Below are 115,343 nucleotides of genomic sequence, written 5' to 3'. Positions count from 1 at the left end.
CTTTGATACCATCGGTCAATTCAATGTTTCTTCCTGTAATCTTGATTCTCATGATGTCCAACCCCTTTGCCGTTTATTTGATACAGATTTATATCATGGTTTTATTATAGCACTTTCCACAAATATTTCAATACAATATATCATTTTTTATATATTTTTCAGAATATTTATATTTTCCTGTAATATTCTTGTAAAAATGTGTGCTATTTCATTGCATCCTTTATAATCTGTTCCGCCTGCTTCGCTTCCTCTTTGGTAAGCTGCGGTGTATCCTTGAGAACATAGTCCATGCCAAGATTATCGTATTTAACCTTTCCAAGCGCATGATACGGCAGTACTTCGAGTTTTTCCACATTTGAAAGTGTCTTTAAAAATTGTCCGAGTTCCGTCAATTCTTCCTTTTCAAATGTGATGCCGGGGACAACAACATGACGTATCCATACCGGCTTTTTCTTCTGATCCAGATATCTTGCAAACGCTAAAATATTCTGATTGGAATGTCCGGTCAGTTTACGGTGATCCTCGTCACGGATATGCTTGATATCAAGCATTACAAGGTCTGTAACATTAAGCAGTCTGTCTATTTTTTCAAGTGTGATCCCTGATGCAGAGTTTTCATCCTCTGGAAATCCCGGAAACATAATACCTGATGTATCTAAACAGGTATGGATCCCGTGTGCCTTTGCTTTTTCAAACAGTTCGGTCAGAAAATCGATCTGAAGCATCGGCTCCCCACCAGTGGCAGTGATCCCGCCAGTCCGGTAAAAAGAGGCATTACGCAGGAAGCGGTCGATGATCTCATCCGCCTCCATCTGTTTTCCATCCGTAAGCACCCAGGTATCCGGATTGTGACAATACTGGCAGCGCATCGGACAGCCTTCAAAAAATACAACAAATCGTACCCCCGGACCGTCCACGGTGCCAAATGATTCCAGAGAATGAATATAACCCATTGTAATCTCCTTTATTTTACATCAATTCGTGGAAAGTTCTTGCAATTACCTCATCCTGCTGCTCTTTGGTCAGTTTGATGAAGTTTACTGCATAACCTGATACACGGATCGTAAGCTGCGGATATTCCTCCGGATGCTTCTGTGCATCAAGTAATGTTTCCTTATTTAATACATTTACATTTAAATGGTGGCCGCCTTTTTCTGCATAACCGTCAAGCAGTGCAACAAGGTTTGTCTGTGCACTTTCTTCTGTCTTTCCAAGTGCATCCGGCACAATGGTAAAGGTATTGGAAATACCATCCTGCGCATCCATAAACGGCATTTTTGCAACAGATGCCAGAGAAGCAACTGCACCATTTTTATCACGTCCATGCATTGGGTTTGCGCCCGGAGCAAAAGCAACACCTTTCTTTCTTCCATCCGGAGTTGCACCTGTATTTTTACCATAAGATACATTTGATGTAATGGTAAGAATGGACGTCGTTGCAATACCTCCGCGATAGGTGTGATTTCCTTTTACATATTTAATGAATGTATGCAGAACTTCTTTTGCGATCTCATCCACGCGGTCATCATCATTACCGTATTTCGGGAAGTCTCCCTCAACCTCAAAGTCTACGGTAATTCCGTTCTCATCACGGATCGGTTTTACTTTCGCATATTTAATGGCAGATAAAGAATCTGCTACTACGGAAAATCCTGCAATACCGGTTGCGAACCAGCGTCTTACCTGTTTGTCATGCAGTGCCATCTGCAGTTTCTCGTAGCAGTATTTGTCGTGCATATAATGAATGATGTTTAATGCATTGACATAGACGCCTGCAAGCCATTTCATCATGTCTTTGTATTTCTCCCATACCTCGTCATAATCAAGGTATTCAGATGTGATCGGGCGGTATTTAGGTCCTACCTGTTTGCCGCTTATCTCATCCACACCACCGTTGATGGCATAGAGTAAACATTTTGCAAGGTTTGCACGTGCTCCGAAGAACTGCATCTCTTTTCCGATCCTCATGGAAGATACACAGCATGCAATGCCGTAGTCATCGCCATGAACCACACGCATGATGTCATCATTTTCGTACTGGATCGCAGAATGTTTGATTGAGATCTCTGCACAGAACTTTTTAAAGTTCTCCGGAAGTTTTACAGACCATAAAACTGTCATATTAGGCTCCGGTGCTGCTCCGATGTTGTTTAAAGTATTTAAATAGCGGTAAGACATTTTTGTTACCATATGTCTTCCATCTACACCGATTCCGGCGATAGACTCTGTTACCCATGTCGGATCTCCGGCAAAAATAGTGTTGTACTCCGGCGTACGGGCAAATTTTACACAGCGCAGTTTCATTACGAACTGATCGATGATCTCCTGAATCTCTTTCTCAGTGAAAGTTCCTTCACGAAGATCACGCTCTGCATAGATATCTAAGAATGTAGAAGTACGTCCAAGGCTCATTGCCGCACCATTCTGCTCTTTGACTGCTGCAAGGTATGCAAAATAAACAGCCTGTGTTGCCTCAAGAACATTTGTTGCCGGCTTTGAAATGTCACATCCGTAAATCTTTGCTAATTCTTTTAACATTTTAAGAGCTCTGATCTGCTCGGATAATTCCTCGCGCTCACGGATAACGTCAGAATACATAATCGTACGTGTGGATTCTAACTGTTCTTCCTTGTCTGCGATCAGACGATCCACACCATAAAGAGCCGGTCTTCTGTAATCGCCAATGATACGTCCGCGTCCGTATGCATCCGGAAGACCGGTAATGATATGTGCAGAACGGCAGGCTCTCATCTCCGGTGTATACGCATCAAATACGCCTGCATTGTATGTCTTTCTGTGTGTTGTAAAATATTCTACCACTTCCGGGTCTACTTTATACCCATTATCTTCACATGCCTTGATCGCCATACGGATACCGCCGTAAGGCTGCAGGGAACGCTTAAATGGTTTATCTGTCTGGAAACCTACGATTTTTTCCTTGTCTTTATCTAAGTATGCAGGTCCATGGGATGTGATCGTGGAAATGATCTTTGTGTCCATATCAAGTACGCCGCCAGCTTCTCTCTCCTGCTTTGAAAGCTCTAATACATCCTGCCAGAGTGCTGTGGTATCCTCTGTCGGTCCCTCTAAGAAAGAACTGTCGCCGTCATACGGCTTATAGTTTCTCTGAATGAAGTCTCTGACATTTACTTCATTCTCCCATGCTCCACCATTAAAATCTCTCCATTCGTTTTGCATTATTTTTCCTCCTGTTTGCTGAAAACTATGGTTTACCTGTATAAAACGGATCTGATCCCCCAATATTTTTGTATTGCTGGAAAATATTGGTAGTTTTATCTAACTTATGTTAGATGTTTCTAACGCAGTGAATATATCATGACCACCCACTGCTTGTCAATATCCGCTTCTCTTCCGGAACTGTTCTTTTTTTCATACAAAAGGGTTCTGATAAAAGAATATCTTAAGAATAAAAGAAACCGACAGTCCGGGTTATCTCGCCCAGACGGTCGGCATTGTAAACGTTATACTTCATGTGGTTTTTCCACTTTTCCGTCAGTCATATAACAATTAGATGTTATAATTTTTTTTTAAAATTTTCAATAGGTAAAATGTACCAAAAAATTTTTAGATCATTGTATAAATTGCTATACTGTTTTTTTCTTCATTTTTGACCTGATAGAGTGCTTCATCCGCTCTGTGATACAATTCACGGAAACTCCTTCCATCCGCAGGACCAAATGCAATGCCAATGCTTGCTGTCGGTTCCTCTGCCATTCCGATCATTTCTTTTTGGAGGCGCAGACGGCGTAAGACTTCATCTGCCTGACTTTGTATCTGCGCACGGTCTTTTACATCCGGAATAAATACTGCAAATTCATCCCCGCCCATGCGTCCGATGCGGGCATTATTACCATAGACTTCCCTTAAAATATTTGATATCCCCATAATGATACTGTCACCAGCCCAATGTCCATACATATCATTGATCTGCTTAAAATTATCCAGATCCAGGGCGATGTATGCATAATTCTGTCCTTCTTCTACTGCCTCTAATTCTTCTTTGATACGTTCTTCCATTGTACCGCGGTTTAAAAGTCTCGTCATGGAATCTCTCGCCGCACAGTCTTTTAAATATTCTCTTTCCCGCGCGTAGCGTCTGTTTTTTTCTACCTTCTCTGTTACATCAGTGATCGTAATATAACTGACAGGCTTTAACTCCATAGATACCATAACACGAAAAGACAGCCACTTTTTATTTCCGTCCTTCGTCTCTGTCAGAGCAGTCAGCTCAAATGGCTCGCCTGTCAGGATTTCTTCATGATGATCCCGCATGACCTCTCTTAGATCAATATCCAAAAACTGGCTCCATCCGCCCTGCACTTTTTTTATATATTCCTCTCTCGTGTAACCGAGCATGTGATATGCCATCTGATTCACATAATATACCTTGCGTTCTCTTCCCTCACCGCTTACGACAAGACCAAACGGAACATTTTTCATGACTTTGTGAAAAACCTTTTCCTCCAATACTGAGCTTTCCATTCTCCCTCTCCTGTTAAAAATTTAACCAACTGATCCCCAGGACAGTATACTACATTACTTTAAAATAAAAAAGTGTTTTTATGAATATTTTTGCATTCTCCTAGACTTACATGCTTTTTTCCTATATAATTTACCTAATTATTTTTAACTTAATGGGGGCAAATTTTATGAAAATTGGCATTATTTCTGATACACACGGTATTTTCCGTGAAGAGTGGCACCGTCATTTAGACAGCTGTGATTATCTGATCCATGCAGGCGATTTCTGTACGCAGAAAAATTATGACTGTTTCCGGAACTTTGGCATTCCGCTTTATATGGTCCGCGGCAACAATGACCGCGGCGACTGGGCAAAAAATCTTCCTGAATTTTTACAGTTCCGCATTGGCGGCAAAACTTTTTTCCTGGTTCATAATCAGTTTGTCCTTCCATTTGACCTGACGGATGCTGATTTTCTTATCTTCGGACATACCCATCACTATACGTTTTATGAGCGTTTCAATAAAGTATATATCAATCCGGGCAGTGCCAGTGACGGACGCGGAGATTCCAAAAGTCTTGTAATCCTGACACTTTCAGGCAGTGATTACAGTTTAGAACGTATCATTCTGTGATTTTCACAGATTTTGAAAGGAGAGGATTTCCTTGTTACACATCACCTCGTTAAATGATGGGCTTGAACTTTTTAAGGCACTTGGTTCCGATGTAAGAATTGAAATTTTAAATATTTTGCTTGAAAACGACAATATGAGCATGAATGAGCTCGCCTCACGTCTGAATATTACAAATGGTGCTTTAACCAGCCATATTAAAAAACTTGAAAGCAGCGGACTGATCACAATTTCAAGTGAATCTGCCGGTCACGGCAACCAGAAGATCTGTTCCATTCATTTAGATAAGATCCTGATCGATTTAGAAAAGCCTGTGGATATTGAGAATGTTTATCATACAGAATTAAAAGTCGGTCATTATACGAATTATCAGATCTGTCCGACCTGTGGGCTCGCCTCCGCAGACGCCCTGATCGGTGAAGTAGATGATCCCCGGTATTTTGACCATCCGGACCGCTATAACGCTGATATTTTATGGTTTACCAGAGGATATGTTGAGTATGCCATTCCAAATTTCATCCCGGCTTCCAAAAAGATCACACAGATCACGATTTCTGCAGAACTGAGTTCCGAAGCACCCGGCATCAATAATGACTGGCCTTCCGATATCAGTTTTTATTTAAACGACATTCATATCGGCGACTGGACTTCGCCCGGCGATTTCGGTGATGTAAAAGGACTGCTGACACCGGACTGGTGGTATCCGAACTGGAACCAGTACGGTCTGTTAAAACAGCTTGTCATAAATAAAAATGGAACATATATCGACGGACTGAAAATATCTGATGTCAAAATCGATGATTTTCACCTCAACTGCCGCAGTAATATCCGCTTCCGCCTCGCTGTGGAAGACAGTGCAAAACATGTCGGCGGACTTACAATCTTTGGAAAATCCTTTGGAAATTACAGTCAGGATATCAAGGTAAGCCTTGGCTATACCCCGGTGGAAGAAATACAATAATATCATTATCATAAATTAATAAAAAATGGTAACAGTCCGTCTGAACTGTTACCATTTTTTATGTGGGCATTTTGAAACGGCTGCCGCAGCGCGCAGCTCCACATAGCAGCCGCACGCACCGCAGGTTCCCGCATTCAAAAGATCACAGGTTTTACAGACATTAAGACGTCTCTCATACTCGCTCTCTGATACCTGATCTTCTTTTTTGATCGCCTCTTTATATTTCTCTATCATTTTTGCATCTGCCTCCGCCATCTCGCGCAGCAGACACTTTTTACAGATCTGTGCCATATGTCCATCTCCGTCTGTAACTTTCGTTACTGTTCACACTTCCAGTGTAACCAGCAACTAATTTCCCGCCATTGCTGACAATTTTTTATTTTGCAAGACGCAGCTCGATCACACTGTTTGCCGGCATTGTGGCATTCACGCCGTTTTCCGTCTCCTCATAGGCAGTAAAATCTTTCTCTGTCACGGTATCCGGTGCCTCAAATGTGTTATGTGCATGCATATCGGAATCGGTCACGATCCTTGCCTCGGTCACATGATAGCCACGGTTCGCAAACTGTATCTCAACATTTTCCGGTGCTTCCACAGACAGATTGTTCATAGTAACGGTGATCACGCCATTCTCATCCATAGATACTGACTCTGTGATCTTTGGCACTCTCCATTCATCCGGTCCGATCTCTCCTGCACCGGTTAAGCTGCTCTCTAACAGGTCTGCCCCCTGATGATGACGATACATATGCATAACATGATAAGTCGGTGTTTTGATCATCTGATCGCCCTCTGTTAAAATCACAGACTGTAAAACATTGACCATCTGTGCTAATGCCGCCATTTTTACACGGTCGCTGTGCTTATTAAAGATATTTAAGGTAATGCCTGCAACAAGTGCATCACGCACCGTATTCTGCTGATATAAAAATCCCGGATTTGTTCCCGGTTCACAGGTATACCAGGTTCCCCACTCATCCACGATCATGCCGACTTTTTTATCCGGATCATACTCATCCATGATCGCACCATGGCGCTCGATCAATGTCTCCATGTACAGTGCCTTTGACAGAGTCTTGTACCATACATCTGCATCAAAATCTGTGGAACTTCCCTTGATCTCCCATCCTTCCGGATGTACATAGTAATGGAGGGAGAGTCCATCCATAAATCCATGCCACTGCTCTGCATGGTCAAATGCTGTTTTTAACACGCCTTTTGTCCAATAATAATCTGCCACATTTGCACCACAGCAGATTTTTTTGATCGGGCGGTCCGGATGATAATTGCGCACATAAGTCTGGTATCTGCGGTATTCGTTCGCATAATATTCCGGCGTCATGTTACCGCCGCATCCCCAGTTCTCATTGCCGACACCAAAGTAATCCACTTTCCACGGAGCCTCATGTCCGTTTTCTTTTCTTAAATCTGCCATCGGAGAAACGCCTTCAAAAGTCATGTATTCCACCCACTCAGACATTTCACGGACAGTTCCGCTTCCGAGGTTTCCATTGACATACGTCTTACATCCGATCTGTCTGCACAGCTCCATGTATTCATGGGTTCCGAAACTGTTAGCTTCCACGACACCACCCCAGTGCGTGTTGATCATTTTTTTACGTTTCTCTTTCGGTCCGATTCCGTCCATCCAGTGATATTCATCTGCAAAGCAGCCACCCGGCCAGCGCAGCACCGGAACTTTTAATTCTTTTAATGCCTCCACAACATCGGTTCGCATTCCATTTACATTCGGAATCTTAGAATTTTCCCCGACATAAATTCCCTCGTAAATACATCTCCCCAGATGTTCTGAAAAATGTCCATAGATCTCCGGTTCGATCCGGCTCTTTTTGTTTTCCTCATTGATGATCAGTTTTGCCATTTTCCCTCTCCTTTTATCTTTTAATTTTCATAGGAAAATACCGGTCTTCCGGCATCATCCCACTTTACTTTCATAAGCATGGCATGACGGTTCGGATTGTACAGTGGATCACCAATGATTTCCGTCTCCGTCCGCGCATGGTAAACCATGATGTCATTTCCATTTTCATCCACAGTAAACGAGTTGTGTCCAGGCCCGTAAATGCCCAGTTTCTCACAGGTCTTAAGCACCGGATAGCGCTCTTTTTTCCATAACCGCGGATCCAGCAGATCGGCATCCTCATCGATAGACAACATTCCGACACAGTAATCCACACCCGTCTCGCTTGCCGAGTAAGTTAAAAACAGTTTCCCATTATGATGTATCACTGCAGGTCCCTCATTGACCCAGAATCCTTTTCGCTCCCAGTCATAATCCGGCGTGGTTAAAAGCACCTGTACCGTTTTTAACTGATTACCGGATTCCATCTTTGCGATATACAGATTGGAAACCATCCTGCCAACCCCGACTTTTTCTGCCCATACATAGTAATATTCACCTTTATTTTCAAACACCGTTGCATCCAGCGAAAATGCCTCAAAGGAAAACTCATCTTCCTTAGCGCGTTTCATCTTGCCAAGTTCTACCCATTCATCCGTCAGCGGATTCTCTCCCTGACACTCTAAAACATACGGACGGATCTTCCAGATATCTTCCTTCTCGCCCCCTGCAAAATAAATATACCACTTTCCAAACAGGTAATGTATCTCTGGTGCCCAGATATGATAACTCATCGGACCGGACTCATGTTTCTTCCAGATCATGACTTCTTCTGCTTCCGGCAATTCCTCCAGTGACCCTGCACGTCTTAACACGATCCCATCATATGCCGGAACGGATGCCGTAAAATAATAGGAACCGTCCACATGACGATAAACATATGGATCGGCACGCTGTAAGATCCATGGTTCGTTATACTTTAATTTCTTTTCAGTTGTCATGCTTTATCCTCCCCTCTGATGACATTCGCACTGTGTTTTTTCTTAGCTATAGTATACTACTTCTTTCTCTTATTGTATATAATATTCTAAAATATTATATATTTTTCTAAATAAATAGCAAATAAAAAACGATGGAGCCAGTCTGCACTCCACCGTCATTTTATTTCTATTAATATTTTTGTTTTTCAAAGTATTTCTTTGTCTCTGCAACTACCACACCGCTCAATGCAACCAGTGCGATCAGGTTTGGCAGAGCCATGAGTCCATTGAAGATATCTGCGATCGTCCATACAGCAGATACTGTCATGAACGGTCCGATAAACACTGCAAGGATATACAGCCAGCGATATCCTTTTAAGACAGCCTTTTTGTCTCCGACTAAATATTCCAGGCACTTTTCACTGTAATAGTTCCAGCCAAGGATCGTTGTAAATGCGAAGAATACCAAACAGACCATCAGCATAAATGATGCCACCTGCTCCGGAAATGGCAGTCCCATCTGGAATGCCTTTGTGGTTACAGATACACCTTCTAATCCCATATCCCAGGCTCCTGTGATCACGATAGAAAGTCCTGTCATCGTACAGATGATCACGGTGTCAATGATCGTTCCAAGCATGGAAACAAGTCCCTGTGCCACCGGCTCGTTTGTCTGTGCCGCTGCTGCTGCGATCGGCGCACTTCCAAGTCCTGCCTCATTTGAAAAGATTCCGCGGGCAATTCCCATCTGCATGGCGATCAGTATGGAGCCAAGTGTTCCGCCTGCAGCCGCACGCAGTCCAAATGCACTCTGCACGATCTCAACAAGTGCCCCCGGAATCGCACTAAGGTGTGTAAAAAGAACGATCAGTACCACAACCACATAAAGCAGTGCCATAAAAGGTACCACAACCTGTGCCACCGTAGAGATACGCTTAATACCTCCAATGATGACCAGTGCCACACACAGGGTAAGGATAATTCCTGCGATCACAACCGTCCAGGAATATGTTCTTCCAAACAATTCCACTGTCCACGTATTCTGTGGATCAAAGAAATTATTCACAGCACTCGTGATTCCGTTAATCTGTGTGAAAGTTCCGATTCCAAGTAACCCCACACCAACACCAAAAAATGCAAAAATCTTTGCAAGCCATTTCCATTTCTCGCCCATTCCGTTTTCGATGTAATAAAACGGTCCTCCGACGATATGACCATCTTTTGCTACAACACGGTACTTAATGGCAAGTAAACACTCGGAATATTTTGTTGCTGTTCCAAGCAGTGCCGCGATCCACATCCAGAACAATGCTCCGGGACCTCCGGCAACAAGCGCTGTTGCTACTCCGACAATATTACCTGTTCCGATCGTTGCAGATAGTGCTGTACAAAGTGCACCAAAACTGGAAACTTCCCCATGTTCCCCGTTTTTTTCATTTGCCAACATATGTTTTATGGCAAGTGACAGTTTTGTGATCTGAAGTCCGCGCAGACGGATCGTAAGAAAGATACCAACCGCAAGGATCAGTACGATCAGTGGAACACCCCAGACGAAATCATCAATCGCTTTTAACATTTGTATTCGTTCCTTTCCTTGGCTTTACATATGTACCACTTTACCATGGGAAAAAACTCTTTGCAAGCACTTATTTTACTTAAAATATTTTACACCCCAGACACTCTCATTTGCCCCGACTGCAGAAAATGTCATTACATCCGTTCCCGCTTCATCTTTCATCTGACAAAATACACCGTTGTATTCTTTATCCCCGTATGTAACTGTCATATAACAGGTTCCTTCCTCCATGCCCCAGGTTCCTTCCATATTTTCACCGTATACTTTTCCATTCTCCATAAGTACCAGTTTTACCGGCTCGGCGATCTCTGCATTGATCGCAGTTCCCTGGTCGATCACATAATACGTTCCCGCCACCTCTGAAATATCATAACCGTCTTTTGCGATCGTCTCGCCATCGGTTGCATAAGGCAGCATACATGGCCATCCATCCCGGTTCAGAAAATACTGATGCACACGCGGTTCATGATATTCCTGTCCATTGTCAAAACGGGTATGATATACAATATATTTTTTTCCATCTTCATCCACAAAAGCAGAGTTGTGACCGGTCGCCATATATGCCTTATCAAGCCCCGGCAGATAATAATTACCGGAAAGTTTCAGACCATAAGCTGCATTATCATCCCACATGCCAGGATATGCCCCATTCATATCGACATATTCTCCATCCACTGTTTTAGAACGGAACACGCGCATCTGATAACCACCCTCTCTGGTTAAAGAACCATAGGAAACAAACAGGTAATAATATCCGCTCTCATCATCATAGAGGATATAAGGTCCTTCGATCGATTTATGTCCACCGCCAAGAAGCCGTTTTCCAAAATAAGTATCCACATCATTTTCATCGTCTTCCTGCGGATGAATGACAAGTCCTGTTTTCTCATCGATCTCTAAAAGAAAAATTCCACCCGACCACGAACCATAGACCATCCACATTTTTCCGTCAGCATCATAAAAAACAGTCGGATCGATCGCATTTGGATATTTCTCATAATTATATTTATTTCCTGCCATAATATAGTTCTTTTTGGCATAATCGATATCCACATAGTCAAGTACATCGGTTGCTTCAATCGTATCCTTTGTAAAGCCGGAATAGACCAGTGCCCCCTTCCAGGTATACGGTCCCTGCGGCTGATTTGAAACCGCATAGCACAGGTTTGATGCATTCCATGTCGAAGACGTGCAAAAATACATATAGTATAATCCCTGCTCCCTGTTATAAATTACATCCGGTGCCCATACATGATATTTCTTATCATCGGTCGGTATCACAGAATCTTTACTTCCTGTATAATCAAATACATGTTCTGTTCCAAGCAGATTGTCAAAAATCGGATTCGACTGCGTATATCCGTCTCCGATCGATGTCCAGTTCCGCAGATCTTTCGATGACGCTGCAGACATGTGCGATCCAAAAATGTAATAGATACCATCTGCCTCTATCACAGACGGATCATGTACACTGACTCCTGCCTTAATATCAGCCGTCGTTATTCCATCATAACTGACTGTAAAATCTTTTGGAACCTTCTCTCCTCCTGTCAATGCTGCCCCCGCAAGCACTGCAGTAAATCCCAATACAATACACGTAGAAAAAATGATTTTGTTATGTTTTCTCATACTGTCCTCCTTCTATACTGATAATCTCTGCTATACCCCAATTTCTGATTATCATTTTATTTCGTATGATACTTCTACAATAACAAAATCATTCTTGTTTTACAATTATTTAGTTTATATTTTTCTAAAATATTTTATTTTTATATTTATTCTGGCTGCCACTCCTGCTCCCGGAACAGATTATCCACGATCACACGGTACTCTGCCACCCGCTGTGTCTTTTTGATCTGCTTTACATATTTTTCCGGTTCCGTGAAGTATTTCGCAAAATAAAACCATAGTTCTTTCATCCGGAACAGTGTATTGCGCTCCCCTGACATTACATCCAGATAACCTTTCAGTACATCATCATGAAACGCATGAAACTGATCTTTTGTAATCGGCGCATGTCCCATCAGCTCTCCAACCAGTCCCGGATTCTTTAAAATTCCACGCCCAAGCATCATATGCTCTGTGTGCTGCGCAGTACTTCCACTGCCATGTTCCCTATCTTTTCCTTCCATCTTCTGTATCCAGGCTTTATAATCATCCACCGAGCAGATATCACCGTTGTAACACAAGGTGTGTCTGCTGTTTTCCACTGCATATAAAAATGCATCCATGTCCGGCGTATTATTATAAAAGTCTTTCTGTACCCTCGGATGAATAATAAGCTCCTCCATCGGATATTTTTCATAAATGGAAAGAATACGTTCCCACTCCCCGGCATCATTTATGCCAATGCGGGTTTTTACCGATATCCTAAGCGGACAGTCTGCAAAAATTTCTTCCAGAAAATGATCCAATTCTTCCGGCACTGCAAGAAAACCTGCTCCACGGTGCTTTGTGACAACCGTACCGGATGGACATCCGAGATTTAAATTAACACTCTCATATCCATAGTTCCCCAGTTCTTTTGCAATCGCAAGAAAATCTTCTGCACGGTTTGTCAGGATCTGCGGAACCACATGCATCCCTTTGTTATGCTCCGGCAGAATGTCCTTGATCTCTTTGTAGTTCATCTTTTTATTGTTGATAAACGGTGTAAAATAAGTATCAATATCTCCAAAGTGCTTCTGATATGCATTACGGAACACAAAACCTGTGAGTCCTTCCATCGGTGCTAAATAAAATTTCATTTCTGCCATCCTACAATGCTTCCCACTGTGCATACAGTTTTACCTTTGCGCCGTCCGTGAGTGAAAGATTCGATACAGATACCTCATCTCCATAAAAAGTCTCACTGCCATCCGGTCTGGTACTCCATCCGATAAACTGATATCCATTTTTCTGGAATGTATTTGCAGGCAGTTTATAAGTCGTATTGTATTTGCAGGAACTGATCGATCTCATCGTTCCGGCGGTTGCACCATTTCCATCAAATACAATGTCATAAGTATTGATCTTCCATTTTGCATACAGCTTGTAATTTTTGCGGGTTCCTTTCGTAATCTTTGTGATCCTGTTTTTATAAGCAGAATCTGTATACCATCCTTGAAACGTATACCCCTCTTTTGTGGCTGCTGCCAGTTTAAAAGTAGGTGTATCATAATAATAGCTGGTCGGATTGCCGGAAGGAACAGTACCACCACCTGATACATATTTTATGGAGTATGCTTTCTTACTCCACTGTGCATACAAAGTGATCGTTTTGCCGTTTTTAGCTGTGATATTGCGGATATCCTCTCCGTCCTCATAAAAATCACCTTTACCGTTTTTCTTTGTATTCCAGCCTTCAAACACATAGCCTGTACGCTTATATTTATTTTTTGCCAGTGTGTATGTACTGCCATATTTACAGACAGTCACATTTTTCATGGATCCACCGGTTGCACCATTGCCATTGTATTTGATCTTATATTTGTTAATCTGCCATTTTGCATAGAATGTAAGATTTCCAATGGTACCTTTTTTCACCTGTGTCACACGTCTGGTGCATTTTTTGTCTTTATACCAGCCTTTGAATGTATAACCGTATCTGACCGGTGTTTTTAATTTGAATGTCTTAGTATCTACATTGTATTTCTTTACTGTTCCGTCAGCAAGTTCTCCACCGTTTGCCTTGTAAATGATCTTGTAAGTATTTCTTGACCACTGTGCATACAGATCAACGACTGCACCATTCTTTGAGGAAAGATTCTCTATTTCTTCCCTGTTACCGTATTTTCTGCCACTTCCATCTGCTTTTGTGCTCCAGCGGACAAATTTATATCCCTTACGCTTGAATTTATTGCTGTTAAGCGTATAGTCCATATCATACTCAAGATTTTTCATTTCTTTTACACTGCCACTGGTTGCCTTGTTTCCATGAAAACGGATCGTATATTTATTTGCTTTCCATTTTGCATACAATGTAAGATTGCCTTTTGAACCTTTCGGGATCGTTGTGATCTGGTTCTTAAAGCTGCTCTCCTTATACCATCCCTCAAAAGTATAACCTTTTTTGGTCGGCTTCTTCAAAGTAATCGTCTCAGTTGTAACCTTATACGACGATGGATTTGCACTGTTATTTTCTCCATCATACAGTACATATTTAATTGTATATTTTTTATTTACCGGATTGTCCGGGTTATCCGGATCATCCGGGTCATCCGGACTGTCGCTGCTATATTTCGCCCAATAGACATCTCTCGCACGTTTTGCACGTCCTTCAAAATATACACTGGCACAGCGCTCAAAATAACGTGCCCAGTTATATCCTGCCGTATGGGCTCCGTCTGCAGTGTTTTCCACATTTTTAATTTTGGAAAATGCACTGCTTTCCGAATGCTCCAGCTCATATTTTAAGAACTTAAGCTGACCCTCGATAGAAGTATAATCATAGCCATTACTGCTGCAGTAATTCTTAAGATTATCAAATCTTGATGCATTCCACTGGCAGATACCATAACTGATCTTGCCATTGGTATCGATGACACTTGCGGTCGGATTAAAAGATGATTCACTCTCAATATTCGAAAGCACGCCACAGGCTGCTGCCGTATTTAATTTCAGCTTCTTTTTTGCAAAATTATATACTTTTTTCTCGTTTGACTTTTTCTCACTCTGCGAAATGCCGGCACCTTTGTATAAGCCTGTACCAGAAATGATCACATTGATATACGGTATTTTCCTTTTCAGTCCTGCTCCAAGGGAATATTGCTCTGTATCCCATCCCGGATCAAATTCATAGACAAAATAATTTGTATTATCATAATCTCCGACACAGTGCCAGGTTACCGGAATGCTTGTGGCATCCTTTCCGCCATCCAGATACACATCAATGCTCTGTGGCATTTTAGCCAGCAGACGTTCCAGGCTGATCTTGCCCGTCATGCGGATTTCTTTCGGATTGTCCGCCAGGTCTGCAAAACCTGTGATTTTTCTTTTCTCTGCCATGCTTTCCTGTGTCTTTGTTTCTGCTGCATACACAGACATATCTGTTGCAGCCGTACCGACAGCAAGCAGGAGCGCCATCGCCCCTGCTGCCAGTCTTGTCATGATTTTCTTTGCATAACTTTTCATAGCTGTCCTCATTCCTGCGGATTAACAGTATCCTAAGATTTTTATTAATAGGTCTTATACCGGATACTGATATTTACCTTGCCGTTTACACCATTTACCGTACCCTGATTTGTATATCTCCACATTGCAACATTTCCTTTGCCCTGATAGCCGCTTCCAAGGCTTTCTGCACGGTAATTGATGATCCACAGATCTGTTCCTGTAAGTTTGCTGGTATCCACATACTTGCCAGGATACTGCTGTAAAAGTTTCTGGTTGATTCCAAGTGCAAACTTATACTGTTTACCGCCATCAATGATCTCCGTCTTAAATGCATTGATAAAATCAATTCTCTGCGTTGCTGTTACATTGTTGTATAACAGTGACATATCATCCAGTACATACACAACCGGATAATCAAGCTTCTGTGCATTCAGGATATTTAATACTTTATCGCCCTCACTCTTTGCCTGAGCTGCATTCTGCGCCACGGAATAGCAGTATACACCAACTTTAAGACCTGCTGCTTTTGCATTATTATAATTCGTCTGGAACTTCGCATCTGCTGTTGTTCCTTTGGAAATACGGAGCATTACACATTCATATCCAGATGCCTTAATGGCATTAAAATCTACCGTACCGTTATCACTGGAGATATCGATGATCTTGTTTTCCGTATCAAGTTTATCTTTGACTGTTACTGTGATCTCTTTTGTGATTCCGTTTGCGGACGCCTTTACAGTCGTTGTTCCTGCCTTTAAACCATAAATTGTTCCGTCAGAAGAAACAACTGCAATCGTGGAGTTAGATGAAGTCCAGTATACCACACCGTATGGTTTTGCTGTTGCCGTTACTTTCACACTCGTTCCTGTCTTGATCAGCACACTCGTTGTGCTCACCTCAAGTGCTGATGAAATAACACTTACACAATCCGTTGTCGCACTGACATATGCTCCACGAACCGCATATATCTTATAGTAATAAGTTTTTCCTGTTACAGCGGTATAATCAACAAAAGAGTTTGTCGTACAAAGTTCAGTAGCAATCTTGTATGTTCCATTCTCAGAAGTACTTCTAAGTACCGTATAGGTTTCTGCACCATCTACCGCATTCCATGTCAGTTTGATCTGGTTTTCTGCAATTGAGGCTGCATACAGTCCCGTCGGTTTTGTAAGTACCGGTGTTGCCTGTTTTACGGCAGAGTAATTGCCATATAGCTTCTTTCCATTTTTATTCACATAAGCTCTTACTTTATAATAATAGGTCTTTCCTGTCTCTAACTTACTGTTCTTATAAGAAAGCGTATTAACGGAAGAACAGGTTTTGACTGATTTATATTTTCCATCTTTCTCTGTTGCACGATATACACGATATCCATCACACCCTTCTACTTTCTTCCAGGAGACCGTAATGGTGTTATAATTTGCCGCAACTACCTGAATGGATGGTTTTCCCGGAAGCACCTGCATGGACGCCGGCTCTGAATAATCACTGTAGATTGTCTTTCTGCCGGATGTACAGAATGTGCGGACTTTATAGTAATAAGTATTACCGGTTACAAGTCCTTTATCTACATACGAGGTCGTCGTTCCCTTATTGATGGTTTTGATCTTTCTGTATTTTCCATTTTCGGAAGTACTGCGGTAAATTGCATATCCCTTTACATAGCTGTTTTTGGATGCTTTTACCTTTTTCCATGTAACTTTCAGGCTTTCATTTCCTGCTGACTTAATTTTTACAGTTGTGACACTCGGTGAAGCTGTAATTCCTTTTGCAGGCGAATAAGAGGAGCGAAGCACTTTGCCACCTGCAATATTTTTATAGGTCACTACCTTATAATAATATTTTTTACCGATCTTGACAGTCTTGTCTGTATAAGATCCGGTCATGGCTCCGCTCTTTCTTTTTACGGTTCCGATCTGCTTATAGCTTCCTTTTTTGGAAGTTGAACGATAAACAAGGTATCCGTCCTCGTCCCCGGCAGAAGTCACATTCCATGTCAATACAACGCTGTTATATTTGCCGGCTTTGATCGTATCGATCGTTACCGGAAGAAGTTTTGGTGTTGCGGTAAGCTCATTTGAAGTTCCACCATATGCTCTTTTTCCATTTTTATCTTTTGCAAAAGAAACTACTTTAAACGTGTACTTCTGACCAGGTGTAAGTCCTGTCACTGTATAGGAAGTGCTCTTTGTACTGCACCGTTTCAGCAGCTGGTCAGCACCGTTTACGATCTGATATACCGCATATCCGCCACCGGTCGATGGCATGTTAACTTTATTCCAGGTCAGTTTGACCGCTGTTGCACCTGCTGCTTCTGATTTTAATGTTACTGCTTCCGGTGCTGCTTTGATCGTCTGTACATCAGAATATTTTCCTGCTACATCCTTATCTCCAACCGTACGGAATGCACAGACTTTGTAGTAATATTTTTTTCCTACGGATAATTTTTTATCGGTATAAGTAAGTGTTGTCTTATCATTGACAGTCTTAACTTTTCTGTATCCGCTGTCCTTTTTGGTAGAACGATATATTTTATAACCATGTGCACCACTGATCTGGTTCCATGTGATCGTCACACTGTTGTAAGACGCATTTTTAAGTGCGATCTGTGGTGCCTCTAAAGCAGGGGTTGCTGTCGATTCATTGGAATAATCTCCATATACCTGACTTCCATTAACCGTTTTATATGCTCTTACTTTGTATGTATAAGCTGTACCTGCTGTAACCTTTGTATCACTGTAACCTGTCTTTTCGCCTGCTACAGTTGCGATCTTTTTGTAGGAAGATGATGACGTTTTTCTGTAAACTTCATAACCTGTCACCCCATCCACTGCACTCCATGTCAGATTTACTTCTTTATAACCTGCTGATTCTGCAGTCAGTTTTGTTGCTGACGGAAGCGGTTTTCCGGAAAGGATACCGGATGCATCGCCATAAACCTTTTTACCATTGACCACACAATATGGCTGTACTTTATAATAATAAGTGTTTCCGGCTGTCAGTGCTGTATCCACATAACTTACTGCTCCATTCGTGATATCCATGATCTGCGTATCCACTTTTGACTTATCTGTGGAACGATATACGATATATCCGGTTGCACCATCCACTTTTTCCCATTTCAGTGTCAGGCTGCTGTAGCCTTCCGCTGTAACCGATGTCAATGCAGCTTTTCCAAGCTGTGGTGCTGCTTTTATGGTTGCATATGTATCCGTATTGGCATAATCCTGTTGTCCGTTGTTTGTGTATTTCGTATATGCGTATACATGATAAATATAAATGATCCCCGTCTGTACTCCCGTATCTTTATATGATACTGCATCCACGCCATCCACATGTGCGATCGTCTGCTCTGTATCTGCACCTTCCACTTTTCGTGTGATAGTATAACCATCTGCATCTGCTGCCTTTGCCCAGTTCAGACTTACCGTATTATAAGTAGTCTCAGCGGTGCAGTTTGCAGGCGCCTTTTCCGGTTTTACAACAACATAATATGTATCCTTGTCACTTGGATTGTCCTTTACCTGCAGTGTGAGGATTGCGACTCCTGCTGTAAGCGTCTTTACCTGTCCTGTAAGCTTTCCATTTACCATCGATGTGGTAAGTGCCGCCACACTGTTGTCATCGATCAGCCACTCGACCTTCGGCTCGTTATCTCCTGTTGTCTCAAACGAATATCCCGGAAGTGCAACCGTCTCTCCGGCACTGACAACTGCATATCTGTCTTTTTTACTGATAATAACTCCGCTTGCCGCTGCTTCTTTGATCTCTGTTTCCTCGGTAGCTTCTGTCTCTTCAGCCGTCTCAGTTGCTTCCGTAACTTCGGTCGTCTCTGTCGCTTCAGTTGTCTCCGTAGCCTCGGTTACCTCTGTCGCTTCGGTTGTCTCCGTTACTTCGGTTGTCTCCTCAGTTTCAGTTGCTTCCGTAACCTCGGTCTGTCCTGTTACCTCAGATGGATTCTCCTGTTCACCATTTTCTTTTGTCTGCTCTGACTGCTCATCTGCTAAAACTCCGGTCTCATTTTCTGTATCCTCTGCCTGCTCTACTACCTGTCCGTTTGCAGCTTCTGCCGCAAATGTCATGGTATCGGAACAGATGATCATAGCACCCGCCAATGTGATGCACAGACCGCGCTTTAACCATTCCAGTTTCTTTTTTATCATAACATTTTGCCTCCCATCCTCTTATTTTTCCTCTTTTGGGGGCAGTTCTTCACATAAACTGCCATCATTGGTATTGTAGCACAATTTTCCTTTTGAATATAGTTTATAAGGGATTTTAAGCAAATATTAAGATTTTTTAAGCGTAATACTGCGCCTGCGTCCGGTAAAGCTCTGCGTAGATTCCATTTCCTGCCAAAAGTGTATCATGCGTTCCAATCTCAGCGATACCTCCGGCATCTAACACAACGATCCGGTCACAGAATTTACAGCTGCTCATGCGATGGGAAATATAAATAGCAGTCTTATTTTTTACCATCTCATTAAAATTCTCATAAATCTGTGCCTCAGCGATCGGATCTAAAGCGGCAGTCGGCTCATCTAAGATCACAAACGGCGCGTCTTTATAAAGTGCACGTGCAATGGCAAGCCGCTGTGCTTCACCGCCGGAAATATCGACTCCTGCACCATTGTTATTGTAAAGCTGCGTCTTTAAACCGTCTTTCATTGCTCTCACACGTCCGGAGAGTTCGACCTGATCTAACACTTCCCATGCTCTCTCTTCATCCACCTTGCTGCTTGCAGCGATATTTTCGCCGACCGGCAGGGAAAACATCGCAAAATCCTGAAAGACAACCGAAAATGCCCTTGTGTATTCCGCATAATTGTATTTCCAGATATCAATGCCGTTTAAGGTGATCGTGCCCTCCGTCGGCTCATAAAGGCGGCAGAGCAGTTTGACTAACGTCGTTTTCCCGGCACCGTTTTTTCCGACCAGTGCCATTTTCTCACCAATGTTAAATTTTAAGCTGACATGGCTTAGCACCTGTGTCCCACAGTCCGGGTAAGCAAAACTTACATCATGAAATTCAAATTCATATTGTCCGTCATCCCGCTTTTCGATCGGCAGTGTACCATCGTAATCCATTGCCGGACTTTGTATAAATTCATCAAAAACACTTAAATATTCCGCTGAAAATTGAAAAGAAATGACCTGTGACCCAAATTCCGTGATACAGTTAACGGTCTGTGAAATGACACCCGCATATAAAATAACATTTCCGATATCGATCATTCCGTTTAATGCTTTCATGCCTACCAGCAGATAGGCGACTCCTGCTGCGAACTGATTGATACCTTCGATCGAACCTATGAATTTCCCATTTAATTTTCCCATCTGTAAATAAATGTTAAATCCTTCCATCTTCTGCCGGTATTTTCCCAGAAAAAGTCCTGACAGACCATAAAGTCTGATATCTTTGCTGTTTTTTTCATCTGTCATGATTCCGCCTAAATAACTGCCTAATGCGTTATTATGGTCATTTGCATGTATAAATTCATACTGTTTTGCAGTAAGCAGTTTTCCAAGATACAGATTACATGCTGCGATAACTGCATATAAGACAATCAAAAGCAGCGTTGATCCATAGGAAACAAAAAATGTTTTTTTCTGTCCGCCATCGATTTTCAGTATCAGCAGCAGGAAAAATACGACCGAATAACACATGGAAAAAAACTGTACAAAGATCTGATAACAGGTGTCTATCTGCTCTTTAATATCCCCACTTCCCCCTGCCGTAAGTTTTGCACGCCTTAAAGAATCTATCGTCTCCTGTTTTTCAAATTTTTCATACTGCAGTTCAAATGCTTTGTCTGCCATCTGCTGCCTTACGATCTGCTGGCAGCTTTCTCCGAGTACTTCTATCCGTTTCTGGCAGAACCGGTTCACCAGCTCACATACAAACTGTGACAGTAAAAGTACCGCCACACTTTTCACACATGCCTCATAATCTCCTTCAATCGCATGGTTTAAAATCTGTGCCGAAAAATAAAATACCAGAAACGGAATGGACGCTTTCATAAATCCGCCTGCCGCCATGACAACAGCCACATCTTTTTTCCCTTTACTGATCATCTTTATAAAACTTGTAAATTCATGCCATATCTTCTTCATGTGACTGTGCCCCTTCCTCTTTGTAATATTTGCTCTGCACCAGGAACATTTCGGCGTACCCGCCACCCTTGTTCATCAATTCCTCATGGGTTCCTTCCTCCGTGATCTTTCCGTTTTCCAGAAACAGGATATGGTCACAGAACCGCGTCGACGCCAGACGGTGGGAAATAAAAAGCGCCGTTTTTCCCATCAGCATTTCATTGTATTTTTCATACATCTCATTTTCTGCGATCGCATCCAACGCTGCGGTCGGCTCATCCAGTAGTAAAAGTGCACATCCTTTGTAGAGTGCACGCGCAAGCATCAGCTTCTGTGTCTCCCCGCCGGAAAGATGGATTCCATCTTCACTTACCTCTTTTCCGATAAATGTTTCTTCTTTCTGCGGCAGTTTCTGAATCTTCTCCCACAATCCGGCATCCTTTAATGCCTCCCTGCATTTTTCCTCATCATAGTCCTCTCCCACACTGCATGAAACGTTGTCCGCAATGGAAAACGAATAGGTAAATGCGTCCTGAAAGACTGCTGCAAGTGACCGGTACCACGCATCAAGATCCATCGTGGCAAGATCCGTTCCGTTGATGTAAATATGTCCCTCATCCGGCATATAAAAACCGCATAACAGTTTGACAATCGTTGATTTTCCGGCGCCGTTAATGCCGACCAATGCCATCTTTCCGCCTTTTTTCATATGAAAACTCACATCATCTAATATCTTATAATCAGTTCCCGGATAAGAAAAACTGACATGTGAAAATTCAACCTCTACTGCCGCCAGCTCATCCTCTAACCGGACTCCCTCACCATGGTGATATATATTCTCCAGCTCTGTAAATTCCTGCATCTGTCCAACCGGTTTTAAACAGGCTGATATCTGGCTGATCTTCATGGTCAGTTCCGAAAAATAAGTGGAAAATCCACTGACAATTCCGATATAAAGCACAAAACGTGCCACGGACATTCCCTGCATCAGCTGCCCGATCAGATAACCGTAACAGATCACATCCCTGCCAAGCTGCAGCAGCAGTCCAAACAGATCATCCGCAAAATAACAGGCTTTTTCTTTTGCAAGCAATGTCTGGTATTTCTTGTTTGCAGCCCGGTAATGACCACTCAGCCATTCTTTCATCTGGTAAAGCCTTACATCTTTTCCGTTTTCCACGGTATATGCCTGACGGTCGATATAATCCTGTGTTACCGTAAGTTCTGCCTTTGCATCACGGTGCTTTAATTCATAATTATTTGCCAGTTTATAACTTAAGATCTGGATCAGTGAAATTGTGACTAAAAGCACAACCAGCCATGCCGACACGCCGGTGATTAAGGATGCATACAGGATCAATGCACCGGCTTCCTTTAAGAGCTCGACATCACAATGCAAGACGCCCTCGACACCTCTATAATTTCCGCTGACTGCCTCTCCTGCTTTCTTTAAAAGCTGCTGGACTTTTTCATCCTCACACTGTACATAATCAAGTGACATAAATTTCTGATAGCAGCGTTCGGTCATTCTGCCGCAGCGGAATTTAACGTACTGGAACTGATTTCTCCGCTTCAGATATCCGGTGATCATACACCAGATACTGTATCCGACAAAAAATGTCACAAGTTTTGCCATTGCTGTAGGCAGAGCTGCTGCGGTGATCATACCTTTTGTGTACTGCTCTAAGAATGCTACGATCATGGATGGAATCAAAATTGTGCCAAAGCCTTTGCCAATCTCAGCAATGATCTCTGCAAGGGCAAAAAAGATAGTGGACCTGTTGTAGTGCCATAGTTCGCTGAGGATGTAATGCTGGCTTGCTAAGGCGGTGTATTTTTTCGGTTGGTTCATGATGTTGTGGCTCCTCTCGTTTGGGGTGGTGGTGGCTCGATCATTTTGAAACTCTGATTCAGGTTGTGGATGTTGTGAGAGGCAGACCAATTTAACGAAGGCACGCTTGCGCTGCGTGTCGCTCGTAGCGGATACTAAGCGACCAGAATACGGTCGCTAAGTACCGACGGCTCCCCAGCACCTTCTTATAAATTGGTCTGTCTCTCACAACAACTCTGTGTTCTGGATGAGTTTCATAATGATCTATCTCCACTATTTTCCCTGATACTTTCGTGATTTTGGTACATCTGTACGCTGTATCACTTCTGTACCTATACTCTATCAGTATTTTTTTCTCAGGCACAAAAAGTGCACGGAAGGTCATCTTCCGTGCACCAATGGTATCGTCCATATACAAACCAATTTTTTTCAGAAACTTTTACAGCGGCAGCATGATCTCCGTCACAAACACTCCCGGCTCATTCTGCCGGTTAATATAGCCGCCATATTTTTCAACCACAAGATTGATCCTCTTTAGTCCATGTCCGTGATTTCCCCGCTTTTTGCTGATATACTCGGAATCCATTTTCCGCACTGTCTCATTTGTTGCATTTGACACCGAAATATATAGCTGTTTTTTGAGTACTCCGATATAAAGTCTTATAAACGGTCTTTCTGTGGTCAGTTTTTCACAGGACTCCACTGCATTATCAAGCAGATTCCCGATCAGGGCACACAGGTCGATATCACTGACGGCTAGTATTTCCGGACATTTTGCCTGATAATCAATATCAATTCCATTTTTCTGTGCCAGGGATATTTTGGAATTTAAAATGGCATCTAAATTGACATTTCCAGTCTCGATCAGCTGGTTGACGTGATCTAAATCCTGCTCCAACAATCCTAAATATTCCTCTAACCTGTCATACTGCCCCATCTTCACATACGCTTTCATCGCCTGTAAATGATTGTGGTAATCGTGACGCCAGCCGCGCATGGTAAGATAGATATTCTGTATCTCCTGCACCTGTTTTTCGAGCAGGGCATTCTGGTACTCCATATTCTTTTCTTCCAGATATTTTGTAATCAGGGGTATTCTCATTTTTCCTCATTCCAAAAATCTAATTTTCATGCGAGTGGATACTTTTCATATAATAGCGGATAAACGCCTCATTCACACTCTTATAAGCATTGCGGCTCACCGGCACACTGCTGCCATCCGAAAGAATGCACTCCGTGCGCAGCACACGCTCCACTGCCGCAAGGCTGACCAGAAAACTCCGGTGCGTACTGATAAATTCTTTTTCCTGCCCCAACTGACTGTTTGTCAGTTCCTCCGCAATCTCAGAAAAATTCTTTTTGTACTCATAATCTCTGGCACTTGTATGCACACAGATATAATGTCCCTTTGCTTCCACACTGTAAATGGTATCAATTGGAATTTTTACAGTTTCCCCATCCACATTTTCAATCAGATAATGCTTTTCTTTTCCAAGTGCAGAAGAAATATCATCTAACAGCGAAAAAAACTTAGATTCTTCCACCGGTTTTAACAGGTAACGCAACGCCCCGACCTCATACCCTTCAAACACATACTCACTGCGGTTCGTCAAAAATACGATAGGGAGATTTTTATCCCATTTCCGTATCTCCTTTGCAAGCGCCATGCCATCCATGCCGTCCATATCAAGATCCAAAAAGAGCAGATCGAAAGGAAAGCTGTCCGGATGCTCAAATAACAGCTCATTTGCACTGCCATAGCCAAAATATATAGCAATGCTTTTCCTTTCATCTGCCCATTTTCTGATCAGTTGTTCCACATATTCTAACTGGATCTTTTCATCTTCACAATATGCAATATTCATTCTATTCCTGATCCCTGCATTTTTGTTATTGTTCACACAGTAACTTATTTCTATCTGACTTTTCAGCCTCCCACTGTTATTTTCTGTCTGATCTATTCTGCATAAGTCTCTAAATCCCGCGCCAGCAGATAAGTAGCGTCAATAATCTCTTTGGTCTGTTTCATTGCCTCTACCGCATGTTCTGCTGTCTGAAGTCCTTCTGTGGAAGAAGCAGCTATTTCTTCACCAGTTGCAGAGAGATTCGATATACTCTGGGAAATTGTGTCTGTACTGTTTAAAATGGACTGCATACTTCCCTCGATCTCTCCGATTGCACTTGCCAGTGACTGCATTTCGTCATTGATGGTCTCAAATTTATTCTTTGTTGTCTCAATCAGTTCGTTCTGTTCACGGATTGAATCCGCAGAATGTTCCATACTATCCATCGCATGCTGTGCATCTTCATTCAGGTCCTGAATAATATCCGTAATCCGGTTCGTTGCATCTTTCGTCTGCTCCGATAACTGACGGATTTCTTCCGCAACGACTGCAAACCCTTTTCCTGCCTCACCTGCTCTTGCTGCCTCAATAGAAGCATTCAATGCAAGAAGATTAGTCTGGCTGGAGATACTTAAGATAGTCGCAACAATTCCTTTTACTTCCTCCACACGGTTGCTGACCTGTTTGGCGGACTCTGCCGCATGGTTACTTGCCTGCTCCACATTGTCAGCCTGATTTTTTAATCCTGTTACCAGTCTCGCACCCTCTGCCACATTCTCCATCGTATGATTTGCCTTATCAATCATCGCTTCGGTTTCTTTTTCTGCACTGTCCGTATTCTTATGGATTTCCTCACACATCAATGCCTGCTGCTGGATTGCCTCCGCAGTACTTCCCGTGCTCTGGGCAATATTGGAAATAGATTCATTGTTATTATTGATCACTTCCTCTAATGTCTCTAATTTTTCTTTCGCAGAATCAAAATGTTTCACCAGATTTTCCGCTGTAACCAGCATCTTTTCGGATGCTGCAGCCTGCACCTCCAGATTCTCTTCATTAAATTTTGTAAGAAGAAGCGATGTCTCACGCACTGCATAGATCAATATGCCAAGCACGATCATTCCAAAAATAAGTTCACTCGAATCTGCGGTTCCACGGATAATCTGTGCAATAATATGGATCACATTTCCAACAACTGCGATCGTTCCTCCTATATATAAAAACCGTACATTTAAATAAATGGTACTTGCTGCCAGAAGCGGCATCGCATACGCATATACGAAATTTGTATGATTAAATACAAGGAAAATAAAATAGACTGCTGTTGCTGTTCCAAGCAGAATCTCTCCGCCTCTTTTTACATCCCAGAACTTCTTCGCATAAGTATTCACAACTATGATCCCCACAACTGTTGCCACTGCCTGAATCGCCACTGTAATCTTAAATCCAGTCAGACATGCCGCTACTGATAAAAATGTCATTACGATCAGCTGCGCCATCACGACATTGTATACTTTCTGGTTTGCTCTTATATATTGTGTACTTGTCATCCTGTATTTCTCCCCTTCTTTTGTATTCTGTGTCAGATTGCATATTTATTATAATATCTCTATCGCAAAAAACAATATTTTTGGCATAAAATCAAGAATTTCTTAATCTTTTTCGACATATTATGCCATAAAATGGGGTAAAAATCGAGTGTGACTTTATGGTAGAGCTACATATCTGTTGTATGCGTAACACTGCCCACAGATTCCAAGAACTATTCATCCAATATACACAATCGCTCTCAATTATTTACCACTTAATATTTATATCTAATCAAGTTGCTCAAACAACAAATCTACATATTTCTGACCAATTAAATATTCTAACAATGCTTTTCTCCTATGAAAACATCCACTAATATAATTAGGATATACACAAATCAACATACTATCAAAATACTTAAATCCCCTCTTTATTCTATTATAGTATTTAGGTCTTTCATTGAGTCCGCTTTTCTTATGAATACATTCATCAAATACATATGATAATATTCATTATTACCTTTTAATTCAAAGCAAATTTTTTTCAGCAAATCGTCCCAAGAATATGAATTTCCCAAATATCTTAGACTCATTCCTGTACCTACAAATAACAATGGGTGATTACGGAATTTTCGTATAAAATCAGATAATTGCATTTTTTCATCCCTTTTGCCACAAAAATAATTTTATTATATTACAATTCTGTTCTCTTCTCATCGTTAGCTAATTGATTATACTTTCTTCTCCATGCACGCAATGTTTTTTACATATACCATCTTCAGATTCAAAAGCACATATTCCAACTATACCATTACTTCAGCAAATATCAGGATTTGTATACCTGCATCCTAAAGTAGTATTTTCTGTATCTCCATCATTTAATGGTGTGGAAAAACCAACCTGTATTTTATTCATTATCATCCATCCTTAATAAGATATTGTTGTAATATTCCTCATTTATCTCAAAACCGATATACTCCCTTTTTAATCTTTTTGCTGCGACTAATGTTGTACCACATCCGCAAAACGGATCTAACACTGTCTGTCCTTCTTTAGTAACTAATGAAATAAGTATTTCCATTAATTCCACTGCTTTTTGTGTCGGATGTAATCCTCTATCAGTTTTTTGAGTTTTTACTTTTAAGATATTAGAGCATACTTCAATACCTTCATTCAGAGTAGTTAATTCTTTTAACTTATTTTCATTAAATGCGCCAACTTCATATTTAGTTATGTTATCTGTCAAAGTAGTTCCCTGCGGATAGGGCTTCATGAACCACAGTATTGGTTCGAATAATGGACGAAGATTTCCTATTTTCCACCCTTCCCATGCCAAACTATTCTGTTCATCATTTCTTCTATCAAAAACACAACTAATTCTCTGTGCTCTGTATGCCGCCGAGTCTTTCTCCCACGCAATCATATCTTTAAAAATAAAACCTGCATCTTCCATTGCGCAAATACATCTATGAGCCATTCTCCGTCCTGCAAATATGAAGCAACTTGCACCTGGTTTCAATACTCTCAACCAATCTTCCGCCCATGATGAGCACCATTGATAATATTCAATCGGAATATTCTTATCTGATTGAGCCCATCCATTTAATGGTTTGCCTCTAGTTTTAAAAATTGTCCCACTTTTTTCTTGAGCTGGGCTTTTCCCTAACAGTGCACTATTTGTATTATTATGTAAAACATCCCATTTATCGTAATTAATTCCATATGGAATATCAGACAATATCAAATGCACAGATTCTGTATCCACACTCTTTATTAATTGTATTGAATCTCCCAATTCAACTCTGCCCATCAATATTCACCTACCTGTTCAATTTATCTATATACTGTGAAATAGCATTTATTTTTTCCTGTAATTTCTTTGCTTTAATTAATTCTTCTATTGCTTTTTCTTTGGTAAATTTCTTTATTTCCTCTATGCAACCATTCCAATATGATATTTCTGTTTTCCCCCTATATGTAATTAATCTTTTATAATCATTTAACATACTTCTATATTGCGCTTCTGGCAAACCTATTTTCTTTGCAACATAAACATCCATTTTAGGTAAAAAACAACATTTAGCATTAGCAAAACTTAATGATTTATCTCTTGCTATCATTTGGGAGGCATTCCATAATGATTCCAAAGATAATGATTCTGTCTCTTTTACATTTTTTTCAAGTAAAATAGATATATGTTCCCAAGACAACAAACATACATTATTTTCGAGAGCTTTTGAATATATTTGACTAGTAGATTGTGGGTATTGAAAATATGGTGCTACTAAAACAGCATATTCATTCTCAGAACCACGCCAATCACTCAAGTTACTCACTTTAAAATCTTTCTGATTCTTTGCTGTTCTACTCAATCTAAAACATTTTGCATCAGCAACTAAGCTATATTTATATCCCGAAATACTTTCTGCCAATATATCAGCACTATCTGCTCTTTCATCCAAAGCCCTCGATGCCAACCCTAACAATCTAAAACATCTTGCTAAAACTATATCCGAAGCCTTTGAATATAATTTTTCTTCTGTAGAATCATGTTCAATATTTTCAGGAATAGTACCTATCTGCTTTACGATTTCTTTGAAATCTTCCTCTGATATTTCATCAATATATTTTCTTATTTTCTCAGTTGCTTCCTTGAAATCTATTGTAGAAAGTTCTTTTATTTGATTTATAAGTTTTTCAAACATTTCATATCTCCTTTTTATATTTCTTATTATCTGATATTGTCCAATTACCATCAAATGTAAATACTACATCTATTCTATTTTCAAAACACAATATTTGTATTATTCTTTGCTAAATGTACATTTTTCATTGCCTAAATTGCTATCCTATATACCTCTTAACTTAACTTTTTATATTATATTCGATATATTGAATAATAGCAACGGAACTTGTGTTTGACTCTTTTATATTATATCACCGTCATAAGTCGAACACAAGTTCTATCATAAATTTTATCTCCCCATCATACGCCTCCCACAACCTCTTCTGCTCCGTTCCAATCCTCAATATTTTCTGCAAATCCCTAGCCATAGCCACAACATTAGCATCCATCTGCTCTACTGTCCCTGTCCGGTTACCAGCCTTAATTTCCCACTGAATTGTCTCTTTGCTGTAATATTCCCTAGTCTCCACATTCATATATCCATACACCGATTATGAATATCCATTGCTTTTCTCTATGAATACCGGAGCCACTTCACCCTTAGAAGTTTTCCACCTCATAAGCCTTTGAAACCAGCAGATTCCTTCTTTTATCAGCTCCTTGGAATTCTCCAGCAGTTTGCCTAATTCACTAAGTATTCCTCTAAATGAATTACCTGCTTCAATCGTCTTATCCGATTCAACCTGATTGGCATATTCTTCTATTGTCGGTGCAAATAATCTGAATGATGATACAAAAGCATTGATCGTATCAAGCAATTCTACTGCTTTATTTGCTTTATCTGTCATGCTTTCCAGCTCTTGTTTTACCGATTGAAGTTCTGACCGCTTTTCATCAAGTTCCTTAGTCTGTCTCCTTTCCAATTCCCTGTATGCAATTTGCGAAGCGGTTAACACAATATCCGCATCTTGCACTTGTTCCTGTATAGTCAAATATGTGGACATTAGCAAGCCAGGAAACCCAAATTCATTTGACAGAAAACCATTCAGCAAGAAGGAAATCAAAACTTTGTGGGACGCACAAGAATCCAATCAATGATGATAATATGCAGCTTGCAGAAAAGTCCAGGGAAAAGATTCTGACAATCAAAGGCAACACACATGATGGATATGATGTCATCTTCAAGGATGGAAGAACAGTTCATTGCAAGACAAAACTGGAAATCAGAAAATGTCTTGCACAAGACAACAAAAGTCTTGCACAAGACACCTGATTCAGTGTTACTAATTTGTTTCTAACTTGTTACTAACAGACAAAAATTCATAAAAACGGACAAAAAGAAAAATCCCACAAATCCAAGGAATACCCTGAATCTGTGGGACTGATTTTTGTTCTTGAATTATCTCTTTGAGAACTGCGGAGCGCGACGAGCTGCTTTGAGACCGTATTTCTTACGCTCTTTCATACGAGGATCACGTGTTAAGAATCCTGCTTTCTTTAATACTGGTCTGTAGTCAGCGTCTACATTTAATAACGCACGAGCGATACCATGACGGATAGCTCCTGCCTGTCCTGTGTATCCACCACCACGAACGTTTACTAAAACGTCGAATTTATCAGCTGTCTCGGTAGCTGTTAAAGGCTGACGAACAACAACCTTTAATGTCTCTAACCCGAAATACTCATCCATATCTCTTTTATTGATGGTAACTTTACCTGTACCTGGTACTAAATATACTCTGGCAACAGATGATTTTCTTCTTCCTGTTCCGTAATACTTTGTATTAGCCACTGTTTTTCCCTCCTAATTAAAATGTTAAAGCTTCAGGTTTCTGAGCTGCATGCTTGTGATCCGGTCCAACGTATACGAATAATTTTGTATACATCTCTCTTCCTAAAGGTCCTTTTGGAAGCATGCCTTTTACTGCGTGCTCAATAACTCTTTCCGGATGTTTTGCTAACATTTCTTTTAAGGTAGTTTCTTTCATACCACCTACATAATCAGAGTGATTGTAGTAGATTTTCTGGTCTAATTTCTTACCAGTTACTTTAATCTTCTCAGCGTTAACAACGATTACATAATCACCTGTGTCGATGTGCGGTGTAAAGATTGCTTTATTCTTTCCTCTTAATACTTTAGCAACTTCAGATGCTAAACGTCCTAATGTCATACCTTCAGCGTCAACTACATACCATTTTCTATCAATGGTAGCTGGGCTAGCCATAAAAGTTTTCATTGATCTTCCTCCTAGAAATAATGTTACGGAACACCGCTGCAATGTGAATGTCCAGGACACACCGCTTGGTATTCAATAAATTGTTTATAGCTTAAATGTCGCTCCGGGGCTTTGGATTGACATTACTTCACTATCACAGACTTAAATAGTATAGTACACGACGCCTTGTGTGTCAAGTTTTTTTTGCCTTACTGTAAACTTTTTCCTGCCTATTTTATGATTTCAAACTTAAATTTATTACTGCTCCAGACATTATCCTTAAAATGAATTTCTATTGTTTTCCAGTCTGCCGGAACCTCATATCCTATTACACCATTCATTTTTTTCCCTGCTGCAATGGTTCCATCTAATTGATTTGCATCGTTTTTCTCCAAAAGAGCGTTCAGTGAATAGTTTAATGCGTAATCATCCGCATACGCTTCAAAACTTGCCATACTGCTTATATTTATTTCAGAATCAGAATTATTGGCAATCTCAAACTCTACCAGAACAAACTCATTTCCATCCGATGGTTTATTATACTCTGATCCACTATTCTGCGTATAGTTGACCATTGTAACCTGTACATCATTCATTTCCGCGGTTTCGCCAATGCCAAATATATCTTTCTCGCTATTCTCCTGTCCGGCAGATGTATCTTCTGTCATATTTTTTTCTGTATCTGTCTTATTATCCGTAGTATTCTGCACCGGATCATTCTCCACTTTTTTCGGTTTATCCTCTCCACCACCCGAAATTGCTGCAATAAGTGCAACCACGATCACAGCGATCACGATCCATTTACCGATGCCACCCTGTTTCTTTCTGCAGTTCGGGCATACCTTCGCGTCTTTTGGTATCTCCGTCTTGCAATACTTACATACCTTTGTTCCCTTTTCCATTTCAAATCCTCCTGTGTTTTGCGGAGCAAAATGCGACTGCCTTTGCAGGAGCAGAGGATTTTCCTCCTATGTTTTGCGGAGCAAAATGCGACTGCCTTTGCAGGAGCAGAGTATTTTACTCCTATGTTTTGCGGAGCAAAATGTCTGCTATGCAAGCAGCTTTATAGCTTCCATAGCATGTGCCTCTTGCATGGAGCAATGCCCAGCAAGCTGTGCATGATTTTCCTCCTGTGTTTTATATCATCCTACTTTATGCTACTTTATCCTACTTAGTGGTATATGTCAACCATTTATCGTATATATAAAATATAAAAGAAGAAATGAGGTTATCTATGAAACCATTAAAAAATAAAGTAAGCATTACACTTGATTCAGATGTTATCGAACAGTTAAAACTCCTCGCAGAACAGGATGACCGTTCTTTTTCCCAATACATCAATATGATATTAAAGGAATATCTGTCTCAACAGGATAAAAAGAAAGAAGCGTAAAACAGCTTCTGTCTTATGCTTCTCTCATCTTAACCATATTTATTTCGTTTTTGGTATGCTCTGTGCATACATTTTCTCTGTTCCTTTAAAATAATATCGCTTCTAAGGTTACACATATCACAGCTGCCGCAAAAATAAAAATAAATTCCGCAGCCACATAACCGATCAGTCTTATGATCCGTTTTTTGCTGTTTACAACCGGTATATTTCTCCGTATCCCCATATAGTCGCAGACAAAAAATATAAATACGATCTGTGACAGCCAGAGTACAAAACGTTCCAGTGTAAGCTCTTTAGCCGCGAGCGGCTGCCCCTTACTACCACTCAATTCTAACGACCAGAAGAAATATGTAACAAATGCATACCCCAAAACAGAAACGATCATTTTCCACAGTTTTCCAGATCGAAAACCGGGTATTTTATAAAAAGGCGGCTTATGAATACTCACATTTTCCATATTGTAAGACGCACTCACTGCACCGCTTACAGCAGTTTCAAGTTCATCCACATTCTGATACCTGTCTTTTGGATTTAAATTGATGCATTTTAATACCACCGGTTTTAAACGCCCCTCCGTTATCCTTTCCAGAGGAAAACAACGCATGAGCATATAATTAAGCAGTACACCCATCGCATAAATATCAGTTCTCGCATCTGTCTGCCCGAATCCGAACTGCTCCGGTGCTGCATAGCCTTCCGTTCCCATCATAACGGTATCTTTTGACTTGCCCGGCTGGTAAATCCTTGCAATATCAAAATCAATCAGCTTTACTTCTCCCTCATTGGTGATGATCACATTCTCTGCTTTCAGATCTCTGCATATGACCGGCATTTTCGCATTATGTAAAGGATGAAGTGCCCTGCACAGACAGATTATGACCTCTGCTGCTTCCCTCTCCGAAAAAAATTTTTCCCGCAGCATTTCTTCCAGATTTTTTCCGCTTAAATATTCCTCGATCACGATCAGATTCGTCTCTGTCTGTATACATTCATAAATTTCCGGTATATATGGATTCGGATTTTTCTTTAAAAAAAGATAAATCTCCTTCAAATCCGGTGCAACATACTTTCTTACACCAATGACACCATTTACTTTATTCCTTACGATATGTACTTTTTCATTCTCATTCAGCCTGCCAAGATCCACATATTCCGACAGACGGTATTCTTCCTCAAGCAGCATATGACTTTCCACCAGTTTCTTGCATTCATCTGTATAACACGCTATGATAGATGTCGGACAGTAAAACAACCTTACTCTTTTTGCCTGATGACATCTGTATAATCATATAAATGTATTTTATTATTTTTTGGACAACAATTCAAGGAGACCTTATGAAACAGCAAACGACAGACGAATTAATGAAACTTCTCACTGCCACCAAAAATACGGCTGAATTAAAACAATATACCGATACACTTCCGGAAATGGCAGCCGTCTCGACTTTTCCGGAATATCTGAACGAACAGATGATAGCCCACAATATAACCGCTGCAAATCTGATCGCCGCAGCCCAGATACAGCGCAATTACGGCTACCAGATCTTAGACGGCAGACGAAGTCCCTCCCGTGATAAGGTTATTTCTCTCTGCCTTGCGCTAAAGCTCGATCTTTTGGAAACGCAGCGTGCTCTCACGCTCACAAAAAACGGACAGCTCTATTCTAAAAGCAAACGTGACTCTATCCTCATTTTTGCCATAGAAAAAAAGCTGTCCGTGATCGATGCCAATGCCCTCTTAGAAGAATTAGGTGAGCCTTCTCTAAGCTGACTGACTTCAGCCGTATTTTAAAATATTCCGTTATCCTGCTTACTCAAACTCGATCCCCATCATCGTAAGTCCATGTGCCGGTGCCGTAGGTCCTGCCGCACTGCGGTCTTTTTTTGCAAGGATCTCTCCCACTTCATCCGGTGCAACCGCGCCACCGCCAACCTGCACTAACGTCCCTGCAATGATCCGTACCATATTATAAAGGAAACCATTCCCGGTCACACGGATCGTAATGATATCCCCATCTTTTTCCACATCACAGGCATAAATGGTACGCACCGTCGTTTTTACCTGTGCACCGATCGCACAGAAACTCTTAAAATCATGCTCGCCCACTAGATAAGATGCCGCCTTTTTCATTTTTTCCACATCCAGCGGATAATGATAAAAATAAGTATCCAGCCGTCTTGTAGGCATACGGAATGTCCTGTTTAAGATGCGGTATTCGTAAGTCTTTCTGCTGTTCTGATAACGTGGATGCCAGCCATCCTCCACTTTGCATGATCCCTGCACCACAATATCCTCCGGCAGTCTCTGATTCAGGGCAAATGCGATCTTATCTGCCGGCATCCTCGTGTTCGTATCAAACACCGCAATATTTCCAAGTGAGTGTACCCCGGAATCCGTCCGGCTTGCACCGCTCACCACGATCTCTTCCCCCAAAAGTTTCGAGAGATTTTTATTTAACACTTCCTCTATCGTGATGCCGTTCGGCTGCACCTGCCATCCTTTGTAATTTGTGCCGTCATACGCCACAACCATTTTTATACGCATACTGATCCTGTCCCCATTTCTAAACAGCCTGCCGTGTCTGCTTCCATAACTATCTATTTGTTTCTGTGGCACAAAGCTGCTTATATTTTGCAGCTTCATGCAACAAAATTTACTGCGGAAACGGTAAAAAGAATCTGCACAACAGAATAACCACAAAATATCCGATCACAAGCACATATGCCTTATGATCCACACCCGCATAACGCAGCGGTTTCATCTTGGTTCTGCCCTCACCGCCATTATAGCAGCGTGCCTCCATCGCCATCGCAAGGTCATCGGCGCGGCGGAACGCAGAAACAAACAACGGTACTAAAAGAGGAATCATATTTTTCACTCTCTGTAGCAGATTGCCGCTCTCAAAATCAGCACCTCTTGCCATCTGTGCTTTCATGATCTTGTCCGTCTCCTCGATGAGGATTGGAATAAAACGAAGTGCGATCGACATCATCATTGCGATCGCATGTACCGGAACACCGATTTTTGTCAAAGGCATCAATGATTTTTCCAGACCATCCGTAAGCTGGTTTGGCGTTGTTGTAAGTGTCATGATCGAAGTACCAAGAATCAGGTAAGTCAGCCGGATCGCCATCAGAATCGCATTCTGCGCACCTTCTGCTGTGATTTTAAAGATCCAGAAACTCACGATCGGTGTACCCGGTGTCAGGAAAAGATTAAAAGCCGCCGTGATCAGCATCAGCACCACGATTGCCTTTAACCCCTTTACCATAAACTTAAACGGAACCTTCGATGACTTAATGCAGAAGACCAAAAATACAGTCGCAACAAGTAATGCCGCAATCCCTTTAAAACAAAACAATGAAATAATATAAATAAATGTAGCAAACAGTTTTACGCGCGGGTCCAGTTTATGAATGACGGAATCCGCCGGATAATACTGGCCCAGTGTAATATCTCTTAACATCTTCTTCCTCCGAACCGTTACATATGAAAGTCTGTTTTTCCGGAATCAATTCCGGTCAGCGCCTCAAGCAGACACGCTCTCGCCTCTGCTACTGTCGTGGCATCTGTATCAACATTCAGACCTTTTTCCTTCAGTTCATGCATCAGGTAAGTCACCTGCGGTGCCGCAAGACCAACTGATTCAAGCTCCTTATAATGGCGGAACACTTCTTTCGGCGCGCCATCAAACATCACGCTTCCATGATTCATTACGATAATCCGCTCCACATATTTTGCGACATCCTCCATGCTGTGTGATACCAGAATAACCGTAATGCCCCGCTCCCTGTGCATCCGCTCCACAAGATCTAAAATTTCATCACGTCCTGCCGGATCAAGTCCTGCTGTCGGCTCATCTAGGATCAGTACTTCCGGCTTCATCGCAAGCACGCCCGCGATCGCAACACGACGTTTCTGTCCACCGGAAAGATCAAACGGAGACTGGTAATACAGTTCTTCCGGCAGTCCGACACTTCGCAGAGCCTCAAATGCCCTAAGTCCTGCCTCTTCTTTTGATAATCCCTGATTTTTCGGTCCAAAACACACATCATCAAAAATGGTTGTCTCAAACAACTGATGCTCCGGATACTGGAATACCAGACCAACACGGTTTCTTAGCTCACGCAGATCAAAATCATCTTCATAAATATCCTGACCATGAAAATATATCGTTCCGGATGTGGCTTTCATCAGTCCGTTCAGATGCTGGATCAGAGTTGATTTACCGGAACCGGTATGCCCGATCACACCGATAAACTGTCCATCCTCGATCTTTAAATTCACATCCTTTAACGCCTGAATCTGATACGCAGTTCCCTCGCTGTATACATAATTCACTTTATCTAAAATAATTGACATGTTCATCCTCATTTCTTAGTCAATCTGTGCAATCCTAAGGATATGTCCGACCAGTTCTTCCCTCGTCAGCACGCCAAGCGGAATATCGAGTCCAGACTGTCTGAGCAAGTCCGCAAGGATCGTAACCTGCGGTACATCAAGCCTGTATTCTTTGAGTTTTCCGACCTGTGAAAAAATCTCACGCGGAGTTCCCTGCATGACAACTTTTCCCTTATCCATTACGATCACCTTATCAGCACCGACTACCTCTTCCATATAATGTGTGATCAGAATGATCGTGACACCCTTTTTCTCATTAAGTTCATGTGCAGTACGGATGACATCTGCTCTTCCGTTCGGATCAAGCATCGCCGTCGGCTCATCTAACACGATACATTTTGGCTCCATCGCAACAACGCCTGCGATCGCAACACGCTGTTTCTGTCCACCGGAGAGCTTATTCGGTGAATGATGGCGGTATTTTAACATGCCGACCGCCTTTAGGCTCTCCTCCACACGCTGCCAGATCTCATCTGTCGGCACACCGATATTTTCCGGTCCGAATCCGACATCCTCCTCTACTACGCTCGCAATGATCTGGTTGTCAGGATTCTGGAAAACCATTCCGGCGGTTTTTCGCACCGGAATGACATTTTCTTCTTTTGAAACATCCATGCCGTCCACAAAGAGACTTCCCTCGGACGGGGCTAACAGTGCATTGATATGCTTCGCAAGCGTAGATTTACCGGAACCGTTATGCCCTAAAATCGCAATAAAATCTCCCTGCTTCACATCCAGATCCACGTGATCTAAGGCAGTCTGGATCGACTCTACATTTCCCTCTTCATCACGTCTGATATACTCATGCACAAGCTGTTTTGCCTTAATAATTCCCATCTGTTTTTATCCTTCCCGTATCAGTCGTCCCAGCGCAGTCTGTGCAGTTCGCCCTGCAGCTTCATATGGTCAAACTGATTCTGTCTGAGTGCCTCATAGAGCACGATCGCAACGGAATTTGACAGGTTCAGTGAACGTGTCTCCCCGATCATCGGAATCCGCACACAGGTATCCGGATTTGCTTTTAAAATCTCCTCCGGAATCCCTGCGCTCTCTTTTCCAAACATAATATAGCAGTCCGGTTCGTAAGAAACCTCTGTGTAAACATGACGTCCTTTGGTCGTTGCCATATAAATCTTTGCACCCGGATTTTTCTCACAGAAATCATCCCAGTTCACGTAAGTCGTCACATCAAGTTCACTCCAGTAATCCATTCCGGCACGTTTTATTGACTTTTCGTCAAGATGGAATCCCAGCGGCTCGATCAGATGGAGTCTTGTCCCTGTTGCAACACAGGTTCTTCCGATATTTCCTGTATTTGCCGGAATCTCCGGCTCGTATAATACAATATTTAACTTTGCCATAATACTCCTTATTTCTGCGTAGAAACAGACAACAATGTGAATAGCAGCCTATTTTTCACTCTGTTTTCTCAGTCCCTGAATAAATGCTTCCATGCGATTCATTGCCTCTTTCAGATTCTCCAGTGAATATGCATAGGAAATGCGGATATATCCCTCTCCGCAGTCACCAAATGCAGTTCCAGGAACGACTGCAAGCTTCTCTGTATTTAAAAGCTTTGTTGCAAACTGCTCGGATGTCATGCCAAACTCACTGATGCATGGAAATACATAAAATGCACCAAATGGCTCGAAACAGGAAAGTCCCATTTCTTTAAAACGATGAAGCAGATAACGGCGTCTGCCATTATACTCCTCTCTCATCTGTGCCACATCTTCATCTCCGTTTTTGAGAGCCTCAACACCTGCATACTGGCTCGTAGACGGTGCACACATGATCGCAAACTGATGGATCTTTAACATCTGCCCGATGATCACACGCGGTCCGCATGCATATCCGAGACGCCAGCCTGTCATGGCATGTGATTTTGAAAATCCATTGATCACGATCGTCCGCTCCCACATGCCAGGTAAAGATGCGATCGTTACATGTTTTTCAAGATAAGTAAGCTCGGAATATATCTCATCACTCAGCACAAAAATATCGTGTTTTTTGATCACTTCCGCAATTTTCTCAAGATCGGATCTTTCCATGACCGCACCGGTCGGATTGTTTGGGAACGGAAGCACTAAAAGTTTTGTCTTCGGCGTGATCGCAGCCTCTAATTCCTCCGGTGTCAGACGGAACTCATTTTCTGCCTTTAACTCAATGATGACCGGCACTGCACCTGCTAAAATGGCACAAGGCACATAAGATACATAGCTTGGCTGTGGGATCAAAACCTCATCTCCCGGATCTAACATGGCACGCATAGCCGCATCGATCGCCTCACTGCCCCCGATCGTAACCATGATCTCATGATCCACGTCATAAGACACTCCGTAATGTCTGTTTAAATAGCGGTCGATTTCAATCTTTAAATCTTTTAAACCTGCATTTGAGGTATAATGTGTTTTTCCTTTTTCCAGGGAATAGATACCCTCGTCGCGGATATGCCACGGCGTATCAAAATCCGGTTCACCGACACCAAGGGAGATAGCGTCCTTCATCTCATGCACTACATCAAAAAACTTACGGATCCCGGACGGCTGAATCGTTGTGATTGTTTTATTTAACGGATCTCTCATATTACATCTCTATCCTTTCATCTTTTGCCGGTTCTGCCATAACGGTTCCGTGGTCTTTATATTTTTTCAGAATAAAGTTCGTCTTTGTGCTTAAAACAGAGTCAAGCGGTGAAAGTTTATCGGAGACAAACTGTGAAACCTCACGCAGTGTTTTTCCCTCGATCGTTACCATAAAATCAAAACCGCCTGAGATCAGATAAACAGAATTTACTTCCGGATAGTTGTAGATACGCTCTGCCACCTTGTCAAATCCCATTCCACGCTGTGGTGTGACACGCACTTCGATTAAGGCAGTTACCTTTTCAATGCCTGCCTTATCCCAGTCGATCAGGGTATGATATCCGCAGATGATATGCTCTTCTTCCATCTTTTGAAGCTCATTTACCACGGCAGCCTCATCCACGCCTAAAATAATTGCCAGTTCCTTTAAATCTATTCTGCTGTTCTTCTCTATAAACGTTAAAATCTTTTCGCGCATGATATCCTCCATAATTTGTACTCTTTTGAGCACTATCTTAATTTCTGACAATAGATTTTCCCGCTAAATGCACAATCTATTGTTATGATACTACCTTATATAATTCGTCCGTCTTAGGCGGTTCTAAAAACCGTCTCTCATCCTCATTTAATAAAACTCTGTCATTTCCGGCTGTTGCTTTTCCGATAATTGTTGCCGGTATTCCTGCTTTTTTCAGTTCATTTACCAGCAGATTGCCATCGGCTGCTGCCATCAGCATAGAACCGCTTGAGATCAGTTCATATGGGTTGATTCCGAAAAATTCACAGATCTCGATTGTTTCCTGACGAACGGGAATCTTTTTTAAATCGATTTCAAGTCCGACGCCAGATGCTTCTGCCATTTCCCAGAGTGCACCAAAGATACCGCCCTCTGTGACGTCATGCATAGCACTAACGCCAGACCGAACGGCGACTGCAGCCTCTGAAAGTACGGATAAATATACATCCAGTTTTTTTGCATTTTCAACAAATGGTGCAGAAAATCTCGTTAACAGTTCTTTTTCTTTTTCCTTTGCAATGATGGATGTTCCCTCGATCCCGATCCATTTTGTCACAAGGATATCCATTCCCGGTTTTGCCCCGCCGGTAGAGATCACACATCCGTCTTTTACTTTTCCAACACCACATACGGAAATGACCGGCTGGTTTACAACTGCAGTGATCTCCGTATGACCGCCCATGACCTGCACACCTGCTTTCGCACATGCTGCCTCTACCTGCTGCATCATCTCTCTTAACTCCGGTTCCTCAACCTCTGGCGGAAGTAAGACCGTAAGCAGCACACCGACAGGCTCTGCTCCCGCACTGGCAAGATCATTTGCTGTGATCTGGATCGCAAGCGTACCGATATCCTGTGCCGTTCCTGTGATCGGATCTGTTGACATCACAAGTGTCTCATCCTCTGCCAGCTTGACCGCCGCGCAGTCCTCTCCCACACCGGCGCCTAAGACAACCTCCGGTCTTTTGGTATGTATCTGTTTAAATACGGAGCGTTTGAGCACATTCTCCGGTACTTTTCCAATCTTCATCGCAAACTCCATTCCTGTTTATAGTTATAGGCTGTCTCTTACGAGGCAGCCTCTTTTTGTTTCTTATAATAAATTACTGACCATTTCCGCCGTTATCTCCGCTGACATCCACCTGTCCGTCTCCGACGATTGCCTGCTCCTCTGCAGACTGGTTTTCAGCCGGTTGTTCCTGTGTAGTCGATACCGCTGCCGTAAACTGAGCCACTGCGGCATAGATAGTCCCCTCGTCACCGGTCGCTAATGCAGCGCCGATCGTCGCTGATGCATTCGGATCTTCTGACGCGGTTCCAACATTGACGATCTTCGGTGATGCTTTGTAAGTACTCTTATTAAATACTTCGCGGCTTTCTTCCACACCGTCTACCGTAACAACTTTCCAAAGCTGTGCCACATATCCGACATGTTTTCCCTGTGATACACTCATCGTTCCTACCGGATCTCCGGTTGCCACAAACTGTGTACCCGGATCCTGCTCCGACACAACTTCACTCTCATATGTTACCTTGCGGTTTGCAGGTCTTGTCTCTTCCCCGTATATATTGAAATAAACATTTTTCCCTGAAGTATATCCTTCAATATAGATCGGTACATCCTGATTATTTACGAATTTTAAATCCTTATAATCACCTGCGATCGCAGCATCCATAGATGGCTTTACATAGGTAACGATCATAGAATGGTTTGAACGCTCCGTAACTTCAAGCTCCGCTAATATAACTGCATTATATAAAGTCGTTGAAACCTGGCAGACACCACCGCCATATGACTGCACCGTCTGCCCGTTCTCATAGGCTCCTGCTAATTCATAACCATTTGCTGCATCTAACGGTCCGATCGTCTCGTATACAGAAAACTCTTCTCCCGGATACAGAACAGTTCCGTTGATCTTATCAGCTGCTGTTGCAATATTATCACAGCGGTTCTGAGTGGAAGAACTGTAATTCGTATTGAATCCACCAAGCAGGTCTTTTACCTTAGAAAGCTCTTCTTCACTTCCCTTAGGTTCCACGATCTCCGCTGCCAGTTCAATACTTCCACCCTGTCCGTCCCAGCCGTCACTGACATAATTTTCAATCGCAGCGATCGACTTTTCCACATTGACCTCAACACCCTGTGATCCTTTAATGATCTTAAACGTACCGTTCTCACGTACCAGTCCGTTGTCTACTGCTTTCTGATCAAGCTCATCCGCTTTCTCGTCAAGTAACTCAGAAACCGTATCATGATCTACGTTCAACACCATATCAATGACAACATTGCCATTTTCAAGGTCTTTTTTATCCTTATATCTTTTGATCAGATTACCGCTCTTTCCGACATCCATCGCCTCTGAAACAACGTTCATATCGGTAAACTCAAGTGCAAGATCCGATGCTTTCACCTGTGTGCTGCGCTCTCCCGCAGTCAGTGTAAATACTGCTTCCCCTGCATTATTTACATAATCAGTCACTGCACTCAGAGCTTCCTGCTCTGTCATGCCGCCAACATCAATATTGCCAATATAAACTCCCTCTGCGATACGGTCTGTATCTTCCGCTTTTGCCTGCGTCGGATTCATAACGAAGCCAAATGCCATGGCTAACCCCAGAGCTGTTAATATCTTACCTGTTTTTTTCATCTTTTCCCTCTGAAACTATTGCTTTTACTGAATCTTTGTTGTTCATTTTATCACAACTGCCCTCTTTTTCAAGATGCATTACCACGAATATATTTGACTGTTTGCCCTGTTTTTAGTATATTTTACATGAACAGATTTATTACAACAGTGCCGCAAGTACAGTAGTAAGTAACATTGTTCCTACCAGAATGATCACAACTGCTGCAAGTACTTTTTTATTTTTCTTTTTACTGAAATCATACATATCGATGTACCTCCATTTCAAAAACACGGCACGGAAAGGATTTAACATGCCACTTTTAGGTTTATTTATTGCAGTTATCTGCCTGCTCACATTTTTCCGCAAACGTTCCATCCGCTCTCAGGAGAGCGCCACCGACCGTTTCTGGAAAAAAGAATCCATTGCAAACAACACCCGTTTAAAGGATTTAAGCGGACTTCCCTATATTACCATACCTTTTGATAAATTTCCAATAGGTATGTACGAAAATGATTTATTAAAAAAATATGAAAAAACTCTGCAGGCTCTTTCCGGACAAAAGATCGTCAATCTGGGCACGCAGACCAATACCGATCTAAAGATCGCCTATGGGACTGCCAGTCTCCCTGCCCTGACTGACTACGAGCAGAATTTTACCACACTTTGCCAGGCTCTCACTGCCTATGCAGGGCAGCTTATAGAACTCGGTCATACGAATGAAGCCCGCACAATTTTAGAATACGGCATCAGCATTGGTTCTGATTTAAGCCAAAACTATCTGCTTTTAGCTGAGATCTACCAGTCTTCCGGTGATACGGAACAGATCCGTAAACTCCTTTCATCTGCAGAACAGCTTGACTCCCTGATGAAACGTTCGATCGTAGAAAAACTGACTGCAATGCTCCCAGAGGAATCATCCGTTAAAATCTGATTTTTTCCTCTGCAGCTTTCCATGTCTGGCAATAAGCTGATCTGTAAGTCTTGATGCTTCACTTCTTGTCATCTCTGCAAGATCATCCGGCAGTTTTATCTGATAATGTGCTGCATATTCCCTTAAATATTTCATCTGCCGTGCCGTTGCCGGTGTCTGCTTTTTTACCTTATAAAGAAGCGGTTTCGGCAAAAAATCTTCGGCATGTTCTTCCTCATACCGTTCCCTGAGTGCCTCATAAACCTGCCACGTTTCGTAAGCGTCATGAAATGCACGATGTGCATTTTCTCTTTTTACCCCAAAATATGCACACAGACTTTCCAGATCTTTTTTCTGTTCTCTGGGCAAAAATTTCCGTGCAAGTTTTAAAGTATCGACCGCATTCCGCTCTAACGGCATATTGTGGTTGACTGCCCACTGTTTTAAAAAACTGTAGTCAAAAATCACATTCTGCCCAACGATGATATCATCTCCGATAAATTCAAAAAACTGCTTCATGGCATCTTCTTTTTCCGCACCTTCCTGCACCATCGTCTCCGTAATTCCGGTAAGTTCGGTTACTTTTTCCGGTATCTTTATATTCTGACGTAAAATTGCACCAAACTGATCGACGGCATGATGGTTTCTGACTTTGACTGCCCCCACTTCTAAAATATGATCGGTCTTTACATTCAGACCTGTCATTTCAAGATCAATTACTACATAATCCTGCATTTTCGTCCTCCATGATCCATGTTACCTTTGCCTGATGATCTAAAGGATCCCTGTCTGTATAATCAAACAGTGCATATAATGGCTTTTCTGCACGCTCTGGCAATTCTTTTAATACACGCTCTCCTTTATCCGGAAACCGGTAGGAAAAACACTCCACATGGGACTGCTTTCCATTTTTACAGTATATCCGCGTCACCTGTTTCCATGTGCTTAAATCTTTTGCCCATGCCGGTCTGCTCTTGCAGTTTTCCCGGTAATACAGATCAAAGATCAGGCTTTCTTTTATAATATCAGAAATCTCACAAAGATTTTGCACTTCCTGTAGATTTTCCTTCTCCGTGTCAGCAGAAAATGTTTCTTCCACGAACTCAAGCAAAATTTCCGAACGCCGGATTCTCGCATGGCTCATGCCAAAGTAGCCTTTTTTCTCATAAAATTTCCCAAGATCCTGAAACAGGAAAAAAGCACTTTTAAACAGAACTCCGAGTACTTTCATTGTAACTTCAAACTGCCCGCTGTTATAATACACTTCAAGCATTTCTTCCACCTGGCGTATCTTTAATACATCATCATAAGGCAGCCATTTTGTTTTAAGCACCTCATAAGGCGGTCTGCTGTGGTATGTGATCTCATATTCTTTCGCATGCTCATACATATAGGAGCCCTTTAACACCTTTAAGAAGCCAAGCTGCAGCTGGTTCGGACGAAGTTCATAAATCTCGTCAAAAGATTTTGCAAATGTATCATAATCTTCAAATGGAAGTCCTGCGATCAGATCTAAATGTTCATGGATGTTCTCATGTTTCTGAACCTCTCTCACAACTTCCTTTAACCGTTCAAGCTGCATGGTACGGTGGATTTCTTTGATCGTTACCCCATTTGTCGACTGCACACCGATCTCTAACTGGATCAGTCCCGGCCGCATGGTACCGATCAGGGCAAGTTCTTCCTCCTTTAACAGATCTGCCGAAATTTCAAAATGAAAGTTGGTGATCCCATTATCATGTTCTTTGATGTAAGACCAGATCTCCATCGCATGCGCATGATTGCAGTTGAATGTCCTGTCCACAAATTTTACCTGTGGAACTTCCCGGTCAATAAAAAACTGCAGTTCCTTCTTCACAAGTTCCGTGTTGCGGAAACGAAGCTGCTTTTCCACGGAGGAAAGGCAGTAACTGCAGGAAAACGGACATCCGCGACTTGATTCATAATAAATGATACGGTTTTTAAAATCGCCTGCCTTGTCATAGCAGAATGGGATGTCACTTAAATCGAGCATTTCCCTCGGTGCGGTAAAGATGATCTCATCCCCGTTTTGGTATGCGATCCCTGTGATTTCTCCGAGTTTCGATCTTTCCTTTGTGCATTTACTCTCTCCTGTCCTCTGTGTTTCCTGTATTCTCTGCTTTTCTTCCGTTTCTTTGTCTCTCCGGCTTTCTCCGGCATAATACTCTGCCAGTTCACAGAAAGTCTTTTCCCCTTCCCCGATCATCACACCGGTAATCTGCGGATGGCATCTTAAAAAGCTCTCCGTCTCGTAGGATACCTCAGGACCTCCCACCCAGATCGGCACTTCCGGACGCAGCTTGTGAAATTCCTCTGCCAGTTCCTCCACATAAGCAATATTCCAGATATAGCAGGAAAACATTAAAACATCCGGTTTTGCCTTATAAATTCCCTCTAAGATATCTTCCATCTGGTTATTGATCGTGTATTCTCCGATCTCCACCGTGTCTGAAGCCGTCATGCCTTTCGCATAATGTGCGGCATATGCACGCAGATTATACACAGCAAGATTGGAATGTATGTATTTGGCGTTAATCGCCGTAAGTAAAATTTTCATCTGTTCTGCCTCCAACATTACCATTATAACGGAGAAAAAAACTTGTTGCAACGTACGAAAAAAATACGGTTCCCAGCCGCCAGATTTTTCTGGCAGCCGGAAACCGGATTTATCCTACCGCAAAATATGTTTTACGATAACGTCTATTCCCGCGATCCACAGAAGTATCGCTCCTGCAATATATGCTTTTGTCTTATGCTCAAATCCCAGATGATATCCGGTATAGATACCAGCCACGACAACCGCAATGGTAAGTCCGGCAACCATCAGAAGCATCACAAGAAGATTTGTTCCAAGGAAACCAAATGCTATACCCGTCAGCAGGGTATAACTACTGGTAACTGCTGCAATTGCAAGCAGATGTTTCCAGCCGAGTTTCTGCTCACAGTGCTCTATGATCCGCTCGTTTTTTATGGCTTTTGCAACCAGCCGCACTCCCAGGCAGAAAAAGATGGCTGCTGCAATGACAAATCCAGTCACTTTTTCATTGTGCGTTATAGTATTGCGATACAAAATTCCTGACAGATAACTTCCGACGAACAGTGCTGTCATCTGCCATGCAGCAATCAGTATACACAGTTTGCCAAGCTGTTTTTTATCTATCTTTGCTATCAGTGATCCCTGACACTCCATGGCTGCGAATATATCTAACGATATGCCTGCTATGATCAGCAGATTCTCCAACGCATTCATCTTACTCCTCCTAAAGGCTGTTTTTTAATCTTCAGCTTTTACCGCATCTGTTTTAATAATGAATTTAACGCTTCCGTTCACTCCGTCTGCAATGTCAGTATAAGTCTGATAATCAGCACCGGCATCTAATACAGCCTGAATACGGTCAACAAGCGGCTCGATATCTCCATTGTAAGAATTGATGATCTCGTCGATTCCTTCTTCACTGAACTCTGTAATTCCGTCTGCAAGTTTATGTGCACCGTCAGAAAGCTCTCCCACACCATCAATGATCGCATCGGTTCCATCACTTAAAGTGCCTGCACCATCGTTTAATTTTTCATTATTAGAAACAAGTGTGGATGCCCCGCTTGCAAGCTGGTCTGTGCCGCTCTTTAACTGCTCAGCTCCTGTTGCAAGTGATCCGGCTTTCTCTTTCAACTGTCCGATACCACCGTCTAAAGTATTTAAACCGTCAGACAGATCAGACGCTCCTTTGTGCAGAGTCGTTGCTCCATCTGCCACCTGACCTGCTCCTGTTGCAAGATCACCTGCTCCTTTCTTTAAGGTTCCTGCTCCTGTTGCAAGGTCTCCGGCACCCTTCTTTAACTTGGTTGCTCCTGTTGCAAGATCACTTGCTCCTTTCTTTAAGGTTCCTGCTCCTGTTGCAAGATCACTTGCTCCCTGTGCCACCTGACCAGAACCACTAGTCAGATCATCCATTTTTCCAGCCATAGTACTGATTGCACCGGATGCCTGCGCTGCTCCATCTGCCACCTGTTTCGCACCAGCCTGAAGTGCTGTAAGCTGTGCCTGTGTTGTCGGATCAGAAATCTGACTAGCTGCTTCATCGATAGCTGAAACAGCTCCCTGAGCCTGACCAATTGTTGCGATCTTGTCTGACAGGCTTACCGCTACAGTCATTGCATCATTTACTCTGTTGATTGAAACACCGCCAAGTGCCTGTCCCACCTGCGTAAAAATTGCTGTTGCACTTGCAGGATTTGCACTGTACATGGCAATTCCGTTCATCAGATTTGACTGTGCGCTCTTTAAGGAATCGATCGTAGCCTGTGCATTTTCAATGGATGTACCATTTGCCTGTAAATTGGCATTGATCTGATCTTTTTTAGTCTGTAAAGTTGTTGCCATATCTCCCAATTTTCCAACTAATGTATCCACACCTGCACTGACTGCAGATGCTCCGCCTGCAAGCGTTGTTTCACCGCCGTTGACAGCAGTATTTAAATCTTTTACTCCTTTCGCAAGTGTCTGGACACCTGTATTCAGACTGGAAGCTCCGGCAGCTAAAGTGTCTGCTCCAGTAGACAAATCAGAAGCTCCAGTAGATAACGTATCTGCTCCGGTAGAAAGATCATTCACTCCGGTGGAAAGTGTATTGGCTCCGGTGGAAAGATCACTTGCACCTTTGGACAATGTATTGGCTCCGGTAGATACATCCTTGGCACCTTTCTTTAAGGTTCCTGCTCCGTCTTTTAAGGAAGATGCTCCTTTTGCTGCACTTGCTGAACCATCTTTTAAGGTTCCCACACCACTGATCAGTGTTGGTACACTTCCTGCTAAGGTATCCACACCACTCTTTAATGTTCCGATTCCTGTGGATAAAGTAGAAGCTCCATCCGTATAATCTTTGATACCGTTCTTTAATGTTCCGACACCGTCTTTAAACTCACCCATCTTGGATTTTAAAGTATCTACACCGTCTGCGAGCTCACCGGAACCATCTTTTAACTGATCTGTTGCATCTGTTAAAGTATCTAACATATCATCAACTTCAGAAAGATCTGCATCTCCGTCTTTGCTGATAAAGTTTGTTGCATTCATCACAACTGTCATTGTGGTGCTTAATGAGAAATTCTCCACATCTGCAGTTACTTCCACGTAATCCGGGATCGATACATCTCCGTCAAAATCAGAATCATCCACATCTAAGCTCTCTTTTAATCCCGGAAGTGCATATCCGACTACAATATTATTTTTGCCATCGGAGATTACTTTACCATTGGTAACTTTTACATTGGAAAAGCTGTCATCTAATACCATTCCGCTGACCGCTGCAAACGGAACGTAGATTTCTTCCTCTTTTCCTGCGATCTTTGTCTTTACTGTCTCATTGTTGGTATAGTCAAAACGGATCGTCACTTTTCCTGATTTTCCTGCAAGTTCTTCCGGCTTTACTTCCTTACCATCCAAAGAATAGGTAATTGTCTGGGATACCGGTGTCTCTTTTGTGGAGGTTCCCTGATAATAAATATCGTTGCCGTCTGCCTGCCAGGTCAGTTTGCTGCCATCCTGTTTGAATGTCTCATCACCTTTTACATTTTCGATATCTTTTAAGGTAGAAGCATCCTCGATCGTATCCTTATTTTCATCATTGATCAGATGATCGGAAACGATCACTTTGCGCTCTTTTCCGGTGCTGTCTGCAAGAACATATACCGTTTCTTCTTTGCCAATCTCTTTCTCGCTGAATTTGATACTGTCATCTAATGCATCTTTTAATTTGCTCTCAGCATCAGAATCATCTTTTTCGCTGTCTTTTTCGGTGCTCTCTGTACTTTCAGTACTCTCCTGTGCTGTCTTTGCTGCAAATACATTTGCCGTGGAAACTCCTGTTCCGACCATTCCAACGACTAACACACCTGCAATAATACGGATCACATATTTTCTTGTAAATCTTTTCTTTAATTCTGGTAATTTCATCTTTTTTTCCTCCTCTATTTTACTGAACTGACGAATCTTTTTTATAACGGAAACCTGCACTTGTTACACAGATTAATTTATCAAATACCATAAACATTGCCGGCAGGATAAATGCTACGACAACCAAACTGATCAATGCACCTCTTGCAAGAAGCATACATAAGGAACTGATCATATCGATACTGGAATACATTCCTACACCAAATGTTGCTGCGAAGAAACTTAATGCACTGACGATGACAGACTGTAAGGAACTGTCTAACGCTGTTTTTACTGCATCACGTTTCTCTGCTCCGTGGTTTCTTGCTCTCTTATATTTGTTTGTCATAAGAATTGCATAGTCAACGGTTGCACCGAGCTGGATCGTTCCGATTACGATGGAAGCGATAAACGGAAGAACCGTTCCGGTATAATGCGGGATACCCATGTTGATGAAAATCGCAAACTCGATTACCATAACAAGGATGACCGGTAATGAGATCGACTTTAATACGAATGCGATAATAATGAAGATTAAAATAATAGAAACTGCATTTACTGTGTTAAAGTCTGTATTTGTAATCGTGATCAGATCCTCCGTACATGGAGCTTCACCAATTAACATTGCGGTGTCATCATATTTTTTAATGATATCGCGGATCGCATCACACTGTGCATTTACCTCATCTGATCCTGTCTTGTACTCAGACATAACATAGATCATCTGATATTTTCCATTGTCAAGCATCTCTTTGATATCATCCGGGATCATATCCTTTGGTACGGTAGGTCCCATAACGGAATCAAGTCCTAATGCCAGTTTTACACCGTCCACATCACCGATCTCATTTTCCAGGTTTCTTGCATCTTTGGAGTTTAGATCGCTGCTTGCAAGGATCACATGTGTCGCACCCATATCAAAATCATTTTCCAGTGCGTTTCCTGCTTTTACACTCTCTAAGTTATCCGGAAGTGTTCCCATCAGATCGTAATATACCTGATTGTGATTCTGTCCGTAAAAAGCAGGTCCGATGATCGCTAAGAATAAAATAATAAAAATCCAATAATGTTTTGTCACAAATCCTCCGATACGTCCAAGATCCGGTATGAAGGCTTTATGTCTTGTCTTTTCGATCCATTTATCCATTGCAAGGATCATTGCAGGAAGGATCGTAACACATCCGATAACACCAAATACAACACCTTTTGCCATAACAACACCAAGATCCATACCAAGTGTAAATGTCATGAAACACATTGCAAGGAATCCGGCGATCGTTGTGATGGAACTTCCGACTACAGAAGTTAACGTCTGTGAGATTGCATGGGACATCGCACGTTTCCTGTCATCCGGATAGCGTTCCTGATTCTCTAAGTAACTGTGCCACAGGAAAATGGAATAGTCCATTGTAACTGCAAGCTGTAATACTGCTGCAAGTGCCTGTGTAACGAAAGAAATCTCTCCTGCGATAAAGTTCGTTCCAAGGTTATATACGATTGCCATACCGATACTCAGAAGGAAGATAAACGGTAAAAGGAATGAGTCCATCGTAAGTGCAAGCACCAGTGCGGATAATCCTGCTGCGATCACAACATACATGATGACCTCACTGTTACAGATCTTTTTGATATCGGTAACGACTGCGGACATACCGCTCAAAAGACACTGTTCATTGGTCAGTCCCCGTATCTCCTCGATGGCATCAAGTGTCTCATCTGCTGACATGGAAGTATCAAATGTAATGATCATAAGCTGGCTGCCTGTATCTGCATTCTGCAGGGAATCTCTCAGGTCATCCGGCAGCATATCCATCGGGATGGAAATATCAGCAAGTGCACCATACCATAAAACATCTTTGACATGGTCGATCTCTTTTAACTTATCCTCTAACTGCGTGATCTCTTTTTCCTGCATGCCATCTATGACCGCCACGGAAAAAGCACCTGTTCCAAACTCGTCTAACAGGATATCCTGTCCTTTCATCGTCTCAATATCTCCCGGGAGATATGAGAGGATATCGTAATTGATCCGCGTATTCATGTAAGTGATCCCGGTCGGTATCAACAGCAAAAAACTCAGGATCAGAATCGGGATACGGAATTTCACTACCCATTTTCCAAACTTAATCATCTTTTTCACTCTTTTCTTTCTTTTTATTTTCCTGTGGCATACATTCCCCCTGCCACAATTTCCTTTAGTGTAAAAAAAAAGACTGAATCTGAAAAGATTCAATCTAATTTTTCTGTAGCATCTTATTATACAAATTGCCCAAAATGTATATCAAAGTTAACATTTGATTCCGATTGTATATTTAATTCACATATTAAAGTTCCGCTAAAATATCTTCCATGGATCTCTTTATGATGTAATCATAGATCTCTGCTAACTCCCGCGCTGAGATCGTCATCCCGGACCGAATCCAGTTCATGACAATATAGCACATGGACTGTGCATAATACGCAGCAATACGTTCCGGTGTCAGCCAGACATACTTTGGTTTCTTCGTGGCTGCCGAACGTTCAAACACCCTCAGGAACACCTTCATGATACAGGACTGTGCAATGCTCTCAAACGAGTTCTGTCCCTCTAAGTGGATCGCTTTCTGATAAAACTCCTTTTCTTTTTCAATGTTGGAAAATAAAAGTATCAATGCCTCGTTTACCATACCGTTCTGTATCAGAGGTTCTGCCGGAGCGATCAGCTGTGTATCTATGATCCACTCCAAAAGTTCATATTTGTCCTGAAAATGGTTATAAAATGTCGGCCGTATCACGCCTGCCTTATCTGTAATCTCTTTGATCGTAATCTTCTCGATCGGCTGTTTTAATGCAAGTTCTTTAAAACTTTCTGCCAAAAGCGTATCTATCGCGCTCTTTCCCTGTCCAGTCATATCTCCCTCAAAGTATTTTTACATAATCATTCTTCCTATGGTAACGCTGCGACCTTCCGGATCATCACGGAGATTGAGCATCTCGCCTGTCTCCACGATCTGTACCAGCGGTCTGAGAGAAAAATCTCTAAAATTCTTTGCCACAATGCCGCGCTGTCCGTTTGATAACTCCACTTCGCATCCAATCGGATAAACCGCCATTCTGCGTAAAAATATATTAACTAACTGCGGATCAAATTCCGCTCCCGCCATTGCCATCATATATTCAATCGCATCTGCCGGCGAAAGCTGTTCCCTGCCGGGACGCTTTGATATCATTGCATCATAGCTGTCTGTAACTTTAATGATCCTCGCATATAACGGTATGTCTCTTCCGCTTTTTTCCAGCGGATATCCTTCACCATTAAACCATTCATGATGCATCAGTATCCCACTATAAACCATCGCAGGAAAATGATAGGATGTTTTCAAATATTCTGCTCCAAGTTTTGGATGACTTTTCCACGCTTCCCTCTCTTTCCCGGTAAGCGGCCATTTTCCATTTGCGATTTCTTCAGGTAAAAACTTTTTTCCTAAATCATGCAGTATTGCTGCAATTCCAAGATCATATAATTTGTTTCGTTCCAGTCCGTATCTCGCTCCAACCATGATAGAGAGCACACCGACATTCACTGAATGGTAATAAATATATTCATCATAATTGCGGATATCCATTATGTTAAACATTACATCGCCATTTTTCAGGATATCTTCCACAACATTTTTCACTGTCATGCGCAGCTTCACTTCATCGACCGGCAATTCGCTGTCATCCGTATCAAAATCAAACAGCTCATGTATCAGTTTTAATGCCTGACAACGCACCTGTGGTGTGAGCACCTGTTGTATCTCTATGCCACATGTAAATTCATCATCTATGTATATTCCAGGATATCCGAGGAACTCCAGGTTGGATATATATTCTGATGTCAGGAGCAGATGTTTCGCTAAAAGAAGTCTTCCCGCTCCATCATAAATATCCTGTCCAAGAGCCATTCCCGGCTTTAACCTGCTTGTCGGTATATAGCGCATGTACTTATCCTTTCAAATTACAATACATATATTTTATACCATTTATTCGTCAAATTCAACTGTCACAAAGTACCCTTTTGGGGTTTCTTTTACGTCTACAACTTTTCCCTCTCTTGATCTGATCCGTTCACTTACCGCATAATTTGCAGACATCGCATATGCCTTTCCTAATGTATAATAGTAGGAACTTGGCAGTTTTCCCTCTGTGACCGGCAAAACATCCCCGACCTCTAACAATCCCGTGCGTTCCATTTTAAACTCTTCACATCTCATTTTCTTTCCTCTTTTCTGCACCGGCTATATCAAAAGCACCATTGTCACACCAAAAGTATTATAGTATAATATTGCTACATTCTCAAGAAAAATCACTTCCGGAGGCTCCTTACCATATGTTGTCAGAACACAAAGATACGATTCTGGAAAATTTCCTGTCGTCTGCGATCCGCACTTTAAATACCGATGAAATTTACAATATCCTGATAGATTCTCTCATTTTGCTGCTGAATCCCCAGGGACTTTTACTAACACAGAATTTAAACACCAGACGTTCCTTTTACACTGTACGCAGATGGGGAGATATTTTCTTTGAAAAAGATTACTCCGTTCCTTCTGACGCATTTCTCGAAGAGATACTGCACCAAAAAGGTTTTCTTGTAACAGGATCAGATTTTCTTACAGACAATCCTCTGTTAACTCCCCGGCAGAGCCGCTGGCTCGCACAGCAAAATATTCACGCAATTAAGGCGATCCGTTATCAGCAGGCTGTCATTGGTCTTTTGTATATTGCTGACGATGCGGACCGCATCTACACCGAAGAGGAACTTGTCTGTCTCGACCGTATCTGTTACTATGCTGCGTATCTTCTGCGCAACGCCAACCTGTATTATAATGCTTACCATGCTTCGATCACAGACAGTCTTACTTCCTTATATAATAGAAAACATGCCTTTGAATGTATCAAAGATGCCTGTTCGACGGATACCCCGATTGGTCTGATCCTGCTCGACATTGATGATTTCAAGCTCTACAATGAGCTTTACGGTGCCACGGAAGGAGATAATCTGATCACGCTCTGTGCGCAGGCAATCCTTTCAAAGATCAGCCCGTCTGACCTCGCATTCCGTTATGGCACAGATGTTTTTATGATACTGACACAGGGGGATGATCCCACCAGTGCAGGTGCACTTGCTAATGAGATCATCCATAATATCATCAGTCTGCGGAGCAAAAACGATACCGTGTGGGACACAAGCATTACCTGTGGTATATCCACTTTCCCATCTATTTCTCCAGATGCGAAAACACTGCTCCATAATGCAGAACAGGCGATCTATTATGGTAAACTAGGGGGCAAAGGTCACCTTACCGTTTACCGGGCCGGTCTTGAGACACGTTCCACCGATTCGAACTTAAGAACTGCATACGAACGTGTTGCGCCTACCATCTATGCACTGACCGCTGCGATCGATGCCAAGGACAGCTACACATTTATCCATTCCATGAATGTGTCGAAATATGCTGTGATCTTAGCCAGAGATCTTGGCATGAGTGAAAATGACATCGAACTTGTGCGTGATGCCGGTATGCTGCATGACATCGGAAAAATCAGTATTCCGGAACGTATTTTACAGAAAACCTCGGAACTGACACCGGAAGAATATGAGATCATGAAGACACATGTTGAAAACTCCACAAAAATGATCCGTTATCTGCCACATATGGATTATGTAATTCCTGCAGTACTTGGTCATCACGAACGGTATGATGGCACGGGATATCCGCGTGGTCTTGCCGGTGAGGATATTCCTTATATGGCAAGAATACTTACCATCGCCGATTGTTTTGATGCCATGACTGCCAGACGTCCATACAAAAATCCGCTCTCTGTCTCCTATGCTGTCAGTGAACTGAAAAAAAACAGTGGAACACAGTTTGATCCGGAATTAGTCGACGTATTTATCCGGCTTATCAATGAAGGTAAAATTACAGTATAGCGCAGTCTGGGCAATCAGATGCAGCTTGCTCAAATATTCTATTATCACGAACCAAAAAAGTGTCCCTGAAAATCTTTTATCCAGATTTTCAGGGACACTTTTTATATCTGTTTCTCTTTCTTTCCGCTTAATCACTTAATCGATTTCTTTATAATCTACGTCGACTGCTTTCGCTTCCTGCTCCATATCTTTCACCGTCCGCACCGTCTTTGTCACAACCCACAGATCACTGATTCCATCATAGATCAGGGCTGCTCCTACAAACTGCATGGCAAGTTTGACCATGCCAAACGCATTGACAATGCAGAGCACGCCAAATGCAATACTGATAATGGCAATGATCAGCATAATCCACCATCTGTCATATCCGCCATTCTTTGATTCTAACGCCATTTTCACATCCTGCACACCGTGAACAGCAAGTATCACACCGATCACGATCGGTACCAGGCTCACGATACTGCTCGGTTTTAAGAAGATCCATACACCGATGATCAGCACGATCAGCCCAAGGATTCCGGTGAACATATAACCGTTTCTATTGGTAATATAGGAAAACAGTTCTACCCCTCCAAGAATGATAAGTCCTGCGGCAAGCACTTTACATACGATATCGATCGTCTCTCCCGGCCATACGATCAGAACCACGCCCAATGCGATGCATAAAACTGCTGACATTATTGCATCCGCCTTTACTCTCTTAAAAAAATCTTTCATACTCTGCCTCATTTCCCGCCACACATGTTCTTATATGTGGCGCATTTTAATTCACCTCATATATTGCCTTAATTTCCCTTATTAGAATAACATTTTTTTATTTTTTCGTAAACATACATTCTGTTTCAGTTGTCTATTTTTTGCTGTGGTGTTACAATGAGCGCAGTTCATTCATGAAAGGAGTTTTCTCTATGGGAAAAGAAGTAAAAACAAATGCCATGCGCATTTTAGACCGCAATAAAATACCTTATGAAATTATCAATTATGAGTGTGATGAATTTATAGACGGTCTGCATACCGCAGAAAAGACCGGTGCTCCGGTAGAACAGTCGTTTAAAACGCTCGTTATGTCCGGCAAGGCTGCCGCCGGCGGGAACAGGCAGTATTATGTTTTTGTCGTACCGATCGCAGAGGAAGTCTATCTGAAAGCTGCCGCAAAATGTGTCGGTGAAAAATCACTTGAAATGCTTCACGTAAAAGATCTGACTCCACTTACCGGCTATGTGCGTGGCGGCTGCTCACCTCTTGGCATGAAAAAGCAGTTCCCAACCGTCGTACATGAAAGCGCTGCTTCCTTCGATAAGATTTATATCAGCGGTGGACGCATCGGTACCTCCATCACGGTAAACCCGGATGCGCTCTTAAAAGTCACCCGCGGACAATATGCCGATATCATCCAGCATAACGAAAGATAAAGGGAAGGGACTGTCATACTAACAAAGTTAGTGAGACAGCCCCTTCCTTCATGTTATATCATTTTTTCATTTACCTGTCTGAGACATCATATCCCAGATCTAGCTTGTCACCTCTGCGCCTTCACCTCTGGCAAGATCCATGATCTTCTGAAGTTCAGCACCCTCTACCGGTGCCACACCGTGATCTATATGTTTTCCGTCCTCTAAAAGCTCTCCTAACATGCGGACATCTTTTTCTTTTGACATCTCGATCGTATAATAGCCGGCTTTTCCGGTCTTAGGATTGATCGTCAGGTAAATACGGTAGCAAAGTGGCGGAACTAAGCCTTTTTCCGGAAGATCTACACGGATCAATGTCAGATCTTCTGCAATATCAAGTGCCATTACAGAGTAATCGTTCTCTGTGTATGGATTTAACTTTGGCTCCTTGAACACGCCTGCAAAAATCTCATTGACAAAAGCCTCTTTCTCATCACACAGCTTGTTGATGAACTCCTGTTTTTCGGTAAACAGACGCTTTGGCAGTACTGCAAACTCAACCTGACGCTTTACAAATACCTGAAACTGTGCCGGTGTCATCTTCACCTGTTTCATCTGTGCAGCACGTTTTGCCGCCTGCTCGTCAACTTCATGTAACTTCTGTACAAGTTCTGTCTTTAACACAAGGTTGTCAGAAAATGGATTGATCACCATTCCGGCAAGTTTTAATTCCGGTTTTACAACGATATTATTGCATGCCGGGAATGGCATGTTAAGCATCGCCTGGCTCTTTGGCTCCTCCGGGATCTGCGCTTTTGACGTATATACTACTAAAAACTGTTCTTCATTACTATTCTTTAAAAAACATGGAATCGGACGATCCGGTGCCTGTAACATTGCCGGCACAAACAGCTTTGTCGGACGAAGCAGATTCAGCACTGTGGTAAGATTCTCTTTCGTGCGGTCTGCGGCATATTCCTTAATGGCCTCCTCAAGTCTGTCGTTCGTGATTTCCATTGTCATTTTCTCTTCCATAATTTCCAATATCCTTTCCTGCAAAAACCTGCCCAAAACTTACGGACACCTCATTATACCACACCCCCCGTAAAAAATGAATGTTTTTTTTAGCTCCACCGCCCACCAGACGATACCGCCTGCTGATCTTTTCCCTTTAAATTTTTCTTATCTCTTTTTTCTCCCAGACAGCCTCCCAATACTAACAGTTCATGTCCGAGTAAAGGCATGGCTGCAAGTACCAGCAGTTTTACCCATTCAAGCAGTGTTAATCTGCAGGTTCCAAACAGATTAACAAAATAAGGAACTTCCGTCACGAGAAGCTGCAGTCCTGTTCCGATTGCGAATGCAGCAATCATTAATCTGTTTTCCAGATGGTTCATCTGAAACAGCGATGTTTCAACATCACGCATACCGATCGCATGAAAGAGCTGAGACATACCAAGTACCGTAAATGCATAGGTCTGGCAGCGGCTTAAAAGCTCTGCATCTGCCAGAAGCAGCCTGATTGCTGCCGGTGTGACCGTGCTGCCCGCCCCAAGCAGGATTCCCACCGGAAGCTGCAAAAACGCTGTCATACTGATAAATGCGATCAATGCCCCATAAAAACAGGTACAGTTTAACCCACCCCCTGCAAACAGACTCTCATCCTTTCCGCGCGGTGGTCTGTCCATGTAACTTTTATTTTCTTCCTCATCCACACCAAGCGCCAGTGCCGGAAGCGAATCTGTGATCAGATTGATCCATAGAATATGACTTGATTTTAACGGTGCCGCAAATCCGCAGGCTACAGCCGCAAGCATTGTTATGATCTCCCCGAAATTAGAAGACAACAGAAATATCACAGATTTCCGGATATTCTCATAAATACATCTTCCCTGCGCAATGGCTTTTGCGATCGTCGCAAAATTATCATCCGTCAACACAATGTCCGCTGCATTTTTCGCCACATCCGTTCCTGCCTTTCCCATAGCGATCCCGACATCTGCTGCTTTCAATGACGGTGCATCATTGACACCATCTCCTGTCATTGCAGTAATCTCCCCGTTTTTCTTACATGCCGCCACGATGCGCACCTTATGCTCCGGCGAAACATGGGCAAACACACGCACCTTTTTTATTTTTTCTGCAAGCATTTCATCTGTCATATCCGTTAACGTTTCTCCCGAAATGCACTCACTTTCTTCCGATGCAATGTGCAGTTCTTTTGCAATCGCAAATGCCGTATCGATCCGATCCCCCGTGATCATGATCGTTTTTACCCCTGCACGGTAAAACTCCATTACAGCCTCCTGTGCCTCCGGACGTATGGGATCAGCCATTCCAACAATTCCCAGAAAAGTCAGCCCGTTTTCCTTTAAACCGTCAGCCGGATTTCGCATCCCAAGTGCCAGTACCCGGAGTGCATCTTTCGTAAACGTACGGATCACCTGATCGATTTCTTTTCGTCTCTCCGGGGTCATCGGCACACGCTCACCATCTTTCATCAGGAATGCAGCACGCTCTAATATTTCATCCGGGGAACCTTTGGTATAAGAAATTTTTTCTTTTTCTCCCCGGTGTAATGTCGTCATCATTTTCCGGTCGGAATCAAACGCGATTTCCTGTATTCTCGGAAAACTTTCTTCTAATCTCTCTCTCTGCAGATCAAATTTTTCCGCCATATCAAGCAGGGCAAGTTCTGTGGGATCTCCGATCCGTTCCCCACGGACAGACGCATCATTGCAAAGGGTATATCCCTCCAGAAAATATCTGTTTTTTCTGCGGTTGAGATTCTTTGGTTCGCAGATTTTTCCATCTGTATAACATCTTGTCACAGTCATACGGTTCTGCGTCAGTGTTCCCGTCTTATCCGAGCATACCACGCTCACACAGCCTAATGTCTCCACACTCGGCAGTCTTTTTACGATCGTATTGACCTTCACCATACGTGATACCGAAAGTGCAAGTACCATCGTAACGATCGCCGGCAGACCTTCCGGAACTGCAGCAACCGCTAATGATATTGCCGTGATCAGCATTTCTGCAACATTGCGCCTCTGCAAAACTGCCATGACAAACAACAGGATACACAAAAAGACAGAAACGGTACCAAGGATTTTTCCAAGATCCGCCAGCCTTTTCTGTAACGGCGTCAGCTCCGTTTTTGTCCCGGAAAGCAATTTTGCGATACCGCCTATCTTCGTATCCATCCCTATCGCAGTGACGATTCCTTCTCCACGTCCATATGTAACATTAGTGGTCATATATGCCTCATTTTGATCCGTCGTATTTTTAGGAACCGGAACAGATTCGCCGGTAAGCGCTGACTCCTCGATCTTTAAATTGACAGCCGATATGATCCTGATATCTGCCGGCACCTGTCTGCCTGCTTCAAGGCAGACAATATCCCCCGGTATCAGATCCGATGCCGGAATCTCATGGATTCCATCCTCATCATGGAGCAGTGCATGCGGACTTGTCATTTTTTCCAATGCCTCTAATGCCCGCTTTGCCTTCCCCTCCTGGATCACTCCGACTATGGCATTTAAAAGCACTACTGCAAGTATAATGCACATGTCCCCAAATTCCTGCAGCAGAAGAGATATTGCTGCCGCCGCAAACAAAATAAAAATAAGCGGATCATTCAGCTGTTCCACAAAACATGACAGCATCGATTTTTCTTCTTCTTTATCCAACAGGTTATATCCCCGTTTCTGCTCTTTTTGCTGTTCATTTGACTTTTCCTGCATCATAGCCTCCCTACCGCATACTTTTCACATCAAGGTTCTGCCAGGGGCTTTTTGATTCATAGGACGTAATCTCCTATGAATCAAAAAAGCCTGCCCTCATAATCTGTGATTACCACATCTTATGAGGACAGGCCATGATTCATGACAATAGATTTTATTTTAATACAAACTTGCCAACGATCTCACGCAGATTATCTGCACAGGAGTAACATTCAGATACCATATCATGTGTAGCGCCTGTTTTTTCAACCATACCGCTTGTTTTTTCAGCAATATCGGATACACCGACTGCGGCTTCGCCCACAGTATCATTGATGCCGCTTAACGCCTGTGCGATCGACTCGATCAGATCTGAAAGCTGCAGCATGGAATCTTTTACCTGATTCATGTTAGACTTGAATACATCTGCATCTTCCTGATACTGTTCGCCAACCTTTTCAAACTCTTTATAATCTTCAATTACATTCGTTTCCAGAAATTCTGTCGTTTCACCCAGACACTCTGTCATATTGCCAACTGCTTCATTGACGGCTTTTACAATATTACCGATATCAGCGATCGCTTTTGAAGTCTGGTCTGCAAGGCTTCCGATCTCTGTCGCAACAACTGCAAATCCACGTCCTGCCTCTCCGGCTCTTGCAGCCTCAATACTTGCATTCAAAGCTAAAAGTCCGGTCTGTGAAGAGATCTCCATAATGGTATTGGTCAGTTCATTGATCTTTTCAACTGCCTTTGATCCCTCGATCGCCTTTTCAGATTTCTCTTTGACACTTGTATACATATCCATAGTACGGGAACTTGCAGTTACTGTCTTATTGCGCAGATTCTTTGCTCTGTCCATAACTTCATTGGAAACATCTGCACCTTTTTCTGCCATCTCTGTAAGCCGCTCAGCTTCATCCTTCATGGTACCGACATTCTCATTGATATTTACAGTAGTTGCGGCTGTCTCCTGCATGCCTGCTGCAAGCTGCTGGCTGGTTGCTGAGTTATCCGAACACATATGGTCTACGGTCTCAGTTACCTGTTTTAATCCATCTACATTTCCGGTGATCTGCTGGCTTGCCGTATCAATATTTGCAACCATTTCACGCAGATTCTTTCTCATGATGCGAAGTTCACGCGCCATGAAACCGGTTTCGTCTGTTCTTTTGCACAGACCATCACTTTTTGCATTGTGACTGAAATTCAGATTTGCAGTATTCTTTATAATCTCTGTCAGGCTTTCAAGCGGTGCGCAGATAAAACGGCTTAACACATAGCCAATGATCACACATACAACAAGCGTAATCGCTGCTGTGATACACATAGAACGGATCATCTCATTGACCGGCTCTACAATATCACTCTTATCAGCCGATACGACCACGATCATGTGATCCGGGGTCAGGGCATACCCTGCATACTTGATTGCACCATTAAAATCATATTCAACAACAGCATTCTCCGGAACGGTTCCGGATGCAAGCTGTGATACCACACCTTTAATAACGGGATTTTCAACCGTTTTTCCGATCTTGTCTGCTGTCGGATGATAAAGCATTGTGCCATCCGCTGACACCAGATAAGCATATGCACTGTCTACGCCTTTCATGCTGATATCACTTACAACCCTAGAAAACTGTTCATCCGTTGCTATCTCTGCCGGAATATTTCCAATCGTCTGCGCTCCCATCTCTGCCAGACTTAGGATGTAATGCGCATTGACTGTCTCAACAACATCACTCGACTTTGAACTGGCATTGATCATACTTCCCACCAATGATACAACAACAATAAAAACGGCAAGGAGTGTAATTTTTGCCGAAATGGAATGAATGAATGTAACTTTTTCCTGTTTCATCGTACCTTTCTTCCGTATCAAATCTGAACACGGTTTTCCCTTCTTATAGTATAAATTGAATAATTGCATTATAGCACAAATCCACCAATAGTTAACACCCTATTTGCGCTAAAATTTTAAAATGCCCGATCGGTGCTGTTTACAGCTGACTTCTTCTCCGCAAGATGCCCATCCCGCCCGGAGGGCTTTTTGATTCATAGGACGTAATTTTCTATGAATTAAAAAAACACCGGTTCTAAAACCGATGTCTTACTTCTCTCTATAATGCCGGCGACCGGAATCGAACCGGTACTGTATTTCTACAACAGGATTTTAAGTCCTGCGCGTCTGCCAGTTCCGCCACGCCGGCATTTTTCATATGTACTGCCGCCTATGTTCGAAGACTTTCACTCACGAGCTACTTAAAAATGTCATCCTACCGGACAATACATAATGGGCAGAGGTGGATTCGAACCACCGAAGCAAATTGCAGCAGATTTACAGTCTGTCCCCTTTGGCCACTCGGGAATCTGCCCATTCATCAGATACACAAAATGCGCTCTGACAAGAAAAGATTATAGCATAGTGACTTCTTTTATGCAAGCATTTTTTATCCTTGAATTTCCGTAATAATTGATAAAATTTTCTTTATTTTCTCCGACTGTATCAGCATACGCATCTTCCCACTTCCATCCTCAACCTCAGGCTTACCACACCTAAGACTATCCGGATGCTCCGACACACAACAATCCTTATACCAACACTCACCCATAAGAGAACCCTTAACAGACCATTTCTCGTTTTGCGTAAATTCACCTGCCAATGATTTCATCACCCGCTCCGTAGAATATCTGTTAAAACCAGCTATATACTGCAATGTCTTCTCGTCATCAATCTTTAATAAATTGATTCTATGGTTCTCAACTGCTTTCAAAACTTCTTCACGAATTTTAATTTTATCTGTCTTTCCAGTGCCTGTCCACTCTACAAGTTGATCAAATGCAAGAATCAGGTATTCAAAGCAAATCATATCCAGAATTATAATCTTTCCTTCTGAACTTTTTTCTATTGATTTCAACACACGATATTTATTCCGAATATCCTGATTATCAACCACATAATCAAATGCAATATAATATTTATCATCATCTTTAATATCTAAATCCAATACTGCATCCAACAATCCCTGATTGCTCCCCTTGCTTTCAACTATGAATTCATCATCAAAGAAAAGTTGATTAACCAATTTCCAGAAATGAAGTCCTGCACCGGTATCTTCTGTCCATAAATACTTCATATCACAACTCCTCTTCCAGTGTTATCTTATTATTATCAAACTTCAAAACCTTGAAACTCTGATCTGATACATTCAGTCCATCACAATTCCGTAGGAAAAGCATATATTGATTTGATAATTCAAAATTAATAAATTTTCTAACTTCATCATTTATCAGATTATCCGCATTATCTACCACAATAAAGCTATCTCTGCATTGCTTTATTGATTCTGAAAAATTATCTGACCTGTAATTAAATAATTTGATAGCCCTGTATTCATCCGTAAGTCTTACATCTTCCAATATTTCATAAAGTACTGTTTTACCAACACCGCTATCGCCCCCAACAAGCGTTATTCTGTCATCGAATTCTAAATCGTATGAAAATGGATCTGCTTTAAATGTAATACTCTTATAAATCATCTGCCTCTCTCCTCTCATACTCCTTACTCCACCAGGCATTATAACCCCTTCCTCCAATAACAATATCAGAACCATTAAATCTGATTTTTACATCATCTGGTATGTCAAACAGGGTTGGTCTTGACATGTATATCTTTATATTGTCCATTGTAAAAATGATTTTAAGTACATTCGGACCACATTCCTCTGCATTTACTACTTTATCCGGATGCTTCACAATATTGAGTAATGTCTTGCAGCCTGATGACAGATTACGGATCGTACCTAAGCCATATTTTGTTTCTATGTGCTTATCTGGAGTCAGTTTTGCCCCATCCACCTGTCGAATTAAATCAACTTCATTCTGTGACATTTCTTCATTACCTGTATTTAAGTTGAAATACAAGTCGTTCTGAAGTATCCAGTCTTTTGAGTCTCTTTTTTCTGTATATATATCTATCATTCGACGTAACTCCTTTCCGTTGTCCCTTTCCAGTCTTTTCTAATTCCCCGAAAAATAGTGCACTATTCTTTTCTATCTTCTTTGTAGTTAGTCTCTTGTTCTGTCATACATCAGAACAACAGCAGAATATTTCTGCAAGCTTACTTTAAACACTCCATCCACTACTTCATACTTTTTCGGCATCAGGGAATAACCTGTCTCATTTGAAATGATCACGCGCTCTAACACCGCATTTTTCGGTATACCGCACTGCCATACCTCAAGCGTTACATCACGTTCTTCCTCTTTATTATTTACCAGAACAACAAACTGCTGGCTGCGGTTAAATCTTGCGTAACAAAGCAGATTATCATCTGCTCGCAGATTACCATCTGCATTACTGCCTGTATGATTTCCGTTCGCGGAAGTTCCATTTAAAAACATGAGGGAGCCGGTGCGGAGTGCCTCATTTTCTTTGTGGATATGGATGATATCACGGTGAAAATCGATCAGAACGACATCCTCTTTTCCCCATGGATAGGTACGTCTGTTATCCGGATCTGTAAATCCGCAGAGTCCCGCCTCGTCTCCATAATAAATCGTCGGTGCTCCCGGCCATGTCATCTGAACAACGACCGCCTCACGGAATACTGCCGGCTTTATTCCTTCCTCGGCGGCTGCGGTACCAAGTGCTGCTGCACGTCCCGCTTTTTCATTGGTTCTTGTCATAAATCTGGAATGATCATGATTCGAAAGCTCATTCATGGCACACAAAAGCTGTGATGTCTGGAAACTTGCCATATAATGACGCATGGAACCCTCAAAATCTTTCAAACTTCCCTTTAACTGTGGCTTTGATTCATCACTGTGTTTTTCCATACCGGTTAAAAACCATGTCAGCGGCTCCATGAACGCGTCATAATTCATAACGGTATCCCACTGGTCACCTTTCTGCAGCCATTCTTTTGGATCACCGTAATGTTCTGCCAGAATAATTGCATTGGGATTTGCTGTTTTTACTGATTTACGGAAATCTCTCCAGAACTTATGGTTCATTTCCGGGGAATGTCCTAAATCTGCAGCAACATCAAGTCTCCAGCCATCTGCATTGTATGGCGGTGATACCCATTTTGCTGCAACACGCATAATGTCATCATACAATTTTTCAGAACCTTCATAGTTGAGTTTTGGCAGCGTATCATGCCCCCACCAGCCTTCGTAAGTCGTATTATAAGGCCATGCAAACTGATCCTGAAAGCCAAAGAAATTACGATATGGACTGTCTTTTGAAATAAACGCACCATCCTCATAATCCCCGCTTACCTGATAGATTTCCTCCCGGTCAAGCCACTTATTGAAAGAACCACAATGATTAAATACACCGTCTAAGATAACTTTCATGCCGCGCGCATGAATCTCTTTCACCAGCTCTGCAAAAAATTCATTGCTCGCCTCAAGATTTTTCTTATTCGTTACACGGTTAATATAGCGTGTTGCTTTCCGGTTATCACTCACGCCATCTTTTAACAGTTCTCCACCATCCTCTACGATTTTACCGTAATGAGGATCTATATAGTCATAATCCTGAATATCATATTTGTGATTGGAAGGTGACACAAATAATGGGTTAAAATAAATTACTTCCACGCCAAGATTCTGCAGATAACCCAGTTTTTGTCTGACTCCCTCAAGATCTCCACCGTAAAACTCTGCGACAGAAAAATCAGACGGACACTGATCCCAGCTATCCATCTTTCTGCTGGTAGAACGGATATAATAATACTCATCCGTCAACACATCATTTGATGTATCACCATTATAAAAACGGTCAACTAAGATCTGGTACATAACAGCACCTTTTGACCAGTCCGGTGTTGAAAATCCAGGAATGATACAGAAACGGTACTCGTCACGTTTTTCCTTGCTGATGCCATAACGGTCATAATACACATTTAACATACCGCTTGCTACCTTAAAATAATAGTAAAACGGTTCCTCACCAAGCGTGATCTTTACCTCATAATAGTCAAAGGCTCCCTCGGTCTCTGTTTTTTTCATTTTATATTTTTTATCTTGCGTGCACAACCAGACGATATCGACATTGTCACGTGCTGTACGGAACCGGATCGTCACTTCTTCACCGGCTTTTGGTTCCACCGGCTGTCTGTAATCTGCCGTTCCATCTGAAAATAGCGCATTCTTTTTCAACAGTGGACGCATCTGCATAATATATCTTTGTATACGATTTAATTCATAAACTGATTCTTCCTGATTCATAAAATATAAATTCTCCGATAATCAGAGAATTTTCCTCCTCATCCACGAAAATTTACGAAAATTCTATTTTATTATAACACAGAATGGTACTTTAGCAATGAAAAAATCCAAGCACATACCTAATATTTTTATAGCACATTATCCTCTGTTAGCCAATTATTTTATCCGATATACAGATGATAGCAAAAGATCATATTTACACTAATTATTTCACTGCGCCTGCATTTATCTGAACTGACAAAGTAGCATTACGCCGAAGTTCTTGCGCACAAGGGTTCTATTTATGACTGTCCTCCTTCACTCGTATTTCAATACTACCGTCTTATGGCAGAAGAAGATGCAATATGCTGGGATGAAGCCTATTCGGTCGTAGATGACTATGATACACGGAAAAAAGAAATGATCCCGGATGAAACAGAACTGGATTATCTGTCCTTTTATGTGGATCTTCCAATTCTGCTGATGTACTTTCTGTCTCATACCTCTCTTTTCGAGACAGAAAAAGACCACAAAAACCTCAGTTACCTCAGTTTGGTCATCCGTTTCCTTTCGACAAGGCATTACCGTCTGTACACATACTCGCGGTATGACAGTATGCGTATGGCATGTTTTCATCCGATCGTGTTAGATACCTTCCACTACCCGGTAGAAAAGACGAATTTTATCTGATCCGCATGCACCCGGATCTCTATGCAAAACTTGCTTCTCTGGTCGGTCCAAAACGTGAAAATATTTATTACGATGTCTACTGTACTTTTGCAAATAAAAAAAGATAGCTATCGGCTAGCTATCTTTTTAGGAGAAGGTATTTTTACTATGGGGTATAGCAAAAACTATATATAATGTATTGGGGGGTTTTTACAGTAATTATAATAGCATGAGCGGCAGGATAAGTGTGCACAAACTTAAACTTTTTTTACGGCTCAAACTATACAAAATAAACAGTACCTTAGTACCAGCTTTTAAACTGGTACTAAAATTTTGCACAAACGATTGCGCATCAGATTTCCCAATAGTTTTCATGGAAGATCACTTTGCGGTAAGTTCCGAATGTCAGCCAGTGATTCCAGAACTCTGTATCTGTCTCTCCCTGTCCATATCCATCTAAGAATGTCTGTAAGTCTTTCTGTGATTTTACATTCACCGCAAATCCTCTTCCATTTACAACCGGAACACCTGAGTAACGGTATTCACCTAATGGAAGGATCGCTCCGATCTTATTGTCACGCACCTGTACTGCAACCTGGTCTCTTAATATCAGAATATCAAAATACTCCGGATATTCATAAGTTTCACTCTTTGTCGGGATCTCATCGCCTACTGTGTATGTTTTCTGTTCCGGTTTGTGTTTTGCAATGGAAGATTTCTCCATGTTATAGTAGAACTCTTCAAAGATATCTCCCCGTGCCTTTAAATCTCCATAAACAAATACCGGCTCATCTGTCTCATTGCCGCTTGCAAACTGCTCTACAACACCGCAGGCAGACGTCATGTTCGTCACACGGTTGATTAAGATCAGTTCGCCCATAGTCTTATGTTTCTTAAATACATCAAGCGGGATCTTTTCATCCAGCACGATATTGCAGACTGCGATCTCATTCTTTCCTAATGTATCGGTTGAATGATGTTCTCCGGTATTCACATCGATCTTATATGTGATCTCTGTTACGGTACCTGTGATCAGTTTCGTTCCAAGTTTGATAAAGTAATCGCCACCTGCTGACAACTTATTATCATCCATCCACAAAAGTGTTGTGGTAAATTTCTGTGCTGCCGTAATGCCGCTGCCATTTTCCAGCACACATCCTCTTGATACATCGATCTCTTTATCTAACTGAATGGTAACCGGCTGTCCGGTCTGTGCAGTATCTGCCTCTTTTCCGGCTACCAAAATACTTTTTACATTGGCTGTCTCATTGCCCGGTAATACGGTTAATGTATCACCCACACGCACTTCGCCTGCCTCAATCTGTCCCTGGAAACCGCGGAACGTATGGTTTGGACGGCACACACGCTGTACCGGCATATAAAATCCCTGCTCTTTTGACTTTTCTGTCACATCAACTTCTTCGAGATAGGTTAAGATCGGTTCTCCTGTGTACCATGGGATATTATCGGATTTCTTTGTGACATTATCACCCTCTGTTGCGGATACCGGAATGATCTTAACGCTCTCTAATCCAAGTTCACCTGCAAGCTGCAAAATTTCTGCCTGGATCGCATTAAATTTTTCCTGGTCGTAACCGATCAGATCCATCTTGTTTACCGCAAATACAAAGTAACGGATTCCCATCAGTGCACAGATCCTTGCATGGCGTCTTGTCTGCACAAGCACGCCCTGTGTTGCATCGAGAAGAATGATGGCAAGGTCTGCAAAGGAAGCTCCAACTGCCATATTTCTGGTATACTCTTCATGTCCAGGGGTATCTGCAACGATAAAACTTCTTTTTTCTGTTGTAAAATAACGGTATGCGACATCGATCGTGATACCCTGCTCGCGCTCTGCCATCAGACCGTCAAGCAGCAGGGAATAATCGATAGCGCCCTCTCTGCTTCCAACTTTACTGTCTAATTCAAGTGCTTTCTCCTGATCTGCATACAGCAGTTTTGCATCATATAAAATATGTCCGATCAATGTGGATTTTCCATCATCCACACTTCCGCAGGTAATAAATTTAAGTAAACCTTTCATTTAGAAATACCCCTCCCTTTTTCTACGCTCCATGCTGCCTGCCGCTTCGTTATCGATCACACGGCTGGTACGCTCTGAAGATACGGCTGCAAGTGTCTCATCAATAATCTCATCCAAAGTCTCCGCATCGGACTCAACGCCGCCGGTTAACGGATAACATCCTAATGTACGGAAACGGACTTTTTTCATCTCCGGCTTCTCACCTTCACGGAATTTGAAGCGGTCATCATCCACCATGATAATATTGCCGTCACGGTATACGACCGGACGCTCTTTTGCAAAATAGAGTGGCACGATCTCGATGTTCTCACGTTTGATGTACTGCCAGATATCCTTTTCTGTCCAGTTTGAGATCGGGAATACACGGATGCTCTCACCTTTATTGATCTTGGTATTGTAAAGTTTCCACATCTCCGGTCTCTGGTTTTTCGGGTCCCACGCCTGTGCCTCATTACGAAAAGAGAAAATTCTCTCTTTCGCACGGGATTTTTCCTCATCACGACGGCCACCGCCAAATGCTGCCGTAAACTCATATTTTTTGAGTGCCTGTTTTAACGCCTGTGTCTTCATGATATCCGTGTAAGCGGAACCGTGGTCAAATGGGTTGATACCGGCATCCACACCTTCCTGATTGGTATAAACCAGCATTTCAATGCCGTTCTCTTTTGCAATGCGGTCACGAAACTCGATCATTTCACGGAATTTCCAGGTCGTATCGATATGTAAAAATGGGAAAGGCGGCTTCTCCGGATAAAATGCTTTCATGGCAAGGTGCAGCATAACGGAGCTGTCCTTTCCAATGGAGTAAAGCATTACCGGCTTTTCGCACTCAGCGGCTACTTCACGGATGATGTAGATCGCCTCTGCCTCCAGTTCGTCCAAATGTGATAATCCACTCATAAAATATCCTCCTCTATTTTGCTGTGTTTTAATATTTATTGGCATCTTTTTTATTGATCTGTATAATGGTCTGACTGCCGTCGGGGGCAGTGACTGTCCAGAGGCGGTAGTCTCCATCCTCTTTGGTGGTTAAGGTACTGCCTCTGCCGCCGATGTCGGCTCCTAAAAAGAAATCGATTGCCTCTGCCCTGCACTCTTTGACGCAGGATGTGCAGCCCCAGCAGTCTCTTGGCTCTTTGATGTATGCCTTGCCGTTTTCATCTGCCTTGATCAGGTTTCCCGGACATACTTCGATGCAGCGTCTGCATTTTACACATTTACTTTTATTGATCGCTATGCTCACAGGGTGCCTCCTTTCTGACCAAAATCCGGTGTCTGTGCCAGATCACGGAGCAGAATTTTGATCTTTCCATTTTCATAAACGGAATTAACTGCCTTCCTGTTCCATTCTTCTTTTGTTCCCGGATGATCCATATTCTGTCCGAAACCGCGCCAGCGTGTCTCTTTTCTCGCCTTTAAGTGTGCGATCACACTTTTACATACGACTAAACGTTCCTTTACTTCGTAAATATGTAACAGATCATCTGTATCTTTTGCGGTCAGATCTTTTGTCAGTGCTAAAAGCTGGTCAATTTTTTCTTCTGCGATATTAAGCTGTTTTTCATTGTAGCGGTAATTGGTTCCGATTCCACCTGCATAGGCATCCATAACCTTCTGCATTGCCTCCTCGACCTGCTCCGTACCGAAGAATGATTTTTTCTCCGCAAAATAGGCTTCATATTCCCGGTCTGCTTTTTCTGCCAGCTTTTCTAATTCTTCCTCTGACTGCAGATCTGCATCTGCCAGTTCAAGATCCTTTAAGATCGTTTCCGCCGCTATCTCGCCCTCCACCAGCGCTCCTGTCACATATTTCTGCGGGCATCCTCCTGCAACATCTCCAGCTGCATAAAGTCCTTTCAAGGTGGTTCTTCTCGCATCGTCGATCCAGTAACCGCTCGCGGTATGGCCACCCACGATATAAGGCTCAGTGCCCTCGATCTCGACATCCTGCTCATTCGGCTCTTTTCCACTCTCGATCCATTTTAAAGTCTGGCTCGGTGCCATATTTAAATATGCTTTTAACAGATCTTTGCCCTGCTCATCTTTGATTCCTTCCGTATGCAGGTAACACGGTCCTCTGCCTTCCTGATTCTCTGCAACCGTACCGTAGACACGTTCCTCTGTCGTAATGCCGTATTTTGTTTCATAGACATCCCCAAGTGAGTTGATCTGTTTTGCCCCGACTCCCTGTGCGATCGTTCCGGTCGGTGCGATCGTATCTTTACAGCGGAGTGCTATAAAACGCATCTCAAAGGTCGTCATCTCTGCTCCGGCTAAAATTCCCATCGCATATCCGGCTCCTGTATTAAACGGCGGATACCACATCTTATGTCTCGAAAATCCCGGATTGTTCGGACGATAAAGTCCTGCCGCACCACCGGTCGCACAGAGAACTGCTTTTGCTGAAAAAATATATGACTTTTTCTCATTGACATCAAATCCATATGCTCCGGTCACGCGATCCTGCTCTGTGATATAATCTGTGATATTCACATGATTGATAACCGTCACATTTTTCTGTGCCCTCACTGCTTCCGCTAAGATTGGTTTGATGTTCTCTCCGTTGATCTTGATATTCCGGTTGCCTCTTGTCACATATTTTCCATTTTCATCTTTTAAAATAACAAGTCCTAATTCCTCTAACCTTGCTGTCACACGATTTAATCCCTGCGACATGGAGAGCAGCAGATCACTTCTTACAATGCCATTGGCGTCCTTTGTAGCATAGTCCACATAATCCTGTGGCTTTCTCCCCTCTGTAATGTATGCATTTAACGCATTCACTCCTGCTGCAAGACAGCCGCTTCTTATAATATTGGCTTTTTCTGCGATCACAACGTTAAGTTCCGGTCTTTGCTCTGCGATCGTCAGTGCCGCGTAACAACCGGAGGTTCCACCCCCAATGATCAGCACATCTGATGTAATGATTTCTGTTTTCATATAATCTCTATTCTCCTGACTCCTTAAATATAGAACAGCTTCTCTGTTTCGATATTGGCATTTTCTACAATCTGTACATTCTGCATTCCCGCCTCGTCTGCTAAGAACGCAAACACCTGATAGATAAATACGTTGACACGCTCGCCCTCCGTGATCGGAGTCTCCTCTAATCTCCGGTTAGCCACAAGCAGCACATCATGTACCCTCACATGAAGTTCTACCTCTCTGCCACGGAACATCACACGTTCCACAACACCTTCCTCCACAGAAGAAGAAAAACGGCTCTGCTCTGTTTCCTTTGTGACACTCACATGCTCCGGTCTTACCACAGCATGAAAACCTTCACCCAGTTGCTCATATCCATGAAAACTCGTGATGTTGCTGATCCTTGTCGGACTACCCATGAATTCTGTGACAAATGGCGTCTTCGGCTGGCTGTATATCTCAATCGGAGTTCCCGCCTGCTCGATGTGTCCGTGGTTGGTAATGATGATCTCATCGGCAACCTCAATCGCTTCATCCTGATCATGCGTGACAAAGATACTGGTAATACCGACTCTCGTGATCATCTCCCGAAGCCAGCTTCTAAGCTCCTGACGCACTTTTGCATCAATGGCTGCAAACGGTTCATCTAAAAGAAGAAGTTCCGGATTCGGTGCTAAGGCTCTTGCAAACGCAACCCTCTGTCTCTGTCCGCCGGATAGCTGGTTCGGATAGCGCTTTTCAAATCCTTTTAAGCCTACCAGTTCCACAAGTTCATCCACACGGCGCTTAATATCTGCTTTTTTCCATTTTTTTACATCCAGTCCAAATGCTATATTATCATATACGGTCATGTAACGGAACAATGCATAGTTCTGAAACACAAATCCGATTCCCCGTTCACTCGCCGGCACATCATTAACGACTTTTCCATCAATAATGATCTCCCCGGAATCTGCATGTTCTAACCCTGCAAGCATCCGAAGGATCGTTGTTTTTCCACTGCCGCTTGGTCCAAGCAGACCGATCAGTTTTCCTTTTCCGATTCCAAAATTAATATCATCGGATGCCTGAAAATCTTTATATTTTTTATTCACATGCCTAAGTTCTACATAATTTTGTTCCGTCATAACCTGCTCCATTTCCATGCTGCATTATCTGTTTTTTTGTTCCTTCTATTCTCTGTCAAGTACTTCCGGTAACATTTTTACGCTTCTTTTCCCTTATGCTCTAACACACTGCGAAGCACTAAGATCACGACTGCCATACACACCAGAATCGCCGATACTGCAAACGCACCCGTAAAATCATAACCCTGATATAAAAGTTCAATGTAAAGCGGCATCGTATTTGTTTTTCCCTGCAGATGCCCGGACAAAACAGACACCGCACCAAACTCTCCCATTGCTCTTGCTGTACAAAGGACGATTCCATAAAGCAGTGCCCATTTGATATGTGGAAAAGTGATCTTCCGGAAAATCGTAAAACCATTTGCCCCCATCAGTGCTGCCGCCTCTTCCTCATCCGTACCAAGTGTGGAAAGCACAGGTATGATCTCCCTTGAGATAAATGGGAATGTCACAAACACGGTTGCTACCACGATTCCCGGTACTGCAAATATCATCTTGATCCCCGCTGACCGCAGATATTCGTAAAGGATACTTTGTCGTCCAAATGTCAGGATATAGATCAATCCGGCAATGACCGGTGAAATCGTAAGCGGAAGATCGATCAGCGTGGATAAGATCTTTTTACCATGAAACTGAAATCTCGTGATACACCAGGATGCCGCTATTCCAAATATGGTATTGACAACGACTGCGATCAGCGTTACCTCTAATGTAAGTCCGATGGCTTTTAATGCATAATAATCGGTGACGGCCGCCACGAATACTTTGATGCCTTCCCCAAACGCCGTGACAAGAACATATGTGAGAGGCAGGATCAGCATTACTATGAGAAATAATGCACTGATGCCGATCAGGATCCATTTGAGTGGTCCCGAATTTTTTCTGATCTCCATAGCTTTTCTCCTTCCTTTTATCTGATTTTGATAAAATCTGACAGATATTGTGCCAATATCCATGCACCTGCAATATTATGCGATACCGCTGACAATCTTCGATGCCCGGCTCTGCAGCCATGCATTGATAAAAAGAATCACAAATGCTGCCGCTAACATCACAAGGGCGATCGAGGTTGCACTCGCATAATCAAATTCCTGAAGTTTTGACATGATCATAAGCGGTGCGATCTCCGTCTCATAAGGCGTATTTCCCGCAATGAACACTACGCTTCCGTATTCGCCAAGCCCTCTTGCAAAAGACATCGTAAATCCGGCGATCAAAGACGGTAAGATTTCCGGTAAGATTACGCGGAACATGGTCTGTCTGCTGTTTGCCCCAAGGATATTTGCTGCTTCCTCGTACCGGATATCTACTTTTTCTAAAACTGGCTGCACCGCCCGCACAACAAACGGGATTCCGATAAACACCAGTGCTACGATGATTCCAAGTCTTGTATATGCGATCTTAATTCCAAACTTCTGAAAAAATGCTCCTACCCAGCCTTCCGTCGTAGTCAGATGTGTCAGTGCGATGCCCGCCACTGCAGTCGGAAGCGCAAATGGAAGTTCTATGATGCCGTCCATGATCGCTTTTCCCGGAAAATCATACCTTACAAGCACCCATGCAATGATCATACCCATAACTGCATCGATCGCTGCCGCCACAAATGCGGTAAAAAAACTGACTGCATAACTGGATAAAACACGCGGTCTTGTGATCGTCTGAATAAATTCTGACGGTGAAAGTTTCGCAGAAAATATAACCAGCGAACATAACGGAATAATAACGATCAGTCCAAGCATTGTTATGGTGATCCCAAATGACAGCCCGAATCCGGGGATCACTCGTTTATTTTTACTTTTTTTCATATGAATCCTGCCCCCTTCATCATTATCTGTTACGTTCATAGATTGTATCGAAGATCCCGCCATCTGAGAAATGTTTCTCTATCACTGTATTCCATCCCCCAAAATGACTGATATCTGCCAGATCAACATCCGTCACCATCCATTTTCCATCGGAAGGAATTTCTGCGATCTCACGTGTTCCTTCCTCTGTATAAAATTCCTTTGCAATATCTGGATCTGCCGGACGGTAATAATTTTCTCCCACAAGTTTCTGTGCCTCATCCGAATACAGATAATTTAAGTATTCCTCTGCCACAGCCCTGCTGCCTCTCCGGTCAACCACTTCATCCACAACTGCCACGGTCGGCTGACAGAGTACCGATGCCGATGGAACAACGATCTCATATTCCCCCGGCTCTTCCCGCATGGATAAAAATGCTTCATTCTCCCATGCAATTAAAACATCACCCTGACCATTTTCAATGAATGTGGTCGTCGAACCGCGTGCGCCGGAATCTAATACCAACACATTCTGATATAACGTTTTCATATGCTCCGTGATCTCTTCTTCACTCTCTCCCTGACTTTCAAAATAGTACCACGCTGCAAGATAATTCCATCTCGCCCCGCCGGAAGTCTTCGGATTCGGTGTAATGACACTGACATCGGACTTTAGCAGATCATCCCAGTCTTTGATCTGTTTGGGATTTCCTTTCCGCACAAGAAAAACAATTGTTGAAGTATAAGGAGCGCTGTCATCCGGAAACTCTGATACAAAACCCTGATCGATCAGCCCGGAATCGGAAATGGTCTGGATATCACCCTCTAATGCAAGTGTTACCACATCTGCGTCCAGTCCGTTTGCAACCTCAAGTGCCTGTTTTCCGGAACCTCCATGGGACTGGATGATCCTTACTTTCTGCCCTGCCTGTTCTTCCCAGTGTTGTTCAAACATGGTATTGTAGGCCTTGTATAATTCTCTGGTCGGATCGTAGGAAACATTGACGATCTCTACTGTATCCGCATCTGCCACACTGCCGCATCCGGCGAATGTCCCCATTGCAAGCATCACTGCCGCAAGGATTGCTGCCATCCTCTTTCTCATTGTCCCTCCACTCCGTAAAACCTGCATCATGCATATGTAAAATCTGTGTCTTCTGTAGCTGCTTTTTCTTTTCATATATTTCCTATAAGATTACTAGGATTATAACTTTAGTTCGCTAATGTGTCAAGATATAATTGGAAATTTTTTTCAATTATGTAATGTTGATCTGATCCGGAGATAATCCGGTTATAGACAAAAAAAATGAAACCTGGGGTCAGGTTCCATTTTTAGGAGAAGGTATTTTTACTATGGGGTATAGCAAAAATTATATATAATGTATTGGGGGGTTTTTACAGTTATTATAATAGCATGCCCCCGCAAATAAGTGTGCACAAAGTTCACAATTTTTCATTATTGTTTTTATACACATTGTACAGTACCTTGGTACTAAATATTTCCGAAAACAGAAAATTTTGCACAATTATTTATCAAATAATGCCTCAAACTCCTGCTGGCTGATCTTTTCTTTTTCTAACAGAAGGTTTGCACAGGCATCTAATACATCACGGTTATCTGTGATCATCTGCTTTGCTTTCGCATAACATTCATCAATGATACGCTTGATCTCCTGATCGATCGCACTTGCTACACCCTCGCTATATCCTCTGGCATGTGCAAGATCACGTCCGATGAATACTTCATCATCATCATTGTCATAGCAGATCAGACCGATATTATCAGACATACCATATTTAGTGACCATGGCTTTTGCCATCTGGGTCGCCTGTTTGATATCCTGGGATGCTCCTGTTGTAATATCATCAAATACAAGCTCTTCTGCCACACGACCGCCAAGTGATACAACGATATCCTGTAACATCTTGCCCTTCGTGTTAAACATCTCATCCTTTTCCGGCAAAGGCATGGTATATCCTGCAGCGCCGCTTCCGGTCGGAATGATCGAAACAGAATAAACAGGTCCTACATTCGGTAATAAATGGAATAAGATTGCATGACCGGATTCGTGGAATGCCGTGATACGTTTTTCCTTGTCAGAGATCACGCGGCTCTTCTTCTCCGCACCGATTCCGACTTTTACAAAGGACTTCTTGATATCATCCTGTCTGATATAGGCGCGGTTATCTTTTGCCGCAACGATCGCAGCTTCATTCAGAAGATTTTCAAGATCTGCACCTGTAAATCCTGCTGTTGTCTGTGCGATCTGTTTTAAGTCAACGTCATCGCCAAGAGGCTTGTTTTTTGCATGAACGGAAAGGATCTCCTCTCTTCCGCGCACATCCGGGCGACCCACAACAACTTTACGGTCAAAACGTCCCGGACGCATGATCGCCGGATCTAAGATATCCACACGGTTGGTCGCAGCCATGACAATAATGCCTTCATTCACGCCAAATCCGTCCATCTCGACAAGCATCTGGTTTAAGGTCTGCTCGCGCTCGTCGTGACCGCCGCCCATACCTGTTCCTCTTCGTCTTGCAACTGCATCGATCTCATCGATAAAAATGATACACGGTGCATTTTTCTTTGCTTCCTCAAAAAGGTCACGGACTCTCGATGCACCGACACCGACAAACATCTCTACAAAATCAGAACCTGAAATAGAGAAAAATGGTACTCCCGCCTCTCCTGCGATCGCTTTTGCAAGCAATGTCTTACCGGTACCAGGAGGTCCCACCAAAAGTACACCTTTGGGGATTCTCGCACCAAGCTGTGTATATTTCTTCGGTGCGCGTAAGAAATCAACGATTTCTTCTAACTCTTCTTTTTCTTCCTGCAGTCCTGCCACATCCGAGAACTTCACACGTTTCGCCGGATCATCACTCATCCTTCTCGCACGGCTCTTTCCAAAATTCATCATCTTGCTTCCGCCGCCTGAATTTGCTGCCGCCTGATTTGTCATGATCATAAAGAAAATGAACATCGCAGCAAAAATGATCAGATATGGAAGCAGTGTCAAAAGCCAGCTCTCCTCCGGCGGATTCTGTACCGTATAGGTCTTAAATCCGGCTTCCCGCATATACTGCTCAATCTCTGCTACGTCAGAGACAAGCATCACCTGCGTACTCGAATCGCTGAATGTAATGTTCACACTTCCCGTAGGCACCTCACGGTTCGGTACCACATTAACCTGTGTCACCTTACCTTCTGCTAACGCCGTCTCAAACTGCTGCCTCGTATAAGTATTGGTCACATTGTTACCGTCGAGCCAGTACCAGATTGCAATGACAGCAAGCACTAATATCAGATATACTCCAAATCCTCTAAAACCGCTTCTCTTATTATTCAATCCTTTTTCTCCTTTATTCCTCTATCTCCACAAATCCAATATAAGGCAGATTACGGTACTGCTGATCATAATCAAGACCATAACCTACTACAAACTCGTCCGGTATCTCAAATCCGACATAGTCAACCTTTACATCCACAACCCTGCGGTCCGGTTTGTCAAGCAGTGTACACAGACGAACGCTCTTTGGACTTCTTGTTTTCAAATTCTCTAAAAGATAACTTAAAGTTCTTCCTGTATCAATGATATCCTCAACAACAATAACATTTTTTCCTTCAATACTGGTTGATAAATCCTGTACGATCTTTACGATACCACTGGATTCTGTGCCGGAACCATAACTGGAAACTGACATAAATTCCACTTCCACCGGTACGGTGATTCTTTTTGCCAGCTCACAGGTAAAGAAAGATGCTCCCTTTAAAATACAGATCAGACATACAGATTCCCCTGCGTAATCCTCACTGATCCTTGCACCTAATTCCCTGATCTTCTTGTCAATCTCTTCTTCCGTAAAATGAACATTAATGTTTTTAATCTTCACGATAATTTCCTCCGTCGATCCTTACTTCCAGGATCCTTTTTGTATCTTCTTTTATTTTGCAGACGGCACTGATCCGCCCGCCAATGACCCATAACACATGCGACTGCTGCGCTAAAAGCCATATGTGATCTCTTTTTATCTGCGGTATTTTTTCATCAATAAAATAGCTCTTTAATTTCTTTTTGTGTCCTGCATCATCCACCGTCAGATAATCTCCGGATGCCCGGCTCCGAAACTGCAAGCCACATTCTATCCTATCATAATTCAGCCATTTCGTATACTGATTTTTAGGAATTTCGTCAATTTTTCCCGAAAATAAAAGCAGTCTGAGGCTCACACTGGCATCCGGCAATGTGATCGTTACCGTTTCTCCCGCTTCTAATTTTGCAAAATCTGTCTCTGTGAGCTTATAAACCGGCCGGACATTTTCGTTTTTATCTTCAGGTTCCAGCTTCTTCCATGCTCCCCCGGCATCCTTTTGGATTTCCCCACGGCGCAGTCTTACCCCTTCATAGACCCTGCATGCCGTCACCTGATACGGAAGCATGATCTCACGTCCGGTCTGTTTTTCCATCAGGGCACAGACATCCTGCACATGTACCATACCGATATCTTTCCTGCTGCCAGATGCTTTTCCTAATACCGCATGAACGATCTCCTGCCGGATGATATCAGGATACTGCTGCCACTCATTTTTTAAAATAGTATATGCGCCATCTGTAAAAGCGCAGCATGTCTGCATTGCCTTTTTAGTCTCCTGTTCCATATAATCAACTGCCTGCTGTAAAAGCAGTGCACTCTGATTGATATGGGAAACCGACTGTTCATTGACCTTTAACAGTTCCGGCAGAACACAGTGACGGATACGGTTTCTGCTGTAATTTATATCCAGATTAGTGCCATCTGTCCGGTACTCCTGACCGGCTTTATCAAGGTACTCCTCAATCTGTTTTCTTGAAACACAAAGAAGCGGACGCACAATGGAAATATCTCCTGCAAGTACACGCTTCGGGTGCATTCCGCACATTCCATGGATTCCGCTCCCTCTCGCCATCTGAAACAAAACCGTCTCTGCATTGTCATTTGCATGATGTGCAAGGGCAATGCAGACATGTCCCGCTCCGTTTTTCTTAAGTTTCTCTGCCTCCTTTTGATAACAGTCATAACGAAGTATCCTCGCAGCTTCCTCAATGCCAAGTCCCTCCGCAGCCGCATATTCCGGCACACTGACCGGACATATCCTGCATGGAACCCCTTTTTGTCTGCAGAGTTCTTCTGCAAACGCAGCATCCTTCCTGCTCTCTCCTCCCCGGATACCGTGCTCTACATGTATTGCCAAAAGCGTGTATCCGATTCTTTCGCGCAATTCCAAAAGCACCAGCAAAAGTGCCACAGAATCCGCCCCACCGGACAGCCCTACGATCACGGTATCCCCTTCTGTCATCAGTTTTTCTTTTTTGATCCAGTTTAATACATCTTCTGTCATTTATTTTTCCCATATACATGCCGCTAACACGGTCATATCATCCTTAGCCTTTCCTCCCGTAAAAAGCATCACACGCTCCATGATCTTCTTTGCCAGTATCCCCGGATTATTCGTCTGTATGCTCTCTATGATCTCCTGCATGGTATCCTCCGGTTTCTTTACATGCAGATATTCTAACACACCATCCGTTACCATGACAACAAAATCACCACCCATGAGTTTTGTTTCCTGCATGGAAATATCCATCTGTACCTGTGCTCCCACCGGCAGGCTCTGTGAAGCAATACATTCCACCTCTGTTCCTCTCTTTATAAAAGTTGCCGCCGCACCGATCTTATATAACCTTGCCATTCCTGTATACAGATTGATCTTGCAGAGATCAACTGTGGAATACAGATCATCTGCTCCTTTCATGACCATCGCAGAATTCATCATGCGGATTGCTGTCTCCACAGAAAAACCTGCCTCTAAAAAACGCTCAACAAGGTCTAATACCATCTCACTCTCTTTACATGCCATGCTTCCGGAACCCATGCCGTCAGAAAGTCCAAGAAGGAATTCCCCCCGCTCTAACTCCAGAAAAGAAAAATTATCTCCCGATATTTTTGCCCCGTCTTTTTTGACTCTCGCAATTCCCTGCACATTGCGGTACACCGTATCCTCATAAAAAACATAACTGACCGGTTCCCTCGAAATAAAAGTTTTCGTATCTGCCGCTGCACGCATCTGCTTTCCTAAAGCATGTTCTGCCGCGGTCACAAATGATTTTAAAGCAATGCACCCTCCCCTTCTGCTTTTTAAAGTCGCACTCAGTTTTAACCTGCCATCTAATGTCTCGATCAGATGAATCTCCTCAATCGAGATTCCCTTCTCTTTCGCGCGGTAGCGTATCTCGGAGATTGCCCTCCTCTCCTGCGCATCAAGCACGCGTTCTTCTCTTGCACAGTCCTGCATGATATATGCCATGGCATCAAGCTGTTCCGCGATCACCTGCCTGTTTTCCAAAAGCCGGTTGTACCATGCATGATTTAAACTGACACGTTCAAATACACGTACTGCCTCCTCCACCATATCCCGGCTTTTTGCACAATACTTTTTCAGTTCTGCCTCATTTTCTGCTCCCGGCTCCCCCTTCTGCCAGATTGAGGTGATCATCGAGGACAAAATCCCATAAAGCGGTGTGCAGTCCCTCTCCCAGCAAAGTGTGCAGGAATCGCAGGAAGCACAGACTTTTCCGGTCAGCTCATTTTGTACCCTGCCAAGCTCGTCCGCTGCATATTTTTCTTTTCCTGTGCTCATATTTAAGAAAATCTGAGATAGTCCCTGGAAAGATTCCGCATAATTTTTTAAACGCTCGCCATTTCCTGTCTCCGGCAGATCCTCCGTTTTCTGCTGCACAGGTGTCCACTCCATCAGGAAATGAATGCTGCGGTTTAAAAGGATCACTGCACCAAATATAAATATAGACTCTAAAAATACCGCCGCACCAGCCGGCTGGTTTTTCCATTCCAGAAGACTCCCGCAAAACGATAAGATCAGTGTGGTAAGCCCCGCCATCACACCTGCTAAAAATGCAGGACATCCTTCATTTGCCCATTCGATCAGCTTTACAGCACCAATCATAACGATCAGTGTTACTCCATATTTTACCGCAGCGGTAAGCGGCATAAATATGGTCATTCCTATGTACATAAACGCAAGCAGCATGACTCCGTTTACCTGCTCTAAATAGAGTGCCGTAAAATATGCGGGCACAAGCGGATAACATCCCATCACACTGACACTGCATACCAGGCTCCCAAGTATACTGAATATCATTTGTCTGATTCTGGTCTTTTTCATTTACTGTCTCCTTACACTTTCTTATTTTCCCCGCCATCCACCGGATCTCATCCGGCTGATTTTTTCGGGTGCATCCCATTATAGGAGTCAGGAACAAAAATCTTTGTCAAAGAAAAGCCCGGTTTCAAAAAAGTTTTCGCCAAAATTCCTTTTTTGATATCCTTTCGAGGGAGTTCAAAACAGTTGATTATTTTTAGGAATTTCAAAATGCCATCACACCTTATTCACGTTATATGGTATAATTCATTATTACATCTTATATAAAACGTTTCATGGGAGGAATAAAATGTATACAGCAGACAGTAAACGTTATGAAACCATGCAGTATAACCGCTGTGGAGCAAGCGGATTAAAACTTCCGGTCGTATCTTTGGGATTATGGCACAATTTCGGTGATACCGGATGTTATGACAACATGAAGGCAATGTGCCGCACCGCCTTTGATCACGGCATTACCCACTTTGATCTCGCCAACAATTACGGTCCTGCCTACGGAAGTGCAGAGCGCAATTTCGGTCAGATCTTAAAAGATGATCTTATGCCTTACCGTGATGAGCTTTTGATCAGTACAAAAGCCGGTTATGATATGTGGGAGGGACCTTATGGCAACTGGGGAAGCCGTAAATATCTGATCGCAAGTTTAGACCAGAGCTTAAAGAGACTTGGACTTGAATATGTCGATATTTTCTACCATCACCGCATGGACCCGGAAACACCGCTTGAAGAGACAATGGGGGCTCTTGATTCCATCGTAAAAAGCGGTAAGGCACTTTATGCCGGACTTTCTAACTATGATGGACCAACCTTAAAGAAAGCGGCAGCTATCTTAAATGACTTAAAATGCCCGTTCATCATTAACCAGAACCGCTATTCGATCTTTGACCGTACCATCGAAAATAACGGCCTAAAGGAAACTGCGCATGATCTTCATAAAGGTATCATCGCCTTCTCACCTTTAGCCCAGGGTATGCTGACCAACCGCTACTTAAACGGTATCCCGGCAGACAGCCGTATTGCAAAGGACGGCCGCTTTTTACATGAATCTTCCTTAACGCCGGAACGCCTGGCTCAGATCAAAGCATTAAATGAACTGGCAGGAGAACGTGGTCAGACACTTGCAGAGATGGCATTAAGCTGGATCTTAAAGGACGATCATGTGACAAGTGTTCTGATCGGTGCCTCAAAACCGGAACAGATCTTAGACAATATCGGTATCATCGGACATACTTCTTTCTCCAAAGAAGAACTTGAAAAAATCGACGCTATCGCAAAATAAGTAAACAAAAAAACAGTTCCAGATGCGTTATCCGCACATCATGGAACTGTTTTTTAATCATTATCTGTAATCTATTTTTTCGCTTCCTTGAAGATGATCTCATTATCATAGGCAAGTCCTAATTTACTCTTTGCAGTATCTTCCACATACTGTTGGGACTTTGTATATGTCTCATAATTGCTCAGCTGTTCTCCCCTTGCAGTTTCATCCTCTAACTGCTTCTGGAGTGATGCTTCCTGCTGTATGTACTCCTGATCCTTCTGGTAAACCCGGATGATCTGAACAGACATTACCGCAACAAATGCAATGACGATCAATCCAATACAAAGCTTGCCTGCTCTGTTATTATTCTTTTTTCGATGTCCCCTACCTGCCATATCTGTTTCCTTCCATCTGATATACCGCTGTCCTGACTGTTTTTCGCAAACATACCGTCAGACTATAGTTTACATAACCCAATTTTAACTGCTCTGCACACTTTTTTCAATCGTTTTCTGAAAAAATGTATAATTTTTTTCCCATGTTTTCTGACTGGTAGTAAAATAGTACCAAACATTTTGCCGAGCAGACCAAAAACCGCCCCAAAGACCATCACATTGATCCGTATGACAAAACGGCTGAACAGAAGATAGTAGAGCAGCATGCCAAGCACGATTCCACCTATGGAAAATCCTCTCACCATGCCGTCATTTTCCCGATACAGCATCACAAAAACCACTGCCGTACAGCAGATCCAGTATACAAAATCCTCCATGCCGATCCAGAAATTCCCATGGGGCACGATTCTGCGAAAAATACGCAGGATATCATACAAAAGAAACAATGCTCCGCCAATCAGTATGGATACTCCAAGTGAGGCTGCCTGTTCACTGATCGCCGCGCTGACAGCCATCATTTAAACAATCTCCCTAAAATAGATTCTGCCTGTTTTCCTGCACTTTTGATATCGGAATAAGTCAGGGAATCGATTCTTCCTTCAATATCAATTTCGCCTTTTTCCAAAGTCAGACGATTCACATGGAGATCGTGCCCTTTTATCAAAAGCATACCCAGTTCTGTCTCTAACAGAATTTCTGCCACATCAAATGACAACACGTCCACAACTCCGGAAAAAGCCCCGCTTTTGCGGTTTGCAAGCAGTACTTTATGTGACTTTGTCACATTTGTATTTCTATCATCCATCCTAAGACCTCCTGATACTTATTAGCGGAAATATCTATCACCGTTTCTAAATATATTAGAAGGTCTTTGTTTTTATGCTATATATTCAAATAAATCTTTTGCCTGTTCTTTTTTTGTTGTATCCAACAGATCAAGCACACGCACTTTTACGGTTTTCGTTCCAAATGCGATCTCAATAATATCTCCGACTTTGACATTAACCGATGCCTTTGCCGGTTTTCCATTTACCGATACCCTTCCTGCATCGCACGCTTCATTTGCCACCGTACGGCGTTTGATCAGACGGGATACCTTTAAAAATTTATCAAGTCTCATTATATAATCCTCCTCTTATTCATAAAATGCAATGAACAAAGAGCCGCTTGCGACTCTTTCGCGCTCGAGTGGTGCTGTTTACAGCTAACTTCTTCTCCGCGAGATGCGCATCCCGCCCGGAGGGCTTTTTGTGTAATAGGGAATTTCCTATTACATTAAAAAGCGGATTCCGCAACCGGAACCCGCTTAGAATCTTTTCTGTTATGATTATGCGTTAACCATATCTTTTAAAGCCTTACCAGCTTTGAATTTTGGAGCTTTAGAAGCCGGAATAACCATCTCTTTACCGCTCTGTGGGTTTCTTCCTGTTCTCTCTGCTCTCTCAGATACTTCAAATGTTCCGAATCCAACTAACTGGATCTTCTCACCTTTTTTTAATTCTTCAGCTACAACGTCTGTGAAAGCTTTTAATGCTGCTTCTGCGTCTTTTTTGCTTAATTCAGTTTTCTCAGCCATTGCTGCAACTAATTCTGCTTTGTTCATGTTAAAAATTCCTCCTCTGGATTTTCACAGTAAATTTAATTTTGCGGTCTTCTGATGCACCAATCCCTGACGGATATCCGTACACTGTAATACCTACTTCATTATTTATACTTGTTTTTACTTCTGTTGTCAAGGAAAATCCCCTAAATATGGGCATTTTTACATACATTTTCCGTTCAGGATTATGATTAAAGCATTTTATCGATCATCGCATGTACTGCTTTTGATAAATCGGATGATTTTTTGTCAGCATCTGCAAGGGAAGTTCCCTTTACACCCAGATAAAATTTTACTTTCGGCTCTGTACCGGATGGTCTTACACATACCCACGCACCATCTGTCATCTCGTAGTAAAGAACGTTAGAAGATGGAAGTCCTGTCGGTGTAACCTTACCGGTTGCAAGATCTGTAACAGTGTCTTTCTTATAGTCGCGGATTGCAGTCACTTTATAATCACCGATCTCCTGTGGTGCCTGATCACGCAGTGTATTCATGATCTCCTGAATCTTTGCAAGGCCCTCGATACCTTTTAAGGTGATGGATGTCACATCATCTTTGTAATAGCCGTATCTCTCATACATTGCAAGCATTGCATCCCACAATGTCATGTTCTTTGTCTTATAGTAAGCGGCTGCTTCACAGAGTGTCATGGATGCTACGATCGCATCTTTATCTCTCGCATAGGTTCCTGTCAGACAGCCATAGCTTTCTTCCATACCAAACAGATAGGTTCCTTTTCCTGTTTTCTCAAATTCCAAGATCTTCTGACCGATAAATTTAAATCCGGTCAGCACTTCTACCAGCTCGATTCCATAATAGTCAGCGATCGCATCTGCCATATTCGTAGAAACGATAGAACGGATAAATGCACCGTCAGCCGGAAGGCTTCCGTCACGCTCTTTGCGCTGTCCGATCACATAATCACCGATCAGGCATCCTGACATATTACCGGTTAAGCTGTGATATTCTCCTGTTTTGCTGTCCTTTACATACACACCGAGACGGTCTGCATCCGGATCTGTCGCAAGAATTAAGTCTGCATCTACTTTTTTGCCAAGGGCAAGTCCAAGTTCAAATGCTTCTGCTGCTTCCGGGTTCGGATAACTTACCGTCGGAAAATCACCATCCGGCAGCTCCTGCTCCGGAACAACATATACATTTTTGAAGCCAAGCTCTTTTAATACACGGCGTACCGGAATATTTCCTGTTCCATGTAATGGTGTATAAACGATCTTTAACTCTCCGCCCACTTTATCAATGCAGTCCTGATGCAGAACCAGTTTCTTTAATTCAGCAATGTAAGGATCGTCGATATCTGCTCCGATCACCTGATAAAGTCCTGCTGCTTTTGCCTCATCAAGCGGCATGGTCTTTACTGTTGCATAATCGGTTACTTTTTTTACTTCATCCATGATTCCGGTATCATGCGGAGGTGTGATCTGTGCACCATCCTCCCAGTATACTTTATATCCATTGTACTCCGGTGGATTGTGGCTTGCTGTCACATTGATTCCGGCAATACAGCCTAATTTACGTACTGCATAGGAAAGTTCCGGGGTTGGTCTTAAAGATTCAAATACATATGCTTTGATTCCGTTTGCTGCCAGGCAGAGTGCTGCTTCATCTGCAAATTCCGGTGACATGTGGCGGGAATCATAGGCGATCGCAACTCCGCGCTTCTGCCCGTTTACCTTGCTGATATAATTTGCAAGTCCCTGTGTAGCCTTGCGTACGGTGTAAATATTCATACGGTTGGTTCCGGCTCCGATCACACCACGGAGTCCTGCCGTACCGAATTCCAGATCCATATAAAAACGGTCTTCGATCTCTTTTTCGTTTCCCGCAATATTTTTCAGTTCATTTCTGGTATCCTCATCAAAGTAAGGATTATTCAGCCAGCTCTCATAATTTTCTTTGTATCCCATTTTTCTTTCCTCCCATACTTATGATTCTGTCTTTATATTAGCGATAACAAACTTGTTTTTCAAGTACTATTCCATGCTAAATTTGTACAATTCTGTCCTTTTTAATTACTGTTTCCGGATAACGTTGACAAAAGTTCTGACAGAGTAGAGAGATAATCCGTACTGCTGCCCGTTGATGTGCCATCCCCGTTGCCGGTTCCCGAAGTCCCATCCGTCAAAATTCCGCTGCTGTTTTCCAGTGAATCCCCCGTCGAGGTTCCAGTGCTGCTTCCCACAGAAGTTCCGGCAGTTGTTCCGCTGCTTTCCCCAGCTGTATGGCTTCCTGCAAGACTTCCCGCAAGGCTCCCTGCCGCTCCATCTGTCGTAGTATCTGTTTCGTTCGTCACGGAATCCGCTGTATTTTCTGTTTCTGTCTCTTCCGTGGTGCTTTCTGTTCCACTTCCATCACCGGACATTCCGATCACGATCGTTGCCTCTTTTGAATTAACAAACAGCTTCTTATTGTAAGTATCATATCCGGGAGCTGTAACAGCAAGACTGTGCACTCCATACTGGATCGGAACTGCCTCCTCGGTGTCGATCACTTTTCCATCAATCTGAATGATTGCATCCTCCACATCCACAGCAAATAAAATATTTCCAAACTTTGGTCCCTCACCCTTTAAAGTGTTAAGATCAAGTGTCTCTTTCTGTCCGCTCTCGATCGTAAGATCTGTACTTCCGCCATATCCGTTATTTGCCACAGTCACAGTATAAGTTCCTGCCGGCAGTTCCATCGTCATATCTTTGGTCACTTCCGCAAATATTTTGCTTCCGATCTGGATAAAACTTCCCTCAAAAAGTTCTGTATTCGTCAGCGCAAGTTCCCCATGTCCGGTTGTGACAACAATGGAGATCATTTTTTTTCCTATACCGGTCACCCGCAGTGTATCTAAATCGGTCAGATCTGATAACTGCTTTCTCACATCATCTTCACAGATATAAAGATCTGCATCATAGGAATACCGTTCATCTCCGATCTTAAAAATCCTCCGATCCATATCCACCGAATAACGTGATACATCCGGATATTCCCAGACAGCATCGGAAATCTGCACCTGCGTGATCTTTCCCTGATCATCTTTTTCTCCCACCGTGATCACTCTGCCGGGTTCAAAATAAGACACCGCTGTGCGGTTTCCATATTTATCGAGAAATCTGGTTGCGATTGTGTAATAATACACATATTCTTTACCGGATGCGATCTGCTCTAATGTCAGACATTCTGCCTGCATATCATTCGATCTGATCAGGAACTGGTCTGTTCCGACCACATCTTCCCCGGTTGCCTCCACCGACTCATTTGCATCATCCGAAACATCCTCCGTTTTGGCATCTTTCTCCTGATCCGGGTAATAATAACGCCCGGTTACAACCGTATTCTTCTTTCCGCATGCACTAAACAGCATGATCATTGCTGCAAGCAGCAAAATAATCCTGTATTTTATCTTCATGTGCTCTCCTGCTTTCTAAAATATTGTGCAAATAATTATACCGCAAACTATCTACACGGTAAAGTGGAAGAGCATCTGTAAAAACTGTTCCCTTGCATCTTCCTGCGCAATGACTTTCTCTAATTTTTCTATATTTCTCCCTGACAGCCATGCTTTATGTGAATTATAATAACGGTTTGCGATCTTCCAGAATTTTTCCGGATATGCAAGATAAACATACAGATATTTCAGTTCTTCCGGCGACAGCTTTTTTACCCGGTCATAATTACGTATCAGATCCATGCCAAGTCCTGCATTCCAGTTATTCTTTTCCATCATTTTCCGGATAAAGTTTGCAAGATCCCCGACTCTCTCCTGATACAGGAAATTTTCAAAATGAACGACTGCAATTCCTTCCTGTGAGAAAATAACATTGTGCTGGTTATAGTCACCATGACAGAATCCGATCAGTTTCTCCTGCCGTCCAAGATCCTTTAAAATATCCGTTGTCTCTTTCGCTTTTTTCACATATTCCGGATACCAGACCGCAAACATCATCTCAAAATCATTTTTTTTCTTTTTTGCACGGATATAATTCTTTACTTTGTTTAACTCACGGTTTCTTTTTTCATAAAGCATTAACAGACTGTTCTGTCCCGATCGTAAAAACTCCGGTACACTGCCCTCATAATTCTGTGCAGACTGATGCAGCAGCGCAAGTTCTTTTACTGCGCTAAACATATCTGACCTGTTTTTCGTATCACATTCTGCACCCGGATACGCCTGATATAATATGTATTTTGTTTCCTCCTCATTCACAGAAAACGGCTCGCCCTCTTTTGTGCGCATTATCGTTTCCACAGTTCTTCCCTGTCTATCAAGATGATCCAGCATATCTGCTAAAAACTCTGCCCGTTCTTTCGAACCTCTGTATTCACGCAATATTTTTGGTCCCTGTTCGGTATCACACTGATAGCTGTCCCGTCCTCTTGAGATGGATTTTACTTCCAGTTCGTATTGTTCTAATACCTGTTCCGGTCGATTATACAAAAAAACGCCCCCCATATGATTGATTACGGTCTTACCACCGTGTCTCTTCATCATATGAGAGGGTTTGTTCATTCATGACTACAGATTCTCTCCAATAGTCTTTCTTTTGTATTCAGCTCCGGTTCATCAAGCACCAGTTCCAAAAGACCTTTTAATGTTTCCCCGATCTCTTTTCCCGGTTTCATCCCGGCAGCGATCAGGTCACTTCCATTGACTGCCAGGTCCCGTATCGTAAGGCACTGATTTTTTTCTAAAATATCCCGGTATAATGCCTCATATCCATCCACGTATGCTAACTTTTCTCCCCTCTGGTATTCGCTCTGTGCCAGGATATCTGCACGTTTTACCGCAAACAATGCCGGATACTGTTCCACTCCGATCCTGCTTACTGCTCTTCTAATATTTTTCTCTGAAAGAGGCGGATTATCATCATGCCAGCACACCAGACGGCACACCTTATCCGTCGTATCATTGTCAAACTTTAACCGGCGCAGGATCTTTCGTGCGATCTCACTGCCTTCCTTCGGATGTCCGTAAAAATGATCGCTGCCGGACTCATCCGTGGTCCTGCACGCAGGTTTTGCCACATCATGCAGCAACATGGTAAGACGCAGCACCTTATCCCCGACGATATGATTTAACGCTGCCACGGTATGTTCCCCGACCGAATAACAGTGATGTTTTGTATTCTGGGGTGTCTCCATCATACGGTCAAACTCCGGCAGAAATACTGCTGTAAGACCTGTCTCCCATGCTGTTTTGATCTCGCCCGGATGTGCAGAGGTAATTAATTTTACCAATTCGGTCTGTATCCGTTCCGCACTGACTTTTGCAATATTCGGTGCAAGTTTTACCATCGCCTTTTTTGTCTCTTCCTCAATCGCAAATCCAAGCTGTGCAGCAAAACGCACGGCACGAAGCATCCTAAGCGCATCTTCCGAAAAACGCTCTGTGGCACATCCCACGCATCGTATCACGCCGCGCTCTAAATCACCCACACCGTCAAATGCATCGACCAGACCGTTTTTGTCATTATATGCCATGGCATTGATTGTAAAATCACGCCGTTTTAAATCCTCCAGCAGACTCGCCGTGAACTGCACGTTTTTCGGGTGTCTTGCATCCTCATATTCACCGTCGATCCGGTAAGTTGTCACTTCAAATCCCTCATGTTCCACCATCACGGTGACTGTTCCATGCTGTATCCCGGTATCAATGGTATGGATCTTTTTTTCGGCAAATATTTCTTTAACCTGCTCCGGTTTCGCCTGTGTCGTGATATCCCAGTCCCCCGGTGTGCGGTGTAACATGGTGTCGCGCACACAGCCGCCGACTGCATACGCTTCATAGCCATGTTCTTCTAATGTTTCTATGATAAAATTTACTTTTTCCGGCAAAACGATTTTCATATACGGTAAGTTCCCTTTTTTGTTGTCTTGATCGAATAGAGCAGATCATCCGCCCGCTTGATCATCTGGTTGATTTCTTCCTCGTCATGAACGTCTTTCGCCGACACGATTCCAATGGAACAGGAAATACGCTGCTCTTTTTTGATAGAAATCTGTTTTTTCAGTTTCTCAGAAATCGCTCCTTCAAAACCGTCTGCCTGATCGATCTTTTTATAGATCAGCTCTGCTGTCTCTGTAAGTTTTTCTTCGTCTGCAGTAAAAAATACGATAATGTATTCATCCCCGCCGTAGCGGCATACAAATCCCTGTTTTTCACACAGACCCGAGAAAATGTCTGCCATTTCCTTTAAAACCAGATCTCCGACATCATGACCGTAAGTATCATTATAATGTTTAAAATTATCGAGATCAATAAACATCAGTCCCAGTTCCGGTTTTCGTTTTCCTCCCAGGAATTCATCCATCAGGGCTTTGATTCTCCGGTAAAACCCTTCTCTGTTGTAAATTCCAGTCAGTTGGTCTGTAACTGCAGAAAGATAAAGTTTATTGTTCATCTCGTATATTTTATCATATGCGTCCAGACGGTTCAAAGAGTATTTTACCTCCCGGAACAAAAGCTGATACATGTTTAAGTCATCTTCATCTAACATATATCTGTTTACGGAAGAATGCCAGTTATCCTTCATCCTCACATAGGCGATCAGGAAATTTTCCAGTTTTGAATTGTTAAAATACGGTACTGCCACTAAAGAACACACATCATCCTCACCAAATAATGATGTGATATCCTGGTGCTCATTATAATTGCTGCTGATCTTCGAGATTGCATAACCTCCCGGATTCCGTTTCAGGGAAGCAATGATCCTGCCCGTCTGCCCGTCGTTTAATTCTATCCCTGTATTATTGTATAATACCTGCGTCTGTCTCTCCATACAGCGCGCATATACCGCGCAATCCACATTAAAATGATTTAAAAACGTTTTCATGACCGCATCGATCATTTCTTCTGCACTGACTCCGGTCACGTCGATCAGTTTCTGCCAGGTTAAAATAAAATCCAGCTGGTGTTTTTTACTCTTATAAGCAAGCACCATACTTTCCTGCCAGAGAAGCGCATCTAATTCCTGTACGGAAATCTCCTTCTTCCCATCCTCATCATCTAAAGGCGGCAGGGTATCCATAATTTTTTCTGCCAGCTTTCCATAAGTGTTAAAATGTTTGTTTTCGTATTCCTCCAGTATGTTCTTTTGTTTTACTTCCCCTTTTTTATTTCCAAGATGATTGAAACACTCCATTCGCTTTTTCCGGAAAAGTGCATAGCTGAAAAACTGATTTCCCTCGGAGCATCTCAGATAATTCTCCGCTTTTTCATAATCTAAGTCAGCTTTTTCATAATCTCTATCGTATACGGCAAGCAATCCGCGGGAAAATGTATATAAAAACATGTCGTCATCAACTTTCGCATAATCATGGACAGTTCCAAACCCATCTCCCATCTTTTCTTTTTCTATAACGTAATTTAAAAACTGTCTGCAATTATTTAAGTAGCGCTCACAATTAAACCTGTTGCCCTCTAAAACAGACACAAGTGCAAGAAGTCCATATAATTTTGACAGATTGCATACCCTCAGACTGTTTAAATGCAGACGTTCCACAGCCTTCATGCACTGTGTCAGATAAAATTCCGCCTTTTCATACTGACCGCACATAATGCAGTTTAAAGACATATTATACTGCACTTCTGCAATATCTCCCGGCTCCCTCAGATAATAAAACAGACGGATGGCATGCGTGTAATACGCCATTGCACGTTCATTTTCACCGATCGCACATAAATTATATGCAATTCCCGAATAGATACGGCCTGCCTGGATTGATCTTTTATCTTTCAATGCTTCATACGTGCGCACCGAATAAAGCAGGGAAATTTCATACATGCCATTTGTCGACGAAAGCATGATATTTTTCTGGTATGCCGTGTTGATCAGATGTTCATTTTCGATTTCTTTGGCAATACGTATTCCCTTGCTGAAGTAGATCAGAAGTTCTTCAGACTGATTCGCCTTCTCGACGATTTCCGGCTTATTGTCATATGCATAAATATATACATGTGCCAGATGATTGCGGTAATTGTAGCGGATCAGATTTTCGGTCAGGCTTTTCTCTATTTTTACATCCTGCGCACAGAAAAATATGTTATACCAGCCGGACATCTGTATCTGGGTTTTGAGTAACTCGGATAAAAACTTCCGGTAATCATCCGATATTTTTTCTGCAATACGATATGTTTCGCCTGCCATCTCTAAGGCTTCTTTTAATTTTCCCTGATACATATACGCAGTTGCGATCAGATAGTCCTGCTCATATGCACACTCATCTTCCCTTCCGGCAAGATGAATTTTTTCTAAATCCTCGCAGATCTCAAGAGCTTTGGGAATATCCTTCCTTAAAATGGAAACTTTTGCAAATAAAAGCCACATGCGAAAACGCGCAGGATCATCGACAAAGAGATTATCAAATTTTATCTTTCGCTCTATAACCTCCAGATAATATGCTGCCTGGTCAAAATCAAGAAATTCCACCATATTCTGCAGTTTGCGGTAGACCTTTTCGCTTCCGTAGTCAGCATATTTTCCATCATCTGCGATTTCTTCTTTTTTCCTGCCGGAATTTCCGATATGGTAAATCTTGCTGCCATCATCTAATGTCTCGTAAAGCATCTCCCAGTCCGGCACTAAAAACTCCGGCATTGCCTGAATATCACTGACCCCAAGCACAAGACCTATATTGCTGTTCTCGGCTTTTAAAATTCGCGCTGTCAATTGCATCGTACTTTTTGAGGCCAGCTGAAAACGGTTCAAAATAAGAAGAACCGGATGCCTGTCTGCAATGGCATACAGCATACGTTCAAGTGCCGCTAGCATGCGCTCCTGTTCATATGCCACCTCATCGAGCAAAATGATCTCTTCCCTTTTTGCATATCCCCGGTTAAAATAGCCAAGCAGTACCGGCCGGTGCAGATAATACACATCACATTCTTCCATAAATTCTTCGAATGTACCCGTCATATACCGCCTGAAGCCATCACAGATCATGGTAAGATACGGCTCATATGCACTGGTGATCTCACCCGGTTCAAATTCGTGCATCTGTACGAAAATATTCTCCATTTTCTCCAGCTGATCTGTATAACTTAATTCTTCTATGGAAAATTGTCCACTGTATCTGACCAGAAGATGGTTCTTTTCCACAGTTCCCAAACCGGCTGCCACCTGTTCTATCGCACCATCATAATACTTTTCTATCATCTTCTCCCATCCCCCTGAAAAAATAATATTTTGTGTTACATGTACTTTCTGCAGGTCTTATGATCCCATTGTAAAAACGCTACCGGAATCGTTTCCATTTTATGTTAAAAGTAAACAGAACCGTATGATTCAGCGAATCTGTCTATATTCGCTGAATCACTTTGCGGTTCTGTTTTTATTTTTTAGTATGCTTTACCCCAATATACTAATTTGTGAGCCGGTTTTCCGCAGCATACACATACATCTGAGATATGTTCCTGATCATGAAACGGCATACAGCGTGATGTCACTGCAAGATCTTCTTTGATCTTATCCTCACATGCCTGATCTCCACACCACATTGCACGGATAAAGCCCGGTTTCTCATTTGCGATTGTTGTAAACTCTTCGTAGTTATGTGCATCCCAGATATGTGCATCTCTGTGTGCCTTTGCACGCTCAAACATATCTTTCTGGATCTGCTCTAATAACTCCGGAAGTTTTGCTTCAAGCTCATCTAATGCAACCTCGATCTTCTCTCTGGTATCACGGCGCACAATCACACATTTGCCTGCTGCAATATCCTTTGGTCCAAGTTCGATACGAACCGGAATACCTCTCATCTCCTGCTCGGAGAATTTCCATCCCGGACTCTTGTCAGAATCATCAAGTTTTGCACGGCAGACTTTTCCGATACGCTCGCAGACTTCTTTTGCGGTGTCAAGCACACCATCTTTCTGCTGCTGGATCGGGATGACCATAGCCTGTACCGGAGCAATACGCGGTGGCAGCACAAGTCCTGAATCATCTCCGTGTACCATGATGATCGCACCGATCAGACGTGTTGTCATACCCCAGGATGTCTGATATACATACTGAAGTTTGTTGTCCTTATCAGTGTACTGAATGCCAAATGCTTTTGCAAATCCATTGCCAAAGTTATGGCTGGTTCCTGACTGCAATGCTTTTCCATCATGCATCAGCGCTTCGATCGTGTAAGTTGCATCTGCGCCTGCGAATTTTTCTTTTTCTGTCTTCTGTCCACGGATAACCGGCATTGCAAGTACATCCTCACAGAAATCCGCATAGACATTTAACATCTGTACGGTTCTCTGCTCTGCTTCCTCTGCAGTCGCATGTGCGGTATGTCCCTCCTGCCATAAGAACTCTCTGGAACGTAAGAACGGACGTGTTTCCTTCTCCCATCTTACAACAGAACACCACTGGTTATATACCTTTGGCAGATCACGGTAAGACTGGATAATATTTTTATAAAAATCACAGAACAATGTCTCTGAAGTCGGTCTGACACACAGACGCTCCGGAAGCTGATTTAAGCCGCCGTAAGTAACCCATGCAACTTCCGGTGCAAACCCTTCCACGTGATCTTTTTCTTTCTCTAACAGACTCTCCGGGATAAACAACGGTAAATATACATTTTCAACGCCTGTCTCTTTGAAACGGCGGTCTAATTCATGCTGGATATTCTCCCAGATCGCGTAACCCGCCGGACGAAGGATCATACATCCCTTTACGGATGAATAATCGATTAGTTCCGCTTTTTTGACCACGTCTGTATACCACTGGGCAAAATCTTCCTCCATGGAAGTGATTGCCTCTACTAACTTCTTGTCCTTTGCCATGATAAATCTCCTTATTCTTTAAAAACCTTTGGATTTATTTTATGATAAACCAAAAGGCTTGTCAATTTCAAACTCCAGTTTTCTATGTGTCTTTGGATGACGGAATGCGATCTTGAAAGAACATAGTGCAAGCTGTTTTCCTGACGGGGTAATATTTTCTTTGAAATTATACTTTTTATCCCCGACGATCGGCATTCCTGCATGTGCAAGCTGTACGCGGATCTGATGATGACGTCCGGTATCAAGCTTTATTCGTAAAATGGCATTTCTCCCATTCTGCTCAATTACTTCATAGGAAAGTTTTGCATGTTTTGCCTGCAAAGTTCCTCTCTCTACCACCTCAGATGTGTTTGTCTGTCCATTCTGCAAAAGATCATCCTCTAAGGTTCCCTTTTTCTCTTCCGGCACTCCGTCCGTCATGGCATAATAGTATTTGTCTGTCAGTTTTGTTTTGATCTGACGGCTCAAATCCGATGCTGACTCTTTATTTTTAGCAAATACCATGACTCCTGCGACCGGCTGGTCCAGACGGTGCACCACACCGATATAAGGTGTTTCTCCTTTGGATGCCCGGTAGTTTTTAAGCAGGCTCTCCATATCCGCCTGTCCGATACGTTTTGTCTGTGTTGCCACGCCTGCCGGCTTTTTGCAGACGATAATATCTTCATCTTCATAAATGATCGCTGGCTGCATACTGTTCCTCATTTCTACTATTTGACCGGCATATTATCCACGCAGCTTACAAAATCCTCTCTCCTTGCGGACTCTTCTCCCGGCAGCGGAGTGGAACGCTTTCCGCCACTCTTGGAACATTCCTGACATACATCCGAACCAGCCGATGCTTCTGTTCTTCCAAATCTGCACTGCTCCGGGTGATCTCCGCTTGCAAGATACACACCTTCTATATTTTCTCCTGTCACTATGACAGTTGGTTTTTCATAGTTACCCATCTTTTGTTTCCTCGCTTATCCTTTATTTCATCCGGATGACTGACTTTGTCAGAGCCCGAACTTCTTTATTATATACCCTTTTACGGATCAGTGCTATCCTATTTTGGTATAAATGTGGGTGTGAACTGTAACGCTTCTATAAATCCTCAGCTTTGTATATCACATAACCTTCATAATAATAGCTATGATCTATGCCTTTCATATAAACTTTTCTATCGTCAACCTTATCTGTTAAAGCCTGTTTCAAAATATATTTTATTTCAATATCTTTGATTGGGCTTCTTTCCATTGCTAACAAATAATCTTCCTTATCTACAACACTCCAATCAATAACCTGATTCAATTCTCTTTTCAGAATTAAATCAAGCCATATCCTAGTGCTTCGACCGTTACCTTCCCGAAACGGATGAGCTATATTCATCTCAACATATTTTTCAACAATTTCATCAAATGTTGACTGTGGCATCTTCTCAACATTTTCGATTGCAGCTTGTAAATACATCACTGGAGCAAATCGAAAGTTTCCTTTTGAAATATTTACATTTCTCACTTCCCCTGCAAAATCGTATATTTCCCCAAATAAATATTTATGAATTGCCGCATTTTATTTATATTTTTCTCTTTAAAATCATAGTCTCTTCAGATTATACGCATATATCTCAACTCTATAATTTATAATTATACGCACATTGTAATTCACTTTTTGATCATACTCAAGTATTATAACCATATTTTTATGATGATAGTAATAGAATCGTTCGTAATTCTATTGATGTATCAGTATAAACTTCAAAAGAGGCGGCAAATCATTACTGATCTGCCGCCCTGACTTTTTAAATTATTTTATTCTGATATTTATGCCATTGCAGGCTCATTTTTCTTAATAATCGTCTCAACTTCATCAAAGCTCACATCAGCTATAGTTTAAAGCGGTATCCGACACCCCAAATAGTCTCTATATACTGGGGTTTATTGGTATTCATCTCAATCTTTTCCCTGATCTTTTTGATATGCACAGTCACGGTTGCGATATCTCCGATCGACTCCATATCCCAGATCTCACGGAAAAGTTCTTCCTTTGTGAACACATGGTTCGGATGCTCTGCTAAGAATGTTAAAAGATCGAACTCCTTGGTCGTAAACTGCTTTTCTTCTCCATTCACCCAGACACGTCTCGCTGTTTTATCGATACGGATGCCACGGATCTCAATGACGTCATTCTCCACGATATTGCTTCCGATCAGCCGTTCATAGCGGGCAAGATGTGCTTTGACCCGTGCGACAAGCTCACTCGGTGAAAACGGCTTTGTAATGTAATCATCTGCACCGAGTCCGAGTCCCCTGATCTTGTCAATATCATCTTTTTTGGCAGATACCATAAGTATCGGTGTATTCTTTTCTTCTCTGATCTGTTTACAGATCTCAAATCCGTCAATCCCCGGCAGCATCAGATCTAAGATATACATATCAAAATCTTCCGAGAGTGCACGTTTTAACCCGACCACCCCGTCATTCTCGATCTCAACCTCAAAACCACTTAATTCTAAATAATCTTTCTCTAAATCTGCGATTGCTACCTCGTCTTCAATAATCAAAACCTTACTCATTTGGTACCTCCTGATATTTACGAATTACAAAATACATAACTGTTCCGATGGCTTCCTTACTGGTTGCCCAGATCTTTCCACCGTGGTCTTCTATGATCTTCTTTACAATAGACAAACCGATACCGCTGCCACCGGTTGCAGAATTACGCGACGCATCCGCACGATAAAAGCGGTCAAAAATATATGGCAGATCTCTTGCAGAGATACCTCTGCCGTTGTCCTCGATCTCCACCTGGATAAAGTCACCGACATCTTTGATACGGATATTGATAAATCCCTGCTGTTTATCCAGATACTTGATGGAATTACCTATAATATTATGGATCACACGGCGGAGCTGCTCCGGATCTGCAATGATCAGAACATTTTCATCCACATAATTAAAATAAGCAAGCCTGATATTTCTTGTCTCGAGGTCAAGCCCGATCTCCTCTACGCAGTCATTAAAATATTCTGATACGTTAATTTTTGCAAAATTATATGGAATACGATTTGTATCAATTTTAGCATACAATGTCAACTCATTTAAAAGTGTATCCATTTCGTTTGCCTTATTATAGATCGTGCGGATATATTTATCCCGTTTCTCCGGTGTATCAGCTACACCATCCATAAGTCCTTCCGCATATCCCTTTACTGCTGTGATCGGTGTCTTTAAATCATGCGCAATATTACTGATCAGTGTCTTATTTTCTTTTTCACCCTCGATCTTTTCCTCCGCATTGTCTTTTAAGCGCAGACGCATCTCCTCAAACGATCTGCAGAGTTCACCGATCTCATCCTTGCTGTCCGATTCCACGGAGAAATCAAGATTACCATCTTTGATATTCTGTGCTGCCGTCTGCAGTTTTCTGATCGGATTGATCATGCTCGTATACATCCAGATGGTTAACATTGTCGCTGTCAGCACTAGAATGAGAATAATGGAAACTAATACATCAATGAGCAGTTTCTTTACCTCAGGAACAGTCTCCTCTAAAATTGTAACGATAAATGCACTTCCCGCACTTCCATCCTGAAACTGGAAATCGATCTGCTTGATCAGTACCTGTTCATCACCGTCAATGTAAGTTCCGGCATCCTCATCTTTCACAGTATCCCCATAGGATGGCAGCTGTGTCAGAAGTGAAATACTTGCATCCTCGCCAATGTAAATCAGCTCCTTATCTTTTCTTACGATCAGATAAGAACTCTTCTCCTCTAAAGTCTGATTAAGTTCATCTAAATAATCCTGATCTTCCAGCCGCGCCGGATCATCCTTCGCCGTATCCTTCAGTTCTTTGAAACATTCTTTGGTAAAGCGGCTCAGAAGCTGCATGGAATTTGAAAAATAACTATAATTATTTTCCGTGATCCCATAAGTCTGCTCAATCGCTTTTACCTGGATACGCTGAAAACTGAAAAGTGCCGCCATCATCAGCACGATCGGGACAAAAATAATAATACAAAAAGAAATAATAATTTTGGATTTCAGTTTCATTGTAATCTCCCTGCCATAAAAAATGGTCATAAAAGCATCTTTATGATTTCATAAAAATACCTTTATGACCTATTATAACATGAAAAAATACAAATCCCATTTATTTTATATAAAATTGTCTAAACTTTTTGTGAAACCGGATCTGTCTTTTCACTTAAAATCTTCGAGGAAATTTATTTCGAGGAAATTTATTTCGAGGAAATTTATTTCCTTATAGATATTTCTTTAATGTATCAGCCTTATCAACTGCCTCCCACGGAAGGTCTAAGTCTGTACGTCCGAAATGTCCGTAAGCTGCTGTTCCACGGTAGATCGGTCTTCTTAAGTCAAGCATCTTGATGATACCTGCCGGACGAAGGTCGAAGTTCTCACGAATGATCTCAACTAACTTCTCATCGGATAATTTGCCTGTACCAAAAGTATCAACCATAACGGATGTCGGCTGTGCAACACCGATCGCATAGGATAACTGGATCTCACATTTCTCTGCAAGACCTGCTGCTACGATGTTCTTTGCAACGTAACGTGCTGCATATGCTGCAGAACGGTCAACCTTTGTGCAGTCTTTTCCAGAGAAAGCTCCGCCGCCGTGACGTGCATATCCGCCGTAAGTGTCTACGATGATCTTACGTCCTGTTAAACCTGCATCTCCGTGTGGTCCGCCGATTACAAAACGTCCGGTCGGGTTAATGAAGAACTTGGTATCTGCATCGATCATATCTTCCGGAAGGATCGGATCGAAAACATATTTTTTGATGTCTGCATGAATCTGCTCCTGTGTTACATCATCATCATGCTGGGTAGATAATACAACTGCCTCAAGACGTACCGGTTTTCCTGCCTCATCATACTCTACGGAAACCTGTGTTTTTCCGTCCGGTCTTAAGTAGGTTAATGTACCGTCTTTTCTTACTTTTGTGAGCTGTAATGCCAGTTTGTGTGCTAAAGAGATCGGATATGGCATTAACTCCGGTGTCTCGTTGGTTGCATAACCAAACATCATACCCTGATCACCAGCTCCGGTATCAAGATCATCTGTCAGGGCACCCTCTTTTGCTTCTAATGCTTTATCAACACCCATTGCAATATCCGGTGACTGCTGGTCAAGTGCTACCATAACTGCACATGTATTTCCGTCAAATCCTGTCTTGGCATCGTTGTAACCGATCTCATTTACCGTTTTACGAACGATTGCCGGGATATCTAACTGTGCTTTTGTGGTGATCTCTCCGGTTACTAAAACGAAACCTGTACAGCTTGCGGTTTCACATGCAACACGGCTCATTGGATCTTCTGCCATACATGCATCTAAGATTGCGTCAGAGATTGCATCGCAGACTTTGTCAGGATGTCCTTCTGTTACGGATTCTGATGTAAATAATCTTTTTTCCATTCTTTTGCTCCTTTTTCTGATAGTGTTTTTTGCGTTTTCGCAAAAAAAATCCACTTGCGAAAAACAAGTGGAAGTGATATCTGTAAATCAATCATCAAATCCTCTTATTGTTCGAACATATATACTGTAACGTACAATTCGCTCAGGTTGGCACCTTCCGTAGAGGGGTTGCCGTGACTTCACAGATCCTTTGTATCTCCATCACTCTGAATAAGAAAATTCTAAAAGTTATTAAGTTATAAAACTCACAGTGACTAACATACACCTGTTTTTCTAAAATGTCAAGGTATAATTTCTTAACCTTTTGCACAAACCCGATTGACTTTCAAATATGAAAATTCTATACTATACTTAATTATAAACGTACATATAATAGAATGCATGTTCCGCGGACATTCTGTTATCATGAATGAAATGGGGTTTTTTATGAAAAAGGTAACAGTCAACAAACTTGAACCCGGCATGATTACTGCCGAACAGATTCTGACAAAGAACGGACAGATGATCGTTGATAAAGGTGTCACACTTACAAGACCACTTATCATGCGTCTTTCTTTTTACTGTGTTTTAGAGGTCGGTATTGAAGATCCGGATGAACCAAAAGAACCGGAAACACCACATTTTATTCCGGCTTATTCCCAGAAGGTAAAAGCCTCGAAAGAATTTCAGACATTCCAGTTTGATCATTCTTTCGTATTGAACTCCTTAAAGTCTTCCATGGAAGGCTATGTTTTTCATGATCAGCCGCTTGACACAAATGATCTTCTTGACCAGACAGTTAAACTGTTTAATTCCTGTAAAACATCACTTGAGCTTTTTGATATGCTGCACAATATGCGTGCTTACGATGACAGCACTTATGCACATTCTTTAAATGTAGCTCTGATCTGCCGGCGTATCGGTAAATGGCTGAAAGTAGATGCTGACACTTTAGACACTTTAACACTCTGTGGTCTTTTGCATGATATCGGGAAATTAAAGATCCCGGATGATATTTTAAATAAACCAGGCAAATATACAGACGAAGAATTTGATCTCGTCAAAAGACATACAAAATTTGGCTATGAATTATTAAAACCGCTGCAGATCGATCCTCATATTAAAAAAGCTGCCCTGCTTCATCATGAGCGTTGTGATGGATCAGGTTATCCGCTGAAAGCGACCCAGAAAGACTTAGATGACTGCTCAATGATCGTTGCGATCGCTGATGTTTATGATGCCATGACTGCTGCAAGATCTTACCGTGCTCCTCTTTGTCCATTTCAGGTCATTGAGCGTTTTGAACAGGAAGGTCTTCAGAAGTATAAGCCAAAGTTCATCCTGACTTTTTTACAGCATATCGCATCCACTTATCAGAACAACCGTGTTCTTTTAAGTAACGGGCAGAGTGCCAATATCGTTATGTTAAACCAGCAGCATCTTGCAAGACCGATCGTACAGTTGAACGATAACTCCTGCATTGATTTGTCTACACGTCTTGATCTGCATATCCAGAGTATTCTGTAAGCGGACTGATTGCTGTAGATAGAATCCACTATTTTTCGGATATACCTGCAGTTTCAAAAAAGAAGCGCTCAAAGAGGCTCCTTAGAAAACGATCATATTTTCTGATCGTTTTCTAACAGAACTGCCTCTTCGAGCGCTTCTTCTGCTTCCTCTTCGATTTCTTCCGGTGTTCCATTCAAAACCGGTATCTTTCCAATATGCATAAACACACGTGCGGCAATCAACGGAACAAATCCCACAAATGCGCCATACACACCATATGCATAGACAGACACACATCCGATACATGCACCTGCAAAAAAAGAAAGTACTGTCATGGTATACATGATTCCTTTTCTGCGAAATTCCGGATCCTTTGTCAATATGTACTGTGTCCATGCAAGCAGCGACTGCTTAAAATTATTCGTGGTAAAAATGCTTGCGCTGTTATACCCGGATGCACCGGAATAACTTCCCCACTGGAATGCCGAACAGAAAAATATCGGATAAAGACTTACAACCGCAGACATTCCCTCCGGCATGACCGCTGTTGCGGTAAGTCCTGCCGCATCTACCCAGAGTACCAGCCTTCGCATATCCAGTCTGGTAAAATTCGTCAGCAGATAGGAGATAACGATCGCACTGCCAAAAATAAGAAATGCCAGAAATCTTATTCCCACTTCTGCAAAATCTTTACCGGTAAGTGCCGCTGCCATCTCCATAACGTTTCCGGTCTGTGCAGATCCAAAATTTCCTGCATGCAGCAATATCGCATAAGTTCCAAGGAATCCACCAACCAGCGTGAGATTCCAGTGAAGTATCATATCCAGTTCTTTTTGAAATATTTTTCTCATCTTTATCCTCATTTCCTATGAATCAAAAAAAGACGTCTCCTATACCCGGAAACGCCCTTCTCTACTCCTAAGATACTTTCAGTGTAAACTTCTGAATCTCTTTCTCTGTACTTACTTTCTCGATCACAGCCCCCAGTGATGCGAGTTTTTTCTCAAATTCTTCATATCCACGTTCAATATAGTAGATATCATCTACCACTGTGATTCCTTCTGCTGCCAGCCCTGCGATCACAAGAGCCGCCCCCGCCCGCAGATCCGGTGCATTAACACGTGCTCCGGTATAATTGTCAACTCCGCCGATGATCGCTATATTGCTCTCGACTTTAAAATTGGCACCCATGCGCGCAAGCTCGCCCACATATTTAAAACGATTTTCAAAAATGCTTTCCGTAACGGTACTCGTACCCTCTGAAATACCTAATACCACTGCGATCTGTGGCTGCATATCCGTTGGAAATCCCGGATACGGAAGCGTTGTAACCTGTGTATGATGCAATGGTTTTGAAGATACCACGCGTACCGCATCATCAAATTCCTCCACCTCACATCCAATCTCAAGCAGTTTTGCGCTGATCGCTTCTAAGTGCTTCGGAATTACATTTTTTACTGTAATATCTCCCTTTGTGGCTGCTGCAGCAAGCATAAATGTTCCGGCTTCAATCTGATCCGGAATGATAGAATACTCTGTTTTATGCAGCTTCTCCACTCCGACGATACGGATCACATCCGTACCTGCACCTCTGATATTAGCACCCATGCTGTTTAAAAAGTTGGCTGCATCTACAACATGAGGTTCCTTTGCAGCATTTTCCAAAGTTGTTTTTCCCTCTGCCATGGCTGCTGCCATCATAATGTTAATCGTTGCACCGACAGATACCTTATCCAGATATATATGCGTTCCTTTTAACTGCTTTGCATCTGCAACCACAAGACCATGCCGGATATCTACTGTCGCACCTAATGCACGGAATCCTTTCAGATGAAGGTCAAACGGACGGCTTCCGATATCACAGCCACCCGGAAGAGCTACCTCTGCATGTTTATACTTGCCAAGGAGAGCTCCAAGCAGATAATAGGATGCCCTTATCTTACGGATATATTCATTGTCCACAACCAGATTGTGAATAAATGATCCGTTCATTTTCACCGTATGTGTATCCAGTCTGTCTACCTTCGCTCCGATATCACTGATCGCATTTAACAGCACATTGATATCTCTGACATTTGGTAAATTTTCTATTGTAACGGTCTCATCCGTCATGACTGCCGCAGAAATGATGGCAAGCGCAGCATTTTTTGCCCCGCCGATTTCCACTTCACCGACTAACGGATTGCCTCCTTTAATGACATATTGTTCCATATCACACCTCTATGAACCTTTTCATACAAACACATAATTATAGTTGCTATTATGTGCTTTTGTCAAGAATTATATCACAGTTTCAATTTTGTTGTAAATATGCAGATATTCCCAAAAAAAATCTGCATTTCCACACACTTTGCATTCAATTTTTATCAGTTACTGATATACTTCAGTGGATTAACTGCTGCGCCTCCGATATAGATTTCAAAATGCACATGCGGTCCTGTGGAGCGTCCGGTGCTTCCACTCAGTGCGATCGGTTCTCCCTGCTCTACTTTCTGGCCAACTTTCACTAACAGTTTACTGTTATGTGCATAACGTGTCAGTCTTCCATCTGCATGGCTGATCACGACATTGTTACCGTATCCTCCATTATAAGAAGCCTGAATCACAGTTCCGGCACAGGACGCATACACGGTTGTTCCAACCGGGCATGCCCAGTCCACACCTTTATGCATTCTTCCCCAGCGTCTTCCGAATCCCGATGTAAATCTTCCGCCGGCAATCGGTTTGATGTATGTCGGTGGTACGATCGTTCCCCGTTCCACAACTGCTGCCTTCGCTGCCGTCATGATTTTCTGGTGTGCCAGCTCCCTGCTTACCTCAGAGCCGTTTTCATATACGACGATATCATTTCTCTCACGATGTCCTGACACACCTTCTTCTATAACTTCCTCCTGATTGGTATACCAGGAATCATTTTCCATAATGACAGGTTCTTCCTCATAATCTTCCTCGTAAACTTCCCCTACAGTCAGCCTGATCTTTAAATCCGGTTCCGGAACCGCAATGATAAGCTCCTGTCCTTCTCGCAGTGCGTCTGCATTTTCGAGTCCGTTTAATGCCATAATATCCGTAACTTTTGTGTCATGGTCAAGTGCGATCACAGAGAGACAGTCACCACTCTCTACTACATATATTTTATTCGATTCTTTCTCTTTTGTTACTTCCGCAGCCGCATCACCCGGATTAGTAAATGCATCCGGCTGCACGTAATTTTCATAAACCTCAACATTTTCCACAAATGCCATGTCAAGGACACCTGTTTCATAAAAATCCGCCGCATCCGACGTCACAGCATCCAAAAGCTGTGTTGCCGACTCTAATGAGACACCTGCAAGTGATGATGCCTGTATATCCTGTGTTTCTTTTTCCCCTTCTTTTGCCAAATCGTCTTCGCTTTCTTTTTGTTTCAGATCCGCCGTTAATATTCCGTCAATCTGTCCTTCTAACGACTGGTATGTAACTGTATACGCCTCTTCTTCATCCGCTTTTTTTCTGACCTGGTTCAAAAAATCCGTCACTTCATCGATTGTTGTAAAATTCCCACGGTAGGAACCGATCGCAACTGTATATGCACGCTCTCTGCTCTCAATCATCTTTTCTGCCAGCACATTTTTCAGTTGTTCTTCTAATGCTTCTTTCTTTTCCAGATGCACAAACGGCTTCTTTTCTGTCTTTACTGACCATTCATGATCCATACACAGACGTTTTTCTGACTCTGCTGCCAGTTCTCTTCTTGCCTTCCGGATTGCCTCCTTCACATCGACGTTTTCTGCCACATAACCGACAAATATTCCATCTATATACACACCCTGATAACTCTGTCCTAATGCCGTCTGCTGCGTCAGTGCTCCTCCCGCCAATATTATAAGAAATCCACCGGTAACGATCATTCCAGACAATAGTTTTTTATCTTTTAATCTTTTGTTCATCTTCTGACTCTTTCATTCCATTGATGTGATTTTACAAAGATTCTTTTTGGATCTGTGCCACAATCTTCTCGATCGTCTGTTCCACATTCAGACCATTCTCTGCAATCGTAATGTCTGCATATTTTTCATACAGTACAATTCTCTCATCATACAGATCTTTTAAAGTCTGTCCATCTTTTAAAACAACGCCCCTGCCTTTAATATCCGACAGTCTGCGGCTGATTCCTGTATAATCTAATTTTAAATAGATCACAGTTCCGATCTGCTTTAAATGCTCCATTGCCTCTTTTCCATATACAACACTTCCTCCGGTGGCAATGACTGAATGATGTGCTTCTATTTCACTGTTAATACGGTTTTCGACCGCAATAAATCCGTCAGGTCCTTCTTCTGCAATGATCTCGCGCAGCAGCTTTCCCTCTTTTTCCTGAATAACCAGATCTGCATCTACAAACTGATAGCCTAATACCTTTGCCAATATGACTCCCACGGTGCTTTTTCCGACACCAGGCATTCCGATCAGTACAATATTTTCTTTCTCCATCTGTTTTCTCCCACTATAAAAAACGTCGAAAGACTGTGCTTTCGACGTTCTCTTTTTACTCTGTTGCCTGCTCCGTCGTGCTTTCTGTCTCTGTATCTTTTATAGTTGTAAACAGGTTATCAAAATTCACGTCATCCCAGACTTTTTCTTTCACTGCCCACTCGATTCCTTCTTTCCATCCATCGAGCGTCTCATTATACAGATCATCTTTGCGCTGCTCAATAATGCTCTGGCGTGTCTCCTCTGTCGCATCCGCATCCACTTCTTTATCGAGACGTGCCACAAAATAAGAGCTGTCACCCTCGATCAGATCTGTCACTTCGCCTTCTTTTAAATCTTTCAGTGCCGCTAAAAGTTTCTCATCCACAGAATCATCTTCCTGTGTAAACGTGCCGGTACTTACTGTATAGCCTGCATCCTCTGCTGCTGCATCAAGACCGTCTTCCTTTGCTGCCTTTGCAAAATCAGCCACCTTTGCTGCAAGCTCCTCTTTTTCCTCATCCGTATAATCTACGGTATTGCCGCTCTCATCCCTATGTGTCGTCTTAGAAACACCTACATAACTATATGCGCCTGTTTTTGCTTCCTCATCCGTTACATTAGTGTCTGCATCCGCAACGATCGCTGCTTTCATTTTGCTCTGGATCGTCTCTAATGTAAGATATTCTTCCACGATTTCCTGCGTTGCACCGAGTGCCTTTATCGCATCTTTACTGTTATCTTCCATAAACTGTGTTGCAGCTGCGGTGATCGCCGCTTTCTCATCATCTGTAATGCTGACATTATACTCATCCATATGAAGCTGCAGCACGTACATATCTTCTAAAGAATCCATCACACTGTCTTTAAAATTATCCTGTCCGGTCGTTCCATTTCCATACAGATCAGATGTCCAGACATTTTTTCCAAAATATGCGGTATAAAAATCATCTGCTCCCGCCTGCCCAAATCTTGCTGCAAAGTTTGCGATTCCAAGTGTTACCGGCTCTCCATTTAAAGTTGCCACTGTTTTATCTTTATTGACTCCGCCACAGCCTGTAAGTACAGATAAAGCCATAGCGCCACTTAACAATAATGCGGTAATTTTTCTGCTGTTCATATATTCCTCCCAGTGCCCTCTTTTTCAGATATAGGCAGTCATTCAGTTTATTATAATTCGTTTTATCAAAAGCCGCAAGTTATTTTTCCATCAGCATCTCTCCCGCACGCTTTAAAAATGTCTCCATCACATCTTTTGCTTCCACATATTTTTCCCTGGTATTCAGTTTCAGGAAATAAGTAAAATACGGTTCTTTCGCATCCATGGTAAACTTCACATGATTGTTAAAGGATGCTGTAAACTCCGGAATTGCCGCCACATTGATCTTTGCTTTCTCATACAGGGTAAACCGCAGTGCATCACCTTTCTGTGAAATATCCGTGAAATAAAGATGATGTGCCATGGATTTTACCCTTGCAATATAAAGCAGATTTTCGACAGATTTTGGCGGATCTCCAAAACGGTCGATCAGTTCTTCTAACATCTCTTCTGACTCATCCGCAGTCTCAATGCCTGCAATACGCTTATAAATGTCAAGTTTCTGCATCTCGTTCGGAATATATCCCATCGGAATATAAGCATCAATATCAATGTCGATCGAAGTGTCAAAACTTTCAGCAACTTCCATGCCTTTTGCTTCCTTAACCGCTTCATTTAACATTTTACAGTAAAGATCGTATCCGACTGCCTCCATATGCCCATGCTGCTTGGCACCAAGCAGATTTCCCGCACCGCGGATCTCTAAATCCCGCATGGCGATCTTAAAACCGCTTCCAAGCTCCGTATACTCTTTGATCGCAGCCAGCCTTTTTTCTGCTACCTCTTTTAACATCTTATCCCTGCGGTACATTAAAAACGCATATGCTGTCCGGTTCGATCTGCCGACACGTCCACGAAGCTGATAAAGCTGTGACAATCCCATGTTATCCGCATCATGGATGATCATGGTATTCACATTTGAAATATCCAGTCCTGTCTCAATGATCGTTGTGGAGACCAGTACATCAATCTCACCATTAATAAAACGATACATGATATTTTCTAATTCTGTCTCTTTCATCTGTCCATGCGCATAGGCAACATTTGCCTCCGGCACAAGCTCTGCAATTTTAGCTGCAACATCTGCAATCTCTTTCACACGGTTGTATACATAATATGCCTGTCCCCCACGGGAAAGCTCTCTTGAGATTGCTTCGCGTACCAGTTCCTCATTGTATTCCATTACATACGTCTGGATCGGTACACGGTCCATCGGCGGTTCCTCTAATACACTCATATCACGGATTCCGATCAGACTCATATGAAGCGTCCTTGGAATCGGTGTTGCTGTGAGCGTGAGCACATCGATATTTGTCTTTAACTGTTTGATCTTTTCTTTGTGCGTCACACCAAAACGCTGTTCCTCATCAATAATCAAAAGTCCAAGATCCTTATATACCACATCTTTCGACAGCAGTCTGTGCGTCCCGATAATGATATCAACGCTTCCTTTTTTCAATGCCTCCACTGTCTTTTTCTGTTCTGCACCGCCCCGGAAACGACACAAAAGATCAATATTGACCGGAAAATCTTTCATACGCTGCACAAAGTTATTGTAATGCTGCTGCGCTAAGATCGTCGTCGGCACTAAAAAAGCAACCTGTTTTCCGTCCTGCACTGCCTTAAAAGCCGCACGTATCGCAATTTCCGTCTTTCCATACCCGACATCACCACAGATCAGGCGATCCATGATCTTCGTGCTTTCCATATCTTTTTTCGTCGCCTCGATCGCAAGCTCCTGATCTTCCGTCTCTTCAAACGGGAACATTTCCTCAAATTCTCTCTGCCAGACAGTATCCGGTCCATAGACAAATCCATCCTGATCCTGTCTCATTGCGTAAAGTTTCACAAGATCCTGTGCAATCTCTTTTACTGCACCGCGCACCTTCGTCTTGGTCTTATTCCATTCCTGTCCGCCTAATTTATTCAGCTTTGGTTTTTTCGCATCTGCACCGGCATATTTCTGGATCAGTTCTAACTGTGTTGCAAGGATATATAAGTTTCCACCGCCGGCATACTCAATTTTGATATAATCTTTAACCGTCTTATCAACTTCGATCTTTTCGATTCCGCGGTAGATTCCGAGTCCATGATTTTCATGAACAACATAGTCACCAACGTTAAGGTCGGTAAAACTTGCAATTTTTTCTCCCTCATAGGTGCGGCGGTGTTTCTTTTTTTTCTTTTCACTGCCGAAAATATCGCTCTCTGAGATCACAACAAATTTGAGTAACGGATATTCATAACCTTTTTTGATCTTACCGTAACCGGTCATGATCTCACCCGGTTTTACCTCATGGTCGAAGTCTTCTGAATAAAAAGCATTCAGTTTCTCTGCCATCAGATCTTCTGCCAGCCGCTTCGCACGCGTTCTTGATCCGGAAAGCAAAATCACACGGTATCCGTTTTTTTTGTAACGGGTTAGATCTTTGACCAGAAGTTCAAAACTGTTATTATATGGATTGACCGTCTTTGAGTCGATGGTAAATTTTTCTTTGATATCCACATGACTGTTTTTTAAATCCAGTGCCACCAAAGAAATACATGCCATTGTTTCAATTTTTGCCAGGATTTCCTTACAGGAAAAAAGTTCCCGCATCTGTCCAGGCAGAATATAACCTTTTTCAAGACGCTGTTTCATGCTCTCGGAAAACTCCGTTTCCGTCACCATGCCGCGCTCAATGGAACGTGCCAGCTCATCCACAAAAATAATCGTATTCTCCCTGTTAAAGTAATCAAGTAACGATACTCTTTCCTCACAAAAATACGACAGATACGCGTCAAGTCCTGCACTGATACCTAACTCTCCCGCTTCCTCTGCAATCTGGGCCGCAGTACTTTTTATGCGGTGTGCCTCCTCCGTTTTCATTTCTTTCCGGAGTTTTGCAGATACCTTATCAGCCTCTTTTAAGATCCTTCCGATCCCCGCCTGCCGTTCCTGTACTGTCAGTACCAGTTCACAGGCAGGATAAATTGAAATTTCCTCCAGATTTTCAATCGATCGCTGGCTTTCCGCATCAAAGGAACGGATAGAGTCAACCTCGTCCCCCCAGAATTCAATTCGAAACGGATTATCTTCTGTCAGTGGAAATATATCTAAAATTCCGCCACGCACCGAAAACTCTCCCATCGTTTCTGCCTGATAGTTTTTTTCGTAACCAAGCTCCACTAAGTGTTTTACCAGTTCTTCGAGATTTAATGTATCCCCGACCGCAACCTTTATCACGGACTGAATAAAATTTTCCGGTACTGGCATTGGATTCATAAGTCCGTCAAATGTAGTTATTATGGTGCACGCCGGTTCTTCTGCAAGCATTTTTAATGCATTGATACGCTCCGCAGTAAGTACATTTCCACGGATATCCGACTGATAAAAAAGGATATCTTTTGCAGGATAATACGCTGCCTTCGGATCAAAGAACCGATATTCTTCATAGATTTCTTTCGCTCTCTGCTCCTGAAACGTAACAATGATCCTGTTTCCAGAACCATTGTTTACACTGTACATAAGATGTGGTTTTGCCGCATCTATACATCCTGAGATCTGCGCGATCCCGCGCAGCTTCTGCACTATCGCACTTAAATTTTCAAATTCTTTCAGCTCTTTTAAAGGTTCCGAAAAAGCTCTCATGATAATCCCCATTCCGGTGTGTGAAAATCTTTATTCACACAAATCCCATTTACGCTTCTTTCTTTTTTACATTATAATGATTCATCGCTGCATCTGTTTCACCGGCAGCCATCATTTCAACAGCCTCTACGGCATGCCCGATCGCTTTCTCAACTTCTACGCGGTCTGCGGCATCAAAATGTCCTAACACATGGTCTGCAAGATCCCAGCCCGCCGGTTTTTCCCCGACACCGACTTTGATGCGCAAAAAATTCTGCGTCCCGGTCATCGCAATGATATTTTTGATGCCGTTGTGCCCGCCTGCACTTCCTTTCTTGCGGATGCGCAGATTTCCCGGCGCAAGGCTGATGTCATCATAGATCACGATCATCTCTTCTTCCGGGTCCATCTTGTAATAACTGAGCAGTTCTGCCACACTCTCCCCGCTTAAATTCATATATGTCTGTGGTTTTGCCAGCACAACTTTCACACCGTTTATGACACCTTTTCCACAGAGTGCCTTATGTTTTTTTTCACTGATACTGATATTATATTTCTCTGCAAGCGCATCCATGACATCAAATCCGATATTGTGTCTGGTGTGCTCATACTGTTTTCCCGGATTTCCGAGCCCTACGATCAAAAACATGTATTTCTCCATTTCTGTATCTTTTATCCACTGTGACCGGAATAAATCTTTCCATCCCATTTATTTTGCCTGATTCCGTCTGCGAATGATCTCTGCTGCAGATTTCAACTGCTCCTGGTCATTCACACCCATGATATCCTCCGGATCACTTAATGCAAATGCATCCACTTTTAGTCCTTTGTTCTTTATAATTGTCAGCGTATCCGGCAGATAATATTCACCCTGCGCATTATTCGGCTGGATTTTTTCAAGTGCCTCTTTTAATTCCTTTGTATCAAAAATATACATACCGGAATTGATCTCATGAGAAGCTCTCTCTTCCTCACTTGCATCTTTGTGCTCTACACTTTTTACGAAATTACCATCTGCATCACGGATGATCCTTCCATATCCTGTCGGATCTTCCACCATGGCAGATAATACTGTCACGGTATTTTTGTTTGTTGTATGATATTCTCTTAAACGCTTCAGTGTATCTGCTGTGATCAAAGGTGTATCTCCAAACAGGATCATTGTCTGTCCCGCATCTCCTAAGAAATCCTTTGCACAGCGCACCGCATGCCCGGTTCCAAGCTGTTCCTCCTGTAATACAAAGCTGACCTCCTGATGCAGGATCGTCTCCCGTACGACTTCATATTTGTATCCGACAACCAGACAGATATCATCTGCACCTGCTCCGATCGCTGCTTCGATTGCATAATCTACCAGACATTTTCCTTCTATTGTATGTACCACTTTCGGCAGATCTGATTTCATACGTGTTCCCTTACCTGCTGCAAGTATTACCGCTTTTAACTGTTCCATATGTATCCTCCTGCATCTACGTGCTATTTTTCTGATATTGTTCACCATACTGTTTTTCTCATTGCAGTCTATGTTTTATTTTACAGGACTTTCCTGATTTTACAAGTATTTTTCACACCGTCATTATAATAAGCTGCCGCCAAATGATGGTTTGTGGGTGACATGAGTTTCCTCGTGTAGGGTGGTTCTGGGGATTTTAGATTGGCAAATTGCATCAAGCCGGGACTGTTTTGTTCCGTTGTCCGAAAATAAGAAAGTCTAAGTATGCCTGATTTAGTTTTATGCCGGAGTGACGTGTGCATCTTAAATGTGCCATCCGGGCACATTAAGACTTGTGCTGCCGTCCGTGGCAGCACAACACTGTATTGTGAACAGGCATACAAAGACTTTCTAATTTTCTCCCAAAGTCACAAAACGAGTCCCGGCTTGATGCGATTTGCCAGCCACTAAGTTGTGAACCACCCTTCTTCGGGGAACTCATTTTACAACTTTGGCGGGTGTAAATTTTTAGTGTTTTATGTCTGAATCTGAAAAAAAATATTTTCAAATAACTATGTTTAATAGATTATTATTGGTTTGATAATACCGGAA

The 115,343-nt window shown here is 42.5% G+C and carries 97 protein-coding genes, 2 tRNA genes, 1 pseudogene and 2 riboswitches (1 of these 102 running past the window's edge); of the genes and pseudogenes, 11 read left to right on the top strand and 89 right to left on the bottom strand.

The annotated features are described in order from the left end of the window. From hpf to DXA60_RS05045, 4 genes are all read right to left on the bottom strand, one after another. Positions 1 to 52 carry the start of a ribosome hibernation-promoting factor, HPF/YfiA family gene (hpf, locus tag DXA60_RS05060; RefSeq protein WP_117920071.1) on the bottom strand. It extends 479 nt beyond the left edge of the window, so 52 of the gene's 531 nt are visible here — the first part of the coding sequence; the start codon lies at positions 50 to 52; the stop codon falls past the left edge of the window. A gap of 151 nt (positions 53 to 203) precedes the next feature. Beyond that, a complete protein-coding gene (gene pflA / locus DXA60_RS05055; RefSeq protein ID WP_117920069.1) occupies positions 204 to 953 on the bottom strand; it encodes a pyruvate formate-lyase-activating protein in 750 nt (249 codons plus the stop codon). A gap of 16 nt (positions 954 to 969) precedes the next feature. After that, a complete protein-coding gene (pflB, locus tag DXA60_RS05050) occupies positions 970 to 3,198 on the bottom strand; it encodes a formate C-acetyltransferase (RefSeq protein ID WP_117920067.1) in 2,229 nt (742 codons plus the stop codon). 252 nt (positions 3,199 to 3,450) lie between these two features. After that, positions 3,451 to 3,531: riboswitch (ZMP/ZTP riboswitch) on the bottom strand. Between the two features lie 54 nt (positions 3,532 to 3,585). Beyond that, positions 3,586 to 4,503, bottom strand: coding sequence for a sensor domain-containing diguanylate cyclase (locus DXA60_RS05045; protein ID WP_117920065.1), 918 nt, complete (start codon positions 4,501 to 4,503; stop codon positions 3,586 to 3,588). Positions 4,504 to 4,670: 167 nt separating this feature from the next. Between DXA60_RS05045 and DXA60_RS05040 the strand changes: the two genes are divergently transcribed. Both DXA60_RS05040 and DXA60_RS05035 read left to right on the top strand, forming a co-directional pair. Continuing rightward, entirely contained in the window at positions 4,671 to 5,117 is a 447-nt protein-coding gene (locus DXA60_RS05040) for a YfcE family phosphodiesterase (RefSeq protein ID WP_199536186.1), read from the top strand. Positions 5,118 to 5,148: 31 nt separating this feature from the next. After that, positions 5,149 to 6,075 (top strand): ArsR/SmtB family transcription factor, encoded by a 927-nt coding sequence (locus DXA60_RS05035; protein ID WP_117920063.1) that lies wholly within the window; start codon positions 5,149 to 5,151, stop codon positions 6,073 to 6,075. Between the two features lie 48 nt (positions 6,076 to 6,123). Here the strand turns inward: DXA60_RS05035 and DXA60_RS05030 are convergent, their stop codons facing one another. The 17 genes from DXA60_RS05030 to DXA60_RS19105 all read right to left on the bottom strand — a co-directional run bounded on the left by DXA60_RS05030 (position 6,124) and on the right by DXA60_RS19105 (position 30,357). Beyond that, positions 6,124 to 6,366, bottom strand: a complete 243-nt coding sequence (locus tag DXA60_RS05030; protein ID WP_117920062.1) for a DUF6171 family protein — start codon at positions 6,364 to 6,366, stop codon at positions 6,124 to 6,126. Positions 6,367 to 6,451: 85 nt separating this feature from the next. Next, on the bottom strand, positions 6,452 to 7,957 hold the full coding sequence (locus DXA60_RS05025; RefSeq protein ID WP_117920060.1) for an alpha-N-arabinofuranosidase: 1,506 nt from the start codon (positions 7,955 to 7,957) through the stop codon (positions 6,452 to 6,454). Between the two features lie 20 nt (positions 7,958 to 7,977). Then, positions 7,978 to 8,937: a family 43 glycosylhydrolase gene (locus DXA60_RS05020; protein ID WP_117920058.1), complete on the bottom strand. Its 960-nt coding sequence runs from the start codon at positions 8,935 to 8,937 to the stop codon at positions 7,978 to 7,980. Between the two features lie 169 nt (positions 8,938 to 9,106). Next, on the bottom strand, positions 9,107 to 10,492 hold the full coding sequence (locus DXA60_RS05015; protein WP_117920056.1) for an alanine/glycine:cation symporter family protein: 1,386 nt from the start codon (positions 10,490 to 10,492) through the stop codon (positions 9,107 to 9,109). 75 nt (positions 10,493 to 10,567) lie between these two features. Beyond that, positions 10,568 to 12,121, bottom strand: coding sequence for a glycoside hydrolase family 43 protein (locus DXA60_RS05010; protein ID WP_117920054.1), 1,554 nt, complete (start codon positions 12,119 to 12,121; stop codon positions 10,568 to 10,570). Between the two features lie 146 nt (positions 12,122 to 12,267). Continuing rightward, a complete protein-coding gene (locus tag DXA60_RS05005; protein WP_117920052.1) occupies positions 12,268 to 13,248 on the bottom strand; it encodes a tRNA dihydrouridine synthase in 981 nt (326 codons plus the stop codon). 1 nt (position 13,249) lies between these two features. After that, on the bottom strand, positions 13,250 to 15,604 hold the full coding sequence (locus tag DXA60_RS05000; RefSeq protein ID WP_243006762.1) for a phage tail tip lysozyme: 2,355 nt from the start codon (positions 15,602 to 15,604) through the stop codon (positions 13,250 to 13,252). A gap of 44 nt (positions 15,605 to 15,648) precedes the next feature. Next, positions 15,649 to 19,749, bottom strand: a complete 4,101-nt coding sequence (locus DXA60_RS04995) for a fibronectin type III domain-containing protein (RefSeq protein WP_117920048.1) — start codon at positions 19,747 to 19,749, stop codon at positions 15,649 to 15,651. 136 nt (positions 19,750 to 19,885) lie between these two features. Continuing rightward, entirely contained in the window at positions 19,886 to 21,700 is a 1,815-nt protein-coding gene (locus DXA60_RS04990) for an ABC transporter ATP-binding protein (protein ID WP_117920046.1), read from the bottom strand. Further along, positions 21,681 to 23,531 carry an ABC transporter ATP-binding protein gene (locus DXA60_RS04985; protein WP_117920044.1) on the bottom strand — a complete coding sequence of 617 codons (1,851 nt, stop codon included), beginning with the start codon at positions 23,529 to 23,531 and terminating at the stop codon, positions 21,681 to 21,683. Before DXA60_RS04985 ends, DXA60_RS04990 begins: the two co-directional genes overlap by 20 nt. A 418-nt stretch (positions 23,532 to 23,949) precedes the next feature. Further along, a complete protein-coding gene (locus DXA60_RS04980) occupies positions 23,950 to 24,612 on the bottom strand; it encodes a sensor histidine kinase (RefSeq protein ID WP_117920042.1) in 663 nt (220 codons plus the stop codon). A 19-nt stretch (positions 24,613 to 24,631) separates the two neighbouring features. Next, positions 24,632 to 25,375: a LytR/AlgR family response regulator transcription factor gene (locus tag DXA60_RS04975; protein WP_117920040.1), complete on the bottom strand. Its 744-nt coding sequence runs from the start codon at positions 25,373 to 25,375 to the stop codon at positions 24,632 to 24,634. 92 nt (positions 25,376 to 25,467) lie between these two features. After that, on the bottom strand, positions 25,468 to 26,904 hold the full coding sequence (locus tag DXA60_RS04970; RefSeq protein WP_117920038.1) for a methyl-accepting chemotaxis protein: 1,437 nt from the start codon (positions 26,902 to 26,904) through the stop codon (positions 25,468 to 25,470). Positions 26,905 to 27,790: 886 nt separating this feature from the next. After that, positions 27,791 to 28,693: a DNA-methyltransferase gene (locus tag DXA60_RS04955; protein WP_117920034.1), complete on the bottom strand. Its 903-nt coding sequence runs from the start codon at positions 28,691 to 28,693 to the stop codon at positions 27,791 to 27,793. A gap of 10 nt (positions 28,694 to 28,703) precedes the next feature. Next, a complete protein-coding gene (locus tag DXA60_RS04950) occupies positions 28,704 to 29,588 on the bottom strand; it encodes a HindIII family type II restriction endonuclease (protein WP_117920032.1) in 885 nt (294 codons plus the stop codon). A 238-nt stretch (positions 29,589 to 29,826) separates the two neighbouring features. Beyond that, entirely contained in the window at positions 29,827 to 30,039 is a 213-nt protein-coding gene (locus tag DXA60_RS19110) for a hypothetical protein (protein ID WP_243006761.1), read from the bottom strand. A gap of 21 nt (positions 30,040 to 30,060) precedes the next feature. Next, positions 30,061 to 30,357 carry a hypothetical protein gene (locus DXA60_RS19105; RefSeq protein WP_241070881.1) on the bottom strand — a complete coding sequence of 99 codons (297 nt, stop codon included), beginning with the start codon at positions 30,355 to 30,357 and terminating at the stop codon, positions 30,061 to 30,063. Positions 30,358 to 30,539: 182 nt separating this feature from the next. Between DXA60_RS19105 and DXA60_RS04940 the strand changes: the two genes are divergently transcribed. Then, complete coding sequence (locus tag DXA60_RS04940) at positions 30,540 to 30,782, top strand: hypothetical protein (protein WP_117920030.1); 243 nt, start codon at positions 30,540 to 30,542, stop codon at positions 30,780 to 30,782. A 126-nt stretch (positions 30,783 to 30,908) separates the two neighbouring features. Here the strand turns inward: DXA60_RS04940 and rpsI are convergent, their stop codons facing one another. The 3 genes from rpsI to DXA60_RS04925 form a co-directional block, all read right to left on the bottom strand. Then, the gene (gene rpsI, locus DXA60_RS04935) at positions 30,909 to 31,301 is read right to left on the bottom strand and encodes a 30S ribosomal protein S9 (RefSeq protein ID WP_117920028.1); all 393 of its coding nucleotides are present in this window, start codon (positions 31,299 to 31,301) and stop codon (positions 30,909 to 30,911) included. Positions 31,302 to 31,317: 16 nt separating this feature from the next. Then, entirely contained in the window at positions 31,318 to 31,746 is a 429-nt protein-coding gene (gene rplM, locus DXA60_RS04930) for a 50S ribosomal protein L13 (RefSeq protein ID WP_117920026.1), read from the bottom strand. A 209-nt stretch (positions 31,747 to 31,955) separates the two neighbouring features. Beyond that, positions 31,956 to 32,627: a DUF4352 domain-containing protein gene (locus tag DXA60_RS04925; RefSeq protein WP_117920024.1), complete on the bottom strand. Its 672-nt coding sequence runs from the start codon at positions 32,625 to 32,627 to the stop codon at positions 31,956 to 31,958. Positions 32,628 to 32,947: 320 nt separating this feature from the next. Between DXA60_RS04925 and DXA60_RS04920 the strand changes: the two genes are divergently transcribed. Continuing rightward, entirely contained in the window at positions 32,948 to 33,118 is a 171-nt protein-coding gene (locus DXA60_RS04920) for a ribbon-helix-helix domain-containing protein (RefSeq protein WP_117920022.1), read from the top strand. 85 nt (positions 33,119 to 33,203) lie between these two features. On the opposite strand, the gene DXA60_RS04915 is transcribed toward DXA60_RS04920, so the two are convergent. After that, a complete protein-coding gene (locus DXA60_RS04915; protein WP_243006760.1) occupies positions 33,204 to 34,370 on the bottom strand; it encodes a serine/threonine-protein kinase in 1,167 nt (388 codons plus the stop codon). Positions 34,371 to 34,453: 83 nt separating this feature from the next. Between DXA60_RS04915 and DXA60_RS04910 the strand changes: the two genes are divergently transcribed. Next, positions 34,454 to 34,888 (top strand): XRE family transcriptional regulator, encoded by a 435-nt coding sequence (locus tag DXA60_RS04910; protein ID WP_117920021.1) that lies wholly within the window; start codon positions 34,454 to 34,456, stop codon positions 34,886 to 34,888. A 39-nt stretch (positions 34,889 to 34,927) separates the two neighbouring features. On the opposite strand, the gene truA is transcribed toward DXA60_RS04910, so the two are convergent. The 9 genes from truA to DXA60_RS04865 all read right to left on the bottom strand — a co-directional run bounded on the left by truA (position 34,928) and on the right by DXA60_RS04865 (position 43,269). Next, a complete protein-coding gene (truA, locus tag DXA60_RS04905; RefSeq protein WP_117920118.1) occupies positions 34,928 to 35,662 on the bottom strand; it encodes a tRNA pseudouridine(38-40) synthase TruA in 735 nt (244 codons plus the stop codon). Between the two features lie 109 nt (positions 35,663 to 35,771). After that, on the bottom strand, positions 35,772 to 36,584 hold the full coding sequence (locus DXA60_RS04900) for an energy-coupling factor transporter transmembrane component T family protein (RefSeq protein WP_117920018.1): 813 nt from the start codon (positions 36,582 to 36,584) through the stop codon (positions 35,772 to 35,774). Between the two features lie 17 nt (positions 36,585 to 36,601). Then, entirely contained in the window at positions 36,602 to 37,480 is an 879-nt protein-coding gene (locus tag DXA60_RS04895; RefSeq protein WP_199536185.1) for an energy-coupling factor transporter ATPase, read from the bottom strand. A gap of 15 nt (positions 37,481 to 37,495) precedes the next feature. Then, a complete protein-coding gene (locus DXA60_RS04890) occupies positions 37,496 to 38,356 on the bottom strand; it encodes an energy-coupling factor transporter ATPase (RefSeq protein ID WP_117920014.1) in 861 nt (286 codons plus the stop codon). Between the two features lie 20 nt (positions 38,357 to 38,376). Continuing rightward, positions 38,377 to 38,880, bottom strand: coding sequence for a tRNA (cytidine(34)-2'-O)-methyltransferase (locus DXA60_RS04885; protein WP_015522173.1), 504 nt, complete (start codon positions 38,878 to 38,880; stop codon positions 38,377 to 38,379). A gap of 48 nt (positions 38,881 to 38,928) precedes the next feature. After that, positions 38,929 to 40,104, bottom strand: coding sequence for a pyridoxal phosphate-dependent aminotransferase (locus tag DXA60_RS04880; protein ID WP_117920012.1), 1,176 nt, complete (start codon positions 40,102 to 40,104; stop codon positions 38,929 to 38,931). A gap of 1 nt (position 40,105) precedes the next feature. Next, positions 40,106 to 40,582: an Lrp/AsnC family transcriptional regulator gene (locus DXA60_RS04875; protein ID WP_117920010.1), complete on the bottom strand. Its 477-nt coding sequence runs from the start codon at positions 40,580 to 40,582 to the stop codon at positions 40,106 to 40,108. 82 nt (positions 40,583 to 40,664) lie between these two features. Next, positions 40,665 to 41,651, bottom strand: a complete 987-nt coding sequence (locus DXA60_RS04870; protein ID WP_186899344.1) for an AIR synthase family protein — start codon at positions 41,649 to 41,651, stop codon at positions 40,665 to 40,667. A gap of 73 nt (positions 41,652 to 41,724) precedes the next feature. After that, a complete protein-coding gene (locus DXA60_RS04865) occupies positions 41,725 to 43,269 on the bottom strand; it encodes a VanW family protein (RefSeq protein ID WP_117920006.1) in 1,545 nt (514 codons plus the stop codon). Positions 43,270 to 43,559: 290 nt separating this feature from the next. Here DXA60_RS04865 and DXA60_RS04860 point away from each other — a divergent pair, with 290 nt between their 5' ends. Beyond that, positions 43,560 to 44,180, top strand: a complete 621-nt coding sequence (locus DXA60_RS04860) for a tetratricopeptide repeat protein (protein WP_117920004.1) — start codon at positions 43,560 to 43,562, stop codon at positions 44,178 to 44,180. Here the strand turns inward: DXA60_RS04860 and DXA60_RS04855 are convergent. The 8 genes from DXA60_RS04855 to DXA60_RS04820 all read right to left on the bottom strand — a co-directional run bounded on the left by DXA60_RS04855 (position 44,163) and on the right by DXA60_RS04820 (position 54,347). Next, on the bottom strand, positions 44,163 to 44,894 hold the full coding sequence (locus tag DXA60_RS04855; RefSeq protein WP_117920002.1) for a 3'-5' exonuclease: 732 nt from the start codon (positions 44,892 to 44,894) through the stop codon (positions 44,163 to 44,165). The two genes, DXA60_RS04860 and DXA60_RS04855, sit on opposite strands and share 18 nt — an antisense overlap. After that, positions 44,872 to 46,737 (bottom strand): B12-binding domain-containing radical SAM protein, encoded by a 1,866-nt coding sequence (locus DXA60_RS04850; RefSeq protein WP_117920000.1) that lies wholly within the window; start codon positions 46,735 to 46,737, stop codon positions 44,872 to 44,874. The genes DXA60_RS04855 and DXA60_RS04850 overlap by 23 nt, the downstream gene beginning before the upstream one ends. Before the next feature lie 114 nt (positions 46,738 to 46,851). Continuing rightward, positions 46,852 to 47,430 carry a manganese efflux pump MntP gene (locus DXA60_RS04845; protein ID WP_117919998.1) on the bottom strand — a complete coding sequence of 193 codons (579 nt, stop codon included), beginning with the start codon at positions 47,428 to 47,430 and terminating at the stop codon, positions 46,852 to 46,854. Between the two features lie 24 nt (positions 47,431 to 47,454). Beyond that, positions 47,455 to 50,133, bottom strand: a complete 2,679-nt coding sequence (locus DXA60_RS04840; protein ID WP_117919996.1) for a hypothetical protein — start codon at positions 50,131 to 50,133, stop codon at positions 47,455 to 47,457. 19 nt (positions 50,134 to 50,152) lie between these two features. After that, positions 50,153 to 52,243 carry an efflux RND transporter permease subunit gene (locus DXA60_RS04835; protein WP_117920116.1) on the bottom strand — a complete coding sequence of 697 codons (2,091 nt, stop codon included), beginning with the start codon at positions 52,241 to 52,243 and terminating at the stop codon, positions 50,153 to 50,155. Positions 52,244 to 52,436: 193 nt separating this feature from the next. Then, a complete protein-coding gene (locus DXA60_RS04830; RefSeq protein WP_117919994.1) occupies positions 52,437 to 53,003 on the bottom strand; it encodes a TetR/AcrR family transcriptional regulator C-terminal domain-containing protein in 567 nt (188 codons plus the stop codon). An 18-nt stretch (positions 53,004 to 53,021) separates the two neighbouring features. After that, entirely contained in the window at positions 53,022 to 54,074 is a 1,053-nt protein-coding gene (locus DXA60_RS04825; RefSeq protein ID WP_117919992.1) for an HD-GYP domain-containing protein, read from the bottom strand. A gap of 42 nt (positions 54,075 to 54,116) precedes the next feature. Beyond that, positions 54,117 to 54,347: a hypothetical protein gene (locus tag DXA60_RS04820; protein ID WP_117919990.1), complete on the bottom strand. Its 231-nt coding sequence runs from the start codon at positions 54,345 to 54,347 to the stop codon at positions 54,117 to 54,119. A gap of 119 nt (positions 54,348 to 54,466) precedes the next feature. Between DXA60_RS04820 and DXA60_RS04815 the strand changes: the two genes are divergently transcribed. Continuing rightward, positions 54,467 to 56,068 (top strand): bifunctional diguanylate cyclase/phosphohydrolase, encoded by a 1,602-nt coding sequence (locus DXA60_RS04815; protein WP_117920114.1) that lies wholly within the window; start codon positions 54,467 to 54,469, stop codon positions 56,066 to 56,068. A gap of 135 nt (positions 56,069 to 56,203) precedes the next feature. Here DXA60_RS04815 and DXA60_RS04810 read toward each other — a convergent pair whose 3' ends face one another. Beyond that, a complete protein-coding gene (locus DXA60_RS04810; RefSeq protein WP_117919988.1) occupies positions 56,204 to 56,785 on the bottom strand; it encodes an HdeD family acid-resistance protein in 582 nt (193 codons plus the stop codon). Positions 56,786 to 56,976: 191 nt separating this feature from the next. Between DXA60_RS04810 and ybaK the strand changes: the two genes are divergently transcribed. Further along, positions 56,977 to 57,480 carry a Cys-tRNA(Pro) deacylase gene (gene ybaK, locus DXA60_RS04805; protein WP_117919986.1) on the top strand — a complete coding sequence of 168 codons (504 nt, stop codon included), beginning with the start codon at positions 56,977 to 56,979 and terminating at the stop codon, positions 57,478 to 57,480. A gap of 99 nt (positions 57,481 to 57,579) precedes the next feature. Here the strand turns inward: ybaK and DXA60_RS04800 are convergent, their stop codons facing one another. The 9 genes from DXA60_RS04800 to DXA60_RS04760 form a co-directional block, all read right to left on the bottom strand. Beyond that, entirely contained in the window at positions 57,580 to 58,494 is a 915-nt protein-coding gene (locus DXA60_RS04800) for an SseB family protein (RefSeq protein ID WP_117920112.1), read from the bottom strand. Positions 58,495 to 58,583: 89 nt separating this feature from the next. After that, entirely contained in the window at positions 58,584 to 61,205 is a 2,622-nt protein-coding gene (locus DXA60_RS04795) for a cation-translocating P-type ATPase (protein WP_241070877.1), read from the bottom strand. A gap of 154 nt (positions 61,206 to 61,359) precedes the next feature. Continuing rightward, positions 61,360 to 63,048 (bottom strand): methyl-accepting chemotaxis protein, encoded by a 1,689-nt coding sequence (locus DXA60_RS04790; RefSeq protein WP_117919982.1) that lies wholly within the window; start codon positions 63,046 to 63,048, stop codon positions 61,360 to 61,362. A 265-nt stretch (positions 63,049 to 63,313) separates the two neighbouring features. Further along, a tRNA-Leu gene (locus DXA60_RS04785) sits at positions 63,314 to 63,397 on the bottom strand. Positions 63,398 to 63,481: 84 nt separating this feature from the next. Next, positions 63,482 to 63,563: transfer RNA gene (locus tag DXA60_RS04780), tRNA-Tyr, on the bottom strand. 74 nt (positions 63,564 to 63,637) lie between these two features. Further along, positions 63,638 to 64,324, bottom strand: a complete 687-nt coding sequence (locus DXA60_RS04775; protein WP_117919980.1) for a hypothetical protein — start codon at positions 64,322 to 64,324, stop codon at positions 63,638 to 63,640. 1 nt (position 64,325) lies between these two features. Then, the gene (locus tag DXA60_RS04770) at positions 64,326 to 64,727 is read right to left on the bottom strand and encodes an ATPase (RefSeq protein WP_117919978.1); all 402 of its coding nucleotides are present in this window, start codon (positions 64,725 to 64,727) and stop codon (positions 64,326 to 64,328) included. Next, entirely contained in the window at positions 64,717 to 65,169 is a 453-nt protein-coding gene (locus tag DXA60_RS04765) for a DUF4869 domain-containing protein (protein WP_117919976.1), read from the bottom strand. The genes DXA60_RS04770 and DXA60_RS04765 overlap by 11 nt, the downstream gene beginning before the upstream one ends. Positions 65,170 to 65,256: 87 nt before the next feature. Further along, on the bottom strand, positions 65,257 to 67,425 hold the full coding sequence (locus tag DXA60_RS04760) for a glycoside hydrolase family 13 protein (RefSeq protein ID WP_117919974.1): 2,169 nt from the start codon (positions 67,423 to 67,425) through the stop codon (positions 65,257 to 65,259). A gap of 324 nt (positions 67,426 to 67,749) precedes the next feature. On the opposite strand from DXA60_RS04760, the gene DXA60_RS04755 reads away from it, so the two are divergent. Further along, complete coding sequence (locus DXA60_RS04755) at positions 67,750 to 68,094, top strand: hypothetical protein (RefSeq protein WP_117919972.1); 345 nt, start codon at positions 67,750 to 67,752, stop codon at positions 68,092 to 68,094. Between the two features lie 331 nt (positions 68,095 to 68,425). Here DXA60_RS04755 and DXA60_RS04750 read toward each other — a convergent pair whose 3' ends face one another. From DXA60_RS04750 to DXA60_RS04695, 12 genes are all read right to left on the bottom strand, one after another. After that, positions 68,426 to 70,117 carry a sulfate adenylyltransferase subunit 1 gene (locus tag DXA60_RS04750; protein WP_117919970.1) on the bottom strand — a complete coding sequence of 564 codons (1,692 nt, stop codon included), beginning with the start codon at positions 70,115 to 70,117 and terminating at the stop codon, positions 68,426 to 68,428. After that, positions 70,118 to 71,017 (bottom strand): sulfate adenylyltransferase subunit CysD, encoded by a 900-nt coding sequence (gene cysD / locus DXA60_RS04745; protein WP_006856328.1) that lies wholly within the window; start codon positions 71,015 to 71,017, stop codon positions 70,118 to 70,120. It abuts the gene before it with no gap. A gap of 28 nt (positions 71,018 to 71,045) precedes the next feature. Then, entirely contained in the window at positions 71,046 to 71,360 is a 315-nt protein-coding gene (locus tag DXA60_RS04740) for a 4Fe-4S dicluster domain-containing protein (RefSeq protein WP_117919968.1), read from the bottom strand. After that, complete coding sequence (locus DXA60_RS04735; protein WP_117919965.1) at positions 71,357 to 73,057, bottom strand: adenylyl-sulfate reductase subunit alpha; 1,701 nt, start codon at positions 73,055 to 73,057, stop codon at positions 71,357 to 71,359. Before DXA60_RS04735 ends, DXA60_RS04740 begins: the two co-directional genes overlap by 4 nt. 23 nt (positions 73,058 to 73,080) lie before the next feature. Further along, the gene (locus DXA60_RS04730; RefSeq protein WP_243006758.1) at positions 73,081 to 74,169 is read right to left on the bottom strand and encodes a sulfate/molybdate ABC transporter ATP-binding protein; all 1,089 of its coding nucleotides are present in this window, start codon (positions 74,167 to 74,169) and stop codon (positions 73,081 to 73,083) included. Positions 74,170 to 74,246: 77 nt separating this feature from the next. After that, positions 74,247 to 75,062, bottom strand: coding sequence for a sulfate ABC transporter permease subunit CysW (cysW, locus tag DXA60_RS04725; RefSeq protein WP_117920110.1), 816 nt, complete (start codon positions 75,060 to 75,062; stop codon positions 74,247 to 74,249). Positions 75,063 to 75,137: 75 nt separating this feature from the next. Beyond that, a complete protein-coding gene (cysT, locus tag DXA60_RS04720; protein ID WP_117919961.1) occupies positions 75,138 to 75,974 on the bottom strand; it encodes a sulfate ABC transporter permease subunit CysT in 837 nt (278 codons plus the stop codon). 22 nt (positions 75,975 to 75,996) lie between these two features. After that, positions 75,997 to 77,058: a sulfate ABC transporter substrate-binding protein gene (locus tag DXA60_RS04715; protein ID WP_117919960.1), complete on the bottom strand. Its 1,062-nt coding sequence runs from the start codon at positions 77,056 to 77,058 to the stop codon at positions 75,997 to 75,999. Positions 77,059 to 77,479: 421 nt separating this feature from the next. After that, complete coding sequence (ftsH, locus tag DXA60_RS04710) at positions 77,480 to 79,306, bottom strand: ATP-dependent zinc metalloprotease FtsH (RefSeq protein WP_117919958.1); 1,827 nt, start codon at positions 79,304 to 79,306, stop codon at positions 77,480 to 77,482. Positions 79,307 to 79,319: 13 nt separating this feature from the next. Then, on the bottom strand, positions 79,320 to 79,850 hold the full coding sequence (gene hpt / locus DXA60_RS04705) for a hypoxanthine phosphoribosyltransferase (RefSeq protein WP_117919956.1): 531 nt from the start codon (positions 79,848 to 79,850) through the stop codon (positions 79,320 to 79,322). Beyond that, a complete protein-coding gene (gene tilS / locus DXA60_RS04700; protein ID WP_117919954.1) occupies positions 79,840 to 81,336 on the bottom strand; it encodes a tRNA lysidine(34) synthetase TilS in 1,497 nt (498 codons plus the stop codon). The genes hpt and tilS overlap by 11 nt, the downstream gene beginning before the upstream one ends. Then, entirely contained in the window at positions 81,337 to 83,178 is a 1,842-nt protein-coding gene (locus DXA60_RS04695) for a SpoIIE family protein phosphatase (protein WP_117919952.1), read from the bottom strand. It lies immediately after the preceding gene. Positions 83,179 to 83,464: 286 nt separating this feature from the next. On the opposite strand from DXA60_RS04695, the gene DXA60_RS04690 reads away from it, so the two are divergent. Then, the gene (locus DXA60_RS04690) at positions 83,465 to 84,454 is read left to right on the top strand and encodes an aldo/keto reductase (protein ID WP_117919950.1); all 990 of its coding nucleotides are present in this window, start codon (positions 83,465 to 83,467) and stop codon (positions 84,452 to 84,454) included. Between the two features lie 71 nt (positions 84,455 to 84,525). Here DXA60_RS04690 and DXA60_RS04685 read toward each other — a convergent pair whose 3' ends face one another. The 17 genes and pseudogenes from DXA60_RS04685 to metK form a co-directional block, all read right to left on the bottom strand. Continuing rightward, positions 84,526 to 84,831, bottom strand: a complete 306-nt coding sequence (locus DXA60_RS04685) for a septum formation initiator family protein (RefSeq protein ID WP_117919948.1) — start codon at positions 84,829 to 84,831, stop codon at positions 84,526 to 84,528. Between the two features lie 62 nt (positions 84,832 to 84,893). After that, positions 84,894 to 85,349, bottom strand: a complete 456-nt coding sequence (gene yabQ / locus DXA60_RS04680) for a spore cortex biosynthesis protein YabQ (RefSeq protein WP_117919946.1) — start codon at positions 85,347 to 85,349, stop codon at positions 84,894 to 84,896. Continuing rightward, complete coding sequence (gene yabP / locus DXA60_RS04675; RefSeq protein ID WP_117919944.1) at positions 85,346 to 85,636, bottom strand: sporulation protein YabP; 291 nt, start codon at positions 85,634 to 85,636, stop codon at positions 85,346 to 85,348. Before yabP ends, yabQ begins: the two co-directional genes overlap by 4 nt. Before the next feature lie 72 nt (positions 85,637 to 85,708). Beyond that, positions 85,709 to 85,951: an RNA-binding S4 domain-containing protein gene (locus DXA60_RS04670; RefSeq protein WP_006856311.1), complete on the bottom strand. Its 243-nt coding sequence runs from the start codon at positions 85,949 to 85,951 to the stop codon at positions 85,709 to 85,711. Positions 85,952 to 86,158: 207 nt separating this feature from the next. Next, positions 86,159 to 86,434, bottom strand: a complete 276-nt coding sequence (locus tag DXA60_RS04665; protein ID WP_006856310.1) for an HU family DNA-binding protein — start codon at positions 86,432 to 86,434, stop codon at positions 86,159 to 86,161. A gap of 188 nt (positions 86,435 to 86,622) precedes the next feature. Next, positions 86,623 to 88,359, bottom strand: coding sequence for a phospho-sugar mutase (locus DXA60_RS04660; protein WP_117919942.1), 1,737 nt, complete (start codon positions 88,357 to 88,359; stop codon positions 86,623 to 86,625). A gap of 101 nt (positions 88,360 to 88,460) precedes the next feature. Next, positions 88,461 to 89,852, bottom strand: coding sequence for a hypothetical protein (locus DXA60_RS04655; protein ID WP_117919940.1), 1,392 nt, complete (start codon positions 89,850 to 89,852; stop codon positions 88,461 to 88,463). Between the two features lie 51 nt (positions 89,853 to 89,903). Next, positions 89,904 to 90,881 (bottom strand): CotS family spore coat protein, encoded by a 978-nt coding sequence (locus DXA60_RS04650; protein ID WP_243006757.1) that lies wholly within the window; start codon positions 90,879 to 90,881, stop codon positions 89,904 to 89,906. Positions 90,882 to 90,949: 68 nt separating this feature from the next. Beyond that, complete coding sequence (locus tag DXA60_RS04645; protein ID WP_117919938.1) at positions 90,950 to 92,290, bottom strand: CCA tRNA nucleotidyltransferase; 1,341 nt, start codon at positions 92,288 to 92,290, stop codon at positions 90,950 to 90,952. Further along, positions 92,287 to 95,598 carry a GGDEF domain-containing protein gene (locus DXA60_RS04640; protein WP_117919936.1) on the bottom strand — a complete coding sequence of 1,104 codons (3,312 nt, stop codon included), beginning with the start codon at positions 95,596 to 95,598 and terminating at the stop codon, positions 92,287 to 92,289. The genes DXA60_RS04645 and DXA60_RS04640 overlap by 4 nt, the downstream gene beginning before the upstream one ends. A 182-nt stretch (positions 95,599 to 95,780) precedes the next feature. Continuing rightward, positions 95,781 to 97,220, bottom strand: a complete 1,440-nt coding sequence (gene proS, locus DXA60_RS04635; RefSeq protein WP_117919934.1) for a proline--tRNA ligase — start codon at positions 97,218 to 97,220, stop codon at positions 95,781 to 95,783. 39 nt (positions 97,221 to 97,259) lie between these two features. Then, positions 97,260 to 97,925 (bottom strand): RluA family pseudouridine synthase, encoded by a 666-nt coding sequence (locus tag DXA60_RS04630; RefSeq protein ID WP_117919933.1) that lies wholly within the window; start codon positions 97,923 to 97,925, stop codon positions 97,260 to 97,262. 5 nt (positions 97,926 to 97,930) lie between these two features. After that, complete coding sequence (locus DXA60_RS04625; protein ID WP_117919931.1) at positions 97,931 to 98,170, bottom strand: hypothetical protein; 240 nt, start codon at positions 98,168 to 98,170, stop codon at positions 97,931 to 97,933. 136 nt (positions 98,171 to 98,306) lie between these two features. Further along, positions 98,307 to 98,771, bottom strand: a pseudogene (fic, locus tag DXA60_RS04620) (protein adenylyltransferase Fic); the annotation flags it as partial. Positions 98,772 to 99,087: 316 nt separating this feature from the next. Next, positions 99,088 to 99,777: a response regulator transcription factor gene (locus DXA60_RS04615; RefSeq protein ID WP_117919927.1), complete on the bottom strand. Its 690-nt coding sequence runs from the start codon at positions 99,775 to 99,777 to the stop codon at positions 99,088 to 99,090. Continuing rightward, a complete protein-coding gene (locus DXA60_RS04610) occupies positions 99,770 to 101,257 on the bottom strand; it encodes a sensor histidine kinase (RefSeq protein ID WP_117919925.1) in 1,488 nt (495 codons plus the stop codon). The genes DXA60_RS04615 and DXA60_RS04610 overlap by 8 nt, the downstream gene beginning before the upstream one ends. Positions 101,258 to 101,468: 211 nt before the next feature. Continuing rightward, the gene (metK, locus tag DXA60_RS04605) at positions 101,469 to 102,650 is read right to left on the bottom strand and encodes a methionine adenosyltransferase (protein WP_117919923.1); all 1,182 of its coding nucleotides are present in this window, start codon (positions 102,648 to 102,650) and stop codon (positions 101,469 to 101,471) included. Positions 102,651 to 102,751: 101 nt separating this feature from the next. Further along, positions 102,752 to 102,867, bottom strand: a riboswitch (SAM riboswitch). 209 nt (positions 102,868 to 103,076) lie between these two features. On the opposite strand from metK, the gene DXA60_RS04600 reads away from it, so the two are divergent. Continuing rightward, entirely contained in the window at positions 103,077 to 104,156 is a 1,080-nt protein-coding gene (locus DXA60_RS04600; RefSeq protein WP_243006755.1) for an HD-GYP domain-containing protein, read from the top strand. A 92-nt stretch (positions 104,157 to 104,248) separates the two neighbouring features. Here the strand turns inward: DXA60_RS04600 and DXA60_RS04595 are convergent, their stop codons facing one another. From DXA60_RS04595 to DXA60_RS04560, 8 genes are all read right to left on the bottom strand, one after another. Next, positions 104,249 to 104,989 (bottom strand): YoaK family protein, encoded by a 741-nt coding sequence (locus tag DXA60_RS04595; protein ID WP_117919921.1) that lies wholly within the window; start codon positions 104,987 to 104,989, stop codon positions 104,249 to 104,251. Between the two features lie 67 nt (positions 104,990 to 105,056). After that, positions 105,057 to 106,349 carry a UDP-N-acetylglucosamine 1-carboxyvinyltransferase gene (locus DXA60_RS04590; RefSeq protein ID WP_117919919.1) on the bottom strand — a complete coding sequence of 431 codons (1,293 nt, stop codon included), beginning with the start codon at positions 106,347 to 106,349 and terminating at the stop codon, positions 105,057 to 105,059. A gap of 155 nt (positions 106,350 to 106,504) precedes the next feature. Further along, complete coding sequence (locus DXA60_RS04585; protein ID WP_117919917.1) at positions 106,505 to 108,067, bottom strand: M23 family metallopeptidase; 1,563 nt, start codon at positions 108,065 to 108,067, stop codon at positions 106,505 to 106,507. A 31-nt stretch (positions 108,068 to 108,098) separates the two neighbouring features. Then, the gene (locus DXA60_RS04580) at positions 108,099 to 108,611 is read right to left on the bottom strand and encodes a shikimate kinase (RefSeq protein WP_117919915.1); all 513 of its coding nucleotides are present in this window, start codon (positions 108,609 to 108,611) and stop codon (positions 108,099 to 108,101) included. Positions 108,612 to 108,666: 55 nt separating this feature from the next. After that, on the bottom strand, positions 108,667 to 109,710 hold the full coding sequence (locus DXA60_RS04575; protein ID WP_117919913.1) for a peptidyl-prolyl cis-trans isomerase: 1,044 nt from the start codon (positions 109,708 to 109,710) through the stop codon (positions 108,667 to 108,669). Positions 109,711 to 109,789: 79 nt separating this feature from the next. Further along, entirely contained in the window at positions 109,790 to 113,320 is a 3,531-nt protein-coding gene (gene mfd / locus DXA60_RS04570) for a transcription-repair coupling factor (protein ID WP_117919911.1), read from the bottom strand. 49 nt (positions 113,321 to 113,369) lie between these two features. Beyond that, positions 113,370 to 113,948, bottom strand: coding sequence for an aminoacyl-tRNA hydrolase (pth, locus tag DXA60_RS04565; protein ID WP_199536187.1), 579 nt, complete (start codon positions 113,946 to 113,948; stop codon positions 113,370 to 113,372). Between the two features lie 60 nt (positions 113,949 to 114,008). Further along, positions 114,009 to 114,752, bottom strand: coding sequence for a sugar phosphate nucleotidyltransferase (locus tag DXA60_RS04560; protein ID WP_117919907.1), 744 nt, complete (start codon positions 114,750 to 114,752; stop codon positions 114,009 to 114,011). Positions 114,753 to 115,343: the final 591 nt, after the last annotated feature.

Origin of the sequence: Roseburia sp. OF03-24, from assembly GCF_003463035.1 — a bacterium.
GTDB classification, from domain to species: Bacteria; Bacillota; Clostridia; order Lachnospirales; family Lachnospiraceae; genus Roseburia; species Roseburia rectibacter.
The sequence above is the reverse complement of the archived record's forward strand: the minus strand, read 5'-3'. Positions and strand labels throughout refer to the sequence as shown.

Bases quoted from the DNA above. Each gene is read 5' to 3' on its own strand.
- yabQ (WP_117919946.1), bottom strand. From the start codon at position 85,349: ATGATGGCTGTCAGCGCGGCGATCAGTGAACAGGCAGCCTCACTTGGA.
- DXA60_RS04790 (WP_117919982.1), bottom strand. From the start codon at position 63,048: ATGAAACAGGAAAAAGTTACATTCATTCATTCCATTTCGGCAAAAATT.
- DXA60_RS04625 (WP_117919931.1), bottom strand. From the start codon at position 98,170: ATGGGTAACTATGAAAAACCAACTGTCATAGTGACAGGAGAAAATATA.
- DXA60_RS04590 (WP_117919919.1), bottom strand. From the start codon at position 106,349: ATGGAACAATATGTCATTAAAGGAGGCAATCCGTTAGTCGGTGAAGTG.
- DXA60_RS04850 (WP_117920000.1), bottom strand. From the start codon at position 46,737: ATGAAAATTTTACTTACGGCGATTAACGCCAAATACATACATTCCAAT.
- DXA60_RS04595 (WP_117919921.1), bottom strand. From the start codon at position 104,989: ATGAGAAAAATATTTCAAAAAGAACTGGATATGATACTTCACTGGAAT.
- DXA60_RS04920 (WP_117920022.1), top strand. From the start codon at position 32,948: ATGAGGTTATCTATGAAACCATTAAAAAATAAAGTAAGCATTACACTT.
- DXA60_RS04615 (WP_117919927.1), bottom strand. From the start codon at position 99,777: ATGAGTAAGGTTTTGATTATTGAAGACGAGGTAGCAATCGCAGATTTA.
- DXA60_RS05045 (WP_117920065.1), bottom strand. From the start codon at position 4,503: ATGGAAAGCTCAGTATTGGAGGAAAAGGTTTTTCACAAAGTCATGAAA.
- DXA60_RS04795 (WP_241070877.1), bottom strand. From the start codon at position 61,205: ATGCAGGAAAAGTCAAATGAACAGCAAAAAGAGCAGAAACGGGGATAT.
- DXA60_RS04890 (WP_117920014.1), bottom strand. From the start codon at position 38,356: ATGGGAATTATTAAGGCAAAACAGCTTGTGCATGAGTATATCAGACGT.
- DXA60_RS05030 (WP_117920062.1), bottom strand. From the start codon at position 6,366: ATGGCACAGATCTGTAAAAAGTGTCTGCTGCGCGAGATGGCGGAGGCA.
- DXA60_RS04670 (WP_006856311.1), bottom strand. From the start codon at position 85,951: ATGAGACTTGATAAATTTTTAAAGGTATCCCGTCTGATCAAACGCCGT.
- DXA60_RS04985 (WP_117920044.1), bottom strand. From the start codon at position 23,531: ATGAACCAACCGAAAAAATACACCGCCTTAGCAAGCCAGCATTACATC.
- DXA60_RS04715 (WP_117919960.1), bottom strand. From the start codon at position 77,058: ATGAGAAAGAGGATGGCAGCAATCCTTGCGGCAGTGATGCTTGCAATG.
- metK (WP_117919923.1), bottom strand. From the start codon at position 102,650: ATGGAAAAAAGATTATTTACATCAGAATCCGTAACAGAAGGACATCCT.
- DXA60_RS04855 (WP_117920002.1), bottom strand. From the start codon at position 44,894: ATGCAGGATTATGTAGTAATTGATCTTGAAATGACAGGTCTGAATGTA.
- DXA60_RS04610 (WP_117919925.1), bottom strand. From the start codon at position 101,257: ATGAAACTGAAATCCAAAATTATTATTTCTTTTTGTATTATTATTTTT.
- DXA60_RS04760 (WP_117919974.1), bottom strand. From the start codon at position 67,425: ATGAATCAGGAAGAATCAGTTTATGAATTAAATCGTATACAAAGATAT.
- DXA60_RS04690 (WP_117919950.1), top strand. From the start codon at position 83,465: ATGTATACAGCAGACAGTAAACGTTATGAAACCATGCAGTATAACCGC.
- DXA60_RS04975 (WP_117920040.1), bottom strand. From the start codon at position 25,375: ATGAATATTGCATATTGTGAAGATGAAAAGATCCAGTTAGAATATGTG.
- DXA60_RS05015 (WP_117920056.1), bottom strand. From the start codon at position 10,492: ATGTTAAAAGCGATTGATGATTTCGTCTGGGGTGTTCCACTGATCGTA.
- DXA60_RS05005 (WP_117920052.1), bottom strand. From the start codon at position 13,248: ATGGCAGAAATGAAATTTTATTTAGCACCGATGGAAGGACTCACAGGT.
- DXA60_RS04845 (WP_117919998.1), bottom strand. From the start codon at position 47,430: ATGAATGCGTTGGAGAATCTGCTGATCATAGCAGGCATATCGTTAGAT.
- cysD (WP_006856328.1), bottom strand. From the start codon at position 71,017: ATGAGTGGATTATCACATTTGGACGAACTGGAGGCAGAGGCGATCTAC.
- DXA60_RS19105 (WP_241070881.1), bottom strand. From the start codon at position 30,357: ATGACAGATAAAGCAAATAAAGCAGTAGAATTGCTTGATACGATCAAT.
- DXA60_RS04655 (WP_117919940.1), bottom strand. From the start codon at position 89,852: ATGAAGATAAAATACAGGATTATTTTGCTGCTTGCAGCAATGATCATG.
- DXA60_RS04630 (WP_117919933.1), bottom strand. From the start codon at position 97,925: ATGAGGAACAGTATGCAGCCAGCGATCATTTATGAAGATGAAGATATT.
- DXA60_RS04955 (WP_117920034.1), bottom strand. From the start codon at position 28,693: ATGGGCAGAGTTGAATTGGGAGATTCAATACAATTAATAAAGAGTGTG.
- pflA (WP_117920069.1), bottom strand. From the start codon at position 953: ATGGGTTATATTCATTCTCTGGAATCATTTGGCACCGTGGACGGTCCG.
- DXA60_RS04600 (WP_243006755.1), top strand. From the start codon at position 103,077: ATGAAAAAGGTAACAGTCAACAAACTTGAACCCGGCATGATTACTGCC.
- DXA60_RS04800 (WP_117920112.1), bottom strand. From the start codon at position 58,494: ATGGAAGAGAAAATGACAATGGAAATCACGAACGACAGACTTGAGGAG.
- DXA60_RS05025 (WP_117920060.1), bottom strand. From the start codon at position 7,957: ATGGCAAAACTGATCATCAATGAGGAAAACAAAAAGAGCCGGATCGAA.
- DXA60_RS04875 (WP_117920010.1), bottom strand. From the start codon at position 40,582: ATGCGCGAAAAGATTTTAACGTTTATAGAGAAGAACAGCAGAATAGAT.
- mfd (WP_117919911.1), bottom strand. From the start codon at position 113,320: ATGAGAGCTTTTTCGGAACCTTTAAAAGAGCTGAAAGAATTTGAAAAT.
- DXA60_RS04840 (WP_117919996.1), bottom strand. From the start codon at position 50,133: ATGAAATTACCAGAATTAAAGAAAAGATTTACAAGAAAATATGTGATC.
- DXA60_RS04695 (WP_117919952.1), bottom strand. From the start codon at position 83,178: ATGAAAAAGACCAGAATCAGACAAATGATATTCAGTATACTTGGGAGC.
- DXA60_RS04830 (WP_117919994.1), bottom strand. From the start codon at position 53,003: ATGACTGGACAGGGAAAGAGCGCGATAGATACGCTTTTGGCAGAAAGT.
- DXA60_RS04775 (WP_117919980.1), bottom strand. From the start codon at position 64,324: ATGAAGTATTTATGGACAGAAGATACCGGTGCAGGACTTCATTTCTGG.
- DXA60_RS05000 (WP_243006762.1), bottom strand. From the start codon at position 15,604: ATGAAAAGTTATGCAAAGAAAATCATGACAAGACTGGCAGCAGGGGCG.
- DXA60_RS04880 (WP_117920012.1), bottom strand. From the start codon at position 40,104: ATGAGAGATCCGTTAAATAAAACAATCACAACGATTCAGCCGTCCGGG.
- DXA60_RS04825 (WP_117919992.1), bottom strand. From the start codon at position 54,074: ATGCGCTATATACCGACAAGCAGGTTAAAGCCGGGAATGGCTCTTGGA.
- DXA60_RS04580 (WP_117919915.1), bottom strand. From the start codon at position 108,611: ATGGAGAAAGAAAATATTGTACTGATCGGAATGCCTGGTGTCGGAAAA.
- DXA60_RS04585 (WP_117919917.1), bottom strand. From the start codon at position 108,067: ATGAACAAAAGATTAAAAGATAAAAAACTATTGTCTGGAATGATCGTT.
- DXA60_RS04950 (WP_117920032.1), bottom strand. From the start codon at position 29,588: ATGTTTGAAAAACTTATAAATCAAATAAAAGAACTTTCTACAATAGAT.
- DXA60_RS04560 (WP_117919907.1), bottom strand. From the start codon at position 114,752: ATGGAACAGTTAAAAGCGGTAATACTTGCAGCAGGTAAGGGAACACGT.
- DXA60_RS04660 (WP_117919942.1), bottom strand. From the start codon at position 88,359: ATGGGATACAAAGAAAATTATGAGAGCTGGCTGAATAATCCTTACTTT.
- DXA60_RS04645 (WP_117919938.1), bottom strand. From the start codon at position 92,290: ATGAAAATCGTTTTGCCGGAAAAAGTAAATTTTATCATAGAAACATTA.
- DXA60_RS04765 (WP_117919976.1), bottom strand. From the start codon at position 65,169: ATGATAGATATATATACAGAAAAAAGAGACTCAAAAGACTGGATACTT.
- truA (WP_117920118.1), bottom strand. From the start codon at position 35,662: ATGCGTATAAAAATGGTTGTGGCGTATGACGGCACAAATTACAAAGGA.
- DXA60_RS04995 (WP_117920048.1), bottom strand. From the start codon at position 19,749: ATGATAAAAAAGAAACTGGAATGGTTAAAGCGCGGTCTGTGCATCACA.
- DXA60_RS04895 (WP_199536185.1), bottom strand. From the start codon at position 37,480: ATGTCAATTATTTTAGATAAAGTGAATTATGTATACAGCGAGGGAACT.
- cysW (WP_117920110.1), bottom strand. From the start codon at position 75,062: ATGGAGATCAGAAAAAATTCGGGACCACTCAAATGGATCCTGATCGGC.
- DXA60_RS04730 (WP_243006758.1), bottom strand. From the start codon at position 74,169: ATGACGGAACAAAATTATGTAGAACTTAGGCATGTGAATAAAAAATAT.
- DXA60_RS04665 (WP_006856310.1), bottom strand. From the start codon at position 86,434: ATGAACAAAGCAGAATTAGTTGCAGCAATGGCTGAGAAAACTGAATTA.
- DXA60_RS04910 (WP_117920021.1), top strand. From the start codon at position 34,454: ATGAAACAGCAAACGACAGACGAATTAATGAAACTTCTCACTGCCACC.
- DXA60_RS04885 (WP_015522173.1), bottom strand. From the start codon at position 38,880: ATGGCAAAGTTAAATATTGTATTATACGAGCCGGAGATTCCGGCAAAT.
- DXA60_RS04820 (WP_117919990.1), bottom strand. From the start codon at position 54,347: ATGAGATGTGAAGAGTTTAAAATGGAACGCACGGGATTGTTAGAGGTC.
- tilS (WP_117919954.1), bottom strand. From the start codon at position 81,336: ATGACAGAAGATGTATTAAACTGGATCAAAAAAGAAAAACTGATGACA.
- DXA60_RS04640 (WP_117919936.1), bottom strand. From the start codon at position 95,598: ATGATAGAAAAGTATTATGATGGTGCGATAGAACAGGTGGCAGCCGGT.
- pflB (WP_117920067.1), bottom strand. From the start codon at position 3,198: ATGCAAAACGAATGGAGAGATTTTAATGGTGGAGCATGGGAGAATGAA.
- DXA60_RS04835 (WP_117920116.1), bottom strand. From the start codon at position 52,243: ATGATTAAGTTTGGAAAATGGGTAGTGAAATTCCGTATCCCGATTCTG.
- cysT (WP_117919961.1), bottom strand. From the start codon at position 75,974: ATGAAAAAAAGTAAAAATAAACGAGTGATCCCCGGATTCGGGCTGTCA.
- rplM (WP_117920026.1), bottom strand. From the start codon at position 31,746: ATGAAAACTTTTATGGCTAGCCCAGCTACCATTGATAGAAAATGGTAT.
- DXA60_RS04685 (WP_117919948.1), bottom strand. From the start codon at position 84,831: ATGGCAGGTAGGGGACATCGAAAAAAGAATAATAACAGAGCAGGCAAG.
- DXA60_RS05020 (WP_117920058.1), bottom strand. From the start codon at position 8,937: ATGACAACTGAAAAGAAATTAAAGTATAACGAACCATGGATCTTACAG.
- DXA60_RS04860 (WP_117920004.1), top strand. From the start codon at position 43,560: ATGCCACTTTTAGGTTTATTTATTGCAGTTATCTGCCTGCTCACATTT.
- DXA60_RS04770 (WP_117919978.1), bottom strand. From the start codon at position 64,727: ATGATTTATAAGAGTATTACATTTAAAGCAGATCCATTTTCATACGAT.
- DXA60_RS04900 (WP_117920018.1), bottom strand. From the start codon at position 36,584: ATGTTAAGAGATATTACACTGGGCCAGTATTATCCGGCGGATTCCGTC.
- DXA60_RS04870 (WP_186899344.1), bottom strand. From the start codon at position 41,651: ATGAAGATTGGAAAAGTACCGGAGAATGTGCTCAAACGCTCCGTATTT.
- DXA60_RS04865 (WP_117920006.1), bottom strand. From the start codon at position 43,269: ATGAAAAAAACAGGTAAGATATTAACAGCTCTGGGGTTAGCCATGGCA.
- DXA60_RS05040 (WP_199536186.1), top strand. From the start codon at position 4,671: ATGAAAATTGGCATTATTTCTGATACACACGGTATTTTCCGTGAAGAG.
- DXA60_RS04970 (WP_117920038.1), bottom strand. From the start codon at position 26,904: ATGACAAGTACACAATATATAAGAGCAAACCAGAAAGTATACAATGTC.
- DXA60_RS04925 (WP_117920024.1), bottom strand. From the start codon at position 32,627: ATGGAAAAGGGAACAAAGGTATGTAAGTATTGCAAGACGGAGATACCA.
- DXA60_RS04750 (WP_117919970.1), bottom strand. From the start codon at position 70,117: ATGAAAGGTTTACTTAAATTTATTACCTGCGGAAGTGTGGATGATGGA.
- DXA60_RS05010 (WP_117920054.1), bottom strand. From the start codon at position 12,121: ATGAGAAAACATAACAAAATCATTTTTTCTACGTGTATTGTATTGGGA.
- yabP (WP_117919944.1), bottom strand. From the start codon at position 85,636: ATGGATGATAGAAATACAAATGTGACAAAGTCACATAAAGTACTGCTT.
- DXA60_RS04810 (WP_117919988.1), bottom strand. From the start codon at position 56,785: ATGAAAGATTTTTTTAAGAGAGTAAAGGCGGATGCAATAATGTCAGCA.
- pth (WP_199536187.1), bottom strand. From the start codon at position 113,948: ATGTTTTTGATCGTAGGGCTCGGAAATCCGGGAAAACAGTATGAGCAC.
- DXA60_RS04980 (WP_117920042.1), bottom strand. From the start codon at position 24,612: ATGAGAATACCCCTGATTACAAAATATCTGGAAGAAAAGAATATGGAG.
- DXA60_RS04735 (WP_117919965.1), bottom strand. From the start codon at position 73,057: ATGAAAACAGAAATCATTACATCAGATGTGCTGATCATTGGGGGTGGA.
- DXA60_RS04575 (WP_117919913.1), bottom strand. From the start codon at position 109,710: ATGAACAGCAGAAAAATTACCGCATTATTGTTAAGTGGCGCTATGGCT.
- ybaK (WP_117919986.1), top strand. From the start codon at position 56,977: ATGGGAAAAGAAGTAAAAACAAATGCCATGCGCATTTTAGACCGCAAT.
- DXA60_RS04755 (WP_117919972.1), top strand. From the start codon at position 67,750: ATGGCAGAAGAAGATGCAATATGCTGGGATGAAGCCTATTCGGTCGTA.
- proS (WP_117919934.1), bottom strand. From the start codon at position 97,220: ATGGCAAAGGACAAGAAGTTAGTAGAGGCAATCACTTCCATGGAGGAA.
- DXA60_RS04990 (WP_117920046.1), bottom strand. From the start codon at position 21,700: ATGAAGAAGATATGGCATGAATTTACAAGTTTTATAAAGATGATCAGT.